Annotated in this window: 112 protein-coding genes and 2 tRNA genes (2 of these 114 cut by a window edge); 52 read left to right on the top strand and 62 right to left on the bottom strand. The window is 32.2% G+C overall.

The genetic code is table 11. The features are described from left to right. The 5 genes from ACU4C5_RS05990 to ACU4C5_RS05970 all read left to right on the top strand — a co-directional run. A protein-coding gene (locus tag ACU4C5_RS05990; protein WP_446846149.1) for an ion transporter crosses the window boundary here: on the top strand, nucleotides 1-347 show its 3' portion. Its footprint begins 376 nt before the window's first position; 347 of the gene's 723 nt are visible here — the last part of the coding sequence; its start codon lies off the left edge, out of view; its stop codon occupies nucleotides 345-347. A gap of 3 nt (nucleotides 348-350) precedes the next feature. Beyond that, a complete protein-coding gene (locus ACU4C5_RS05985; protein WP_446846148.1) occupies nucleotides 351-560 on the top strand; it encodes a hypothetical protein in 210 nt (69 codons plus the stop codon). 340 nt (nucleotides 561-900) lie between these two features. Next, nucleotides 901-1,257, top strand: a complete 357-nt coding sequence (locus ACU4C5_RS05980) for a hypothetical protein (RefSeq protein WP_446846147.1) — start codon at nucleotides 901-903, stop codon at nucleotides 1,255-1,257. A 61-nt stretch (nucleotides 1,258-1,318) separates the two neighbouring features. Beyond that, on the top strand, nucleotides 1,319-3,631 hold the full coding sequence (locus tag ACU4C5_RS05975; RefSeq protein WP_446846146.1) for a M28 family peptidase: 2,313 nt from the start codon (nucleotides 1,319-1,321) through the stop codon (nucleotides 3,629-3,631). A gap of 61 nt (nucleotides 3,632-3,692) precedes the next feature. Then, a complete protein-coding gene (locus ACU4C5_RS05970; protein WP_446846145.1) occupies nucleotides 3,693-4,376 on the top strand; it encodes a tetratricopeptide repeat protein in 684 nt (227 codons plus the stop codon). A gap of 70 nt (nucleotides 4,377-4,446) precedes the next feature. Here the strand turns inward: ACU4C5_RS05970 and ACU4C5_RS05965 are convergent, their stop codons facing one another. Beyond that, nucleotides 4,447-6,537 carry a M13 family metallopeptidase gene (locus ACU4C5_RS05965; protein WP_446846144.1) on the bottom strand — a complete coding sequence of 697 codons (2,091 nt, stop codon included), beginning with the start codon at nucleotides 6,535-6,537 and terminating at the stop codon, nucleotides 4,447-4,449. A 134-nt stretch (nucleotides 6,538-6,671) separates the two neighbouring features. Next, nucleotides 6,672-7,202: a hypothetical protein gene (locus ACU4C5_RS05960; RefSeq protein ID WP_446846143.1), complete on the bottom strand. Its 531-nt coding sequence runs from the start codon at nucleotides 7,200-7,202 to the stop codon at nucleotides 6,672-6,674. Nucleotides 7,203-7,326: 124 nt separating this feature from the next. On the opposite strand from ACU4C5_RS05960, the gene ACU4C5_RS05955 reads away from it, so the two are divergent. Beyond that, complete coding sequence (locus ACU4C5_RS05955; protein WP_446846142.1) at nucleotides 7,327-8,274, top strand: NAD-dependent epimerase/dehydratase family protein; 948 nt, start codon at nucleotides 7,327-7,329, stop codon at nucleotides 8,272-8,274. A gap of 238 nt (nucleotides 8,275-8,512) precedes the next feature. Here the strand turns inward: ACU4C5_RS05955 and ACU4C5_RS05950 are convergent, their stop codons facing one another. Next, nucleotides 8,513-8,887: a Fur family transcriptional regulator gene (locus tag ACU4C5_RS05950; protein ID WP_446846141.1), complete on the bottom strand. Its 375-nt coding sequence runs from the start codon at nucleotides 8,885-8,887 to the stop codon at nucleotides 8,513-8,515. A 125-nt stretch (nucleotides 8,888-9,012) separates the two neighbouring features. Between ACU4C5_RS05950 and ACU4C5_RS05945 the strand changes: the two genes are divergently transcribed. The 5 genes from ACU4C5_RS05945 to ACU4C5_RS05925 all read left to right on the top strand — a co-directional run bounded on the left by ACU4C5_RS05945 (nucleotide 9,013) and on the right by ACU4C5_RS05925 (nucleotide 13,702). Then, entirely contained in the window at nucleotides 9,013-9,399 is a 387-nt protein-coding gene (locus tag ACU4C5_RS05945; RefSeq protein WP_446846140.1) for a MerC domain-containing protein, read from the top strand. Nucleotides 9,400-9,438: 39 nt separating this feature from the next. Then, nucleotides 9,439-9,729, top strand: coding sequence for a hypothetical protein (locus ACU4C5_RS05940; protein WP_446846139.1), 291 nt, complete (start codon nucleotides 9,439-9,441; stop codon nucleotides 9,727-9,729). 233 nt (nucleotides 9,730-9,962) lie between these two features. Further along, complete coding sequence (locus tag ACU4C5_RS05935; RefSeq protein ID WP_446846138.1) at nucleotides 9,963-12,332, top strand: TonB-dependent receptor; 2,370 nt, start codon at nucleotides 9,963-9,965, stop codon at nucleotides 12,330-12,332. A gap of 52 nt (nucleotides 12,333-12,384) precedes the next feature. Continuing rightward, a complete protein-coding gene (locus tag ACU4C5_RS05930) occupies nucleotides 12,385-13,164 on the top strand; it encodes a DUF4625 domain-containing protein (RefSeq protein ID WP_446846137.1) in 780 nt (259 codons plus the stop codon). Nucleotides 13,165-13,219: 55 nt separating this feature from the next. Beyond that, nucleotides 13,220-13,702, top strand: coding sequence for a DUF4625 domain-containing protein (locus ACU4C5_RS05925; protein ID WP_446846136.1), 483 nt, complete (start codon nucleotides 13,220-13,222; stop codon nucleotides 13,700-13,702). A 238-nt stretch (nucleotides 13,703-13,940) separates the two neighbouring features. On the opposite strand, the gene ACU4C5_RS05920 is transcribed toward ACU4C5_RS05925, so the two are convergent. From ACU4C5_RS05920 to ACU4C5_RS05905, 4 genes are all read right to left on the bottom strand, one after another. Beyond that, a tRNA-Asn gene (locus tag ACU4C5_RS05920) sits at nucleotides 13,941-14,014 on the bottom strand. Between the two features lie 234 nt (nucleotides 14,015-14,248). Beyond that, a tRNA-Asn gene (locus tag ACU4C5_RS05915) sits at nucleotides 14,249-14,322 on the bottom strand. A gap of 73 nt (nucleotides 14,323-14,395) precedes the next feature. Next, a complete protein-coding gene (gene rseP, locus ACU4C5_RS05910; RefSeq protein WP_446846135.1) occupies nucleotides 14,396-15,736 on the bottom strand; it encodes an RIP metalloprotease RseP in 1,341 nt (446 codons plus the stop codon). A gap of 76 nt (nucleotides 15,737-15,812) precedes the next feature. Beyond that, nucleotides 15,813-17,750, bottom strand: a complete 1,938-nt coding sequence (locus ACU4C5_RS05905; RefSeq protein WP_446846134.1) for a M1 family metallopeptidase — start codon at nucleotides 17,748-17,750, stop codon at nucleotides 15,813-15,815. A gap of 220 nt (nucleotides 17,751-17,970) precedes the next feature. Between ACU4C5_RS05905 and ACU4C5_RS05900 the strand changes: the two genes are divergently transcribed. The 5 genes from ACU4C5_RS05900 to ACU4C5_RS05880 all read left to right on the top strand — a co-directional run bounded on the left by ACU4C5_RS05900 (nucleotide 17,971) and on the right by ACU4C5_RS05880 (nucleotide 22,528). Further along, nucleotides 17,971-18,642, top strand: a complete 672-nt coding sequence (locus ACU4C5_RS05900) for an SCO family protein (protein WP_446846133.1) — start codon at nucleotides 17,971-17,973, stop codon at nucleotides 18,640-18,642. A 74-nt stretch (nucleotides 18,643-18,716) separates the two neighbouring features. Then, a complete protein-coding gene (locus ACU4C5_RS05895; RefSeq protein ID WP_446846132.1) occupies nucleotides 18,717-18,950 on the top strand; it encodes a FeoA family protein in 234 nt (77 codons plus the stop codon). Then, entirely contained in the window at nucleotides 18,943-21,045 is a 2,103-nt protein-coding gene (gene feoB / locus ACU4C5_RS05890) for a ferrous iron transport protein B (protein WP_446846131.1), read from the top strand. The genes ACU4C5_RS05895 and feoB overlap by 8 nt, the downstream gene beginning before the upstream one ends. 31 nt (nucleotides 21,046-21,076) lie before the next feature. After that, nucleotides 21,077-21,217, top strand: a complete 141-nt coding sequence (locus tag ACU4C5_RS05885; protein ID WP_446846130.1) for a FeoB-associated Cys-rich membrane protein — start codon at nucleotides 21,077-21,079, stop codon at nucleotides 21,215-21,217. A 42-nt stretch (nucleotides 21,218-21,259) separates the two neighbouring features. Beyond that, nucleotides 21,260-22,528 carry a chloride channel protein gene (locus ACU4C5_RS05880; RefSeq protein WP_446846129.1) on the top strand — a complete coding sequence of 423 codons (1,269 nt, stop codon included), beginning with the start codon at nucleotides 21,260-21,262 and terminating at the stop codon, nucleotides 22,526-22,528. Nucleotides 22,529-22,535: 7 nt separating this feature from the next. Here ACU4C5_RS05880 and ACU4C5_RS05875 read toward each other — a convergent pair whose 3' ends face one another. Then, nucleotides 22,536-23,009: a hypothetical protein gene (locus ACU4C5_RS05875; RefSeq protein WP_446846128.1), complete on the bottom strand. Its 474-nt coding sequence runs from the start codon at nucleotides 23,007-23,009 to the stop codon at nucleotides 22,536-22,538. 157 nt (nucleotides 23,010-23,166) lie between these two features. Here ACU4C5_RS05875 and ACU4C5_RS05870 point away from each other — a divergent pair, with 157 nt between their 5' ends. Beyond that, complete coding sequence (locus tag ACU4C5_RS05870; RefSeq protein ID WP_446846127.1) at nucleotides 23,167-25,416, top strand: TonB-dependent receptor; 2,250 nt, start codon at nucleotides 23,167-23,169, stop codon at nucleotides 25,414-25,416. 40 nt (nucleotides 25,417-25,456) lie between these two features. Here ACU4C5_RS05870 and ACU4C5_RS05865 read toward each other — a convergent pair whose 3' ends face one another. After that, nucleotides 25,457-26,206, bottom strand: coding sequence for a TerB family tellurite resistance protein (locus ACU4C5_RS05865; protein ID WP_446846126.1), 750 nt, complete (start codon nucleotides 26,204-26,206; stop codon nucleotides 25,457-25,459). Between the two features lie 117 nt (nucleotides 26,207-26,323). On the opposite strand from ACU4C5_RS05865, the gene ACU4C5_RS05860 reads away from it, so the two are divergent. The 5 genes from ACU4C5_RS05860 to ACU4C5_RS05840 all read left to right on the top strand — a co-directional run bounded on the left by ACU4C5_RS05860 (nucleotide 26,324) and on the right by ACU4C5_RS05840 (nucleotide 31,568). After that, on the top strand, nucleotides 26,324-26,734 hold the full coding sequence (locus tag ACU4C5_RS05860) for a BrxA/BrxB family bacilliredoxin (protein ID WP_446846125.1): 411 nt from the start codon (nucleotides 26,324-26,326) through the stop codon (nucleotides 26,732-26,734). A gap of 100 nt (nucleotides 26,735-26,834) precedes the next feature. Continuing rightward, a complete protein-coding gene (locus ACU4C5_RS05855) occupies nucleotides 26,835-27,572 on the top strand; it encodes a lysophospholipid acyltransferase family protein (RefSeq protein WP_446846124.1) in 738 nt (245 codons plus the stop codon). Nucleotides 27,573-27,583: 11 nt separating this feature from the next. Beyond that, nucleotides 27,584-28,576 carry an acyl-ACP desaturase gene (locus ACU4C5_RS05850; protein WP_446846123.1) on the top strand — a complete coding sequence of 331 codons (993 nt, stop codon included), beginning with the start codon at nucleotides 27,584-27,586 and terminating at the stop codon, nucleotides 28,574-28,576. Between the two features lie 75 nt (nucleotides 28,577-28,651). Next, the gene (locus ACU4C5_RS05845) at nucleotides 28,652-29,305 is read left to right on the top strand and encodes an HD domain-containing protein (RefSeq protein WP_446846122.1); all 654 of its coding nucleotides are present in this window, start codon (nucleotides 28,652-28,654) and stop codon (nucleotides 29,303-29,305) included. Between the two features lie 112 nt (nucleotides 29,306-29,417). Beyond that, a complete protein-coding gene (locus tag ACU4C5_RS05840) occupies nucleotides 29,418-31,568 on the top strand; it encodes a S46 family peptidase (protein WP_446846121.1) in 2,151 nt (716 codons plus the stop codon). Nucleotides 31,569-31,647: 79 nt separating this feature from the next. Here the strand turns inward: ACU4C5_RS05840 and ACU4C5_RS05835 are convergent, their stop codons facing one another. Genes ACU4C5_RS05835 through ACU4C5_RS05810 form a run of 6 tightly spaced genes read right to left on the bottom strand, consistent with a single transcriptional unit; the run spans nucleotide 31,648 to nucleotide 37,819 of the window. Further along, nucleotides 31,648-32,427, bottom strand: a complete 780-nt coding sequence (locus ACU4C5_RS05835) for an enoyl-CoA hydratase/isomerase family protein (protein WP_446846120.1) — start codon at nucleotides 32,425-32,427, stop codon at nucleotides 31,648-31,650. Between the two features lie 12 nt (nucleotides 32,428-32,439). Further along, complete coding sequence (locus ACU4C5_RS05830) at nucleotides 32,440-33,900, bottom strand: sensor histidine kinase (protein ID WP_446846119.1); 1,461 nt, start codon at nucleotides 33,898-33,900, stop codon at nucleotides 32,440-32,442. A gap of 48 nt (nucleotides 33,901-33,948) precedes the next feature. Further along, nucleotides 33,949-34,497: a CopD family protein gene (locus ACU4C5_RS05825; RefSeq protein ID WP_446846118.1), complete on the bottom strand. Its 549-nt coding sequence runs from the start codon at nucleotides 34,495-34,497 to the stop codon at nucleotides 33,949-33,951. 13 nt (nucleotides 34,498-34,510) lie between these two features. Continuing rightward, the gene (locus ACU4C5_RS05820) at nucleotides 34,511-35,872 is read right to left on the bottom strand and encodes an MATE family efflux transporter (RefSeq protein WP_446846117.1); all 1,362 of its coding nucleotides are present in this window, start codon (nucleotides 35,870-35,872) and stop codon (nucleotides 34,511-34,513) included. After that, nucleotides 35,872-36,900: a ferrochelatase gene (gene hemH, locus ACU4C5_RS05815; protein ID WP_446846115.1), complete on the bottom strand. Its 1,029-nt coding sequence runs from the start codon at nucleotides 36,898-36,900 to the stop codon at nucleotides 35,872-35,874. Before hemH ends, ACU4C5_RS05820 begins: the two co-directional genes overlap by 1 nt. Nucleotides 36,901-36,916: 16 nt before the next feature. After that, nucleotides 36,917-37,819: a helix-turn-helix transcriptional regulator gene (locus tag ACU4C5_RS05810; protein ID WP_446846114.1), complete on the bottom strand. Its 903-nt coding sequence runs from the start codon at nucleotides 37,817-37,819 to the stop codon at nucleotides 36,917-36,919. 193 nt (nucleotides 37,820-38,012) lie between these two features. On the opposite strand from ACU4C5_RS05810, the gene hemA reads away from it, so the two are divergent. From hemA to ACU4C5_RS05750, 12 genes are all read left to right on the top strand, one after another. After that, the gene (hemA, locus tag ACU4C5_RS05805; RefSeq protein ID WP_446846113.1) at nucleotides 38,013-39,275 is read left to right on the top strand and encodes a glutamyl-tRNA reductase; all 1,263 of its coding nucleotides are present in this window, start codon (nucleotides 38,013-38,015) and stop codon (nucleotides 39,273-39,275) included. Continuing rightward, a complete protein-coding gene (gene hemC / locus ACU4C5_RS05800) occupies nucleotides 39,268-40,842 on the top strand; it encodes a hydroxymethylbilane synthase (protein ID WP_446846112.1) in 1,575 nt (524 codons plus the stop codon). The genes hemA and hemC overlap by 8 nt, the downstream gene beginning before the upstream one ends. A gap of 59 nt (nucleotides 40,843-40,901) precedes the next feature. Then, complete coding sequence (locus ACU4C5_RS05795) at nucleotides 40,902-42,653, top strand: TrkH family potassium uptake protein (RefSeq protein WP_446846111.1); 1,752 nt, start codon at nucleotides 40,902-40,904, stop codon at nucleotides 42,651-42,653. A gap of 30 nt (nucleotides 42,654-42,683) precedes the next feature. Next, nucleotides 42,684-43,400 carry a potassium channel family protein gene (locus ACU4C5_RS05790; RefSeq protein WP_446846110.1) on the top strand — a complete coding sequence of 239 codons (717 nt, stop codon included), beginning with the start codon at nucleotides 42,684-42,686 and terminating at the stop codon, nucleotides 43,398-43,400. A 1-nt stretch (nucleotide 43,401) separates the two neighbouring features. Continuing rightward, the gene (gene hemE / locus ACU4C5_RS05785) at nucleotides 43,402-44,427 is read left to right on the top strand and encodes a uroporphyrinogen decarboxylase (protein ID WP_446846109.1); all 1,026 of its coding nucleotides are present in this window, start codon (nucleotides 43,402-43,404) and stop codon (nucleotides 44,425-44,427) included. A 175-nt stretch (nucleotides 44,428-44,602) separates the two neighbouring features. Then, on the top strand, nucleotides 44,603-45,361 hold the full coding sequence (locus tag ACU4C5_RS05780; protein WP_446846108.1) for an EI24 domain-containing protein: 759 nt from the start codon (nucleotides 44,603-44,605) through the stop codon (nucleotides 45,359-45,361). A gap of 2 nt (nucleotides 45,362-45,363) precedes the next feature. Next, nucleotides 45,364-45,888: a GNAT family N-acetyltransferase gene (locus tag ACU4C5_RS05775; protein WP_446846107.1), complete on the top strand. Its 525-nt coding sequence runs from the start codon at nucleotides 45,364-45,366 to the stop codon at nucleotides 45,886-45,888. 10 nt (nucleotides 45,889-45,898) lie between these two features. After that, nucleotides 45,899-46,801 carry an oxygen-dependent coproporphyrinogen oxidase gene (gene hemF, locus ACU4C5_RS05770; protein ID WP_446846106.1) on the top strand — a complete coding sequence of 301 codons (903 nt, stop codon included), beginning with the start codon at nucleotides 45,899-45,901 and terminating at the stop codon, nucleotides 46,799-46,801. A gap of 17 nt (nucleotides 46,802-46,818) precedes the next feature. Further along, a complete protein-coding gene (locus tag ACU4C5_RS05765) occupies nucleotides 46,819-47,205 on the top strand; it encodes a YchJ family protein (protein WP_446846105.1) in 387 nt (128 codons plus the stop codon). Nucleotides 47,206-47,215: 10 nt separating this feature from the next. After that, a complete protein-coding gene (gene hemB / locus ACU4C5_RS05760) occupies nucleotides 47,216-48,205 on the top strand; it encodes a porphobilinogen synthase (RefSeq protein ID WP_446846104.1) in 990 nt (329 codons plus the stop codon). Nucleotides 48,206-48,232: 27 nt separating this feature from the next. Beyond that, on the top strand, nucleotides 48,233-49,318 hold the full coding sequence (locus tag ACU4C5_RS05755; protein ID WP_446846103.1) for a CNNM domain-containing protein: 1,086 nt from the start codon (nucleotides 48,233-48,235) through the stop codon (nucleotides 49,316-49,318). Then, nucleotides 49,318-49,791 carry a methylated-DNA--[protein]-cysteine S-methyltransferase gene (locus ACU4C5_RS05750; protein WP_446846102.1) on the top strand — a complete coding sequence of 158 codons (474 nt, stop codon included), beginning with the start codon at nucleotides 49,318-49,320 and terminating at the stop codon, nucleotides 49,789-49,791. Before ACU4C5_RS05755 ends, ACU4C5_RS05750 begins: the two co-directional genes overlap by 1 nt. A 76-nt stretch (nucleotides 49,792-49,867) precedes the next feature. Here ACU4C5_RS05750 and ACU4C5_RS05745 read toward each other — a convergent pair whose 3' ends face one another. Continuing rightward, on the bottom strand, nucleotides 49,868-51,064 hold the full coding sequence (locus ACU4C5_RS05745; RefSeq protein ID WP_446846101.1) for a C1 family peptidase: 1,197 nt from the start codon (nucleotides 51,062-51,064) through the stop codon (nucleotides 49,868-49,870). A 156-nt stretch (nucleotides 51,065-51,220) separates the two neighbouring features. Between ACU4C5_RS05745 and ACU4C5_RS05740 the strand changes: the two genes are divergently transcribed. The 3 genes from ACU4C5_RS05740 to ACU4C5_RS05730 are packed head-to-tail and all read left to right on the top strand — an operon-like array spanning nucleotide 51,221 to nucleotide 54,845. Further along, nucleotides 51,221-52,375, top strand: coding sequence for a serine hydrolase domain-containing protein (locus tag ACU4C5_RS05740; protein WP_446846100.1), 1,155 nt, complete (start codon nucleotides 51,221-51,223; stop codon nucleotides 52,373-52,375). Nucleotides 52,376-52,406: 31 nt separating this feature from the next. Then, nucleotides 52,407-53,120 (top strand): 3'-5' exonuclease, encoded by a 714-nt coding sequence (locus tag ACU4C5_RS05735; protein ID WP_446846099.1) that lies wholly within the window; start codon nucleotides 52,407-52,409, stop codon nucleotides 53,118-53,120. 27 nt (nucleotides 53,121-53,147) lie between these two features. After that, nucleotides 53,148-54,845: an ABC transporter ATP-binding protein gene (locus ACU4C5_RS05730; protein WP_446846098.1), complete on the top strand. Its 1,698-nt coding sequence runs from the start codon at nucleotides 53,148-53,150 to the stop codon at nucleotides 54,843-54,845. A 407-nt stretch (nucleotides 54,846-55,252) separates the two neighbouring features. On the opposite strand, the gene ACU4C5_RS05725 is transcribed toward ACU4C5_RS05730, so the two are convergent. From ACU4C5_RS05725 to trhO, 6 genes are all read right to left on the bottom strand, one after another. Beyond that, nucleotides 55,253-55,906, bottom strand: a complete 654-nt coding sequence (locus ACU4C5_RS05725) for a 3-oxoacid CoA-transferase subunit B (protein ID WP_446846097.1) — start codon at nucleotides 55,904-55,906, stop codon at nucleotides 55,253-55,255. A gap of 2 nt (nucleotides 55,907-55,908) precedes the next feature. Then, complete coding sequence (locus ACU4C5_RS05720; RefSeq protein WP_446846096.1) at nucleotides 55,909-56,610, bottom strand: CoA transferase subunit A; 702 nt, start codon at nucleotides 56,608-56,610, stop codon at nucleotides 55,909-55,911. 267 nt (nucleotides 56,611-56,877) lie between these two features. Next, complete coding sequence (locus ACU4C5_RS05715) at nucleotides 56,878-59,211, bottom strand: penicillin-binding protein 1A (protein WP_446846095.1); 2,334 nt, start codon at nucleotides 59,209-59,211, stop codon at nucleotides 56,878-56,880. A 2-nt stretch (nucleotides 59,212-59,213) separates the two neighbouring features. Beyond that, the gene (locus ACU4C5_RS05710) at nucleotides 59,214-59,714 is read right to left on the bottom strand and encodes a gliding motility lipoprotein GldH (RefSeq protein ID WP_446846094.1); all 501 of its coding nucleotides are present in this window, start codon (nucleotides 59,712-59,714) and stop codon (nucleotides 59,214-59,216) included. Then, nucleotides 59,701-60,879: a PSP1 domain-containing protein gene (locus tag ACU4C5_RS05705; RefSeq protein ID WP_446846093.1), complete on the bottom strand. Its 1,179-nt coding sequence runs from the start codon at nucleotides 60,877-60,879 to the stop codon at nucleotides 59,701-59,703. Before ACU4C5_RS05705 ends, ACU4C5_RS05710 begins: the two co-directional genes overlap by 14 nt. A gap of 330 nt (nucleotides 60,880-61,209) precedes the next feature. Then, nucleotides 61,210-62,280, bottom strand: coding sequence for an oxygen-dependent tRNA uridine(34) hydroxylase TrhO (trhO, locus tag ACU4C5_RS05700; RefSeq protein ID WP_446846092.1), 1,071 nt, complete (start codon nucleotides 62,278-62,280; stop codon nucleotides 61,210-61,212). Nucleotides 62,281-62,661: 381 nt separating this feature from the next. Between trhO and recA the strand changes: the two genes are divergently transcribed. The 4 genes from recA (at nucleotide 62,662) to ACU4C5_RS05680 (ending at nucleotide 66,370) form a co-directional block, all read left to right on the top strand. Further along, nucleotides 62,662-63,672, top strand: coding sequence for a recombinase RecA (gene recA, locus ACU4C5_RS05695; protein ID WP_446846091.1), 1,011 nt, complete (start codon nucleotides 62,662-62,664; stop codon nucleotides 63,670-63,672). Between the two features lie 128 nt (nucleotides 63,673-63,800). Beyond that, nucleotides 63,801-64,214 carry a hypothetical protein gene (locus tag ACU4C5_RS05690; RefSeq protein ID WP_446846090.1) on the top strand — a complete coding sequence of 138 codons (414 nt, stop codon included), beginning with the start codon at nucleotides 63,801-63,803 and terminating at the stop codon, nucleotides 64,212-64,214. A gap of 17 nt (nucleotides 64,215-64,231) precedes the next feature. Then, nucleotides 64,232-64,774, top strand: a complete 543-nt coding sequence (locus tag ACU4C5_RS05685; protein ID WP_446846089.1) for an RNA polymerase sigma factor — start codon at nucleotides 64,232-64,234, stop codon at nucleotides 64,772-64,774. Further along, nucleotides 64,775-66,370: a hypothetical protein gene (locus ACU4C5_RS05680; protein WP_446846088.1), complete on the top strand. Its 1,596-nt coding sequence runs from the start codon at nucleotides 64,775-64,777 to the stop codon at nucleotides 66,368-66,370. Between the two features lie 76 nt (nucleotides 66,371-66,446). Here the strand turns inward: ACU4C5_RS05680 and ACU4C5_RS05675 are convergent, their stop codons facing one another. Next, complete coding sequence (locus ACU4C5_RS05675; protein ID WP_446846087.1) at nucleotides 66,447-67,187, bottom strand: lysophospholipid acyltransferase family protein; 741 nt, start codon at nucleotides 67,185-67,187, stop codon at nucleotides 66,447-66,449. Nucleotides 67,188-67,263: 76 nt separating this feature from the next. Here ACU4C5_RS05675 and trpS point away from each other — a divergent pair, with 76 nt between their 5' ends. Next, nucleotides 67,264-68,232 carry a tryptophan--tRNA ligase gene (gene trpS, locus ACU4C5_RS05670; RefSeq protein ID WP_446846086.1) on the top strand — a complete coding sequence of 323 codons (969 nt, stop codon included), beginning with the start codon at nucleotides 67,264-67,266 and terminating at the stop codon, nucleotides 68,230-68,232. 70 nt (nucleotides 68,233-68,302) lie between these two features. Here the strand turns inward: trpS and dprA are convergent, their stop codons facing one another. After that, complete coding sequence (dprA, locus tag ACU4C5_RS05665) at nucleotides 68,303-69,406, bottom strand: DNA-processing protein DprA (protein WP_446846085.1); 1,104 nt, start codon at nucleotides 69,404-69,406, stop codon at nucleotides 68,303-68,305. 105 nt (nucleotides 69,407-69,511) lie between these two features. Here dprA and ACU4C5_RS05660 point away from each other — a divergent pair, with 105 nt between their 5' ends. The 3 genes from ACU4C5_RS05660 to ACU4C5_RS05650 all read left to right on the top strand — a co-directional run bounded on the left by ACU4C5_RS05660 (nucleotide 69,512) and on the right by ACU4C5_RS05650 (nucleotide 71,556). Beyond that, the gene (locus ACU4C5_RS05660) at nucleotides 69,512-70,453 is read left to right on the top strand and encodes an HU domain-containing protein (protein ID WP_446846084.1); all 942 of its coding nucleotides are present in this window, start codon (nucleotides 69,512-69,514) and stop codon (nucleotides 70,451-70,453) included. Between the two features lie 61 nt (nucleotides 70,454-70,514). Next, a complete protein-coding gene (locus tag ACU4C5_RS05655; RefSeq protein ID WP_446846083.1) occupies nucleotides 70,515-71,024 on the top strand; it encodes an acyl-CoA thioesterase in 510 nt (169 codons plus the stop codon). Nucleotides 71,025-71,109: 85 nt separating this feature from the next. After that, a complete protein-coding gene (locus ACU4C5_RS05650) occupies nucleotides 71,110-71,556 on the top strand; it encodes a hypothetical protein (protein WP_446846082.1) in 447 nt (148 codons plus the stop codon). A gap of 133 nt (nucleotides 71,557-71,689) precedes the next feature. Here ACU4C5_RS05650 and ACU4C5_RS05645 read toward each other — a convergent pair whose 3' ends face one another. From ACU4C5_RS05645 to ACU4C5_RS05540, 22 genes are all read right to left on the bottom strand, one after another. Further along, nucleotides 71,690-72,919, bottom strand: coding sequence for a murein hydrolase activator EnvC family protein (locus tag ACU4C5_RS05645; RefSeq protein WP_446846081.1), 1,230 nt, complete (start codon nucleotides 72,917-72,919; stop codon nucleotides 71,690-71,692). Then, nucleotides 72,919-73,689 carry a lipoprotein insertase outer membrane protein LolB1 gene (lolB1, locus tag ACU4C5_RS05640; protein ID WP_446846080.1) on the bottom strand — a complete coding sequence of 257 codons (771 nt, stop codon included), beginning with the start codon at nucleotides 73,687-73,689 and terminating at the stop codon, nucleotides 72,919-72,921. Before lolB1 ends, ACU4C5_RS05645 begins: the two co-directional genes overlap by 1 nt. Before the next feature lie 9 nt (nucleotides 73,690-73,698). Beyond that, nucleotides 73,699-75,060, bottom strand: coding sequence for a tetratricopeptide repeat protein (locus tag ACU4C5_RS05635; protein WP_446846079.1), 1,362 nt, complete (start codon nucleotides 75,058-75,060; stop codon nucleotides 73,699-73,701). Nucleotides 75,061-75,099: 39 nt separating this feature from the next. Beyond that, entirely contained in the window at nucleotides 75,100-76,119 is a 1,020-nt protein-coding gene (locus ACU4C5_RS05630) for a sugar phosphate nucleotidyltransferase (RefSeq protein ID WP_446846432.1), read from the bottom strand. Nucleotides 76,120-76,239: 120 nt separating this feature from the next. Beyond that, nucleotides 76,240-76,674, bottom strand: coding sequence for a dUTP diphosphatase (gene dut, locus ACU4C5_RS05625; protein ID WP_446846078.1), 435 nt, complete (start codon nucleotides 76,672-76,674; stop codon nucleotides 76,240-76,242). A gap of 28 nt (nucleotides 76,675-76,702) precedes the next feature. Beyond that, entirely contained in the window at nucleotides 76,703-78,166 is a 1,464-nt protein-coding gene (locus tag ACU4C5_RS05620) for a lipopolysaccharide biosynthesis protein (protein ID WP_446846077.1), read from the bottom strand. A 196-nt stretch (nucleotides 78,167-78,362) separates the two neighbouring features. Beyond that, the gene (gene atpG, locus ACU4C5_RS05615) at nucleotides 78,363-79,220 is read right to left on the bottom strand and encodes an ATP synthase F1 subunit gamma (RefSeq protein ID WP_446846076.1); all 858 of its coding nucleotides are present in this window, start codon (nucleotides 79,218-79,220) and stop codon (nucleotides 78,363-78,365) included. Nucleotides 79,221-79,321: 101 nt separating this feature from the next. Next, nucleotides 79,322-80,902, bottom strand: a complete 1,581-nt coding sequence (atpA, locus tag ACU4C5_RS05610) for a F0F1 ATP synthase subunit alpha (RefSeq protein ID WP_446846075.1) — start codon at nucleotides 80,900-80,902, stop codon at nucleotides 79,322-79,324. Between the two features lie 57 nt (nucleotides 80,903-80,959). Then, nucleotides 80,960-81,496, bottom strand: a complete 537-nt coding sequence (gene atpH, locus ACU4C5_RS05605) for an ATP synthase F1 subunit delta (RefSeq protein WP_446846074.1) — start codon at nucleotides 81,494-81,496, stop codon at nucleotides 80,960-80,962. Nucleotides 81,497-81,503: 7 nt separating this feature from the next. Next, on the bottom strand, nucleotides 81,504-81,995 hold the full coding sequence (locus ACU4C5_RS05600) for a F0F1 ATP synthase subunit B (protein ID WP_446846073.1): 492 nt from the start codon (nucleotides 81,993-81,995) through the stop codon (nucleotides 81,504-81,506). Between the two features lie 88 nt (nucleotides 81,996-82,083). Beyond that, nucleotides 82,084-82,284 carry an ATP synthase F0 subunit C gene (atpE, locus tag ACU4C5_RS05595; RefSeq protein ID WP_446846072.1) on the bottom strand — a complete coding sequence of 67 codons (201 nt, stop codon included), beginning with the start codon at nucleotides 82,282-82,284 and terminating at the stop codon, nucleotides 82,084-82,086. 41 nt (nucleotides 82,285-82,325) lie between these two features. After that, complete coding sequence (gene atpB, locus ACU4C5_RS05590) at nucleotides 82,326-83,423, bottom strand: F0F1 ATP synthase subunit A (RefSeq protein WP_446846071.1); 1,098 nt, start codon at nucleotides 83,421-83,423, stop codon at nucleotides 82,326-82,328. Nucleotides 83,424-83,546: 123 nt separating this feature from the next. Continuing rightward, the gene (locus ACU4C5_RS05585) at nucleotides 83,547-83,939 is read right to left on the bottom strand and encodes a hypothetical protein (protein ID WP_446846070.1); all 393 of its coding nucleotides are present in this window, start codon (nucleotides 83,937-83,939) and stop codon (nucleotides 83,547-83,549) included. After that, a complete protein-coding gene (locus tag ACU4C5_RS05580) occupies nucleotides 83,939-84,184 on the bottom strand; it encodes an AtpZ/AtpI family protein (RefSeq protein WP_446846069.1) in 246 nt (81 codons plus the stop codon). Before ACU4C5_RS05580 ends, ACU4C5_RS05585 begins: the two co-directional genes overlap by 1 nt. Next, a complete protein-coding gene (locus ACU4C5_RS05575) occupies nucleotides 84,138-84,539 on the bottom strand; it encodes a bactofilin family protein (protein ID WP_446846068.1) in 402 nt (133 codons plus the stop codon). The genes ACU4C5_RS05580 and ACU4C5_RS05575 overlap by 47 nt, the downstream gene beginning before the upstream one ends. Before the next feature lie 39 nt (nucleotides 84,540-84,578). Then, the gene (gene porW, locus ACU4C5_RS05570; protein WP_446846067.1) at nucleotides 84,579-87,131 is read right to left on the bottom strand and encodes a type IX secretion system periplasmic lipoprotein PorW/SprE; all 2,553 of its coding nucleotides are present in this window, start codon (nucleotides 87,129-87,131) and stop codon (nucleotides 84,579-84,581) included. Nucleotides 87,132-87,236: 105 nt separating this feature from the next. Continuing rightward, on the bottom strand, nucleotides 87,237-87,944 hold the full coding sequence (locus ACU4C5_RS05565; protein ID WP_446846066.1) for an ABC transporter ATP-binding protein: 708 nt from the start codon (nucleotides 87,942-87,944) through the stop codon (nucleotides 87,237-87,239). A 14-nt stretch (nucleotides 87,945-87,958) separates the two neighbouring features. Then, nucleotides 87,959-89,443 (bottom strand): DUF5687 family protein, encoded by a 1,485-nt coding sequence (locus ACU4C5_RS05560; RefSeq protein WP_446846065.1) that lies wholly within the window; start codon nucleotides 89,441-89,443, stop codon nucleotides 87,959-87,961. 5 nt (nucleotides 89,444-89,448) lie between these two features. Further along, on the bottom strand, nucleotides 89,449-89,859 hold the full coding sequence (locus tag ACU4C5_RS05555) for a DUF2059 domain-containing protein (RefSeq protein WP_446846063.1): 411 nt from the start codon (nucleotides 89,857-89,859) through the stop codon (nucleotides 89,449-89,451). A gap of 65 nt (nucleotides 89,860-89,924) precedes the next feature. After that, nucleotides 89,925-90,623 carry an MFS transporter gene (locus tag ACU4C5_RS05550; RefSeq protein WP_446846062.1) on the bottom strand — a complete coding sequence of 233 codons (699 nt, stop codon included), beginning with the start codon at nucleotides 90,621-90,623 and terminating at the stop codon, nucleotides 89,925-89,927. Continuing rightward, nucleotides 90,620-91,261 (bottom strand): hypothetical protein, encoded by a 642-nt coding sequence (locus tag ACU4C5_RS05545; RefSeq protein WP_446846061.1) that lies wholly within the window; start codon nucleotides 91,259-91,261, stop codon nucleotides 90,620-90,622. Before ACU4C5_RS05545 ends, ACU4C5_RS05550 begins: the two co-directional genes overlap by 4 nt. Nucleotide 91,262: 1 nt before the next feature. Continuing rightward, a complete protein-coding gene (locus tag ACU4C5_RS05540; protein ID WP_446846060.1) occupies nucleotides 91,263-91,598 on the bottom strand; it encodes a PadR family transcriptional regulator in 336 nt (111 codons plus the stop codon). Between the two features lie 112 nt (nucleotides 91,599-91,710). Here ACU4C5_RS05540 and ACU4C5_RS05535 point away from each other — a divergent pair, with 112 nt between their 5' ends. Both ACU4C5_RS05535 and ACU4C5_RS05530 read left to right on the top strand, forming a co-directional pair. Continuing rightward, nucleotides 91,711-92,766 carry a 2Fe-2S iron-sulfur cluster-binding protein gene (locus ACU4C5_RS05535; protein WP_446846059.1) on the top strand — a complete coding sequence of 352 codons (1,056 nt, stop codon included), beginning with the start codon at nucleotides 91,711-91,713 and terminating at the stop codon, nucleotides 92,764-92,766. A 25-nt stretch (nucleotides 92,767-92,791) separates the two neighbouring features. Beyond that, nucleotides 92,792-93,226 carry a hypothetical protein gene (locus ACU4C5_RS05530; protein ID WP_446846058.1) on the top strand — a complete coding sequence of 145 codons (435 nt, stop codon included), beginning with the start codon at nucleotides 92,792-92,794 and terminating at the stop codon, nucleotides 93,224-93,226. Here the strand turns inward: ACU4C5_RS05530 and ACU4C5_RS05525 are convergent. Continuing rightward, nucleotides 93,223-94,197, bottom strand: coding sequence for a glycosyltransferase family 9 protein (locus tag ACU4C5_RS05525; RefSeq protein WP_446846057.1), 975 nt, complete (start codon nucleotides 94,195-94,197; stop codon nucleotides 93,223-93,225). The genes ACU4C5_RS05530 and ACU4C5_RS05525 overlap by 4 nt on opposite strands. Nucleotides 94,198-94,277: 80 nt before the next feature. Further along, nucleotides 94,278-94,886, bottom strand: coding sequence for a DUF4254 domain-containing protein (locus ACU4C5_RS05520; protein WP_446846056.1), 609 nt, complete (start codon nucleotides 94,884-94,886; stop codon nucleotides 94,278-94,280). Nucleotides 94,887-94,958: 72 nt separating this feature from the next. Between ACU4C5_RS05520 and upp the strand changes: the two genes are divergently transcribed. Then, nucleotides 94,959-95,618 carry a uracil phosphoribosyltransferase gene (gene upp / locus ACU4C5_RS05515; protein WP_446846055.1) on the top strand — a complete coding sequence of 220 codons (660 nt, stop codon included), beginning with the start codon at nucleotides 94,959-94,961 and terminating at the stop codon, nucleotides 95,616-95,618. Here upp and ACU4C5_RS05510 read toward each other — a convergent pair. Next, complete coding sequence (locus tag ACU4C5_RS05510) at nucleotides 95,607-96,533, bottom strand: DUF6427 family protein (protein ID WP_446846054.1); 927 nt, start codon at nucleotides 96,531-96,533, stop codon at nucleotides 95,607-95,609. The two genes, upp and ACU4C5_RS05510, sit on opposite strands and share 12 nt — an antisense overlap. An 80-nt stretch (nucleotides 96,534-96,613) precedes the next feature. On the opposite strand from ACU4C5_RS05510, the gene ACU4C5_RS05505 reads away from it, so the two are divergent. Next, nucleotides 96,614-96,841, top strand: a complete 228-nt coding sequence (locus tag ACU4C5_RS05505) for a DUF6341 family protein (RefSeq protein WP_446846053.1) — start codon at nucleotides 96,614-96,616, stop codon at nucleotides 96,839-96,841. Here ACU4C5_RS05505 and purD read toward each other — a convergent pair. Continuing rightward, the gene (gene purD, locus ACU4C5_RS05500) at nucleotides 96,836-98,107 is read right to left on the bottom strand and encodes a phosphoribosylamine--glycine ligase (RefSeq protein ID WP_446846052.1); all 1,272 of its coding nucleotides are present in this window, start codon (nucleotides 98,105-98,107) and stop codon (nucleotides 96,836-96,838) included. The genes ACU4C5_RS05505 and purD overlap by 6 nt on opposite strands. An 84-nt stretch (nucleotides 98,108-98,191) precedes the next feature. Between purD and ACU4C5_RS05495 the strand changes: the two genes are divergently transcribed. The 3 genes from ACU4C5_RS05495 to ACU4C5_RS05485 are packed head-to-tail and all read left to right on the top strand — an operon-like array spanning nucleotide 98,192 to nucleotide 101,763. After that, on the top strand, nucleotides 98,192-99,502 hold the full coding sequence (locus ACU4C5_RS05495; protein WP_446846051.1) for a phenylacetate--CoA ligase family protein: 1,311 nt from the start codon (nucleotides 98,192-98,194) through the stop codon (nucleotides 99,500-99,502). 3 nt (nucleotides 99,503-99,505) lie between these two features. Further along, nucleotides 99,506-100,600, top strand: a complete 1,095-nt coding sequence (gene wecB, locus ACU4C5_RS05490) for a non-hydrolyzing UDP-N-acetylglucosamine 2-epimerase (RefSeq protein ID WP_446846050.1) — start codon at nucleotides 99,506-99,508, stop codon at nucleotides 100,598-100,600. Further along, nucleotides 100,600-101,763: a glycosyltransferase family 4 protein gene (locus tag ACU4C5_RS05485; RefSeq protein ID WP_446846049.1), complete on the top strand. Its 1,164-nt coding sequence runs from the start codon at nucleotides 100,600-100,602 to the stop codon at nucleotides 101,761-101,763. The genes wecB and ACU4C5_RS05485 overlap by 1 nt, the downstream gene beginning before the upstream one ends. On the opposite strand, the gene ACU4C5_RS05480 is transcribed toward ACU4C5_RS05485, so the two are convergent. The 12 genes in view from ACU4C5_RS05480 to ACU4C5_RS05425 are tightly spaced (at most 51 nt apart) and all read right to left on the bottom strand, a layout consistent with a single transcriptional unit that may run on beyond the window. Beyond that, complete coding sequence (locus ACU4C5_RS05480; RefSeq protein ID WP_446846048.1) at nucleotides 101,760-103,118, bottom strand: undecaprenyl-phosphate glucose phosphotransferase; 1,359 nt, start codon at nucleotides 103,116-103,118, stop codon at nucleotides 101,760-101,762. The two genes, ACU4C5_RS05485 and ACU4C5_RS05480, sit on opposite strands and share 4 nt — an antisense overlap. 1 nt (nucleotide 103,119) lies before the next feature. Beyond that, nucleotides 103,120-104,106: a UDP-glucuronic acid decarboxylase family protein gene (locus ACU4C5_RS05475; protein ID WP_446846047.1), complete on the bottom strand. Its 987-nt coding sequence runs from the start codon at nucleotides 104,104-104,106 to the stop codon at nucleotides 103,120-103,122. A 15-nt stretch (nucleotides 104,107-104,121) separates the two neighbouring features. Then, a complete protein-coding gene (locus ACU4C5_RS05470; protein ID WP_446846046.1) occupies nucleotides 104,122-105,519 on the bottom strand; it encodes a nucleotide sugar dehydrogenase in 1,398 nt (465 codons plus the stop codon). Nucleotides 105,520-105,570: 51 nt separating this feature from the next. Next, a complete protein-coding gene (locus ACU4C5_RS05465) occupies nucleotides 105,571-106,311 on the bottom strand; it encodes a WecB/TagA/CpsF family glycosyltransferase (protein ID WP_446846045.1) in 741 nt (246 codons plus the stop codon). Beyond that, entirely contained in the window at nucleotides 106,304-107,488 is a 1,185-nt protein-coding gene (locus ACU4C5_RS05460) for a hypothetical protein (RefSeq protein WP_446846044.1), read from the bottom strand. The genes ACU4C5_RS05465 and ACU4C5_RS05460 overlap by 8 nt, the downstream gene beginning before the upstream one ends. Next, entirely contained in the window at nucleotides 107,485-108,750 is a 1,266-nt protein-coding gene (locus ACU4C5_RS05455; protein ID WP_446846043.1) for an O-antigen ligase family protein, read from the bottom strand. The genes ACU4C5_RS05460 and ACU4C5_RS05455 overlap by 4 nt, the downstream gene beginning before the upstream one ends. Then, the gene (locus ACU4C5_RS05450) at nucleotides 108,731-109,957 is read right to left on the bottom strand and encodes an O-antigen ligase family protein (protein ID WP_446846042.1); all 1,227 of its coding nucleotides are present in this window, start codon (nucleotides 109,955-109,957) and stop codon (nucleotides 108,731-108,733) included. The genes ACU4C5_RS05455 and ACU4C5_RS05450 overlap by 20 nt, the downstream gene beginning before the upstream one ends. Continuing rightward, the gene (locus ACU4C5_RS05445; RefSeq protein ID WP_446846041.1) at nucleotides 109,957-111,090 is read right to left on the bottom strand and encodes a glycosyltransferase family 4 protein; all 1,134 of its coding nucleotides are present in this window, start codon (nucleotides 111,088-111,090) and stop codon (nucleotides 109,957-109,959) included. The genes ACU4C5_RS05450 and ACU4C5_RS05445 overlap by 1 nt, the downstream gene beginning before the upstream one ends. 1 nt (nucleotide 111,091) lies before the next feature. Next, nucleotides 111,092-112,081 carry a glycosyltransferase family 2 protein gene (locus tag ACU4C5_RS05440; RefSeq protein ID WP_446846040.1) on the bottom strand — a complete coding sequence of 330 codons (990 nt, stop codon included), beginning with the start codon at nucleotides 112,079-112,081 and terminating at the stop codon, nucleotides 111,092-111,094. A gap of 3 nt (nucleotides 112,082-112,084) precedes the next feature. Beyond that, nucleotides 112,085-113,212 (bottom strand): polysaccharide pyruvyl transferase family protein, encoded by a 1,128-nt coding sequence (locus ACU4C5_RS05435; RefSeq protein WP_446846039.1) that lies wholly within the window; start codon nucleotides 113,210-113,212, stop codon nucleotides 112,085-112,087. Next, nucleotides 113,194-114,555 carry a Coenzyme F420 hydrogenase/dehydrogenase, beta subunit C-terminal domain gene (locus ACU4C5_RS05430; protein ID WP_446846038.1) on the bottom strand — a complete coding sequence of 454 codons (1,362 nt, stop codon included), beginning with the start codon at nucleotides 114,553-114,555 and terminating at the stop codon, nucleotides 113,194-113,196. Before ACU4C5_RS05430 ends, ACU4C5_RS05435 begins: the two co-directional genes overlap by 19 nt. Then, nucleotides 114,552-115,343: the 3' portion of an MATE family efflux transporter gene (locus tag ACU4C5_RS05425; protein WP_446846037.1), read on the bottom strand. Its footprint extends 750 nt past the window's final position; 792 of the gene's 1,542 nt are visible here — the last part of the coding sequence; its start codon lies off the right edge, out of view — the gene reads right to left on this strand; the stop codon is at nucleotides 114,552-114,554. The genes ACU4C5_RS05430 and ACU4C5_RS05425 overlap by 4 nt, the downstream gene beginning before the upstream one ends.

Raw genomic sequence — 115,343 nt, 5'->3', positions numbered from 1 at the left:
CTTTAAATAGATTTCATATTGCTGCTAAAATTGCAAAAGAAGAAATAATTCTATTTTTAATCATTACTTCCATTTTTATTTTTTTAGCATCAGCAGGAATTTACTTCTTTGAAAACGAAGCGCAACCTCAAGTATTTACCTCAGTAATACATAGTGGTTGGTGGGCAATTGTAACATTAACAACAGTAGGCTATGGAGATGTGTATCCAATTACAACCGGTGGTAAAATATTTACTTTTTTCACGCTATTAATTGGCGTAGGAATTGTTACTATTCCTGCCGGATTAATTGCAAGTGCTTTATCTAAAGCTAGAGACATTGAAGAACAAAACAACAAAAAGGAATAGATTATGAATATACTTAATGATATTGTTAGCGGAGCTTCAAGACAATTTGGAAGAGAATTTGGGAGAGCAGGTGCTAACATAATACTTAAAGGTAAAAATGCTTACACAGTTAATGGAACTAGTGATTATTCTGGTAGAATTAAACCATCTGATAGTACAATTATAAAAGCAATTAAAGAGGTACAAAAAATAAAGCAAATACATCAAGACTAATTGAGTTAACTAATTTAATGCTTGCTAATTTTAGAAAAAATTGGTCAAGGTATCATGTATTTTATCTTTTCTTTTACATTTATTCCTGCTATAATTTCCCTTTTTGAATTTATTTCATACTTATCAATGTCAACGCAAAAATTTGATAATCAATTCAATCCCGAATACTGTTATTATAATCAATTTAAAACAATCGACTAATCCTGAAAAACCTACTCTACATTTCACCAATTGTATTTTTATTGAATTGTAATAAAAAAACGCAATAATAATATTTCACCATCACAGCCTTTTTTAGTAAATTACAAACAAGCAGTTAAATTTAAAAAAACACAAACCCATGGCTTCACAAAAACAATGTCCTGAATGTGACGAAAAAATAGTGGGCAGAATAGATAAAAAATTCTGTAGTGATGGTTGCCGAAATGCCTTTAACAACAGAGTTAATAAAGACAGTAAAAACCTTATAAGAAATACCAATAACCGCCTGCGCAAAAACTACCGCATACTAGAAGACCTCAACCCTGAACAGAAAACCAAAACATCGCGCGCCAAACTTATTGAAAAAGGCTTCGATTTTAACTACCACACAAGTATTTATACAACCAAAGCTGGCACCATATATTACTTTGTGTACAACCAAGGCTATCTCCCGTTAGAAGGCGACTATTACGCACTCGTAAAACGTGACGACTAAATAAGTCCAGTTTTAATTTATATTTTCGTAAATTGAAAAGACCAACAAACACGTACTTCTTATGTTTAAAAAAATTATAGCATTTGCGCTTATTCTAGTCGCAATATATTGGAGTTTTTCGGCATTATTGCCTTCAAAAATATCTCAATTAGACGCCAATAACAATACATTTTCTACCCAACGCGCCTTAGTGCATCTTAAAGAAATAAGTAAAACGCCACATTATGTAGGGAGCGAAACGCATGATGACGTAATGCGTTACATTGTACAAGAATTACAAAAATTAGGACTACAAACCCAAATTCAAGAAGGCTATAGTTATAATAAAAAATGGGGAAGTCTTACCCAAGTCAAAAATATTTTAGCACGTGTAAAAGGGAGCGACAATACCAAAGCATTATTACTATTATCACATTATGATAGTAGTCCGCATTCTTCTTTTGGAGCTAGTGATGCTGGATCGGGAGTTGTCACCATCCTAGAAGGTGTAAGAGCTTTTTTAAACACTAATAAAACACCCAAAAACGACCTCATCATCTTACTTACAGATGCCGAAGAACTCGGTCTTAACGGCGCCGATGTTTTTGTAAATCAACATGAATGGGCTAAAGATGTTGGCTTAGTCTTAAATTTTGAAGCACGTGGTAGCGGAGGTCCAAGTTATATGCTGGCAGAAACTAATGGCGGAAACAGTAAAATGATAGACGGTTTTAAAGCTGCAAATCCTGAGTTTCCGGTTACAAATTCACTCGCCTATAGCGTATACAAAAAACTCCCTAACGATACCGATCTTACTTATTTTAGAGAAGACGGAAACATACAAGGTTTTAATTTTGCCTTTATTGACGATCATTTTGATTACCATACAGCTTTAGACAATTACGAACGCTTAGATCGCGAAACATTAGAGCATCAAGGAAGTTATCTAATGCCACTACTCGCCTATTTCAGTCAAGCAGATTTAACCACTTTAACGAGTCAAACAGATGATGTGTATTTTAATGTCCCACTATTTAAAACCATCAGTTATCCCAACACATGGATTTTTCCAATGCTACTTTTCGCTATAATTTTATTTATTGCTTTAGTACTTTACGGAATAAAAAAACATACACTCAGCTACAAACAAATAGGTATTGGAATGCTTCCAGGGATTGCCGCTTTAGCTATTAACGGAATTATTGGTTTTTTCGGTTGGAAAACCCTCACCGCATTATATCCTAATTACAACGAAATTCTACATGGTTTCACCTACAACGGACATACCTATATTTTAGCATTTGCTTTGCTTTCTGCAGGAATTTGTATGTGGCTTTACAATAAAGTGTACAAACCCGAAAACACCGCGAGTTTAACCGCTGGTCCAATTGTATTATGGCTTATTATTTGTACGCTTATAGCTTTGTATCTAGAAGGTGCAAGCTTTTTTATCATTCCGGTATATTTTGCACTTATTAGTCTTTTTATACTTGTAAGACAGAAAAAACCTAACCTAATTGTATTAGCATTATTATTATTTCCGGCACTTACCATATTGTCTCCATTTGTAAAAATGTTTCCGGTAGGTTTAGGCTTAAAAACCATAATTGCTGCAACATTATTAGTGGCTTTAATTTTTTCGCTTTGTATGTCCTTATTAGGATTCTTCCGAAGAAAACACCTCATCGCCTATGCTTTATTAATAGGAGCTTTGGTGAGTTTTATGGTGGCACATTTCAATTCTACTTTTAATACTGAACATCCAAAACCAAACAGTTTAGTTTATATGTTAGATGCAGATAATAACACAGCAGCCTGGGCAACTTATGATCATATATTAGATGATTGGACCAAAGCTTATCTTACCGAAAATCCTACAGAAATTTTACAAGATGAAAAAATAGTAACCGCTAGTAAATACAAAACCGAAATGACTTTTAGTAAAAGCACAACGGTAAAACCAATTGAGCAACCAACTATTAAAATACTAAAAGATACCGTAATTGGAGAGTTAAAACATGTACGATTACTCATTACACCTAACCGAAAAGTAAACCGTATTGAAGTGTTTGCTGACACAACAAATACTTTTAATTCTTTCAAAGCTAATACAGTACAAATTACTAAAGATATAGATGAGCAGTTTGTTTTTGAAAACCGAAAACAAGACCGTTTATTAATTTATTACCTCACAAAAGACAACTTTTTGGATTTAGAATTTACAGTACCTAAAACACAAAAGACAACTTTTAAAATTCTAGAAGCGTCATTTAATCTATTAACCGACCCAATGTTTAACGTTCCTGAACGTCCAGAAACTACAATACCTAAACCATTTATTATAAACGATGCTGTAGTAATTAAAAAAACGATAACTGTCCCATCAAATAATTAGTATTCTTTTAATGCCAAATACCGTTAATTTTTATAGTTTTAAGCTTTTAAAAAATCAAACAATGAAAAAACTCATACTCTTAGTTATTATTATGGTCTCTGGCCACATAACCGCACAAACCAAAACAGAATTAGTAAAGCATTTTGAAGCTTACTACCAACAAATGAAAACACAAGGAGATGTACAAGGCGTTATAAATGCCATGACGCATCTAGATGTTTTAGCACCATCTCAAGCCAGAAAAGATACTTTAGCTTATGTTTATGTTTCTGAAGGAAGAAACCTAGAAGCTTTAAATACTATTGGAGTTGATAAAAACCCTACCGATTCTGATATTAACATCGAAGTAAAAGCGTTGGCGCTTAAAGCCATCAATCAGCCAAAATTAGCCTTAGAGCAATACGAAAGATTATTTGCTAAAAACCCAAGTGCATATTTAGCTTATGAAATGGCCGACTTAAAAGTACAAACACAAGATTTAGAAGGGGCTAAAAAAGCAATAGAGTACGGTTTAGCTAACGTAACTACAGAAATGAAACGTCCGTTTTACGAAACACAACAACCTTACGAAACCTCATTAAAAGCTGCTTTATTATACATAAAAGCGCTTGTAAATTTCAATGAAAACAAAACAGAAAACGTAGAGAGTGCATTGGCAATTATAAATCATGCTTTAGTTATTGATCCTAATTTTAATATGGCAAAAATTACTAAAGACGCTTTGTTATCTATCAAAAAACAATAATAACAACCTTTATTAAATACAAAAAAGCAGCTTTACAGCTGCTTTTTTTATATTATAATACCAAATAGTATTACCAAATTCTTACTCTGTTTTCTGGTGCAACATACATTGCATCACCTTCTTTAATATCAAACGCATCGTAAAACGCATCTAAATTTTGAAGTGGCATTACCGCTCTGTACATTCCTGGAGAATGTGTATTTGTTTTTATTTGATTACGTAACGCATCGTCTGTCATTTTTGTTCTCCAAATAGTAGCCCAAGACATAAATAAACGTTGTTCTGGAGAGAATCCATCAATATCTGATGGTCTTCCGTTTTCTTTCATATATAATTGAAGTCCGTCGTAAGCAGCGTTAATACCACCTAAATCTCCAATATTTTCACCTAAAGTAAAATCGCCATTTAAGTGTGTTTCTGGTAACGCTTCAACAGCACTAAATTGTGCAGATAATTGCTCACCTAATACTTTAAATTGTGCTAAATCGTCTTCTGTCCACCAGTTATTTAAGTTTCCATCAGCATCATATCTAGATCCAGAATCATCAAAACAGTGAGAAATCTCATGTCCAATAACGGCTCCAATTCCACCATAATTTACAGCAGCATCAGCTTTATAGTTATAAAAAGGCGGTTGTAATATCGCTGCAGGAAATACAATCTCGTTATAAGGAGGCATAAAGTAGGCGTTCACAACTTGCGGTGCCATTAACCATTCACTTTTATCTACTGCTTTTCCTAATTTGTTTAACTCATCGTTAAAGCTCCATTTTGCATAGTTGCTCATATTTTCATAATATGATCCACCATCGGCAACACTTTTTACTTGTAATTCAGAATAGTCTTTCCACTCATCTGGATAAGCGATTTTAACATTCATTTTCTGAAGTTTCTCAATAGCTTTCAATTTAGTTTCAGGAGTCATCCATTCTAAATTCTGAATTCTATTTTCAAAAGCTAACATGATATTTTTAATCATTTTTTCAGCTTTCGCTTTAGCTTCCGGAGGAAACATTTCATCTACATATAATTTACCTAAAGCTTCACCAACAGTTCCGTTAATGGTTGCTAAGGCACGTTCTTCGGCAGGACGTTGTTCTTTAGCGCCTGTTAATTCTTTACTGTAAAATTCCCAGTTAGCTTGTCCTATTTCTGTACTTAATAATCCTGCTGAACCATCAATAAGTGTCCAACGTAAATAGTTTTTCCATGAAGCCACTTTGTTTTCACTTAAAATAGTGTTTAAAGCTTTAAAGTATCCAGGATCTGAAACGATAACGGTATCTAAACTTTTAGCACCAATACCTGCAAAATAAGCTTCCCAGTTGACAGCTGGTGTTAGGTCTTTTAAATCTTTAATTGCTTTTGGGTTAAAACGCTTACGTGCATCTCTACGTTCTTCTTTTGTCATTCTTGGCGTTGCCATACGAGTTTCAAAAGCTAAAACATCATCTGCATTAGCTTTCGCTTCAGCTTCAGTATCGCCAATAAATGTTAACATACGTGCAATGTGTGCGCGATATTTTTCTAATTTCTCTTTAGTATCGGCATCTTGATCTACATAGTAATCACGACTTAATCCTAATTGTCCGCCACCTAAATATCCAGCGTTAATACTACTGTTTTTAGGATGAGAGCCAACGCCAAATCCAAAAAATCCTGCACCACCTGTAGCTTGTGCTTCAATTAAAAAGGCTTGTAAATCGTTGCTATTTTTAATGGCGTCAATTTTAGCTAAATCTGCTTTTATAGGAGCAATACCTTGTTGGTTTCTAGTTACCGTATCCATAATGGTTTGGAATAACTGCACCGCTTTTTCTTGGTCTGATCCTGGTAATACCTCAATTTTTTTAAGGTCTTTATCTGTTGACATGGCTGCTTTTAAAATGGCTAAAGCATCATTATCTGTTTTTTGTCTTAATTCATCAAAACTTCCCCAACGTGTTCTATCACTTGGTATTTTGTTTTCGTCTAACCATGTACCGTTTACATGTCTAAAAAAATCGTCATTCGCTTTGACGTTTTTGTCCATGTAATCTAAATTAATCCCTGGAATAGTTTCAGCTACGGTTTCAGTGGCAGCAGTTTCTGGCTTTTTATCATCTTTACAGGCTACTAGAGTCGTTAAAGCAATTGCAGATACCGCCAATACTTGTTTCATATTGGTTTTCATAATTACGTATAAATTTAATTGGATATAAAATTAATTACTAATTGGTCGCCACCATTTAAGAAAGGTTACATCTTAACATAAAATTAAGAGTAAAGTAAATCAAAAATAGAAACTAAAATTAGTTATAATGGTTTATTAATATTATTAGCATCGAGCTCAAACTTCTTATTAATCTGAAGATTAAGATTAGAAACTGTCACTAAAAGTTCTTCAATTACAGTTAATAGTTCTTTTTTAGTGGTGCCGTTAAGGTTAATAAGACTATTTAGTTTTAAAGATTTAGTTTCAATAACGGTTAGTCGTGCTTTTACAATCGAGTTATTAATTATTGGTGGCGCATCTGTTTTTAAATCCGTTACAAATGCTTTTACTAGAGAGTCGCTTCCTGAGAAAAATGATAAATCACCTTTTTTTAAAAATTCAACCTGTGTATTTAACTCTTGGTATTGTTGCCAATCACTAATTTTTCTTTTAGCAACTTTACTTAATCTGTACTCTGTGTATTTAAATTTAGCAATGTCTTTACTCGTAATACGTGTACTGTCTTGTTGGATTTCGCTTGGAGGACCATCGGGACGTTGGCGTTTATCTGAATTACAATTGAATACAGTAAACAGTATAAGGCTGAGTAATATCACTTTAAAATAATTCATAATCGAGCGGCTTTTTAAGACTGTAAATATAATTAAACTAATTTGTTTAACCGCTCATCACTTTTTTATATAAATCTGTTTTGTTGCCCCTAAATTCTTCCTACTTTTGCAAAAAACATATACTATGTCATCTAAAATTTTAATCATTGGAGCTTGCGGGCAAATTGGGTCTGAGCTTACCGGTAGACTAAGAGCTATTCACGGAAAAGATAACGTGGTAGCAAGTGATATTAACTATAATAATGTAAACCTTGTAAACTCAGGGACATTTGAGATTGTTGATGCGCAAGATTATACGTCTGTTAAAGTTTGTGTTGAAAAACATCAAATTGATACGGTATATCTTATGGCTGCAATGCTAAGTGCTACTGGTGAAAAATATCCTGTAAAAGCATGGGACCTAAATATGGACTCGTTATTCCATATCTTAAATTTAGCTAAAGATGGGTTTATTAAAAAAGTGTTTTGGCCATCTAGTATTGCTGTTTTTGGACCAACAACACCAAAAGATAATACGCCTCAACGCACTGTAATGGAACCTACAACAGTTTACGGAATTACAAAACAAGTAGGTGAACGCTGGTGTGAATATTACTTTAACAAATACAATGTAGATGTAAGAAGTATTAGATACCCAGGTATTATAAGCTGGAAAACACTTCCGGGTGGAGGAACTACAGATTATGCCGTAGATATTTATCACAAAGCCATTGCAAACGGTAAATACGAGTGTTTTTTAAGTGAAAATACAGAATTACCAATGATGTTTATGGATGATGCTATTAATGCAACTGTAAAACTTATGCAAGCGCCTCAAGAAAGTGTAGCCATAAGATCATCTTACAATATTGCAGCAATGAGCTTTACACCAACACAAATTGCTGAAAATATTAAAAAACATATTCCGGAGTTTGAAATTAGCTACGCACCAGATTTCAGACAAGAGATTGCTGATAGCTGGCCAAAATCTATTGACGACACCGAAGCAAAACAAGATTGGGGTTGGGCACCAACCTTTGATCTGGATAAAATGACAGAAGAAATGCTAACTAACCTTAGTAAGAAAAAATAAAAGTGATAGTAATCATTTATAAAAGCTACACAATTTGTGTGGCTTTTTTTTTGTGGTATGCTTATTATAAACAATAACCATTCGCCCTCCATAGATACTCCATAGATACTCCATAGATACTCCATAGATACTCCATAGATACTCCGTAGATACTCCGTAGATACTCCGTAGATAGTCCATGAGAATTATTAAAGAATATAAACGTCTTATTTAAGTCAATTTTAAAAAGTAAAATAATTTAAGAACAAGCTTTACAAACACCGGTTAACATACAATTTACACTTTCAACTTGGTAACCTTCTGGAATTGAAAAATCAACTTCACTAGGAAGACACTCAACAGTATCACAAACCGTACATTTAAAATGAAAATGCTGATGATTAGAGGCTTTTACATGATAAGATTCGCATAACGCAAAATATTGCTTGCCATCTTCCGCAATAACCTTATGCAACACGCCATCATCACAAAAACGATTTAAAACACGGTAAATTGTAGCTCGGTTAATAGCAATAGAAATAGCTTCTTCTATCGCATCCTGACTCATAGCTTGTCCTGCTTTTGTAATAACACTTAAAACAGCGTCTTTACTAGGTGTATTTCTTCTTTTCATTGTTAATGCGATTTATTTGCAATAATTTATTGCGACAGCATTGCAATATTATAAATAAATAATATATTTGCAAAACCAACTAACGCGACATTGTTGCGTTAAATAATTTTTCAAGTCGATTATAAATGAATAAATCAAAAAATTTCACTCTAGATATTATAGCATTATCAAGCTCATTAATTTGCGCTATACATTGTGCATTATTACCAGTGTTACTTTCATTTTCTTCTTTAAGTGGTTTATATTTTTTAAACAATCCGCTTATAGAATGGACATGTATTGGTTTAAGTTTAATATTTATACTCACCTCACTTTGGCCGAGTTACAAAAGTAAACACCACAAAACCAAACCTTTAAAATTTGCTTTATTAGGATTTATATGTATAGCGTTAAGCAGACTTCATTTTACACATATATGGGAAATAACCAATACTGTTATAGGTGCTAGTTTTGTGGCTTATGCACATTATTTAAATTGGAAACTACTAAGAGTAGAAGCCAAAAAACAATAAAATAACACCTCAACATATTTCAAAATTTAGTAGTACTAAATGAAAAATAGCATCACATATTTTTTTATTATTCTATTTCTATCTTTAAAGATGGTAGGTCTTCATGCGCTTACTCATGAAGACGAAATGAATGATACACACTGTGAAATTTGTGATCACGCAGTTATTAATAATTCAACCCCACTAGTAACTCTAATCCCTCAAGAGTTTTTAATTGAAAACACAGAATTAATCATTAGTAAACCTTCTATAAAACACTACCGTTTTATAAATTCTTATACTATTGCTAATGATCAATTGTTTTGTAGACCCCCTCCCTTTACACTATAAATCCCCCTATACCTTTTATTATTAATAGCAATGTTTAGTTTAATTACTATACACTTTTAAGTTATGCATTTAGATCGTTTTAAAATCATCTAAAAGTATAGCATGGTAAACTAATACGCAGTAAAATTGCTTTAAACACGGGAAATAGACACGTTATTAAGCAATAACAGGTATAGGTTTTTTATTAAAGTTCGCACTTAAGAACAACAATTAAAATCTTATAGTATCTCATTATGTTTTACAAAACACTGAGTTTCTGGCTATGTTTTAGCCTCAGCTCAATAGGTTTTGCACAAGATGCTTTTTATATAAAAGGTATTGTTGCAAACGCAAACACTTTACAACCTATTGAAGGTGCCACAATTATTGGTAAAGGTATATATTCAACATCATCAACTACAGGAACGTTTACACTAAAAAGTGTTTCCGAAGGCACGCATACGTTTAAAATATCACATTTAGCTTATGCTAATAAAACGGTTACCATTAAAGTATCGGCAAATATTGATGTGTATAAAATTTACTTAGAAGAGGCAACAACTGAGCTTCAAAAAGTTGAAATTAGTGGAAAAAGCAAAAAAAGAACACATAAAGAATCGCCAATAGTTTCTCAATTAGTTACCGAAGACTTCCTTATTCAAAATAGAGAAAACAGCCTCATGCAAACCCTTAGTAAAATTCCTGGGGTAAGTACGATTAAAATTGGCTCAGGCCAATCTAAACCTGTAATTAGAGGTTTAGGATTTAATAGAGTTGCTGTGGTACAAAACGGCATAAAACACGAAGCACAACAATGGGGAAATGATCATGGATTAGAAATAGACCAATACGGCATTGAAAATATTAAAATTATAAAAGGTCCTGCTTCTTTAGTCTATGGTTCTGATGCTATTGCTGGGGTGGTTGATATTCAACAAAATAAAATTCCGCTTAAAAACTCATTTAATGGGGATGTTAATTTACTTGGAGAAAGCAATAATGATTTACTAGGAATTTCGGCAGGAATAACGACCAGAAAAGACAAATGGTTTTATAGAGCACGACTAACTTATAGAGATTATGGCGACTATAAAGTACCAACTAATAAAATTAATTATGAGAATTACATTTTTGAATTACACGATAATAATTTAAGAAATACTGCAGGTCGAGAAGCTAACGCAAGCATTAGTTTTGGGTATGTTTCAAATAAAATAACCTCTGAAACTACCATTAGTAACGTGAATGCTAAAAACGGCTTTTTTGCAAATGCTCATGGGTTAGAAGTGAGAACATCAAGTATAGATTACGATGCTTCTAACAGAGATATAGATCTTCCTTATCATAAGGTAAATCACTTTAAAGTGACTAATAATACCAAAATTAATTTAGGAGGACACACTGTAAATATTGATTTAGGGTATCAAAATAATCATAGAGAAGAACATTCTGAACCTATTCCTCATGGCTACATGCCAACACCTCCAAACAGTAAAGAGCGTGGTTTTCAAAAAAACACATTGTCATTAAATATAAAAGATGCGTTTCAGCCTAATAACAAACATCATATCGTTGCTGGTATTAATGTAGAATATCAAGATAATAATATTGATGGATGGGGATTTTTAATACCGGCTTACAACAGGTTTACCGTTGGCGCTTTTGCTTTTAATCAATTTGAAATCAACTCAAACTTACATCTTTTAGCAGGAATTAGATATGATTTAGGATACGTAGAGAGTCAATCGTATACAGATTGGTATCCTTCTACCGTAAATAATACCGATGGTACAACCTCTAATATTTACCTACAAAGAGCTCAAGATAAAACCCTCAATTTTGGAAACATTAGCGCATCGGCAGGGTTAAGTTACCTACTTAAAAACACCACTTTCAAAATAAATATAGGAAAGAGTTTTAGAATGCCTCTAGCTAACGAATTGGCTTCAGACGGTGTTAATTATCACATGTATCGTTACGAAAAAGGGAATTTAGATTTAAATCCTGAAGAATCTTACCAACTAGATATTGATATTGATCATACCACAAAAAACTTTAGTATTGGTGGGAGTCCTTTTGTCAATTATTTTGAAAACTTCATTTATTTAAACCCCACATCTAGCTATTTCGAGACTTTACAAATTTACGAATACACTCAAAATAAAGTATTTAGAGCTGGAGCCGAATTTAGAGTTAGCACAAGTATCATTAATAATTTAGAATTAAATGCTTCGGCAGAATACGTGCATTCAAGACAAATTAACGGACCTAAAAAAGGGTTTACCATTCCGTTTTCACCGCCATTATCGGGATTATTTTCAGCGAGTTATCAATTTAAAGATTTTTTCATCTTAAAAACACCGCAACTAATTACTGATTACAGAATTACTGCAGCACAAGATGAAATTGTACCTCCAGAAGAAAAAACTAACGGTTACAATGTGTTGAATATGGCTGTATTTACCCAAATAGAATTTTTAAAAACAAATACACCTTTAGAAATAAGACTCAAACTGAACAATGTATTTAATACTAAATATTACGATCACACAAGCTTTTATCGCTTAATAGATGTTCCTGAAGCTGGAAGAAATATCTCAATCTCATTAACTCAAAAACTTTAAAACAATCAATAATAAATTAAAAACCATGAAAACAAATCTTAAAACAAATCTTATGAAATCAAATTTTAAACTTTTAGCAATTGTTGCGTTTTTCGGACTCTTATTAAACTCATGTAGTAGTGATGATGACGGAAGTTCAGCAGCATTTAATGCACCAATAATATCAAATTTCGAATACGGTGAAGGCAGTGTACATTCAACAGATCAGGTAGCTTTTAAAGGATCGGATATTCACTTAGAGGCCGAAATTAATGCTGAAGCCATTGTAAGTAGTATTACGCTTTCTATACATGCACACAATGCAACTCCAGGAGATAATGAGTATGACTGGGATTTTACCGAAATATATGCAAGTAGCAACTACCAAGTTATAAATCCTACATTTCACGAACACGTAGATGTGCCTACAGATATCCCTGCAGGAATATATCATGTTGAGTTAACCGTAACTGATGAATTAGGAAACAGTACAGAAATTGAAGGTGAATTAGAAATTTTAGACTACATCACATTAAGCGAGCATTCAGTGAGCGCAACAGCAGCTAGAGGTACAGATTTTCATGCCGAATTTTATATAGAGGCTTTAAATGGTATTCATAATATTACGGTAGATATCCATGCACATGGACTTACGCTTGCTGCAGGTGAAGTAGAATGGGATGCTGAAGAAGTATTCTCGGTAGGTTACCACGAATTAACTGAAGTTGAATTTCATGAGCATATTGATATTCCTGCTACAGCTCCTACTGGAGAATACCATATTACTTTTACTGTTGAAGATGAAAACGGAAACACCAAATCATATGAAACACATATAGATATTACAGCATAATAACACATTATTACACCGCATAGCTTAACAACTATGCGGTTTTATTCCTCATAAAATGAAATTTACAACAACATCTTTTTGGCTATTATCAACTATACTATTAATAATGACTTCTTGTTCTAGTGATGATAGTATTGATAAAGACGAACAAAAACCTACTATTAGTATAAATTATACTGAAGGCTTTCCACAAGCTTGCCAAGAGCTCGTAAAAGGAGAAACTTACGTTTTTAAAGCTCAAGTATCAGATAACAAAGCATTAGCCGCATATAGCTTAGATATTCATCATAATTTTGATCATCACACACATGATGATCAAGGAGCACAATGTGATTTAGGAACTATAAAAGAAGCTATCAATCCTTTTATATTTATTGAAAATTATAGTATTGATAACGCTGTAACTTTATACGAAATAAACATTAGTGTTACCATCCCTAATGATATTGACACAGGTGATTATCACTGCGCATATTCTGTAACAGACGAAACGGGTTGGCAAGGTAGAACTTCAATAGATATAAAAATCATAGAATAATACCCTTTAAATTTGAGTTAGTTTATTGGATATATATTGGCAGTATTAGTTATAATTACTAATACTGCCTTTTTAATAATTGCAAACAGAAGCCACTAGAAATAGTGGCTTCTGTTTATTTATCATGCCAAGACACTTTTATTAAACTCAAAATCTTATAAAACAATAAGCACCTCAACAAACACTTCACTTTATCCCATAAAAAAAACCACTATTTCTAGTGGCTTATTCTAACTTGCTCCTCCTCTTAGGCTCGAACTAAGGACCCTCTGATTAACAGTCAGATGCTCTAACCAACTGAGCTAAGGAGGAGTGTTATCGCTTTTTGCGACTGCAAATATATAAATTTTATTTATTATCTACATAAAAGTAAAAAAATAACTTTAGTTGTTGATGATACCATAAAAAACACCACAGCTTATCATCTCATTTAATTTTAAAAAACATTAAAACTCTAATGGTTTTAAAAAGCGTTCTTAACTCTTGATAAACTTTCACTTTATAGCATAAAAAAAGCCACTATTTCTAGTGGCTTGTTCTAACTTGCTCCTCCTCTTAGGCTCGAACTAAGGACCCTCTGATTAACAGTCAGATGCTCTAACCAACTGAGCTAAGGAGGAGTGTTATCGCTTTTGCGAGTGCAAATATATGCATTTTATTTAATTACTTCCAAACTTTTTTTTAAAAAAGTTTCTATTTTATTATTGCCTTGAAAATATCGTTTCCATTCGCAAATAACACTAAGGCTATAAGTATAAAGAAACCAACCATTTGTGCGCGTTCTAAGAATTTTTCACTTGGTTTTCTTCCTGAAATCATTTCGTATAATAAAAACATTACATGTCCTCCATCAAGTGCAGGAATTGGTAATAAGTTAAGAACTCCTAACATAATTGATAAAAATGCGGTTAATGACCAGAAGTGTTCCCAACTCCATGTGCTAGAAAACACATCAAAAATGGCTTTAAATCCTCCAACACCTTTATAAGCTCCAGTACTTGGTGTAAAAATCTTTTTAAGTTGCGCACCATAAGCTGTAATTTGTCCTGTAAACTTGGTCATACCAACTCCAAAACTTTCGCCTAATGTATATTCGTTTCTAATAATATCGTAATAACCTACAGCTTCAATATCACTAAGATCTCCTCCTGGTAAAATTCCGAAGGTGCCATCGGCATCAATTTTTAATTGTTTGGTTAAGGTTTGTCCGTCTCTTAAAATAGATACGTTTACCGTTTGTCCTGCTAATGGCAATACAATTGGTTTTAACTCATCAAAATATTTTAAAGGTTCACCATTAATAGCGGTAATAATATCACGCGCTTTAAGATCGGCAGTTTTATTTTCTGAAGAATCAGATACTTTTGCAACAACAAATGGGTAACGTAATCCAAAAAAGCTTTTACTTTCTCCTGTACTAAGTTTTCCTAAGAAATCTTCAGGAAGCGACACCTCTCTTGTTTCGTTATTATTTACAATAGTTAACGTTTCGGCAGTGATCATTTGTCTTCTAATCTGAGAAACTGTTTCAATTTTATCGCCATTAATAGCAATAACCTTGTCTCCTGTTTTTAAGCCTAAATCTGTTAATACTGGGTTTGTAACCGTATAACCATCTTTTACACTTGCTGCAGTAATATCCACATCACCATAAGCGAAAGATAAACAGACATATATAACGTATGCTAAAATAAAGTTTACTGTAACTCCACCAAGCATAATAATAAGACGTTGCCATGTTGGTTTTGAACGAAATTCCCAAGGTTCAGGTGGTTTTGCCATCTGCTCTTTGTCCATACTTTCGTCTATCATTCCCGAAATTTTCACGTAACCTCCTAAAGGCAACCATCCAATTCCGTAAACTGTTTCTCCTATTTTTGTTTTAAATAGCGAATATTTAACATCAAAAAACAAGTAGAATTTCTCTACGCGTGTTTTAAATAATTTAGCAGGGATAAAATGTCCCAACTCGTGAAGTACTATTAATAATGAAAGACTCAATAGAAATTGAGATATTTTTATTATAAAATCCATGTATAAGTAATAAAAAATTATAGGCGACAAAAGTAACCTTTTAGGAGTATCTAAAAAACATTACACACAGTATTAGCTAGTTTTTTATCACCGTTTTAACAATAATCCCCTGATTGGTTTGCAGTTTCACAAAAAGCATTCCGTTTGAAAAGTTTGAAACATCTAATGTTTCGCTATTATTTTGCTGAAGTAATAATTGCCCCAACGCATTATAAACGTTTATCTGACTAATACTAATGGCTTCTGGTTTTTGAATAAAGAGTTCTCCTTTTGAAGGATTAGGAAATAAACTAATTTGTGTTGAGATATCAAAATCATCAAGACCTAGAGTTACCGTATTACTTTTTGAAATTAAATCAGATTCTGGATCAAAAATAACATTCACCACATTAAAAGTGACTGCTTCAGTAAACACCTGATTATTTATGGTATTATTCAACACAACATCTAACTGCTCTCCTCCTACTCCAATAAGTCTTACAGGAACTGGCGCTTCAAAAAAGGATACAGAAGCACCACTTTGTGTTTGCGTTAATTGAATAGATACTGACGTTGCCGAAGGTTGCGATAAACTAACCGTATAACTTGGATAGCCTTCATTATATAACCAATCGTCAAAAAACTCGGTTAAATCTTCACCGCTTTCAGTTTCTACTATTGTAATAAAATCTTCAGTAAGTGCATAATCATAAGCATGATCCGGATCAATTAAATAGGTTTGTAAAGCTTCAAAAAACACAACGTCTCCTAACTTTTTACGAAGCATGTGCAACACCATAGCACCTTTATTATAAGTTAATCGGCTACTAAAAATTCTGTTAACACTTAAAGTATCGGTGTTAGATAAATATACCGCGCCATTTGGCAAAGCAGTGATTGAGGAGTTAAGCTGTTGTTTCCAAGTGGTGAAATCTGTATTTCCATCTAAGTTTTCAATGACTAATCCCGATAAATATGTTGCAAAACCTTCGTTAAGCCAAATATCTTTCCAACTTCCGCAGGTAATTTTATCTCCAAACCATTGGTGTGCTAATTCGTGAGCAATTAAATTTCTATTAAAACTTCCCATAAAAGACACCGTGGTGTGTTCCATTCCGCCACCCCATCCAAACTGAGCATGACCATATTTTTCTTCGGCATAAGGATATTCTTCAAATAAATTGGTGAATAAATTCATGATATCTACCGTAACTCCTGTGCTATTTTGAGCTGAAGTTAAATTTTCTGGATATACATAATTTACAATATCAAAAGGATTTCCATTATTAGCAACCGTATGCGAATACACTTCATAATTAGTTACTGCCATGGCAATTAGGTAAGCCGGAATTGGATAAGTATGTTTAAAATGTGTTATTTTATCTGTTCCTACATTAGTCTGACTTTGCTCTAAACCGTTTGATACCGCAACATACGCTTCGTTTGAAGGATTATACTGAGGCGTTTTTATATACACATCTATATTATCAATTTTATCATTTAAATCTTGTTTACATGGCCACCAACCTTTTGCGCCATAAGGTTCGGAAAGTGTCCAAATTATAGGATCGCCATTATGCGTAGTTTGCTCGTACGACCCAAAACCAGAACTTATTGGGTTTCCTGAATATGTAATGGTTAACGAATCTAAAACACCTGTATTTTGTATAGTTGGGAGTGTAATAATTAACTCATCATTTGTATTTTGAGTGAATGCTAATGGAATACCACGTTGTAAAATTTGACTCACCAACATATTATCGGAAAGATCAAAAGTTACGGTTGATAAATTGCTTTTAGCTTCAAAATATGTGGTAACTTCTCCTGAAAGAAATGCACTAGACGGATCAACATCAAACTCTAATCGGTGGTATTTTACATCATAATCACCAGTATTAAGATTGGCTTGAATTGACATAGCTCGTAATGCTGATTTTGCTTCAGATTCTCTAATATCATTTAGGGTTTCATTAAAATCTTGCCCAAAAGTAACTAAAGGGAATATACATAAAAAGGAGAGTAAAAATGATTTCATAGCACAATGTTTAGTTTATAAAGTTAATGAATTAAAGGTAAAACAAAACCAGAGGTTTGCACACACCTATGTATCTTATACTAAATTAGACAGAAATTTAATATCTCCTTACATCATAAACCTACATTTTACATGTTAAATAAAGTGTTATTATCATATTACTATTGTACTTTTGTAGTATAAAACACCTATTATTCTACATTAATTCCGCGATACCGTTATGCTATCATTTTTTAAAGATTACAAGTACTTTGCTATAGCTTTCTCTATACTTTCTATAATTATTATTTCTATATTTTATAATATCTTAAAAGTAGACCGTGTTTTACCTGTTTACCAACCCGCTATGGTTAATGACGAAATGGTGGATAGCACTATTCAATATCAAAAAAAATATCACACGATTGCAGATTTTAGTCTTACCAACCAAAATGGTAAAACAATTACGCAAGATGATTATAAAGACAAAATATATGTGGCAGATTTCTTTTTTACCACTTGCCAAACAATTTGTCCTATTATGACCGATCACATGTATAAAATTCAAAAAGAAATTTTAAACGATGATGATGTGATGTTACTTTCTCATTCTGTAACACCTAAAATAGATAGTGTAGCGCAACTAAAACGTTATGCGTTAAAAAAAGGAGTTAATGATGCCAAATGGAATTTAGTCACTGGTGATAAAAAGCAAATTTATGAGCTAGCCAGAAAAAGTTATATGGCTGTAAAAACAGAAGGAAACGGTGATGCGTATGATATGGTACATACCGAAAACTTTATGCTTATTGATAAAAAACGTCAAATTAGAGGGTATTATGATGGTACAAAACCAGAAGATATTACACGCCTAATTGAAGATATTAAAGTCTTAAAAAAAGAATATAGATAGTTTTAACGATGTCTATTTTTTTACCCTAATAATTTCTCTTATTTTTGCTTCTTTAAAATCAATCTAAATAAGCATTGCAGACAACTTTAGCAAAACTAAAAAGAGGAGAAAAAGGAATCATCACAGATGTTTCTTCTAACCATATCCCATTAAAACTCCTAGAAATGGGCTGTTTACCAGGAAACCATGTAGAGCTCGTACAAGTTGCGCCTTTTGCAGATCCATTATACCTGAATATAAACGGAACACATTTGGCCATTAGAAAAGAAACTGCAATTCATATTTTAATAGATCGTATAGATGAGTAAGCAGATTAATGTTGCCTTAATAGGAAATCCAAACACTGGAAAAACATCAGTATTTAATGCTTTAACAGGTTTAAACCAAAAAGTAGGAAACTACCCAGGAATTACTGTTGAAAAAAAAGAAGGGGTTTGTAAATTACCGCGCGGACTAAAAGCGCATATTATAGATTTACCAGGAACTTACAGCCTTAACGCATCGTCTTTAGATGAAAATGTGGTGATTGAGTTACTACTTAATAAAAACGATAAAGATTTCCCAGATGTTGCTGTAGTGGTTACAGATGTAGAAAACCTAAAACGTAACCTTCTTCTTTTTACACAAATTAAAGATTTACAAATTCCCACCGTACTAGTCATTAATATGAGCGATAGGATGGCTTATAAGGGAATTTCTTTAGATATTGAACACCTTGAAAAAGAATTCAATACTAAAATAGCACTTATTAGCACACGAAAAAATATAGGAATTTCGGAACTAAAAGAGCGCATTACCAATTACAAAGAACTATCTACAGAGCCGTGTTTAAATACAACAGTTATAGATCCTGCATACTTTGAAACCTTAGAAAAGGCGTTTCCTAATCAATTACTATACAAATTGTGGTTGGTGATTACACAAGACGTAAATTTTGCAAATATTTCTAGAAATGAAGTGGATGCTTTGGCCGATTTTAAAACTAAAAGTAAAGCCGATTTAAAACGATTACAGCAAAAAGAAACCATAAAGCGTTACCAATTTATAAATAACGCGCTTAAAAAAGGACTTACCGTAGACTTAAGCACTGCCAAAGATTTACGTATTAAATTAGACAGAATCCTAACACACAAAGTTTGGGGTTACGTGGTATTCTTTTTTATATTATTAACTATTTTTCAAGCGATTTATGACTGGTCTGGAGTTCCAATGGACTTTATAGACAGTAGTTTTTCAGCATTAAGCGAATGGAGTAAAAACGTACTTCCTGCCGGAGCTTTTACAAATTTAATTGCCGAAGGAATTATTCCGGGACTTGGTGGAATTGTTATTTTTATTCCGCAAATTGCCTTCTTATTTTTATTCTTATCTATTTTAGAAGAAAGCGGTTATATGAGCCGTGTAGTCTTTTTAATGGATCGTGTGATGAGACGTTTTGGACTAAGCGGAAAAAGTGTTGTGCCTTTAATTTCGGGAACCGCATGTGCTATTCCTGCAGTAATGGCAACTCGTAATATAGAAAGCTGGAAAGAACGCTTAATTACCATTCTAGTAACACCATTCACTACTTGTTCGGCACGTTTACCGGTGTATTTAATCATCATTTCGTTAGTGATCCCAGACGAACGTTTATTTGGTATTATTGGCTACCAAGCCTTAACCTTAATGCTATTATATCTTTTAGGTTTTGGTGCTGCTATTTTATCGGCCTACTTGTTAGATAAGTTAATGAAACTTAAAACAAAGACCTTTTTTGTGGTTGAAATGCCAAACTATAAACTACCGCTTCTAAAAAATGTTGGAATTACCGTATTCGAAAAAACAAAAGCCTTTGTATTTGGTGCCGGAAAAATAATTTTAGCCATCTCAATTGTACTTTGGTTTTTAGCATCGTATGGTCCTGGAGATGATTTTAATAATGCTGAAGCAATTGTGACCTCTCAAGTAGATTCGCAAAGTTTAAATGAAGAAGAGTTAACTCAAAAAATAGATTCTTATAAATTAAAACATTCTTACATAGGAATTGCAGGACATACTATTGAGCCTGTAATTAGACCACTTGGATACGACTGGAAAATTGGAATAGCTATTATTAGTTCATTCGCCGCTCGTGAAGTATTTGTAGGAACATTAGCTACTATTTATAGCGTAGAAAGCGAACAAGAAGACACCATTAAAAACCGAATGGCAGGTGAAGTAAATCCTGTTACTGGCGGACCTTTATTTAATTTAGCTTCAGGGATTTCTCTACTTTTATTTTATGCTTTTGCCATGCAATGTATGGGAACTTTAGCGGTTGTAAAACGAGAAACTAATAGCTGGAAATGGCCTTTATTACAATTAACATTTATGACAGGTCTTGCTTATGTTGCTGCTTTAATTGCTTATCAAGTTTTAAAATAAGGAATTGTTTAATTTAACGACTAATTAAATTATGAACACCATCATACAAAACATATTACTTTTTACAACCTTAGGTTTGGCTGTTGGATATTTAGTGAAAAAATACTTCTGGAAATCGAAATCTAAAAGCACAAAATCTTGTGGTGGCGATGATGATTGTGGTTGTCATTAAAAGACAGTTATCTGACCCTAAATTTTCATATTATTTTTTGAGATGAAACTAAAACGAAGACGAAAAATAGTAACCTATTTAAGTATTTTAGATCAACCTATCAAATTTAATCCTTTTGTTTTTAGTCGCACTTTCCTGTTATGGGCGTTTCTAGGACTATTGGGCGGACTTATTGCTGGTATATATTGGATTGTACTTGAGTTTCTTACACATCAATTAGCCTTTTTTAGCGGTTGGCAAGTGATTCCTGTGATGGCAATTTCCGGACTTTTAGCAGGATTAATAATTCACTTTATTGGAGATCCCGGAGAAATAGATCTAATTGTAAATAATATTCGATTTAACAAAGGAAAACTAGAGCCCAGAAATAACCCCTCAATGATATTATCATCCTTGTTATGTGTGGCATCAGGAGGTAGTCTCGGTCCCGAGGCACCATTGGTACAAATTACAGGTTCTACAGGAACTTGGATAGGAAAATTATTCCGCCTTAAAGGAGAAGAATTACGGTCTTTAAGTATCGCTGGAATGGCTTCTGGATTTACAGCATTATTTGGAGCGCCTTTAGGTGGTAGTTTATTTTCATTAGAAATACTTCACCACAAACACGCCGTGGAATATTACAAAGCTATAATTCCTGCATTTGTAGCAAGTTGCTTTAGTTATTTAGTTTTTGCTTTAATCGTTCACTTAGGACTTGGTCCTACGTGGGATTTATCTGCTTATAAATATTCAGGCTTTTTTGATTTTGGCTATGCTGTTCTTTTTGCAATAATTGGAGCAACCTTTGGATGGGTTTTTATTTTTTGTACAAAATTTTTAAAATCTATTTTTGAGAAATATCCCATCCCCATCTATATAAAAACCCTAACTGGAGGGCTTTTACTTGGTGTTATCGCTTTTTATTTTCCAATAACACGATATTTTGGTCATCATGAAATTAACGAACTCCTTTCAGGAAAATTCTCTTTACCCTTATTATTTGCCATTTTAATCGCTAAAATTATTGCCATTTCAATAACTGTAACATCCGGCTGGAGAGGTGGATTTATTATTCCACTTTATTTTGTAGGAGCAACATTAGGCTTAATAATACATCAAGTATTCCCTACAGTTAATCCCATGTTAGCCATTGTTAGTTGTATGGCGGCAATTAATTCTTGTGTTACCCGTACACCAATGAGTACAACAATTTTACTAGCAACCTTAACAGGATTTGGACATTTAGTTCCCATATTATTTGCGAGTTTAACAGGATACTTTTTAGCGCCTAAAATTCCATTTATCGCGTCTCAAATGGAAAAGGAATAAACACCAATCAATTATCCCATTCCACATCCAGAACATCACGTAAACGCTGTAAACTTTGCTTAGATAAAACTCTAAAAGCAATTTCAATAATCACGTATCTAAGAAAAATTACCTGACCAATTACCACAACAATAAAAATAGAATGAAATGTTTCAGTACCTGTTAAAATGGCAATTATAATTCCCACTACAGGAAAACACAACAAAATACTTAAAAGCACTTTAAATGCTTTGTGAATGGTAACGGTTACATGTCCTTTTTGGTCGTTAACTTCACCCGCCATCATACAAAAAGCACCTTTTCCTATCGCTGAAGAAATAAGCCTAAACTTATTACCTCTAATCCAACCTCTAAAGGTTTTATCGGTATACTGAGAGGTTAAACTTTCAGATTTCTCTGTACGTCTTTGTAAACGTTCTAACGTTTCTGTATAACTTCCTATGAGCGAAAATTCTATGTTCTTACTTGGAAAAAATTTCATCTTATAAATTACAAATAACTCTTTATTTATCTAAAGACTAAAGATAATCATTCATGTTTTAATCGGTAGAAAAAATCCTGTTTTAAATAAAAGTAAACATATTTTTAGACAAGTCTAAAAATAATTTATATGTTTGAAAAAACAAAATTAAGCCTTAATGAAACTATCTCTACTTTTTATATTATTTGTAACCACCGTTTTTTCTCAAAATGTGGTAACCATATCAGGACGTATTACCTCAAACAATAACAGTGTTGCATTTGCAAACGTGTATTTAAAAGGCACCAACAAAGGAGCAGTTAGTGACGAAAATGGTAATTATAAAATTACAACAGTTACAAAAGGTACATATACATTAGTGGCGTCTTTTACGGGATATAAAAAAGAACAAAAACGTATTACAGTTACCAATACTGATATTACCGCAAGTTTTAATCTTAATGAAAACGAATCATTAGATGAAATTGTTATTTCAGGAACTTTAAAACCGGTAACACGATTAGAAAGTCCGGTACCAGTTGAAGTCTATTCAACAGCATTTTTAAAAAAGAATCCAACATCAAATATATTTGAAGCCTTACAGAATGTTAACGGTGTAAGGCCACAACTTAATTGTAACGTTTGTAACACAGGAGACATTCATATTAATGGTCTTGAAGGTCCATACACATTAGTATTAATTGATGGAATGCCTATTGTAAGCGGACTCTCAACAGTATATGGTTTATCTGGAATACCAAATTCTTTAATCGAGCGAATAGAAATTGTAAAAGGTCCTGCCTCGTCGCTTTACGGAAGTGAAGCCGTTGGTGGTTTAATAAATATCATTACAAAAACGCCAGATCGTGCACCTAAATTTACTGCAGATGTATTTACAACTAGTTGGGCAGAAACCAATGTAGATATAGGTTTTAAAGCAAATGTTACAGAAAAAGCAACCGTATTATTAGGTCTAAATTATTTTAATTACAATACTCCAATTGATAATAATAACGACAATTTTACAGATGTAACACTACAAGATCGCATTTCATTATTTCAGAAATGGAGTTTTAAACGTAAAGAAAATCGTGCTTTTGATATTGCCAGTCGTATATTTTACGAAGATCGTTGGGGAGGAGAAATGCAATGGAATAAAAGCTACAGAGGTGGCGATGAAGTGTACGGAGAAAGTATTTACACTAAACGTTTTGAAGTTCTTGGAAACTACCAATTACCAACAAAAACACCTTTATCTTTTCAATTTTCTTATACCGATCATGATCAGAATTCAGTGTACGGAGATACACCATATTTAGCACAACAACGTATTGGATTTTCGCAATTAACATGGCCTACAACTTATAAAAATCACGATATTTTAGTAGGTGCCGCAGCGCGTTACAATTATTATAACGATAATACGCCAGCTACTGAAACAGCAGATGAAATTGTAATTCCTTCATTTTTTGTACAAGATGAAATTGCTTTCAATACTAAAAATACGGTGCTTTTAGGCGCGAGATATGACTATGATAAACGTCACGGAAATATTTTTACGCCAAGAGTGGCATACCGTTACAAACCTAATGCAGAATCTATTTTCAGAATAAATGCCGGAACAGGGTTTAGAGTTGTTAATTTATTTACCGAAGAACATGCAGCATTAACAGGTTCTAGAGATGTGGTTGTAGCTTCAGAATTAAAACCTGAACGTTCTTACAATATCAATCTTAATTATTTAAGAAAAATGTACACAAAAAGTAGCATCATGATTACACTAGATGCTTCAGTTTGGTACACGTATTTTAATAATATTATACTTCCGGATTATGATACCAATCCTAACCAGATTATTTACGATAATTTAAACGGAAGCGCAACGACAAAAGGGGTAAGCTTAAATACCGATTTTGTATTTAGCAACGGACTAAAAGCAACACTTGGAGCCACCTATCAAGATGTAAGTAATGAAGATGATGGAGTGAAAACAGATCAAATATTAACCGAAAAATTTTCAGCAACCTGGGGATTAACCTACAAACTTTATAAATATGATTTAAGCATTGATTATACCGGAAATTTATACGGCCCAATGCGATTACCACTTTTAGGAGATTTAGATCCTAGACAAGAATATTCGCCTACTTGGAGTATTCAAAATATACAATTTACTTATGATGGGTTTTCTGATTTTGAATGTTATGCAGGAGTGAAAAACTTATTAAATTGGACACCAAACAAAGGAAATCCTTTTATTATAGCTCGTGCTGATGATCCTTTTGATGAAAACGTATCCTTTGATGGCTCAGGAAATGCGGTAGCAACTGCCAATAATCCTTACGCCTTAACGTTTGATCCGTCTTATGTATACGGACCAAACCAAGGTATTAGAGCATTTTTAGGTGTAAGATATAAGTTGGATTAAGATTAGTTTTTTATAGGGGTTAGGTAAAACTAACCCTTAATTAAAACCCGTGTTCTTTTTGTAACTGCTCGTAAGCCTCCTGCACGAGTCTGAATTTTTCTTCAGCTCCTTTTTGATGTTCTTTTCCTAAATGAATCACCTTGTCTGGGTGGTATTTTTTAGCCATTCTTCTGTAGGCTTTTTTAATTTCGGCAGGTGTAGCGTCTTTAGTAATTTCAAGAATTTTGTATGCATTTTCGCTACTGTTATAAAACATCGCTTTAATACTTTCAAAATCGTTAGTATTTATTCCTAAATATCCAGAAATGGTGTAAATAATATTCACTTCACTTTCGGCAACATTTCCGTCTGCTTTAGCTATTCCGAAGAGAAAATGAAGCAGTTGTAAACGTGACGGATGATCCATCATACGTTGTATTTGTAAACAAACTTGACGTGTAGAAATTTGTTGTTTATTTATTTCTTTAAATAACTTAAAGGCATGATTTGCACGTTCTTTACCATACATTTGAGTAAACTGAGCACGTACAAAATCTAATTCACGTTGATCTTGTTTTCCATCAGCTTTTATAACTATTGAAGATAAGATAAGTAAACTCACCTCAAAATCTCCCGATAAGGTTGCAGGACGCTGCGCTCCACCTCCATAAGATGTTGAACCAGGGTTTTTACCCGATTTACCATCAGACATTGCATCTATCATAGAGCCTAAAGCTAATCCTATAATTGCACCAACAGGTCCGCCAAACGACCAACCTAATGTTGCCCCTATCCATTTTGAAAAATTCATTATACTATAGATTTTATTTATGGTCAAATATACTATTTGTTAGTAGAATTGATCAATACTTTGTTACACAATTGGTATCTTTGCATTTTAAATATTAATCTTAAAACATTAAAATATATGTATCCAGCAGAATTAGTAAAACCAATGCGCGAAGATTTAACCAAAGTTGGTTTTGAAGAATTACATACTGCAGAAGCTGTAGATGCAGCTATAGCAAAAGAAGGAACAACGCTTGTAGTTGTAAATTCAGTATGTGGTTGTGCAGCAGCAAATGCACGTCCAGGTGCTAGAATGAGCTTAGAAAATGCAAAAAAACCAAACCATATTGTAACTGTTTTTGCAGGTGTTGATAAAGACGCTGTAAACCAAGCAAGACAACATATGGTACCTTTTCCTCCTAGCTCACCTTGTATGGCGCTTTTTAAAGATGGAGAGTTAGTACACATGTTAGAGCGTCACCATATTGAAGGTCGTCCTGCCGAAATGATTGCAGAAAACCTTATGGATGCTTACAACGCAAACTGTTAATCACCTCTTTTACAGAGAAATCACTTACAGCAAATGATATAAAACCACGATTTAGTCGTGGTTTTTTTGTACATATTATCCTTTGAATTACCTTTGCATTATGAGAAAAATTTTAGCATATCCGCTTACCGCAATATATTTTGTTTTCTTTGGCTTGGTTTTAGTCATATTCCATCCCATACAATGGTTTTGTTTTAATGTTTTTGGATATCAAGCACATAAGAAGAGTGTTGATTTCTTACAGTTTTCCATTATGCGATGTACTAATCTTTTAGGAACGCGTTATACATTTACAAATCCGTATGATATAAGTACAGACGAACCAATAATTATTGTAGCTAATCATCAAAGCATGTATGATATCTCGCCAATAATATGGTATTTCAGAAAACATCATGTCAAATTTATTAGTAAAAAAGAACTCGGAAAAGGCATACCAAGCGTGTCGTATAATTTACGTCACGGAGGTTCTGTTTTAATAGATAGAAAAAATCCAAGACAAGCACTTCCTGCCATTATGAAATTTGGAGAATCTATTGAAAAATCTAATAGAGCAGCAGCTATTTTTCCAGAAGGCACAAGAAGTAAAGATGGTACGCCTCGTAAATTTCAAACAAAAGGGTTAGAAATTTTATTCAAAAAAATCCCCTCAGCAACCATTGTTCCTGTAACGATAAACAACTCCTGGAAGATGTTACGCTACGGAAAATTTCCAATGGGTATAGGAAATCATATCACAATTACCACACATAAGCCTATTAAATTAGCTACCTTTACAGATAGAGAAGCCTTAATTAATAGTATTGAAACCACTATTATTTCTAATATTAAACTTTAAAACAAAAAGCAATGTCATTAAAAAACATAAGATTAGAGGTGATGCAGTTTTTAGAAAAAGACGTAAATTCATTAATCGAAAAATATTTAATTCCAATTGATAAGATCTGGCAACCAACAGATTTCTTACCAAATACTGAAGGCGATAATTTTATTGAAGAGGTTAAAGAAATACGTGAACTCTCAAAAGAATTACCTTATGATTTCTGGGTAGTTTTAGTAGGAGATATGATTACTGAAGAAGCATTACCAACATACGAATCATGGTTAATGGACGTAGAAGGCGTTAACCAAATGGATGGACAAAACGGATGGGCAAAATGGGTACGTCATTGGACCGCCGAAGAAAACAGGCATGGAGATGTACTTAACAAATATCTATACCTTTCTGGACGTGTAAACATGAAAGAAATTGAAAAAACTACGCAATATCTTATTGCTGATGGTTTTGATATTGGTACAGATAGAGATCCTTATAAAAACTTTTTATACACTAGTTTTCAAGAATTAGCAACTTATATTTCCCATAATAGAGTTGCCAAATTAGCTAAAGACAAAGGAAACAAACAATTAAGTAAAATGTGTAAAATTATTTCAGGAGATGAAATGAGACACCACCATGCATATTGTGAGTTTGTAGAACGTATTTTTAAAGTAGACCCTAATCAAATGATGATGGCGTTTCAATATATGATGAAACAAAAAATCACCATGCCAGCTCACTTTTTAAGAGAATCTGGAGATAAAATGAGTTCTGCTTTCGAAGAATTTTCTAACACCGCACAACGTATTGGTGTATACACAGCAACTGATTATGTTGATATTTTACAGAAATTAATTCACCGTTGGGAAATTGATAAAATTACCAACCTGTCTGATGATGCTGAAAAGGCTAGAGATTATCTAATGAAATTACCGTCGCGTTTAACACGCTTATCGGAACGTATGAAAATACCCGAAAATTCTTACCAGTTTAAATGGGTAGAACCGGCTATTATCAAATAAAATACGGCATAAAACAAAATAACTTCCCAATTCCTTTCAATCTTTTTTGAAGGGAATTGTTTTTTTAAAACTATAATGAACAACAACACACTCCTCACAAACACAATTGCTTTTGTAAAAGAAAAACTTGAAGGTGCCGAAGGCGGACACGATTGGTTTCATATTGAACGTGTTTATAAAAACACACTCTTAATTACCAAAACAGAAGACGTAAACATACAAATTGTTACACTTGGTGCCTTATTACATGATATTGCAGATAGCAAGTTTCATGATGGTGACGAAACCGTAGGTCCAAAAGTCGCGCAACAATTTTTGGCTAGTCAAAATGTAGATCAAAACACCATTGATCATGTGATAAAAATTATTGAAAACATTTCTTATAAAGGCGGAAATGAAGCACAACAATTTAAGTCTGCAGAATTAGATGTCGTACAAGATGCAGATAGATTAGATGCCATTGGAGCTATTGGTATTGCCCGAACATTTAACTACGGAGGTTTTAAAAACAGAACGATTTACGATCCTGAAATTCAGCCAAATCTAAATATGACTAAAGCTGAATATAAAATTTCAACAGCTCCAACAATTAATCATTTTCATGAAAAATTACTGCTACTAAAAGATAAAATGAATACCAAAACTGGATTAAAAATAGCTAATCAACGTCATCTGTTTATGGAAGAATATCTAAATCAGTTTTTTGCAGAGTGGAATGGCGAAAAATAATAACGAATTCTAACACTATTAATATTACATTACTTTAACACCTTTTAACACAAGTAAACCCAAAGAATGACCGAATTTTTGAATATTTTTGGGTTCTATAAAAAATCAAACCATGAAAAAACTTATTTTATCATTAACCATGCTTTTATTTTCTTTTGCAGCACCATTGTTTGCAGATGAAGGAATGTGGTTTTTAATGCATATTGAGCGATTAAATCATCGTGATATGCAAAAAATGGGGTTACAATTAACTCCAGAAGAAATTTACAGTATCAACAATCAAAGTTTAAAAGATGCCATTGTGCAATTTAACGGTGGTTGTACAGCGAGTATTATTTCTGAAAACGGATTATTACTAACTAATCATCACTGTGGATATTCAGCAATTGCAGAATTATCTACTGAAGAACAAAACCACTTAAAAAATGGATTTTGGGCTGGTTCTATGGAAGAAGAACTTAAACCAGAAAGCTTATACGTTAGATTTTTTGTAAGAATGGACACTGCTACCGAGCGTATTTTAGCTCAGGTTAACGATGACATGACTGAAAAAGAACGTGAAGCTGCTATCAATAAAGAGATTGCTAAAATTGAGAAAGAAAATAATGAAGGTGGAAAATACACTGTTTCAGTAAAATCTTTTTTCCAAGGTAATGAATTTTACTACTTTGTTTACGAAGATTATGAAGATGTTCGTTTAGTAGGAACACCTCCAGAAAGTGTTGGAAAATACGGTGGAGATACTGATAACTGGGAATGGCCAAGACATACTGGTGATTTTTCTTTATTCAGAGTTTACACAAACAAAGAAGGAAAAGCTGCAAAATATGCAACTACAAACGTACCAATGCAAGCGGGTTACCACCTTCCTGTAAATATTGATGGTGTTCAAGAAGATGATTTTGCAATGATTTTAGGATATCCAGGACGTACAAACCGTTGGATGCCTGCACAAGGTGTTGAGCAAAACGTGAAATTTGCTTATCCTGCTTGGGTTGAGTCTAGCAAATTAAGTATGGATGTGATGAAAAAATACATGGATCAAGACGAATCTGTTAACCTTATGTATGCTTCTACCTATGCTGGTACTGCAAACTACTGGAAAAATAGAGGTGGAATGATTGATGCTTTAACAGCTCACAAAACTGTTGCTACAAAATCTAAAGTTGAAAAGAAATTCAATAAATGGGCTAATAAAAAAGCCAACAAAGCTAAATACGGTAATGTTATTGCTGATATTAATAACTACTACGAGTTAACAAACGAAAAAGCAAGACATAGTAACTACCTATTAGGAATGTTACGTGGAAGTAATTTTGCTATCTTACCTTACAGATTAGGTAAAACTTTAGAGCAATATGCAGATGCTAACGAAGCTAAACGTAAAGAATTATTACCTAGACTTACAGCTTACGTACAAAAATCTTACAGTGAAATGTACTTACCATTAGAAACTGAAGTATTTGCTGCACATTTAGGATTATATGCTTCAAAAACTAACTATCCGCTTCCTGAATTAATTACAGAATTAGGAGCTGCAAACAACAATGACTTTACTGCTTATGTTGATGCTATGATGGAATTAAGTATCTTTTCTTCTAAAGAAAAAGTAGAAGCATTTTTACAATTCCCTGATAAAGCTTTAGTAGAAAATGATCCACTTTACAAATTATCAACTGAATTATTAAACAAATACAGAGAACAACCTGAAAACTTAGTACAACCTGAAAACGATTACCAAAAATCATTCAGATTATTAGTTGCAGGATTACGTGAATCTGGTTTAAGTAGCATTGCATATCCAGACGCAAACTCAACGTTACGTTTATCTTACGGAAAAGTAAGAGCGCTACCTAAAGATAGCCGTAATGATGCCGCAGTAAACAATTACACAACCTTAAAAGGGATGATTGCAAAATACATACCTAATGATGGTGAGTTTGATTTACCACAAGCCATGTTAGATATCTATGCGAAGAAAGATTACGGACGTTACGCTAATGCAAAAGGTGAACTTCCTGTAAACTTCTTAACAGATAACGATATTACTGGAGGAAACTCTGGATCTCCTGTTATTAACGGAAAAGGTGAACTTATTGGGTTAGCTTTTGATGGTAATATTGAAGCTATGGCTGGTGATGTTATTTTTGACAAGAAATTACAACGTACTATTAACGTTGATATTAGATACGTACTTTGGTTAATTGACAAGTATTCAAATGCAAAACATATTGTAGATGAATTAACTATTGTAGGTGAGTAATCACTTCAGTTAACAGCAATAAAAAAGCGACCTCAAAAATGATGGTCGCTTTTTTTATATCTTATAGTTCCCTTATTTATTACCCTGGAAAATCTGCTTTACGTTTTTCTAAAAAAGCCGTTGTCCCTTCTTTAAAATCAGCGGTACCAAAGCTATCTCCAAAAGCATTAATTTCTACTTCAAAACCATTTACACCATCTTTATAATTCGCATTTACTGCTTTAATAGCGGCTCCAATAGCTACCGATGAATTTCTCATAATTTTACCTGCTATTTTTTCAGCCAATGGTAATAATTCCTCTTGAGTCACTACGTGATTTACTAAACCATAATTTAAGGCTGTTGCAGCGTCAATCATACCTGCTGTCATAACAAGTTCCATCGCACGACCTTTTCCTACTAATTGCGGTAAACGTTGCGTACCACCATATCCAGGAATAACCCCCAATGATACTTCTGGTAATCCCATTTTTGCATTATCACTTGCGAGTCTAAAATGAGCTGCCATAGCTAACTCTAATCCGCCACCAAGAGCAAACCCATTCACTGCAGCAATTACAGGTGTGCTTAAATTCTCAACAAAATCAAATAAAATCTCTTGTCCTTTTGCCGCTAATTTTGCTCCATTTTCTATATCAAAATCAGCAAATTCGCTAATATCTGCGCCAGCAACGAAAGCTTTTTCACCACTTCCTGTAACAATAATAACTTTAGTTTCTTTAGCTGTATTTGCAGCATCAAAAGCTTCGTGAAGTTCTTGAATAGTTGCTCTATTTAAAGCATTTAATTTTTTTGGTCTATTAATAGTAATGGTTGTAATTCCATTGCTAGTTTCCGAAAGAATGTTGTTATAACTCATATTATAATTATTTTATTTTTTTGGAAAAAGCACTATAAAAGTGGTGCCTTTATCTTGTTCTGTTGTAAAAGTAATACTTCCTTTATAGTTTTCTACAATGTTTTTAACCATTGCTAAACCAAGCCCCATTCCACTAGATTTAGTCGTGAATTTAGGCTCAAATATTTTAATTTTATTGTCTTCTGAAATCCCCGTTCCATTATCTGAAATGGTAATACATGCATTTTCATTTTCTTCGGAAATATGAACAGCTATTCTTTTATTTTCCTGATTTTCAGGAATCGCTTGAATGCCATTTTTCACCAAATTAGTAACTACTCTAATTAATTGCGTACGGTCAAAATCGGCTAATATTTCTTCTTTTTCTGCTGAAAACACCACAAAATCTTCACTAAAAATATCTAAACCTAGCTTTACAATACTTACTACATTAAGAGTTTCATTTTGTTGTGCTGGCATTTTTGCAAAGTTTGAAAATGCCGAAGCAATAGAACTCATGGTATCTATTTGCTGAATAATTGTTTTAGTATACTCATCTAACTTTTGATGAATTTGAGGATCTGTAGGATCAAACTTACGTTGAAAACTCTGCACACTTAATCGCATTGGTGTTAACGGATTTTTAATTTCGTGTGCCACCTGTTTTGCCATCTCTCTCCACGCTTGTTCACGTTCGCTTCTTGCGAGTTTTATAGCACTATCTTCCAATTCATCAATCATACTATTGTAAGAACGTACTAAAATTTCAATTTCCTCACTAGATGATTCTACTTCAATTTTTTTATTGCGTTTTTCCAATCGGGTTTCGTTTATTTTATCGCTAATTGTTTTTAATGATTTGGTAATATATTTAGACAGTAAATACGCCAATACTACCGCTATAAATAGCATAAATAGATAAGCATAGGCTAAGCGTTCTAAAAATTCTTTCAACTCTTTATTTAAGAAATCATTATTTTCTAAATAAGGAAGATTTAAAATCGCTAAAGGTTTAAATTTTTGATCGGTGATATACGAATAAGATGACTGAAACACCTTTCCGTCTTTAGTATTTTTTCTAATATAGCGATGATCTGCAGTATTTGAAATACGATTTAGTATTTCGGCATCTAAACATGTAGAAATAGAATCGGCAGTGATACTTGCTTTTGATGATTTTAGCAAACCACCATCTAAATCATACAAATTTACCTGAAGCTCGTGTATAGCAGAAATCTCGTAGATTTTCTCTTTAAATATTAAAGGAATATTATCGGTACTCACCACATAGGTGTTTTGCCGACCGCTTAAAATATAGTTGATATGTTCTTTTATAGCAGATTCTTTACGCTCCAACCGGTCTCTATGATAATCTTGAGCCTCTTCATTATATTGATAAATAGAAACTGCAGCAATAAGTATAGAGGCTAGTAATACCACCAATATCATGGCAATAAATATCCTAAATCGTAATGAAAGTTTTTTTAGCTTCATCTATAAAATTATAATGAAATAAAGGTAACAATAATCAAGCCAAGGCGTCTACTTTTCATCGTTTTTAGCCCTAATGTTTTTATAGATTTTAAAGCCTAACATCAATAAAATACCTAAAATAAAAATACCAATCACACCAAAAACCCAATTGATAGCACTTTTTAAAATGACCAAAAACACAACAGCGAAAAGAATAAAGGTCGCCCCTTCGTTCCATAAACGCATAAAATTTGATGATTTTCTCACATGATCGCGTTGTAATTGTTTGTAAAATTGGTGCGTTTTTAAATGATATAGAATCAACAATACTACAAAAGTCAGTTTTACATGCATCCAAGCCTCTTGTAGCCAAAATGGTTGCAAAATTAATAACCAAACTGCAAATAATACAGCCAAAATAGCTGATGGCCAGGTAATGATTGTCCAAAGTCTTTTGGCCATAATTTTAAGTTGCGTACCTAAAATTTCTTTATCTGGAGATGGTTTTTGAGAGGCTTCAATTTGATATACAAATAAACGTGGAATGTAAAATAATCCTGCAAACCAGGTAATCACAAAGATTAAATGAAACGATTTTATATAGTTGTAATATTCCATAGCAATAAAATAGTTAGTCTGTTTTTACGACTTCGGGTTGCAAATTAGTTCTTATTTCTCTGTTCAAAAAATAGGCGGTTACAATAGTTGCCAAAACATCAGAAATTGGGAATGACATCCACACCCCTAATTCGCCATAAAAATTAGGCAAAATTAAAATTAAAGGAATAAAGAAAAATCCTTGTCGCGTTAAGGTTAATAACAATGCAGGAGTGGCTTTTCCTATGGCCTGAAAATAGGCTGCACCAATTAACTGTATTGCAATAATTGGTGTTGCTGCAAACACCCAACGCATGGCGCTTGGTGTTTTATTTAATACTTCAGGTTCTGTAGTAAATAAGGACGTAATTGTTTCTGGAAAACACATTAATAGTATAAAAACAAGCGTTGCTAATACTACAGCATATTTTATAGCGATGTTAATCGCTTCGCGAACTCGTGTATAATGAGAAGCGCCATAATTAAAACCAGCAATAGGTAAAAATCCTTGTGTAATTCCGAATACAGGAAAAAGTGCGAACATAAGCATTCTACCTACAATTGCGTATGAAGTTACCGAGGTTTCGCCTCCTAAATCAAACAAAATATTATTCATAAACAGATAGGTAATACTCACCACTGCTTGTCTTGCAAGAGTTACAAATCCTAAAGATGCAATTTCAGAAACAATCTTACTTTTTAGTATAAAATGAGAGATATTCACTTTCAATTCTGATTTTCCTGATAAGAAAAAACGTAATAAAAAAGCAAAACAAAGTAGATAAGAAATTGTGGTTGCCCAAGCAGCACCTTCCATACCATAGCCAAGTACATTTATAAAAAGATAATCTAAAACAATATTTCCTACCGAAGGAAACATCATAGCATACATAGCGTATTTGGGTTTACCTTCTGCTCTAGCTATTGTGTTTCCTAACATATTTAGTCCTAAAAAAGGAACACCATAAAGTACAATAACATAGTATATTTTTGCAGATTCAAAAATAGCGCCTTTTCCTCCAAAAGCAGGAATAATACTATCGGCAAAAATGAGTCCTAAACTCGCTAAAGTAATTGTAAAGAATAAGGTTAGTACAATTTGATTTCCAAAGGTTTTTAGTGCTTTTTCCTTATCTCCCGAACCTAATGCACGCGAAATAACTGAAGCCCCACCAATACCAATACTCATTCCTAAGGCGGCAATAAAAAAGGACACAGGCAACACCACATTTATGGCAGCAATTGCGATAGATCCTATCCAATTTCCTACAAAAATAGTGTCTACTAAAATATTTAGAGACATCACTAAAATCCCTATTGATGCGGGTACTGCTTGTTTAACAAGCAATTTGCTAATAGGTTCTGTTCCTAGGTTTTTAGATTGACTTTCGGCCATTATACTTCCACCTTTTCATCAGCCCAATTGGTAATCCATTTTGCTAATAATCCAGCCCATTCTTTATCGTCATTTAAGCAGGGTAATGTTTTAAATTCTTTCCCTCCTACTTCGTGAAAAATTTCTTCACCTTCCATAGCAATTTCTTCTAAAGTTTCTAAACAGTCACTCACAAATGCTGGTGTTGAAATCGCCATAGTTTTTATACCTTGTTTTCCAAAACGCTCAATAGTTCTATCGGTATAAGGTTGTAACCAAGGATCAAAACCTAAACGCGATTGAAATGATGTTGAAAAACTATCTGAAGGTAAGTTTAGTTTTTTAGCCACTAATTCTGTGACTTTTAAACATTGATGTCTATAGCAAAACTCGTGCGCTTTACTTGGCGTTGCACAACAACTTCCATCAATTTTACAGTGCGATTTAGTAACATCACTTTTCTTGATATGACGTTCTGGTACACCGTGATATGAAAACAGATAATGCTCGTATGTTTTACCTTCTAAATTCTTCTTTAAAGAATTAGCAAGCACTTCAATATAGTCTTCTCTGTTATAAAAAGCTGGTAAAGCGTCAATTTTAAGGTTTGGAAAACTTGCAGCTCTAACTTCTTCAGCAAGCACCAAAATTGTTTCGGTAGTTGCCATAGCAAATTGTGGATACAACGGAATTAAAAAAACTTCATCAACACCTTTATCAACTAATTCTTGTAATCCTTTTTTTATAGTCATACTTCCGTAACGCATAGCCAAAGCAATTGGTAGTGGCGTTTCTTCTTGCACCTTATCTTTAAGTCGCTCCGAAATTACAATTAAAGGCGAACCTTCTTCCCACCATATTTTCTTGTAAGCGGCAGCAGAAGCTTTAGGTCTTGTTTTAAGGATAATCCCCTTAACTAATAATGCCCTTGCAATTAGAGGAAGATCGATAACACGCTCATCCATTAAAAATTCTCCTAAATATTTTTTTACATCTTTTGGTTCTGGGCTTTCTGGTGAACCAAGATTTACTAATAAAACTCCTTTCATGTGTACTCTTTATATATTACGAAGATAATGACATTATATATTTTTTTGGCGTTGTGCCATACTTCTTTTTAAATGCTGAAATAAAATGACTCGCAGTACTGTAACCTACTTTTAATCCAACTTCATTAACATTATTATTTCCAGACTCTAATAGTTTACGGGCCACTTCCATTTTATAATCAAACAGAAAACTAAATACTGTATCCCCGTAAATTTCCTTAAAACCTTCTTTTAATTTCTTTAAACTTAATTGTATTTCGTCTGCCAATTCTTGTAATGTAGGCGGTTCAGTCATTCTATTAATGATAATATCTTTAGCTTTTCTAATTTTAACCACATTGGTCTCATCCATTAAAAACGGACATTGCTCAATATTTGCATCTTCGCTTCTGTTAAAATACAAACTCAATAACTCGTAAGCTTTACCTTTAAAATATAAATTACGGATAGAACTATTAAGATTATAATGAATTAATTGTGTTAATACAATTGCCATTGAAGGCGTAATTTTTCCGTCTTTATAATATTTTTTATCCTTATTGTCCCCACTTAAAAAAGTGATATAATCAGCTTCTTGAGAAAATAAACTATGAAATTTCTTAATAGAAATTAACATGGTTACCATCCATGAATGTGGTTTACTCGTAAGATGGATTGGTAAATCACGTTGTGGATTATACAATAACAGCGATTTTTCATCTTCAATATCTAAAGCATAGCTTCCATTATTAAAAATAAATTGGCAAGATCCTTTTAAACAGAAGTGAAATTGAATAAAACTACTATCAATATGTCGCTGAAGGGTTGCTTCAACATTATTTTCATTTTGATAGGTAAGAATATAAAAATCTTTATCTATTTCTACCTCATTAAAAGATCCTTGGGCGATACTTTTTTCTGAATTAAAATTTGAATCCATTTTAAAGTTATTTAGATTAATTCTAAACTGATAGTCTAAAAAGTGTTATTAACCTTACAAAAATAGGCTAATTCAAGGGATTAATTAAAAAATAACCTCAAAAAACTAACAGCGACACTTATTGTTCCTTGAGCGTTATTTTTTAGAAACCGTTACCGTTACTTTTGTTTCTTTAAAGTTCCAAAATTGTTTAATGGAAAATAATAACAAATTGAAAACAACTTATTTTTACGCTATTGGCTTAAGCTACAAAAAAGCTGATGCTGAAATTCGCGGTCATTTCAGCTTAAATAGCGACGGAATGGAAGCCCTTCATCAGCAAGCAAAAACTAATGGTATTGAAAGCTTAATTGTCACTTCTACCTGTAACCGTACAGAAATTTACGGTTTTGCAGAACATCCTTTTCAACTTATTAAATTACTTTGTGATAACACCAACGGTAGCGTTGAGGAGTTTCAAAAAGTAGCTTATATATATAAAAGTAAAGATGCTATTTCTCATATGTTTAGAGTAGGATCTGGTTTAGACAGTCAGATATTAGGTGATTTTGAAATTATTAGCCAGTTAAAAATAAGCGCGAGATACTCAAAAAAAGAAGGTTTACTTAACGCCTTTTTAGAACGTTTAATTAATGCTGTAATTCAAGCAAGTAAACGTATAAAAACAGAAACTGAAATCTCATCTGGTGCCACATCGGTATCTTTTGCATCGGTACAATACATTTTAAATAATATTAGTGATATTTCAAACAAGAATATTCTACTCTTCGGAACAGGAAAAATTGGAAGAAACACTTGCGACAACTTGGTAAAACACACCAAAAACGAACATATTACTTTAATTAACCGTACAAAAACCAAAGCTGAAGAAGTAGCGGGAAAATTTAACGTACTAGTTAAAGATTATGCCAACTTACAAGAAGAAATTAGTGATTCGGATATTTTAATTGTAGCCACAGGAGCACAAAACCCTACGGTTGATAAACATTTAATTCAATCTGAAAAACCATTATTAGTCTTAGATTTATCTATCCCTAAAAATGTAGATATCAACGTTGAAGAGCTAGAAAACGTTACAGTTATTCACTTAGATCACCTCTCACAAATTACAGATAAAACGCTTGAAAACAGAAAGGCACAAATACCACATGCCGAAGCGATTATAGAAGATATAAAAATAGAGTTTAATAGTTGGTTAGAAACTCGTAAATTTGCACCAACAATTAAAGCGTTAAAACTCAAACTCAACAACTTTAAAGTTGCTGAACTAGATACACAGCGCAAAAAATTGTCTGATTTTAATGAAGCGCAAGCCGAATTAATAAGTAACAACATTATTCAAAAAATAACCAACCATTTTGCACATCATTTAAAAGATGATGATTGCTCGACTATTGAAAGCTTAGAATTAATAAAAAAAGTATTTCAACTAGAAGAATCTTCAAACCATGTCTAAAACAATACGCATTGGAACTCGCGATAGCGAATTAGCCTTATGGCAAGCCAAAACAGTACAATCACAATTACAACACTTAGGTCATAAAACAGTATTAGTTCCTATAAAATCTGCCGGTGATTTAGTCCTTGACAAACCACTTTACGAATTAGGAATTACAGGTGTTTTTACTAAAACTCTGGATATTGCAATGCTTAACGGCGATATTGATATTGCTGTACATTCTTACAAAGATGTACCTACAGCTTTACCAAATGGTATTGTAAAAGCAGCAGTTTTAAAACGTGGAAATATTAAAGACACACTAGTTTTTAATAATAATGAAGAGTTTTTATCTGCACCCGAAGGTATAATTGCAACTGGAAGCTTACGTCGTAGAGCACAATGGCTTAACCGTTTTCCTACACACACAATTGTTGGCTTACGCGGAAATGTAAATTCACGCTTAGAAAAGTTAGAAAACAGCGATTGGAACGGTGCTATCTTTGCAGCAGCAGGATTAGGTCGTTTAGATTTAACACCTGAAAATTCTGTAAATTTAGATTGGATGATTCCTGCACCAGCACAAGGAGCAGTTATGATTACAGCTTTAGATGAAGATGAAGAAATTAAAGAAATTTGCAAAGAACTAAATGACGAAGAAACCGACACTTGTACTACAATTGAACGTGATTTCTTAAGACTTTTAGAAGGAGGGTGTTCGGCGCCAATTGGAGCTTTAGCATACATAAAAGACGAAGAAGTACTTTTTAAAGGTGTTTTATTAAGTCCTGATGGAACTAAGAAAATTGAAGTTTCTCGTACTGAAAAAGTAGGTGAACATTATCAAATTGCTCAATTTTCTTCAGAATTTATTATTGAACGTGGTGGGAAACGTTTAATGGATGCTATTAAAGATTCAGGAAAAGAAACTAATATATATTCTACAAAATCACTTACAGAAGACCAACGTTTTCTATTAAATGACGGTTTGGTAACTGAAAGTAATGATGCTATTAAAATTAGCCTGAATAGAATACAACCTTCTTTATTAAAAAAACCAACCCAAAACGTAATTATTACAAGCAAAAATGCAGTTGAAGCTATTTTAAACAACTGTCCTGCCGAAGAATTACAATTTAAAAATATATACTGCGTAGGTCGTCGTACAAAACGAATGACTGAAAAACGTATTGGAAAAGTAACCCATACCGAAAAGAACGCAAAAGCATTAGCCGAATATTTAGTAGACTTTATTGACGGTACAGAAGTAACTTATTTTTGTAGCGATTTAAGATTAGATGATTTACCAACTATCTTAAGTGAAAATCACATAAAAGTTAACGAAATTGAAGCTTACCAAACAAAATTTGATTCAGAAAAAGTAAAAGATAATATTGAAGGTATTATGTTTTATAGCCCTTCAACTGTTGATAGTTTTATGACTAAAAATAAAGCTAACGGAATTGCATTTTGTATTGGAGAAACAACAGCTGCGGTAGCTAGAGAACACTTTAAAGATGTTAGAGTTGCAAAAGTACCAACTGTTGAAAGTGTTATTGAGTTAGTAAACGAACACTATATTTAGTCGTTTTACAACACGTTGTTTTAAGCAAATTTGCGTCCTACAAACTAGTATGATTTAAAATGTCAAAATTTAAAAAACAATCTTTACTAAATTACATTTATCGGTTTTTCGATATCATTGTATTGTTTTTTATTGTATTTGATTTTGGGTACGATCACGCCGATAATTACACGTCACCACATGTTTTTGGGTTGATTGTATTATCGGTTTTATTACTCGCTTTTAATACCGCAAAATTTTTTATTTATAAATACCAAAACAATAAAAAAGTAGCCCTAGTAAACATTGTTATCATATCAGTTTTACTAATTACTTCTTTTATAGTCTCCCTTGTACATAGTCACAACGAGTATCACTTTATTTTACAACGTATAAAACCAATTTTAGAATATGGTTTAGTATTATATTTCTTACTAAGACTCCTTATATTAGTTCGTTATGTTTACGAAGTCTATTTTAATCCTGCTATTGTATTTGTAGGAAGTTTTTTTATTTTAGCCATTTTAGGTGCCTTTTTATTGATGCTACCTAGTGCAACAACTAATGGCATTACTTTTACAAATTCTTTATTTACAGCAACTAGCGCAGTATGTGTAACTGGTTTAGCTGTGTTAGATACCAGTAAAGATTTTACAATTATTGGGCAATCGATAATACTAGTACTCATTCAATTAGGAGGATTAGGTATTTTAACCTTTACTTCATTTTTCGCTTTCTTTTTTAGAGGAAGTTCTTCATTTAAAGAAGGCTTAAACACCAAAGATTTTATTGCTCAAGAAGGTTTAAAAGATGTATTTAGAGCAGCATTAAACGTCGTTACATTTACTGTGGCGTTAGAATTTATTGGTGCTGGGTTTATTTATTTTTCAGTAACAGATAATAGCGTGATTTCAAATAAGCTGTTCTTTTCAGTCTTTCATTCTATTTCAGCATTTTGTAACGCTGGATTTTCTATTCTTCCGTCAGGATTATTTCAAGAAAGCATTCGTTTTAACTACAGTTTTCAATGGGTTATCATGATGCTTATTATTGCTGGAGGTTTAGGTCATAATATCATTTTTAACTTCTATCAGAAAATTAAAATTTCAATTTTAGAACTTTTTGATAGAAATGCAATTCATAAACGGGTGCCAATTATTACATTAAATACAAAAATTGTAATTTACACTACGGTTATTTTATTATTTGTAGGTTGGGTATTTTTCTTTATTTCAGAATATCACAATACCATGTTAGAACATACCACAATTATTGGAAAGCTAACTAACGCAGCATTTAACTCGGTGAGTCCAAGAACTGCAGGTTTTAATGTAATAGATTACAGCCAAATGACGTTACCTTCATTATTATTTCTTATATTTTTAATGTGGGTTGGAGCTTCACCAGCATCAACAGGTGGTGGTATAAAAACCAGTACCTTTGCCTTAGCAACACTTAATATTTTTGCAGTAGCTAGAGGTAAAAAAAGTATTGAAATTTTTGGAAAACGTATCTCAGGAGAATCTACAAACAGAGCTTTTGCTATTATTTGTATTTCACTAATAGTTATAGGATGTTCAATTATGGCAATTTTACTTTTTGAGCCTAAAGACACTCCTTTATTAACCGTAGTTTTTGAGTGTTTTTCAGCATTTAGCACCGTAGGTTTAAGCCTTAATTTTACACCTACATTAACCGAAGCAAGTAAATATGTTATTATAGCCGTTATGTTTATAGGACGTATAGGAATGCTCAATTTAATGATTGGATTATTACGACAGATAAATTATCAGTTTTACCAATACCCAAAAGAGAACATCCTTATTAACTAAAAATATAACAAGACATTAAATAATTATAAAATGAAAATAATCGTTATCGGACTCGGAAATTTCGGACATGCCTTAGCATTAAGCCTTACCGAAACAGGCAACGAAGTCATTGTGATTGATAAACAAATGGATAAGATTAATTTGGTAAAAGACCAAGTATCTCATGCCATATGTATGGATTCTACAAACGAACTAGCCTATAATGCCGTACCTTTAAAAGATGCCGACAAGGTTGTGGTGGCTATTGGTGAAAACGAAGGCGCAGCGATAATTACAACCGCTATCATTAAAAAACTATCTGATGTAAAAATTATTAGTCGCGCTCTGTCACCTATTCACGATACCGTTTTAGAAGCCATGGGTGTGCATAGCATTATTCATCCAGAGCAAGATTCGGCAAACCGATTAACAAAGCAAATAAACTTCAAATCTACCTTAGAGAATTATCAATTAGATGATAACTTTACCATTTCAGAAGTCAAAGCAAAAAAGGATTTCTTCGGAAAAACATTAAAAGAACTCGATACCACAAATACATTTCAACTCACATTAATTACTATTATTCGCGAAAAAGAAAAACGTAATATACTGGGTAAAAAACATATAATTAAAGAAAGCATTGGTCGTGTAAATTCAGAAACTACAGTACAAGAAAACGATACTTTAGTTGTTTATGGCAACAATAAAGATATTGAAAGCTATTGTGTAGGACAAGAAGAATACGATTTAAGAAACAAAAACATATAACATGATAAAAAACGATTTGTTTTTAAGAGCCTTAAAAGGCGAAACTGTAGAACGTCCACCAGTATGGATGATGCGTCAAGCAGGAAGATATTTACCAGAATTCATGGACATCAAAGCCAAATATGATTTCTTTACACGTTGCCAAACGCCCGAATTAGCGAGCGAAATTACCGTGCAACCTATAAGACGTTTTGGTATGGATGCCGCTATTTTATTTAGCGATATTTTGGTAATCCCTCAAGCCATGAATATTGAGGTACAAATGAAACCTAATTTTGGTCCTTATTTACCAAATCCAATCCGCTCTCAAAAAGATGTAGATAATGTTATTGTACCAGATGTTACTGTAGCTTTAGATTATGTGTATCAAGCTATAAAAGCAACTAAAGAAAAACTTAACGACGAAATTCCGCTTATAGGTTTTGCTGGATCTCCATGGACTATTTTATGCTATTGCGTACAAGGACAAGGAAGTAAAAACTTTGATAAAGCCAAAGAATTTTGTTTTACAAACCCAATTGCAGCACACCAATTATTGCAAAAAATCACCGATACTACTATTGCTTATCTTAAAGAAAAAGTAAAAGCAGGTGTTAACGCTGTACAAGTTTTTGACTCTTGGGGAGGGATGCTTTCTCCGGTAGATTATCAAGAATTTTCTTGGCAATATATCCAACAAATTATCGATGCTTTAAAAGATGAAACTCCAGTAATCGCTTTCGGTAAAGGTTGTTGGTTTGCTCTTGACGAAATGGCAAATTCTGGCGCTGCAGCTCTTGGAATAGACTGGACATGTTCTGCAAAAAACGCACGTTATTTAACAGGTGGAAACATTACACTACAAGGAAATTTTGATCCTACTCGCTTATTTTCTCCACCAGCAGAAATCAAGAAAATGGTTCACCAAATGATTAACGAATTTGGTAAAGACAAGTACATTGTAAACCTAGGTCACGGTATTTTACCAAACATTCCTATTGAAAACGCACGCGCATTTATTGATGCCGTAAAAGAATATAAAGTGTAATTTCACTTGGGCGTTACCTACTTTTTTAAAGTAACTTTTTAGTATTACACACTACTAATAGCTATAAAAAAGTAGGTCGGGCTTTTTGGCAGTCGCTTTTTTGTGTTGCATAAACGCAACAACACAAAAAGAGCTTCAACAAATGCCACAATCCCTAACGCAAAAAAAAAGTACTATGATAAAACATATCATTTCAGGAATTAAAGCATACTTTGGAGCTTTCAGTTTAATTTCAAAACTAAAACTCTGGAAATATTTTGCAATTCCTATCCTAATTAGTTTAGTAACAGCAACCTTAATTTTCACTTCAGCTTACGGCTTATCTGATAATATTGGTGCTTATATTTCAAAACTATGGATTTGGGATTGGGGAAAAGAAACCTTCACCTCTATCGGAAATTTTATAGGCGGTTTACTGGTGGTTGTTATAGGTTTTATACTTTACAAACACATTATTATGGCATTATCGGCACCATTTATGAGTCCGGTTTCCGAAAAAATAGAAGCCCATTTATTAGAAAACGATCATCATATACATCGTGAAACCTCATTTAAAGCACAACTTTGGAGAGGTATAAAAATTAACCTTCGTAATTTATCAATGGAGTTATTGCTTACTATTCCAATATTAATTATTGGGTTAATTCCAGTTGTTGGCATCATTTCTAGCATCTTATTATTCTTAACCCAAGCCTATTATGCTGGTTTTGGTAATATGGATTACACATTAGAGCGTCATTTTAAATATAAAGAAAGTTTAACCTTTGTAAGACAAAATCGTGGTGTAGCTATTGGTAATGGCATCCTATTTATGCTCTTTTTACTAATTCCTGTGATTGGGGTTATTTTGGTATTACCACTATCGGTAACTGCTGCAACTAAAGAAACAGTAGCAGTATTAAAAGCGAATAACCATATCACTCTAAATTCATAAAAATGGTACTACTTTCTGAACCTTTTCTACTCGAAACACTTCACATAGAAGATGCTTCAGGCTTAAATCATTTAATGATTTCTAATGGAAAACGGTTTCAAAAATATCTACCAAATACACTAGCTCAAAACATTTCTGAAGACGCCTCAAAAAGCTATATTCAGCAAAAAATAAAAGAGAGCGAGAATAAAACAGAATTCGCTTTCGCCATAAAAGATAAAGACACCAAGCAAATTGCTGGATTAGTCATTTTAAAAAACATAACCAACAAACAAGGAGAATTTGCCTACTGTTTGGGAGCAAAATACTCAGGTAATGGCTGGGTAACAAAAAGCATTACAGCCGCTACAAATTTTGCTTTTAATGAATTACAATTAAACACATTACAAATTATAACACACCATACCAATACAAAAAGTATAAATGTCGCTAAACGTTGTGGTTTTAATTGGATAAAAACTTTAATTGGTGAATTTGACTCAGAAGATGGCCCATTAGATATGGAACTTTATCAAAAAAACGCATAAACATACATAAATGAAAAATAAATTTTACCAATATATACAAACACTTCAAGATCAAATCACCTCAAAATTAGAAGCTGTAGATGGCAAAGCAACGTTTCAAGAAGATATCTGGAAACGTCCTGAAGGTGGTGGCGGTCGCACACGAGTGATTGAAAATGGAAATGTATTTGAAAAAGGTGGTGTTAATATTTCTGGAGTACATGGGAAGTTACCAAAATCAATGCAAGAGTATTTTAACGTTGGTGATGTCGATTTTTTTGCCTGTGGATTAAGTTTGGTTTTACACCCTACCAACCCAATGGTACCAACAGTTCATGCCAATTGGCGTTATTTTGAAATGTATGATAAAGAAGGAAACATTGTAGGTAGCTGGTTTGGTGGCGGACAAGATTTAACACCTTATTATTTATTTGAAGAAGATGCAACGCACTTTCATAATGTATGTAAAACGGCTTGCGACAAACATAATCCTGAGTTTTATCCAAAATATAAAGCACGTTGTGACGAGTATTTTTATAATACACACCGTAATGAAGGTCGCGGAATAGGTGGTTTATTTTATGATCACTGTAAAGCATCAGAAACCATGACCATGGAAAACTGGTACGATTTCACAACTGAAGTTGGTAATAGTTTCCTAGAAAGTTACGTGCCAATTGTTGAAAAAAGAAAAGAGTTACCTTATACGGAAGCGCAACGTAATTGGCAAGAAATTCGTCGTGGTCGTTATGTTGAATTCAATTTAGTACATGATAAAGGCACACTTTTCGGACTAAAAACAAACGGACGTATAGAAAGTATTTTAATGAGTTTACCGCCACACGTACAATGGGTTTACGATCACCAACCTGAAGCCGGTAGCGAAGAAGAAAAATTAATTAAAGTATTACAAACCCCTGTAAACTGGGTGTAATATAAAATAGAAAACGAATGAATTGTTACTGCGGAAACACAAAACCATACGCAGATTGCTGTGAAATAATCCATAAAAATATGGAAGCTGCTAAAACGGCCCAACAACTTATGCGCTCTAGATATAGTGCTTTTGTAATGGCAAATGGCGACTATTTAATGGCAAGTCATCACAGTTCAACACGACCAATAAAAGAAAAAAAAGCCATTGTAGAATGGGCAAAATCGGTACAATGGATACGACTAGAAATTCTAGAAACTACCAAAGGTACAGCTAACGATATTGAAGGTACAGTAACCTTTAATGCGTATTTCTATGACCATGGAGAAGTAGATGTTATTCACGAAAAATCTGCTTTTATAAAAGAGAACAAACATTGGACCTATTTAGGATTCAGTAAATAAAACATATATTATGTACCCACTTAGAAGAAACAGAAGATTAAGAACAAACGAAGCGATTAGAAGCTTAGTTAGAGAAACAATCATTACACCTAACGACTTTTTAGTGCCGCTTTTTGTAGTTGAAGGCAAAGGAATTAAAGATGAAATTGCTTCAATGCCTAACTATTTTCGTTTTAGTTTAGACTTATTAGAAGGTGAAGTTAAAGAGCTTTGGAAATTAGGCTTAAAATCGGTTTTACTATTTGTAAAAGTTCCTGATAATTTAAAAGACAACAAAGGAACTGAAGCTTTAAACCCAAACGGATTGATGCAACGTGCCATTAAAACGGTAAAAAATGCTTGTCCGGATATGTTAGTGATGACAGATGTAGCACTTGATCCATATTCAGCTTACGGTCATGACGGTATTGTACAAAATGGTATGATCATAAACGATGAATCTACCGAAGTTTTAGCAAAAATGGCTTTAACACATGCCCAAGCTGGATCTGATTTTATTGCTCCTAGTGACATGAATGATGGAAGAACACTACAAATTCGTCAATTATTAGAACAAGAAGGATTTAAAAACACAGGGATTATGGCTTATACAGCAAAATATGCCTCATCATTTTATGGCCCTTTTAGAGATGCGTTAGACTCTGCTCCTGTTGATTTAGTTGATGTACCAAAAGACAAAAAAACTTACCAAATGGATTTTGGTAATAGAATAGAAGCTGTAAGAGAAACCTTAATAGATATTGATGAAGGTGCAGACATTGTGATGGTAAAACCAGGATTATCATACCTTGATATTTTAAGAGATATTAAAAACGAAGTTGATGTTCCTGTAGCAGTATACCAAGTATCTGGAGAATATGCTATGATAAAAGCAGCCTCACAAAAAGGGTGGTTAAATCACGATCAAGTAATGCTAGAAACAACTACGGCTTTTAAGCGTGCTGGTGCAGATATTATTGCATCGTATTTTGCTAAGGATATTGTTAAATTGATTTCGTAACTTCGTAAAAAAACAGAACACAAATTTATGACTGCATTACTCCTTTGGGCAACCGTATCTATTTTCTTTTCATTTTTATGCTCTATTCTTGAGGCTGTACTTTTAAGTATTACCCCAACATTTATTAACGTAAAAAAACAAGAGAAAAAAGAGTATGCTTCTACTCTAGAAGCACTTAAAAAAGATGTTGACAAGCCTCTTATTGCTATTTTAACATTAAATACAATTGCACACACGTTGGGAGCAATGATGGTAGGTATTCAAGCAGAGAGTTTACCTTATAAAATTGAACTTTTCGGAATTAATACCGTTGGAGTTGTTTCGGCAATTATGACATTATTAATTTTAGTCGCTTCAGAAATTGTTCCAAAAACCATTGGAGCAACTTACTGGAAACAATTAGCTAATTTCACATCAAAAGCACTTACTGTTTTAATTTTTCCATTAAAATGGACCGGTATTCTTTGGGTACTACAATTAACCACAAAACTTATTGGAGGTAAAGGTCACGGAAGTGTATTGAGTAGAGAAGGCTTTTTAGTGATGGCAGATATGGCTGAAAAAGAAGGTGTTTTTCAAGAATCAGAAAGTAAAATTATAAAAAATCTGCTTAATTTTAAGCAGGTTTTAGCTAAAAACGTGATGACGCCACGTACGGTTATGAAAACCGAAGATGAAACAATGACTATTGAAGATTTTTTTAACAATAATCATAGCGTGCGTTATTCAAGAATTCCTGTATATACTAATGATCAAGATAATATTACAGGATTAGTATTAAAGGATGATGTGTTTAAAGAAATGGCTTTTGGTAACGGTACTAAAAAGTTATCTGATATTAAACGAAATATTATTATTGTAGAAAGAAATCTTCCTATTCCATCACTTTTTGATAAACTTATTGAAGGTAAAAACCACATGGCTTTAGTAGTTGATGAATATGGAAGTGTAAGCGGTTTAGTAACCCAAGAAGACCTTATTGAAACCCTTTTAGGACTAGAAATTATGGACGAAAGTGATAACGTACCAGACTTACAACAATTGGCTAGAAAAAGTTGGGAAAACAGAGCAAAACGCTTAGGTATAATTGACGAAAATTCTGAAAATAATTAATGTTACACTGTATCATTAATAGTCCGTTGGGTAACACCAAAATAAGTGGCGATATTAATGGCGTTTCGGAAGTAAAGGTTTTAAATTCTGAAGAAAAAATAACAGAAAACATTCCTATTGAATTAAAAGATTGTGTGCTGCAACTTAAAGAGTATTTTGCAGGAAACCGACAACAATTCAACTTAAAACTTAATGCAAAAGGGACTGATTTTCAGCAACGAGTTTGGAAACAGTTAGCAGAAATTCCATACGGAAAAACAACGTCTTATTTAGAACTCTCTAAACAGTTGGGTGACGTAAAAGCCATACGAGCTGTAGCAAATGCTAATGGAAAAAACCCCTTATGGATTATTACACCTTGTCACAGAGTAATTGGAAGTGACGGCAGTTTAACCGGTTATGCAGGTGGTTTACATCGTAAAAAATGGTTATTGGAACACGAAAGTCCGTACAAACAAGCATCACTATTTTAAACGTTACATATTAAAAACTAAAAAACCCGCATTGAAATTAAATTTCAATGCGGGTTTTAATATTATAAAATGAGACTTAGATTCCCATTTTCTTTGCTATACTAGAAGGAATTCCTGCTTTATTAACCATAAATGCTGTTGTTTTATATTTCACGAAGTTTTTCGTTACAAATAAAAACCCTTTATAGTCGTTAGTTTCTCCCCAAGAGTTTTTAACAATGTAATACTCTTTTCCTAATTGATCTTTCACTATACCAACAATGTGCATTCCGTGATCATCTGTAGTTTGATAATTATCAAAAGCTTCTTGACGTATTTCTGGAGTAATTTCAAGTTCTGGTTTTGGACCATCAAACATATCTGCTTTTTCTTCAGCAGTCATATCTTCATATTTTACTGCAGGAACATACGCCACACCATTTTTCCAACTAAAACTTTTTTCACTAACATCTGTTGCCCAAGCTACGGTATATCCTTTTTCCAAAGCATTATCTATAACATCGGTCATTTCGTCCATTTTAATGTTATAAAGTTGATTAAAAGCCCAGTTATCTGGTACTAATAACGTTGTTTTTTCATAATAAGGAACATCTGTAAACGAAGACATTTGTATGTAATCATCTGGGTTAATTCCTACAACTTCTTTAGCGAAAGATTTTGGTGTGTATTCCTTTCCTTCGTAATCAAATGTTTCAGGAATGTCTCCTAAATATGAGTCAATAACAGAAGCATAAGCTGTTTTCCAGTTTGGTGTTAAAGTTCCATTAGGATTTTTAACAACGGCATCTAAAATAGACTTTAAAATGGTAGACATTTCTGCTAGTTTGTTTTTATCTGTACCGTAGTTTAAACCTGTATAAACCTCTCTTGGAACAGCACCATATTCACGAAACATATTAATAACATCGTGTAATGCACCACCTTCTCCTAACGTTAAAGCACCATGCATACGCACATAGCTTATACCTTTTTCTAGATACACATTTCTAGCCGTAAAAAGTTGAGATAATTGCACAGGATCTTTTCCCATACGTATCATTTCAGACTCTAAATATGAATTAGTAGCATAACTCCAACATGTTCCTGAAGAACCTTGATTTTTGATAGAAGTAGCTCCTAAATTAATTTCTTCAGTAAAATTGAAACTGTTTTTACTGTTTTCACTCGCATTAAATTTTAGTGAATTAACTAATATATCTTGTGCGGAAACCGTATTCAGACCTGCTAAAAAAAGTACAGCAAAACTCAACGATTGTATTAAATTTTTTCTCATAATATTTTTTAAAAATTAAGCATTCAGCAATATTAACCAAATTTGTTTTTTCATAACAGTTTATTGTAGATTTTAACACGAAATTTCAACTTTAAAACTTTTTGTAAAATGGACATTAATTTCATTACCTTTAATTTTTATACTAAAAACTAACAAATGAATTTTTTAAAAAAATTAATAAAAGGGCTCATCATTTTATTTGGATTATTGGTGGCTGTTTTATATATCACCGATACTGATTATTTATTAAAAGCCGTTAGAACAATTTACTTAAAAGGGCATTCTACAGCATTTTTAGAAGATTATAAAGAGTTTGACAATAAAGTTGTAGATAATGCAACACCACAGCCTTGGCCAGAACACAAAGCTTATAATACGATTGAAGAAACCAAAACTTTAAAACAAGTAAATACTCAAAACGGAACTATTGCTTATGTAATTATAAAAAATGATAGTGTATGGTTTGAGAACTATTATGATGGTTTTGATGCTAACTCAAAAACTAATTCTTTTTCAATGGCTAAAAGTTATGTTTCGGCCTTATTAGGAAAAGCCATAATGGAAGGTCATATTGAAAGTTTAGATCAAAAAGTAATTGATTTTATTCCTGAATTTAAAACGGAGTTAGGTTCAAAAATGACCGTTGGAGATTTATCATCAATGGCATCGGGTACAGATTGGGATGAAGCTTATTATTCGCCATTATCAATTACAACACGTGCTTATTTTGATGATGATTTAGAAAAAGTAGCACTAGGACTTAACGTGGTAGATCAACCTGGAACAGCCTTTAAATATGCTAGTGGAGATACGCAAATGTTAGCCATAGTTATTGAACGTGCTACAGGAAAAAAATTATATCAATATTTAAGTGAAAGCTTTTGGGCTCCTTTAGGTTCTGAAAACCCAACACTTTGGCAAGTAGATAGCGAAGATCATGATCTTGTAAAAGCCTATTGTTGTATTGCAAGTAACGCTAAGGATTTTGCTAGAATGGGAAAACTGTATAAAGATCATGGAAAATGGAATGGCAAACAAGTATTAGACTCTGCTTTTATTGCAAAATCTATAACACCTCGTTTTCCTGAAAGTCCAGAATATGGTTACGGATGGTGGTTAAAAACTATAGGTGATAAAAACTTTTTTATGATGCGTGGTCATTTAGGGCAATATGTTATTGTTGAACCTACTGATAATGTGATTATCGTAAGATTGGGACACTCAAAAGGGCCTGTTAAAGTAGTCGCAACATTTACAGACGATATCACAACTTATATTGAAGAAGCTTATAAAATGCTAGAAACCAAATAATTTTGTACCTTAAGACTATAAAACAACACCTATGATTCGTAAACTAAATCTTGAAAACATCTTATTTCTAGATATTGAAACTGTTCCTGAAGAACAGCATTTTCATGATTTAAATGATGAAAAAAAAGCCCTTTGGGAATCAAAATCTAAATATCAAAGACGTGAAGAATTTTCTGCTGAAGAATTTTATGATCGCGCAGGTATTTGGGCAGAATTTGGGAAAATTGTATGTATTTCAGTTGGTCATTTTAAAATGGAAGCTGATGTTAGAAAATTTAGAGTTACTTCGTTTTATGGAGAAGAATATAAAATTCTTATGGATTTTAAAATGCTATTAAACTCACATTTCAACCAAAATAATCATTTATTATGTGCACACAATGGAAAAGAATTTGACTTTCCATATATAGCACGACGTATGATTATTCATAACATTGAATTACCTCAAAAACTAAATTTATTTGGTAAAAAACCATGGGAAGTTCCGCATTTAGATACCTTGGAGCTTTGGAAATTTGGTGATTATAAAAACTATACCTCTTTAAAATTACTAACTCATATTTTAGGAATTCCGTCACCAAAAGATGATATTGATGGTAGCGAAGTGTATAGCGTGTATTATGAAAATAAAGAAATTGAACGTATTGTAGTGTATTGTGAAAAAGATACGATTGCTGTAGCTCAAATATTTTTACGTTTGCGTGGTGATGAGATTCTTAATGATAATGAAATTGTTCATATTTAAAAACAACCTTCCCAAGGCCATCTACAGATGCAAAAACCTCACTTGCTTACCGTAAAAAACTTATCAATTTCATTTATATCTCAAGGTGAGACTAAAGAAATTATTCATGATATTTCTTATCATTTAAACACAAATGAAATATTAGGTATTGTAGGAGAATCTGGTTCAGGGAAATCGGTATCTTCATTAGCCATTTTAGGCTTGCTTCCAAAGAAAATTTCAAAAATAACAAACGGAAGTATTCTATTTGAAAACCATGAATTAACCACACTTAAAAATAAAGCGTTTCAAAAAATTAGAGGACAACAAATAGCGATGATTTTTCAAGAACCAATGAGCTCTTTAAACCCTTCAATGCGTTGTGGTGCTCAGGTTGAAGAAATATTAGCACAACACACCTCACTTTCTAAAAAAGCTATAAAAACAGAAACACTATCCCTTTTTGAAAAGGTAAAATTACCGGATCCAGAACGTGTGTATCGTGCGTATCCACATGAAATTTCTGGAGGACAAAAACAACGAGTAATGATTGCCATGGCTATTGCTTGTAAACCTAAAATACTAATAGCAGACGAACCTACGACAGCACTTGATGTTACGGTGCAAAAAGATATTATTGAGCTCTTAAAACAGCTGCAAATTCAAGAAGATATGAGTATTATTTTTATCTCTCATGATTTGGCTTTAGTCTCAGAAATTGCAGATCGTGTAATGGTGATGTACAAAGGGAGTATTGTAGAACAAAACGATACGTTAAGCATTTTTAAACATCCAAAACACAATTATACTCAAGCTTTAATACAATCTAAACCTGCATTAAATGTGCGTTTAAAACGTTTACCAACTATTAGTGATGTGATAAACGGAACCACTAGTAACGAGATAATTACTACGGAAGACAGGAAAATGCATCATGCAGAAATTTATGCAAAAGCACCAATTTTAGAAATTGTAAATCTAGAAAAAGAATATATTTCTACATCTGGATGGTTTTCAAAACCTGAAAGTTTTAAGGCTGTAAATTCGGTAAGTTTTAAAATTTACGAAGGAGAAACCCTTGGTTTGGTTGGAGAATCCGGTTGCGGAAAATCTACATTAGCTAATGCTATATTACAGTTAGACAAAGCAACTTCTGGTGAAATATTATATAAAGGGATGGATATTAATAAACTTTCATCTTCAAGAATTAGAACCTTAAGAAAAGATATTCAAATCATATTTCAAGATCCATACGCCTCTTTAAACCCAAGAATCCCTATAGGAAAAGCCATTATGGAACCTATGAAAGTACATGGTATTGGAACTTCGGAAAAAGATAGACAAATAAAAACTTTACACCTATTAGAGCAAGTAGGTTTGGATGAAGCATCTTTTTACAAATACCCTCATGAGTTTTCGGGAGGGCAACGCCAACGTGTTGGTATTGCTAGAGCTATTGCTTTAGAGCCTAAATTAATTATTTGTGACGAGTCGGTTTCGGCTTTAGATATTTCAGTACAAGCACAAGTTTTAAATCTTCTTAATGATTTAAAATCTAATTTTAATTTCACTTATATATTTATTTCACACGATTTGGCAGTTGTAAAATATATGTCTGATCAACTTTTAGTGATGAATAAAGGAAAAATTGAAGAGTTAGATGATGCTGATGAAATTTATAACAATCCTAAAAAGTCTTATACAAAAAAATTGATTCATGCCATACCTAAAGGAATAGACCTTTAAGCATTTAGGCATAAATCATTTTTTGATAAGTAATAAATCACTTAAACTAATTTTAATTTTCTTTTATAAAAGACCGTCTATTGCCTTTTTAAAAGTGTTAGGTTTAGGTAGATTTGGGGCTACTAAAAACCAGTTTTAATTTACGATAGATTTGGGGCTAATCATAAATCATGCTTATGATAGATTTGGGGCTGATCATAAACTAAGTTAAGGATTATTGAGGGGAATTATCTTTCAACTTTGTTTGACAAATATGTGTTTTTTATTTCATTAAATCAGTTTAAAAGCTATTTTATTCGATGAAATACGTGTTATTTTAACACAACTCACTAATAAACTTACATTTTTGCATAAAAAAACAGCCATTACAGCTGTTTTTAAAACATTTATATTTCTACAAAATACTGTTATATAGTCATTTCGGATATATCACCTTCAACAATTAAGGTACCTTCAGTTGCTTTTATAACATCTTCAACTGAAACTCCCGGAGCGCGTTCTAATAATTTAAAGCCTTTTGGAGTAACTTCTAAAACAGCAAGATTAGTCACAATCTTTTTTACACATCCTACGCCTGTAAGCGGAAGCGAACATTGTTTTAATAGTTTAGATTGTCCTGCTTTATTGGTATGCATCATGGCAACAATAATATTTTCGGCACTTGCTACCAAATCCATTGCGCCACCCATACCTTTTACCATACGTCCTGGAATTTTCCAGTTGGCAATATCACCGTTTTCGGCAACTTCCATAGCTCCTAAAATGGTTAAATCAACATGCTGACCTCTAATCATTGAAAAACTTAATGCCGAATCAAAAAAACTGGCACCTGGTAATGTGGTAATGGTTTGTTTTCCTGCATTAATAATATCTGCATCTTCATCACCATCAAAAGGAAAAGGTCCCATACCTAAAACTCCATTTTCACTTTGAAACTCTACTTCTATATCTTCTCTTACGTAATTTGCTACAAGTGTTGGGATACCTATACCTAAATTAACGTAATAGCCATCTTTTACTTCTTTAGCAATACGTTTTGCTATTCCTATTTTGTCTAACATAACTAATCTCTTTGTCTTACTGTTCGTTGCTCAATTCGTTTTTCATAAGCTTCACCTTGAAAAATGCGTTGTACAAATATTCCTGGGATATGAATTTCATTAGGATCTAAAGTTCCTGCTGGTACTAATTCTTCAACTTCAGCAACCGTTATAGTTGCTGCACCACACATTACAGGATTAAAGTTTCTAGCCGTTCCTTTAAATATTAAATTTCCTGCAGTATCACCTTTCCAAGCTTTTACAAATGCAAAATCAGCATCAAAAGCTTGTTCTAACACATACATTTTACCATTAAATTCGCGCGTTTCTTTTCCTTCTGCTACTTCAGTACCGTAACCTGCTGGAGTATAAAACGCAGGAAATCCTGATTGTGCAGCTCTACAACGTTCAGCAAGTGTTCCTTGAGGAATTAACTCTACATCTAGTTCACCGCTTAACATCTGGCGTTCAAACTCATCATTTTCGCCAACATAAGACGATACCATTTTTTTTATTTGATGCTTTTGAAGTAGTAAACCCAAACCAAAATCATCTACACCAGCATTATTTGAAATACAGGTAAGATCCTTAGCGTTAAGTGCTACTAATTTTGAAATGGCATTTTCCGGAATTCCACAAAGCCCAAAACCACCAAGCATAAAGGTCATGTTATCTGAAACCCCTTTTAGAGCTTCATCAACATTTGCTACTTTTTTATTAATCATTTTTAATGTGTTTTATTTGTAGTGGAAATTTACAAAATTTTAAAGACATAAAGAATGCTTTCTATCTCACATATTACAAATAATGCACTCCAATAATAAGATGTCCTTATAAATAGCATTTTAAAGGGCTTATTTTGAGAAATCAATTAAAATCTCTATAAAAAGAATTGTAGCATATGAATAGTAAAGGCACAAAAAATCCTGCTTTTTTGGAGCAGGATTTTTTATAAAAGTATCATAAATACGTCTTGTTTTTTTATTTCAGAATTAAAAATCAATAACATCATCTAATTCGTCATCAATAGTTTGTGTTTCAAAACCTTCATCTGGATCATAATTATCACAATCTACAGCGATAGAAAGATCTTTTGGCTTTTCAAAATTAGCTATCGAAATATCTAAATCCTCATCAGTATAACAGCTTTTCATATAACTACCCCAAATAGGTAATGCCATTGAAGCTCCTTGACCGTATGTAATTGATCTAAAGTGAGCTGCTCTATCTTCTGCTCCAACCCAAACACCTGTTACAAGGTTTGGTACCATTCCCATAAACCAACCATCACTTTGATTTTGTGTGGTTCCTGTTTTTCCGGCAATAGCATTTGTAAAAGCATAAGGATAGCCTGTCATTATTTCTTTGTAAATACCTGTTCCTGGATTCCAAGTTCTTCTTAAACGAGCTCCAGATCCATGTTGCGTTACACCTTCCATTAAGTTTACAGTAACATAAGCAACCTCTTCACTTAATACATCTTTTGATTCTGGTGCAAATTGATATAATACGGTTCCATTTTTATCTTCAATACGTGTTACCATTACTGGTTTATTGTACACGCCTTTATTAGCAAAAGTTGAATAGGCTGCAACCATTTCATAAACACTTAAATCTGGTGTACCAAGAGCAATTGCTGGTACGGGTAAAATATCTTCTTCAATACCTAAATTCTTCGCCATATTAATTACTGGTTGCGGACCAACTTTATCCATTAATCGCGCTGTAATTGTATTTGTTGAATTGGCTAAAGCATTTTTAAGTGTTTTAAATCCTCCGTATTTTCCATCAGAATTTCTAGCTGTCCAAGGTTCTGGATTTCCAAATTTCCCTGCTTCAATAGTAATTTGTGTATTTGGTAAGGTATCGCAAGGTGATAAATGTAATTGATCAATTGCAGTAGCGTATACAAATGGTTTAAATGTAGATCCAACTTGACGTTTTCCTTGTTTTACGTGATCGTATTGAAAATGTCTGTAGTTAATCCCTCCAACCCACGCTTTTACTAATCCTGTTTGTGGATCCATAGACATCATTCCGGTATGAAGAAATGATTTATAGTAACGCATAGAATCTAAAGGTTTCATTATGGTATCTATTTCACCTTTCCATGAGAAAATACTCATTTCAGTAGGCTTATTAAAAGAGGCTATAATTTCTTCATCTGTTTTTTTAAGATCTTTTTTTAGGTGTCTCCAACGTTCAGATTGTTTCATTGAACGATTTAATAAACCTTCAACTTCAGATTTTTTCAACCCTAAAAATGGTGCTGTTGGATTTCTATCTGGTGTATTTTGATTATCAAATTCTGCTTGTAACCTTGGCATATGTGCATTTACAGCATCTTCTGCATATTGTTGCATACGAGAATCAATAGAGGTGTATATTTTTAAACCATCGTTATATAGGTTATATTTTTCACCATCTGCTTGTGGATTCTCATTAATCCAATCTTTCATAAACTTATCTAAATAAGCTCTAAAATAGGTGGCAATTCCTTCACGGTGAGATTCTGGCGAATAATTTAAATCTAGTTCTGTTTTTTGTAGTGAATCTTTTACCGTTTCTGTAATAAAATCATATTTTTCCATTTGGCTTAATACCACATTACGACGGTTTCTTGTTCCAACAGGATTACGGTGAGGTCTTGGATTATATAATGACGAATTTTTAAACATTCCCACTAACATTGCAGACTCTTTTAAATCTAAATCTAGAGGTTCTTTACCAAAATATATTCTTGATGCACTTCTAATTCCATCAGCATTATTACCAAAATCATAGATATTAAAATACATGGCAATAATTTCTTCTTTGGTATATTGACGTTCTAAACGGATAGCAATAATCCATTCTTTTACTTTTTGAAGTATACGTGCTCCTGTATTTTTTGAACCTTCTCCATGAAATAATTGTTTGGCTAATTGTTGAGAAATTGTACTTGCTCCTCCTCCTTTACCAAGTTTAAAAATAGCTCTTAAAGTTCCGCGAGCATCAATCCCAGAATGTTCATGATAACGTGCATCTTCAGTAGAAATCAAAGCATCTACCAACTGTTTTGGTAACTCTTCGTAACCAATTGGAGTTCTGTTATCATTTAAGTAAAATTTACCTAAAGTTTTTCCATCAGAAGAAATAATCTCAGTTGCCAAATGGGTTTTAGGGTTTTCTAATACCGTGTGATCAGGTAAATCGCTAAACATTGATGTTAATAGAAACACCATAATGAGTGCTATAAATCCTCCTAAAAATGTGATCCAAAACCAACGCACATATTTCGAAAAATCTTGTACTTCTGTCTTTTTAGCTGCTGCTTTTTTAGCCATAATTAATTCTTTTTTGAATTTTCTATTCTAAATCCAATATCTGTAATTCCTTCAAGGTCTTTTATACCATCAACCATACCATTTTGTCTCATAGCTTGTTGAATAGTTATCGTATACTCGCCATCTTCATTAAATACAAATGGTGCATCATAACCTTTATACCAAAATTTATTTTCTTTTACATCTGAAAAACCAGTCCCTAAAAATTCGCCATTAGGTGCTGTCATTTCATACTCTAAAGTATCTTTTTCCACTTTTCCGTTAGGATAATTTAACCACACAATAAGATATAAGTTGCTATATTTATAAGCGCTTGTGTTTCTTAAATTCACAAATAAATTATATGTATTTGTAGAATCTGGAGGTGTGACTTTAAAAGACATAATATCATCTTTATTCCAATGATTTGGAACCGATTGATACTCATCAAAAACCGCCTTTGAATCACACGAAAAAAGTAGTACACTAATTACAAGTGCAATCCAATAGTTATTTTTTAGCATTTTTATTATTTTGTGGTCTAGGCTTACGTTTTTGTTTTGCTCTATTAGTTTTACGTTTGTTTTTAGGTTTTGGACTATCAAAACGTGTTAAACTATCTTGACCAACAACATTTTCAAACTCTACAGTTGCTTCTTCCATCAACTCTGATGCGTAAATTTCAAGACTTGCAACTTTTTGTTTTTTCTTGTTTACTGCAATAATTTCGTTGGCTTGTGTAGTCGTCAATTTATGCCAGTTCATCCAATCACCTTCATAAGCATACCACATGTGACCTTTAAAAATGTCGGTTTTCTGACAAACAGCAGTCCCTTTTTCGGTGAATAATTTTACATCTGTTTTTGGGAATGCTTTTAAAGCATCTAAATACGCGTCTAACTCATAGTTTAAACAACATTTTAGTTTCCCACATTGTCCTGCAAGTTTTAATGGATTTAAAGATAATTGTTGGTAACGTGCCGCCGATGTACTTACCGATCTAAAATCTGTAAGCCATGTTGAGCAGCATAATTCTCTACCACAAGATCCAATTCCTCCAAGACGAGCAGCTTCTTGCCTAAACCCTACTTGTTTCATTTCAATTCGAGTTCTAAACTCTTTTGCAAATAATTTAATAAGCTCTCTAAAATCTACACGCTCTTCAGCAGTATAGTAAAAAGTAGCTTTACTCGCATCTCCCTGATACTCAATATCAGAAATTTTCATTTTCAATTTTAAATCGATAGCAAATTGACGTGCTTTCACCTTCATAGGTTCTTCTTTGTCTCTTGCTGCCGACCAAATATCAATGTCTTTTTGGTTGGCTTTTCGGTAAATTTTCATAACGTCTTCTTCGTTATTAATATTTACTTTTTTACGCTTCATTTGAATTCTTACCAGTTCACCGGTAAGCGTAACCATTCCTATATCATGACCAGATGCAGCTTGTGTAGCTACAACATCTCCAATGCTTAATGTTAAATTTTCGGTATTTTTGTAGTATTGTTTCCTTCCGTTTTTAAAACGAACTTCAACACCTATAAACGGGGCTTCACCTTGAGGAAGCGACATATTAGCCAACCAATCAAAAACAGTTAACTTGTTACAGCTATCTGTACCACAAGTTCCATTGCTTTTACATCCTTTTGGTTGTCCGTCTTTTCCAGTTGAGCAACTGTTACAACTCATAAATATTTATATATAATTTGAAAGCCTTTAAGCTCACAAATGCAGATTAATAATTGTTTTTTATAAAACGTAAAGATAATATTATTTATTAAGCTTATTGGCGTTGATAAAATACTATTATAAACAAACACATATAACTCTTAATTAAGGCAATAAATTGTGTTGTTTTTATTTCGAAATCAAAAAAAAATAGTACCAGTTTAAAATGGTTTTTTTAGCAGAAAAACCTCTAATTCATTTTTAAATATCAAGACAAAAAAAAGGCGTTATGAATTTTCATAGCGCCTTTAATAATTTAATATTGATACACTTTTAAAGTGTTTATTTATATTATGATTGCTTTTGGAAAGATTCAAAAATATTACGTAAATCTTTTTTATAAGGTAAGTGATCTGCACGTCCTTTTTTAAAGATATCATTACTATTTCCTTGGCCTTTACGTAGTGCTTTTTGTTCTTCAAAAGACAAACGAGTAATATCCATACAGTTTGTTGAGCAACAGTTTTCCATCTTCTCTTTACATGCATCACATTGAATGAATAATAAATGGCACGCTTCGTTAGCACAATTAGTATGCATATCTGCTGGGTTTCCACATTGGTGACAGTGTGCAATTACATCATCACTAATACGTTCTGAGCGACGTTCATCAAACACAAAATTCTTACCTACAAATTTGTTTTCAAGTCCTTTTTCTTCAATCTGTCTTACATAGTTTATAATTCCACCATCAAGTTGAAAAACGTTTTTAAATCCTTTGTGTTTATAGTAAGCACTTGCTTTTTCACAACGAATTCCACCGGTACAGTACATCACCAGTTTTTTATCTTCTTTATACGCTTTTAAATCTTCTTCAATAATATCTAAAGATTCTCTAAACGTATCTACATCTGGCGTAATGGCATTTTTAAAATGTCCAATTTCACTTTCGTAGTGATTTCTCATATCCACCAAAACAACGTTTGGATCTTCAATAAGTTCGTTGAATTTTAAAGCATCAACATGTTCTCCTTTATTGGTAACATCAAATGTTTCATCATTTAATCCGTCGGCAACAATTTTGTCGCGCACTTTTACTTTCAGCTTTAAAAACGCAAAATTATCATGCTCAATCGCAATATTTAATCGCACATTTTCTAAAAACGAAATGGTATCTAAATGATTTTTAAATGCATTAAAGTTATCTGCAGGAACAGATAATTGAGCATTAATTCCTTCTTCGGCGATATAAATTCGGCCTAAAACGTCTAGCTCATTCCAAGCAATAAACATTGTATTTCTAAAGGTTTCGGTATTCGCAATTTTTGCGTATTTGTAGAAAGAAATTGTTAAACGGTCTTTACCCGCTTTTTCTATAAGCTCCGCTCTTTCCTTAGCGCTTAAGTTGTTGTACAGTTGCATGCTATACTGGTTTTAAGGTTAAAAATTAAAGTGCAAAGGTAATATTTTTTAACAATTACAGTACAAAAAAAGCACCTTAGTGTGACCAAGGTGCTTTTTTGAGGACTAACTCGTTATTACTAATTTTTTAATTTAAATCTAAATCTCAAAATTTTACACGAGTTATCCTCCTTCGGCTTTACAATTACTGTTTAAACTCACAGTAACTGAAATGCCCAGTGTTCCATTTAAAATAATTTTTCTAAAGAATTTCATAGCTATAGATTTTCCCTTTTTCATTAAGTAGACGTAAAAACTATAAAAAGGTTGCGTTATAAGATTGAGAAAGTTGAAAAGTTATCGTATTTTAGCAGTAAATAAACTTTGAAAAAGACGGAATAGATGAGTAGTGAAAAAGAAGCAAAACTAAAAGCTCTAAAGTTGACTTTAGATAAGCTAGATAAGGCATACGGAAAAGGAACGGTAATGAAAATGAGCGATCGAGCTATTGTAGATGTTGAAGCTATTTCTTCAGGATCTTTAGGATTAGATATCGCATTAGGTGTAGGAGGTTACCCACGTGGAAGAGTTATAGAAATTTATGGACCAGAATCTTCTGGTAAAACAACATTAACATTACATGCTATTGCCGAAGCCCAAAAAGCTGGTGGAATTGCAGCTTTTATTGATGCTGAGCATGCTTTTGACCGTTTTTATGCTGAAAAATTAGGAGTAGATTTAGAAAACCTTATTATTTCTCAACCTGATAATGGAGAACAAGCTTTAGAAATTGCAGATAACTTAGTACGTTCTGGTGCTATTGATATTGTTGTAATTGACTCGGTTGCTGCATTAACTCCAAAAAGTGAAATTGAAGGAGAAATGGGAGATTCTAAAATGGGATTACATGCTCGTTTAATGTCTCAAGCACTTAGAAAACTTACAGGATCAATAAGCAAAACTAATTGTACAATGATTTTCATTAACCAATTACGTGAAAAAATTGGTGTAATGTTTGGTAACCCAGAGACAACAACTGGTGGTAATGCCTTAAAATTTTATGCTTCGGTAAGATTAGATATTAGAAGATCTACTCAAATTAAAGAAACAGACGGAAACGTAGCGGGTAATAAAACAAGAGTAAAAGTAGTAAAAAACAAAGTTGCACCACCATTTAAAACGGCAGAGTTTGACATCATGTATGGTGAAGGAATATCTAAAGTTGGAGAAATTCTTGATATTGCTGTTGAAAGCGAAATTGTTAAGAAAAGTGGCTCATGGTTTAGCTATGGTGACACAAAATTAGGACAAGGTAGAGATGCTGTAAAAGCCCTAATAAAAGATAATCCAGAACTTATGGATGAGCTTGAGCAAAAAGTAAGAGTCATAGCAAAAGAAGCTACTCAATCTTAAAAAAAATATATACCAAATAAAAAAATCCCGCCTAAAACGGGATTTTTTTTAGTTTTATACGCAACCTTTTTCAACCTGTTGCATCTACCCTTTAGAAAAAGGATACTTCCCTAACAAAAAAATAAAATATGAAACAGTTTTTAGTTTTATGCTTACTAATAATGTCTCTCACCTCTTGTAGCGTTAGTGACGATAGTAATGATAGCTATAATTACGACTTTTTACCTATAGAAAGTGTAGATATGCCAGAACAATTTGTTCATGGAGAAACTTACGAAATAAACCTAAGCTATATAAGACCTACAGGATGTCACGTATTTAATAACATCTATTACCAACCTAATCAAAATCAGGCAAATATTGCCATTATAAATACCGTTTATACGAACCAAGATTGCCAACAAGATCTTAATGAACTTGTTGATGTATCTTTTAATTTTAAAGCCAATAGCTACGATAATTATGTGTTTAGATTTTGGCAAGGTGAAGATGAAAACGGAAATGATATATATTATATAGTAGAAGTACCAGTTGTGGAATAATTAAAACCCCTTAATCATTGAGTTTAGAACAACTCATAAAGCGTTGTAAAAAAAATGATGCGCAAGCACAAAGCGAAATATATAAACTCTACTCGAGTACATTATTTTCAATTTGCTTGAAGTATTCACGTAGTTATGCCGAAGCTCAAGATAATTTACAGGATGCTTTTGTAACCATTTTTAAAAAAATTTCGCAGTATAAAGGAAAAGGGTCTTTTGAAGGTTGGATAAAACGTATCACAGTAAACACCGCATTACAATGTTACAGAAGCGTTGGTGTTTTTGATATTATAAACGAAGATCAAATTGAAGATGTTACCGTTGATATTGATGAAGATGCAGTGAGTTTAGATTATTTATTAGAAATTATTCAGCAATTACCAGACCGTTACCGTTTGGTATTTAACCTGTATGTTTTGGACGGCTACTCACATAAAGAAGTTGCCGAATTATTAAAAATTTCAACAGGAACCACAAAATCTAATTTAGCACGTGCAAGATTAATTTTGAAAAATAAAATAGAACAATATAAAGCCAACTCAAACTCACAAATTTTATAAATGAGTGATAAAAAAAATATAGATCGTCTTTTTCAGGAGAAATTCAAGAATTTTGAAGCTACTCCCGATCCTGCCGTTTGGGAACAGATAAACACTTCGCTACACGGCGAAAAACGTAAACGCAGAGTTTTTGCTATATGGTGGAAAATTGGTGGTATTGCAGCTCTTTTGGTGCTTTTATTTACCGTTGGAATAGTTAGTTATACGAATTTAGAAACTCCCGAAAACACCACACCTTTAGTAAATTCTTCTTCGGAAGAAAACAATAGCAAAACAATTAAAAACAACACTAAAGCGATAGATACAACTACAGATACCACAATTATTTCTGATAATGAAGCTGCTGATAAAATAACTAATACGACATCAAAAAACACGACAATTACTGATACCGCTAATAATTTAAAAGATGATTCTGAAGTATTGAATAGCGAAAATTCGGGAGTGAAAAAGAAATCAAATACAGCTCACAGACCAACAAATACAGTTGTAACTACAAAAACGAAATCTAAAAATACGGTAGCAACAACAAATCTTAAAAATAGTTTAGAAGATAAACAGATCCAAAAAACTTCTAATACTAATGTTTCTAACACTCAAAAAACAGCTACAAAATCACCTTCTGAAACAAATAAGTTGTCAAGTTTAAATACACTTTCGGCAATTGAAAATCGTAAAAAAGAAACGCAAAACAATCTTAAAAACCTTCCGGAACATAACAAAAGCACAGTAACTGTGGCTAAAAGCGCTTCCGAAGAAGATAAAAATAATATAGAAACCCCCGAAACAATCACAAAATCTGTAGCTGAAACAAAAACCATTGAAGATGCTATAAAAGAAAACGATTCTATTGAAAAAACTATAGAAAACACTCAAAAACTTAGCCGTTGGAGTATTGCACCAACTGTGGCTCCGGTGTATTTTAATTCGTTAGGCAAAGGTTCGTCGTTAGATGATCAGTTTGTAAATAACTCAAAAAACAGCGACGTTACTATGAGTTATGGACTTAACGGAAGTTATGCGGTTAATAATAAAATAAAAGTAAGACTTGGTGTGCATAAGGTTGACTTGAGTTATACAACTAACAATGTAATTACTTATAAAAAAGCTGAAATTAATCAAGGAAACTCAAGGGTTGGAAACATAAAATTTAATGAAAGTGCTTCTGAAAACTCAATAATGAGTGCACAAATTTTTAACAATTTGAGTTCTCCAGAGTCAATAAATAGCCTTAATAAAAACAGTATTAATCAGCAATTTGGGTTTATTGAAATCCCTCTTGAGATTGAATATGCGCTTATAAGTAACAAATTTGGCGTTAATGTTATTGGAGGATTTAGTACATTTTTTGTGAATAAAAATGAAATTTATTCGGTAACAAATACTAGCAGAACGCGTATTGGTGAAGCAACAAATATGAACGATATAAGCTATAGTGCCAACATTGGTTTTGGTGTTAATTATAAGCTTTCAAATAAATTAAATATCAACCTAGAGCCACAATTTAAGTATCAAATAGAGACGTTTAGTAATACCTCTGGCGAATTTCAACCGTATTTTATAGGGGTTTATTCTGGGTTGAGTTACAAGTTTTAAAAATTTTTAGTTGGTTAGTTTAATTATTGTTGGTTGCAATAATTGCTTAAAGCTGCTCTGTGCCAAGAGCAGCTTTTTAAGTTTTACTAAATTCTAAAAGTTGCTGCTCAATAACCATTCTAGACGTATCACTTAACGTTTTAGTATCTGTTGTAGCTAAACCTTTGGTAGAAATAAAAGCATGTACTTTTGCTCTCATTCTCCCGGGACTTCCGCTAAAAAAAGTATAAGAAAATCGTTTTTTATTATCTGCAAAAGTTATAGGTACAATTGGTATTTGATGATTAATTGCCATTCTGAATGCACCACCTTTAAACTCATCGAGCATTACACTTTCATCGGGAACGCCACCTTCAGGAAAAATACAAATACTCATGCCTTGTTTTAATCGTCTTTGAGCTCTTAAAAAAACGGCTTGTCTACTTTTTGGGTCATTCCTATCTACCAAAATACTGGTACGTTTATAAAAGAAGCCAAACAGTGGGATTTTTGCTAATTCAGCTTTCCCTACAAATACAAACGGATTTTTAACCGTTACCAACATTAGCATAATATCTGCCATTGAGGTATGATTAGCAATAAACATGTAGCTTTTTGAGCGATCTGGAATTTGCTCGCGTTCAATTTTATAACAAAACCCCATGCCTATTAAAATAAATTTAGCCCACAATCGTGCAATCTTAAAAAAGTAAGGATACCAGGTTTCTTTTAATATTGAAATTATAAGAAAAGGGAATAATACCAGTATAGGGATTGCTACTAAGATGTAGAACCAAATACGATATAGTGTAGTTAATAAATATTTAAACGGCTTCATTGCCTCAAAACTACTTAAATTAATTGAGGTATTGTCTTAAAAAAAGTACCTTTGTAGCATTATTTAATTAAAAATTATGGCAAGAATACTTACAGGTGTACAAAGTACAGGAACCCCACATTTAGGAAACATTTTAGGCGCAATATTACCAGCTATTGAAATGGCAAATACTCCTAATACAGAATCATTTTTGTTTATAGCAAACATGCATACCTTAACTCAAATTAAAGATGCAGAAACGCTAAGACATAACACTTATTCTGTTGCTGCGACTTGGCTTGCTTTTGGTTTAGATTTAGATACTACCGTTTTTTATCGTCAGAGTGATATTCCACAAGTGACTGAATTGGCGTGGTATTTAGATTGCTTTTTTCCGGTTAAAAGACTACAACTTGCTCATGGATATAAAGATAAAGCAGATCGTTTAGATGATGTAAATGCAGGGTTATTTATGTACCCAATGCTTATGGCTGCCGATATTTTAGCTTATGATGCTGAGTTGGTTCCGGTAGGGAAAGACCAACAACAACATCTTGAAATGACACGTGATGTTGCGTCGAGATTTCATACTAAAATGGGTGAAACTTTTGTATTACCTGAAGGAAAAAATCAAGAAAACACTAAACTTGTTCCTGGAACAGATGGTGAAAAGATGAGTAAAAGTAGAAATAACTTTATCAATATTTTTCTTGATGATAAAAAATTACGCAAACAAGTAATGCGTATTGAAACAGATAGTACGCCACTTGAAGAACCTAAAGATTGGGCAACTTGTAACTGTTTTTCAATTTTTAGCCTGTTAGCTTCTGAAGCACAAATAGCTGAAATGAAAGCTAATTATGAAAATGGAAACTATGGTTACGGACACGCAAAACAAGCACTTTTTGAACTAATTGTTGAAAAATTTGCCACACAACGTGAACGCTACCATCATTATATGAATAATCTTAACGAGCTTGATGCGGCTTTAGCAATTGGTGCTGAAAAAGCAAAAGTAGTTGCTAACGCGGTAATAAATCGTGTGAGAGAAAAGGTTGGATATTAATAACACCTTTCAACTTATATTTTATTTAAAACCTGCTTAGTTATATTATTAAGCAGGTTTTTTTTAGTTTTTAAATCACCTCAAATAATTTCCCTGGTAAAGGGCGAATAACACCTTTTAATTCCATATTAAGTAACATACTTGCTATTTTATAAATAGGCATTTTACAATGCAATGCAATAATATCTAGCACTTGCTTATCATTCTCTTTTAGGTAATTATAAATAATTTTTTCTTCGGCGTTAAGCTCAACAAATAACTGTTTTTGTACTGCTGGTTTTTGATTATTATCTAAAGACCAATTTAAAATATAAGGCACATCTAAAGGCGTTGATAATAATTGTGCTCTATGTTGTTTTATTAAATTATTACAACCCACACTTAGTTTATCTGTAATGCGACCAGGAACTGCAAAAACATCTCTGTTATATGAATTTGCAATATCTGCGGTAACTAAACTGCCACCTTTTTCGGCACTTTCAATTACAATTGTGGCTTCACTAACTCCTGCGATAATGCGGTTTCGTTTTAAAAAATTATTACGATCAAAAACATCATTACTCCAAAAATCGGTAAAAAAACCACCATGTTTCTCTACATCTGCAACATACTTTTTATGTGATGCCGGATAAATTTGATCGAGACCATGAGCCAAACAACCAATAGTTTGCAGCTTATGTTTCATGGCTGATTTTTGTGCGGTAATATCTGTTCCGTAGGCAAAACCCGAAATAATAACAGGATTAAAAATGGCTAAATCTTCTACCAATTTCTCACAGAATGCAACGCCCGAACTTGTTATTTTTCGAGAGCCCACAATACTAATTATACGCTGTTTTTTTAAATTAATATTTCCAGATTGAAACAATACCAAAGGTCCATCTATACAATGTTTTAAGCGTTCTGGATAATCAGCATCAGTAAAAATTAATGGCGTTACGTTGTTTTCTTCAATAAAAATAAGCTCTTTTTCGGCAGCAGCTAAATGCCTAGTATTAAACAATTCACTAATTGTAAGACTCCCAATGCCATCAATTTTAAGCAGATTAACTCTCTTTTCTTTTAAAACTGCCTCGGCAGAACCACAGTGATTTATCAGTTTTTTGGCTGTAACATCACCTATTTTAGGTACATGTTGCAAGGCTAAAGCGTATAATAATTGATTCTTATCCATAGGTAACGTGCTGATTTTAAAACTACAAGTAAGCGATTTTTAAGATGTTAATAAAAAGTTATCCGATTTATTTATTCGCAATTATTTTTTTTTAACTTTGTTTTTATGCAATTAGAGACTTACATAAGCGATTTATTATACCGTTATGACTGCGTTGTCATTCCTGAATTTGGTGCATTTTTAACTAACCGAGTATCGGCAAAAGTACACGAAAGTACAAACGCATTTTATCCACCTAAAAAAGTGGTGTCATTTAACGAACAACTTCAACAAAACGATGGTTTGCTTGCAAGCTATATTGCTGATGTTGAAAAAATCCCTTACGAAGCAGCGACTCAAAAATTAGCAAAACACGTACGTGCTATAAAATCGTATTTGGTTGAAGGTGAAACTTTAGCTTTTAATAATATTGGTGAACTAACTTTAAATGCTGAAAGCAAAATTGTTTTTGATCCGTCACATCATGTTAATTATTTAGCAGATGCTTTTGGATTATCTCAATTTACGTCTTCAAATGTAACTAGAGAAGTTTACAAAAAAGAAGTAGAAGCTATTGAGGCCACTACGCCTATTACAATTACTCCAGAAAAACGTAACAACAGGTCTTACCTTAAATATGCTGCAATTGCATTAGTAGCATTAACAGTAGCAGGTGGTTTTACGGCATCAAATTATTATACAGGACAAATTGAAACTGAAAATAAATTAGCACAAGAAGCTGCTAATGAGCAATTAGATGCTAAAGTACAAGAGGCTACTTTTGTAATTAATAATCCTATTCCGGCAGCAACTTTAACAGTCGCTAAAAAAATAGGACAGTATCATATTATTGCTGGTGCTTTTAGAGTTGAAGAAAATTCGGATAAAAAAGTATCACAGTTAAAAGACTTAGGTTATAAAGCTCATAAAATTGGGGTTAACAAATACGGACTTCACGAAGTGGTATATGCCAGTTATTCTGATAGAATTGAAGCTTTAAACGCTTTAAAAAACATTAAAACGGCGCATAATCCTGATGCTTGGTTATTGGTAAAAGCAATAAACTAGTATTTCCTTTCTTTAGTTTTTAAATTCAGTATACCTTTGCATTTCATTAAAAAAAATGACTATGCAAGCAAAAACCCCATCTCAATCTAAAACAGTAATGACCGATTTGGTCTTACCAAGCGAAACGAACCCACTAAATAACTTATTTGGAGGTGAACTATTAGCGCGTATGGATAGAGCTGCTAGTATTGCTGCTAGACGTCACAGCAGACGTATTGTTGTAACAGCATCAGTAAATCACGTGGCATTTAACAGAGCGGTTCCTTTAGGAAGTGTAGTGACTGTTGAAGCCAAAGTATCTAGATCTTTTAAAAGCTCAATGGAAGTGTTTTTGGATGTTTGGGTAGAAGATAGAGAATCTGGTGAACGTGCTAAAGCAAACGAAGCGATTTACACTTTTGTTGCTGTTGATGAAACAGGAAGACCTATTCGAGTTCCTGAATTAAAACCAGAAACCGAACAAGAAATTGAACGTTTTGAAGCCGCTTTACGCCGTAAGCAATTAAGTTTAGTCCTTGCCGGAAAAATGAAACCTAACGACGCTACAGAGCTTAAAGCTTTGTTTTCGTAAAATAATTGGGTAATATTACATACAGAAACCTTGTAAGAACAGGATTATTATAACTCATATTTATATTAAGAATTGAAAGTATCAGATGAAAGTCTTAAATAAAACAGAACTAATTCACCCTATTTTCATATTCATCTTTATTGGAATTGGTATTGGTAGTTTTTCAAGCCTAGATAATTTCAGTTTACTAGAGTTTAGCGGAAAGAATTTCTTAGAATTAATCCCCTCTATTTTATTAGCATTGATCTCTTATTTTATCTTAAACGCATTAAATACATCTCGTATAGTTGCTATTAAAAAACAGGCCCTTATAAAAGGAATTCACTGTGTTCCTTTTGGCTTTGTTAAAATAAATAAGCGCATTAAAATTTCTGAAATTAAGGACATTGAGCTACAACAAAACGACAAACTTTTTTATGACATTATCGCTCAATCTAACAATAGTAATTATATCGTAATTAAATCAATAGCTAATAAAAATCCCGCTGAAGAAGAGTTTATTAAAATAAAAAATGAATTAAAAAACATTTAAAATGAAAAAAAACTCATTTTGGGATACCATATCAACCCACTACAAATTTCAATCAATTGCTATTCTCGTTATATTAGTAATTGTTGTTGTAATTGCAATTGGCAAATCTGTTATTGATTACTTTACACATTAATTACCTAGAAATCCAATACTCAGGATTTTGATTTGTAGTTTCTTTTAAGACTCTAAACACCAAAGTAGATTCGTTCGTAGAGCTATCGGTAAACACTTCACCAATAACTTGTTTTGTAGTCACCTTATCCCCTTTTGAAACATTAATTTTCCCAAGATTAGAATAGGCTGTTAAATATTCACCATGCTGAATAAGTACCGTAGGATTTCCTTTTTTAGAGGTAATCACCGCAATAACTTCGCCATCAAAGACTGCTCTTACTGGTGCATTTTCTGAGGTAGAAATTCTAATTCCTTTACTATTAAACGTCAAACTTTTATCAATAGGGTGTGGTTGCATTCCAAAACGCACTTTAATCACACCACGTTCAACAGGCCAAGGTAATTTTCCTCTATTAGAAGCAAAACTTGAAGATAAAGCTTTTTCTGCAGGTGTTAAAGCAAACCCTTTTGAAGTGCTTTTAGTCGTTGTTTTTCCTGCTTTTTTCTTTGATGCCGCAATTGCCGCTTTAATTAAGCGATCAATTTCTTTATCAATTTTATCAATTTCCTGCTTTTTTGTTTTTATTTGCGATACATATTGGGTCATGTTTTGTCTAATAGACGCCATTAATGTTTCGTGTTCTTTAACTTCAATTTCTAAACGTTGTTTGGCTTTTCGGTTTTCTTCAACCAACTTTTGCTTGTCTACCTTTTGTTGTACTAATGTGGTATTTAATACTTGTAATTTTTCAGTTTTAAGCTTTATAGCTTCACCTTGCTCCTTTTGATAGTCTGCATATTGCTTAATATATTGCAAACGTTTATAGGCTTGTTTAAAATTTTCAGAAGATAGCAGAAACATTATTCTACTTTGATCAGATTTACTTTTATAAGATTTCACAACCATAGCGGCATAATCTTCTTTAAGCTGTTTTAACTGATCTCTAAGGCTTGAAATCTCTTTTTGGTTGCTACTTATCTCACGCGTTAATAAATTGGCCTGATCATTGGTTACTTTAATTAGATTTCGGCGAACGCTTACTTTGTAATTAAGGTCTTCAACAGTTGTAATTACAGATTTTTCTTTCTTCTTATTAGTGAATAACAGCGTATTTATTTGCTGAATCTCCTTTAAATAACGCTGTCTGTCGGCTTCTAGCTTTTTTTGTTTATCACTTTGTGAAAATCCAGAAATGCTTCCTAAAAGGACACAGATAATTAAGGCAATATGTGAAAATTTATAACGCATTATTTTAATTGAATTTCTTTATATCCTGAAGGAATTTTAAACGGAAAACGTACATCTTCATTTAGCGATACCGATTTATATTGTAAATCTATTGTAGTCTCACTATCACGCTCAAGCGCTTTAATATGAATCTCTTTTGGTACAATTTGGCGATTAGCTTCTTGATACGCTTTATAATCTACCTGAAGTAAACGTTGAGAATCTGGTTGATATAATTGCTGAGAATCTATTTTAAAATGTGAAGGATTCAATAAATAAAACAACTCTAAAGCTGCATCTTTATTTTTAGGTGCTAACGCATAAGATTGCTCATGAATATCAGTAGTATAATCTCCTTTTTTAAGTTTGAAAATAGCCTCCCCTAATAATAAGTTTTCTAGTTTTTCGTAATTAAGTTCTACACCTAATAAATCACTCAATAACGCATAATCACCATCAAAATATTCATTACTTAATTTGGTGTAAAATTTCACATTATCTGGTGTAATTTTAGCACGTACAAGTCCTAATGTAGCACTAATCCAAATGGTTTTATCTTTTTCAATTCTTAAAGTTACCGAATGACCTTGAGAATGATCTCCTTGCTGAAAATTTATTTTAACCTTCGCTTGAAGGGTTTTAAAACGCACTTCATTTTTAGAGTTTTCTCTAATTAATTGATTTGCGGTTAGTGTATTATCAAGCGCACCGTTTGTACTAATGCTTTTGGCAGATTTACAACCAAACATCACAGAAATCAATATTAATACTACAAAGAAATGTTTTTTCATACCGTGTTATTATTCAGCTTTATTAAGTACTTCAGCCTTTTTAGCAAACGCATTAGATTTAGTTATATTATTAGCTAATTGATACGCCACACTTAATTGGGTGTAAAAATCAGATTCCATTTTAGGATCATCAATAATGTAATCCAATCCTGTTTCTAGGCTTTCTATTGCTTTTTTAGAAGCTTTTAATTTATTATTTGCCACACCATTTATCAAGTAAAAAATAGGTTGCGCCGGATACAAATCTAACGCACTTTTACTTAAAACAACAGCTTCTTTATTACGATTTACTTCAACTTGCAATAATAACACATCCTTAGTTAAGTTATAACTATTAGGATCTTGCTTTAACGCTTCTTCGTAATAAGATAATGCTTTTTGTTTGTCGCCAGATTTTAAATAATAAGCCGCAAGTTCAACCAAGGTTTTTTCGCTTTTATCATTATCAACTAAAGTAGTTACATCAACTAAATCAGCCTCATATTCAGGATGTGCGCTAACAAATTTCACAAAATCATTAAACACTTTTAGTTTCGCTTCAGGTTCAATTGTAGTACTAGTGACTACGGTTTTCATTGATTTTATAGCATTTTCGGTATCATTAGCATTCAAATAGAATTTATATAACGCCAAATGCACCAATTGCGATTCTGGATGAACTTCTAAAAGTTTTTTCGCACTTGAAAACGCTTTTTTAGTCTCCCCTATTTCACTGTAGCGATATACTAATTTAAGATAATTACTCTCGTTTTCTGGGTGTTGTTTAATTTGGTTTTCAATATAATCTATACGCTCTTTATCATCACCTGTAATATTGTAAATCTCGTTGCGCATATAATCTCTATCTGCACTTTTACCTAATTCAGCGTCCAGCTCATCTAATAAATCTAAAGCATTATTAAACTTTTCGGCTTTAATATATAAACCTACTAAATCATCTTTATAATCGGGATGATATTTCACCAATTGCTTGATAGTTTTTACCGCTTGATCTACATTATCTTGCTGAATATACACATCGTAAAGCTCATCTAAATACCACTCGTTATCGGGTGTTTTTGAAATGGCTGTTTTTAAGGCTTCTTCAGCAGCTCCAAAATTTTTGAGTTTATTATAGTTCTTTCCTAATTCAAAATACAACACAGACTCTGAATCGTCTAATTTTAGACATTCTTGAAGCGCATCAACCGCACGTTGGTAATTTTCAATACCCTTTTGTTTTAGGGCTTCAAAAAACAACTCCTGAAAACGGTCTTCAACATTTCCCAAATCATCGGTAGGACGCTTATTAAAATCTACTTGCGCATAAGTATGCTGCGGCATAAGGTATAAACCGAAAAGCAAACACAGGATGTAGATTTTTTTTGTCATTATTGAATTTCTATATATAGAAAAGTTACCCTTCAAAAGTTATTCCAAAACTGAATAATCACCAATACTAATACGTGTAAATTTACCATCGTATTTTACATGATTTCCAATCATCGCTTCTTCTAAAGTGGCGTTTTTTATGATAGAATTGGTTTGAATTAAGCTGTTTTTTATTGTTACGTTTTCTAAAACAGTATTATTTCCGATAGATACATTTGGACCAACAGTTGAATTGTTCAACACCACATTTTCTCCAATAAAACAAGGTTCAATAATGGTAGAATTTGTATTCTTTACAGAATCTGAAATTAATTGTTCTTCGCCATCAGCTGCCAAAAATCCTAACATACGTCCGTTAGTTTCAACAGTAACAGGTTTGTTTCCACAATCCATCCACTCATCAACGGTTCCTGTTTTAAATATTTTTCCATCGGCCATCATGCGTTTTATACCATCGTTAATTTGGTACTCGCCACCGTTCATAATATTTTCATCTAAAACTTCTTGTAGCTTCCCTTTTAAAACGCTTACATCTTTAAAGTAGTATATTCCAATTACGGCTTGGTTAGATACAAATGTTTCTGGTTTTTCAACAAGTTCAACAATTTCTTGTTTCTCGTTTAGTTTTACCACTCCAAAAGCTTGAGGATTTTCTACTTTTTTAGTCCAAATTACAGCATCTGCTTCTGGATCTAAATTAAAATCTGCTCTAATTAAAGTATCTGCATAAGCAATAACCGCAGGACCGGTTAAAGAATCTTTAGCGCTCATAATAGCGTGTCCGGTTCCTAAAGGTTGATCTTGGCGGTAAATAGATGCTTTAGCACCAAGGCTTTCAGCAAGTGCTTTTAAACTTGATACCACATCGTCACCAAACCATGCTGGATCTCCTAAAACAAAGGCGATTTCATCAATAGGTTGGTTTAAAACTTTTACAATATCTTTTACCAAACGATGTACAATAGGTTGTCCTGCAACTGGAATTAATGGTTTTGGTACGGTTAAACTATGTGGACGAAGACGTGAACCACGTCCTGCCATTGGTACGATTATTTTCATATAATGATCCGCCAAAGCGGGGATTTTAATTGTTAAACTTTATTTCTGCTATTAAATATACGCGCTAGCTTTGTGATATGGACTAATTAGCACTTCAAAAGATTCCTGTCTACGCAGGAATTATTTTACGCCAGTGCTTCCAAAACCACCTTCACCTCTATCGGTTTCCGAAAGTGTTTCAACTTCTAACCATTCGGCACGTTCATGTTTTGCTATGATTAATTGTGCAATACGCTCACCGTTTTCAATCACAAAATCATCTGATGATAAATTGACTAAAATCACACCAATTTCACCTCTATAATCGGCATCAATAGTTCCTGGAGCATTTAAAACAGTAACGCCTTTTTTTGCTGCAAGTCCGCTTCTTGGTCTTACTTGTGCTTCAAATCCTATTGGTAACTCAATAAATAAACCTGTTTTTACAATGGTTCTTTCTAAAGATTTTAAGGTAATTGGAGCTGTAATATTTGCACGTAAATCTAAACCTGCCGAGGCTATGGTTTCGTAGTGAGGTAATTGGTGGCTAGATTTATTTATTATTTTTATTTGCATTAGATTTTGTTTCAAAATTATAAAAAGGCTATTTCCTTTTTAAAGCGTTTTTAATATCATCTTTTTCAAAGACATATACAACACCCAAAAATACAATTAACATTGGTATTCCAAAGGCATAGTTTTCTCTAAATTGATAAAATGATAACAGTGATAATCCTATAGATAGTAATAAATAGCTTCCTATTTTCTTTAAATTATAAGGAATTGGGTAGTATTTTCTTCCGTAGAAATATGATAAAATCATCATTACCGCATAAGCTACAAGTGTTGCAATTGCTGAAGCTTTATAACTGAATGTTTTTATAAAGATTAAATTAATAGCTAAAGTAATTAAGGCTCCAAATATTGAAATATAGGCGCCATACTTTGTACGGTCGGTAATTTTGTACCACACCGAAAGGTTATGATAAATCCCCAAACAAAAATTAGCAATTAATATAATAGGAACTACCCACATGGCTTCCCAATAGGCTTCACTTCTTACAATATAAGGTTTTAAAACATCGGCAAATACCACTACTGATAGTAATATTACAGATCCGGTAGCTACGAAAAACTCTAAGATTTTAGCATAATTTTTCTGTGGATTTTCAGTTTTTGCATGACTAAAAAAGAATGGTTCAATACCTAAACGATACGCAGTAGCAAAAAGCGTCATAAAAAGTGCTAGTTTATAACAGGCCGAGTACATACCAATTTCGGTAGCTGCAATATCTTCTGGTAATAATCTATCTAATAAAATACGATCGAAAGTTTCATTAATTGAAAATGCAACACCTGCAATAAGTACAGGAAATGCGTAACGAAACATTTTCTTCCAGAGTTGAACATTAAATTTATATTTGATTTTAGTATAAAAACCAAGAACTAATAAGAGCGTTACAGCACTCGAAACCAAGTTTGCTATAAAGATGTAGCTAATCTCAAAGTTATCTTTACAAATACTTCCAAATACGTCGCTATAGTAAGATAAATCTGCCAGTGCTAAAAGGAAAAACAAATTAAGACCTAAATTAATGGCCACATTTGTTATTTTTATAATGGCATAACGCATGGGTCTTTGTGTGGCACGTAACCAAGCAAAAGGGATAATTACAAGCGCATCTAAAAGTAAAATCCAGATAACAAGGTTGATGTATTTGACATCAATATCTATAAAATTCGCTATTTGATTCTGAAAGATTAAAGCGAATGTAAAAAACCCTAATGAGGAAATAATTAATGAAATTGTAGAAGTCCCTACAACTTTTTCTTTGTTGTTTTCGGCATTAAAAAACCTAAAAAAAGCGGTTTCCATCCCATAAGCTAGTATCACGTTAAATAATACGAAATATGAAAAGATAACAGATACTTTACCGTATTCGGCAACTGATGATAAAACACCATCTGAAGTATAAAGAGGGACGAGTAAAAAACTTAACATTCTTGGTAATACAGTTGCTAAACCGTAAATGAATGTTTGTTTAAATAGATTTTTGAATGCGCTCAAGAGTCGTTTTTTGCTTGGATAAAGGTACTATTTTAAACGAGGAAATACAATGCGATTATTTATTGGTTTTTAAAAGCCTAAAAAGGGTGTGGTTGAATAGCTTTTTAAGAGTAAAATAGAAAGCATAAAAAAAACCCAACTTATAAAGTTGGGTTTTTTTGTATATGTATATTTTCAGTTTACACTGAAACAAAATTTAGTTATTTAAAGCTTCGGCTCCACCAACAATCTCAAGGATTTCATTAGTAATAGCTGCTTGACGCGCTTTATTGTAAGTTAATTTCAATTGATCTCTTAACTCAGTTGCGTTGTCTGTTGCTTTATGCATTGCAGTCATACGCGCACCGTGTTCAGAAGCAAATGAATCTCTAATTCCTTTATATAACTGAGTTTTTAAAGACTTAGGGATTAATTGTTCAACGATTTCTAATTTTGAAGGTTCAAAAATATAATCAAGGTTTACATTTTCATCTAATTCAACAGGTACAATTGGTAAAAACTGTTCAGTCATTACTTCTTGCGTCGCTGCATTTTTAAACTTGTTGTATACAATTTCGATTTTATCAAATTCACCAGCAACAAATTTTTCCATTAATAATTCTGCTAAAGCAGCAACATTATCAAAAGTTAAATCATCAAAAATATCACTTCTGTTAGCGATAACATTGTTTGTTTTCTTAAATGCATCGGCAGCTTTTTTACCAACAGCAATATAAGATACGTCTTGGTTAGGGTATGAAGTAGTTAACCTATTAACCGCTTTAATGATGTTTGAATTAAAAGCACCACATAATCCTCTGTTAGAAGTAATTGCTACAATAAGTACTTTTTTAACCTCACGTTGTTCAGAATATTTGCTTCCTGAATTTTCATCTAAAGTTGCACTTAAACTTTGTAAAAGTTCAGTTAATTTATCTGAATAAGGACGCATTGCAGTAATTGCATCTTGAGCTTTTTTCAACTTAGCTGCCGATACCATTTTCATGGCACTGGTAATTTGCATCGTTGAAGATACTGATGTAATTCTGTTACGTATTTCTTTAAGATTCGCCATTCTTTATTTTGATAAAGCCTCTTTGATTATGCAAAGAGTGACATTAATTTATATTTTAAATTTAGAGTTATGAGTAACTCACAACTCTAAATTTATAATTTTTATGCTTGATATTTAGCTGATAATTCTTTAGCAACAGATGTTAATGTATCTGTAACTTCATCAGTTAATTTACCTGCTTTTAAAGTATCTAAAGTATCTCTATGCTTAGCATTTAAGAACTCGATGAAATCTCTTTCAAATTCTTTTACTTTTTCAACAGGAACTGCTTTTAATAAGTTTTTAGATCCTGCATAAATAATAGCAACTTGATCTTCAACAGTAAAAGGATCGTTTTGAGCTTGTTTTAAGATCTCAACGTTACGTTTACCTTTATTAATTACATTTAAAGTAACAGCATCTAAATCTGAACCAAACTTAGCGAAAGCTTCTAACTCACGGAATTGTGCTTGATCTAATTTTAAAGTACCAGATACTTTTTTCATTGATTTAATTTGTGCGTTACCACCAACACGAGATACAGAAATACCTACGTTAATTGCTGGACGAACACCAGAGTTAAATAAATCTCCATCTAAGAAAATTTGCCCATCTGTAATTGAAATCACGTTTGTTGGGATATATGCCGAAACATCTCCTGCTTGAGTTTCAATAATTGGTAATGCTGTTAAAGAACCACCACCTTTTACGATTCCTTTAATAGAATCTGGAAGGTCATTCATTTCTTTAGCAATAGCATCATTATTGATAATTTTTGCTGAACGCTCTAATAAACGAGAGTGAAGGTAAAATACATCTCCAGGATACGCCTCACGTCCCGGTGGACGACGTAATAATAAAGATACCTCACGGTAAGCTACGGCTTGTTTTGATAAATCATCAAAAACAATTAATGCTGGTCTACCAGTATCTCTAAAATATTCTCCAATAGATGCTCCTGTCATAGGTGCATATACTTGCATTGCTGCTGGATCAGATGCGTTAGCTGCAACGATAGTAGTATAAGCTAAAGCGCCTTTTTCTTCTAATGTTTTAGCAATTAAAGCTACTGTAGAAGCCTTTTGACCTACAGCAACATATATACAATATACAGGTTTCCCTGCATCGTAAAATTCTTTTTGATTTAAGATAGCATCAATACAAACGGTAGTTTTACCTGTTTGACGGTCACCAATAACCAACTCACGTTGACCTCTACCCACTGGAATCATTGCATCAATTGCTTTAATTCCTGTTTGTAATGGTTCAGTTACAGGTTCTCTATAGATAACACCTGGAGCTTTACGCTCTAAAGGCATTTCGTAAGTTTTTCCTGAGATAGGACCTTTACCATCAATTGGATTTCCTAAAGTGTCAACCACACGACCAACTATACCTTCACCTACATTAATAGATGCGATACGATTTGTACGTTTAACTGTAGAGCCTTCTTTAATACCTTGTGAAGCACCTAGTAATACGATACCAACGTTATCTTCTTCAAGGTTAAGTACGATTCCTTCTAATCCTCCTTCAAATTCAACTAATTCTCCGTATTGAGCGTTAGAAAGTCCGTAAGCACGTACAATACCATCACCAACAGTTAATACTGTTCCTACTTCGTCTAATGAAGCGCCTGCTTCAAAACCTGAAAGTTGTTGTTTTAAGATTGCTGATATTTCAGCTGGTTTTACTTCTGCCATCTTTATTATATTAGATATTAGATGCTATACTGATGTTTCCATCTTGTATAACTCTTTTTAATTTAATGTAAATTCTCTTTTTAACTTGTTTAATTTGCTTGCAACACTTGCATCATATTGAATATCTCCAACACGTAAAATGAATCCTCCTAAGATAGTTTCATCAACAATGTTTTTAACTTCAACATCTTTCCCTGTAAGTTCTTTAACCTTAACTAACACTTTTGCTTTAAGATCGTCGGTTAATGAAACTGCCGAAGTAACTGTTGCTACTTCTGTTCCTCTTAACTCGTCGTACAGCTCGTTATATTTTGAAGCTGTATTTCCTATAAGTGAAATTCTTTTGTTAGTAATTAAGGTATCTATTAAATTACCTGTAAGTTTATTTGTGTTTTTAAACACATCTAATAATACAGCTTTTTTAACAGTAGATGTTACTACAGGACTTTGAAGCATCGCATTTAAATCTTTGCTTTCTGCAATAGTATTAGCGATTAGCTTCATATCATTATTTACAACTTCTGCTGTATTTTGATCTGATGCTAAGCTTAGTAATGCTTTTGCGTAACGGATTGCTGCTCTTGTTCCTGACATTATATTCTTAGTTTAATTTTGCTTCACCTAACATAGACTCAACCAATTTCATTTGCTTGTCTGTATCAGATAATTCTTCACCAACTACTTTTTGTGCAATTTCTAAAGATAAACCAGCAACGTGGTTTTTAAGTTCAGCCATAGCAGCTTTCTTTTCACCTTCAATTGCAGCTTGTGCTTGAGAGATCATTGTGCTTGCTTGTGCTTGAGCTTCCTCTTTTGCAGTTGCAATCATGTTATCTTTCATATCACGAGCATCTTTAAGCATAGCTTCACGCTCTGCTCTTGCTTCTTTTAAAAGTCTTTCGTTATCAGCAGTAAGGTTTTGCATTTCCTTTTTGGCATTTTCTGCCGATGCTAACGCGTTGTTTATAGACTCTTCTCTGCTTTTAACGGCTCCTAAAATAGGTTTCCAAGCAAACTTTTTTAATAAGAAAAAGAATACAATAAAAATTATTGTAGTCCAAAAAATTAAACTCTCTGGTGCAGTAAAGTTCATATCTTTATATTAATTTGTTTAGTGTTTTTTTAATTTAAAAAACCATCCCAAAACCAACCGTTTTGGGATGATAGTTTCTTTTCAAAAATTATTTTGCGATTAACGCAACTACTACAGCGAAAAGTGCAACACCTTCAATAAGTGCAGCAGCAATAATCATTGCAGTTTGAATTTTTGAAGCAGCTTCTGGCTGACGCGCAATTGCATCCATTGCAGACCCACCGATCTTACCAATCCCAAGTCCTGCAGCTAATGCAGCTAATCCAGCTCCGATTCCAGCTAATACCATAAGTAAAAAAATTTATATAGTTAATAATTAAAAAACTCAATTTAATGATGATCGTGCTCTTCTACAGCTTGACCAATAAATAATGCTGATAACAATGTAAACACATACGCTTGTAATGCAGCTACTAACAACTCTAACATACTCATAAACAATACAAACACACCAGATACTGGAGCTATAAATACGCTTTTAAATATGAAAATTAGAGATATTAAACTTAAAATAATAATATGTCCAGCAGTAATGTTTGCAAATAAACGAATCATTAATGCGAATGGCTTAGTTAACATACCAACAATCTCAATAGGCACCATAATTGGATATAATGCTTTTGGCACTGGTGGCGTTAATATATGTTTCCAGTAATCTTTGTTTCCATTAAAAATGGTAACCATAAAGGTAATGAAAGATAATACAAATGTAAAAAAGATATTTCCTGTTAAGTTTGAACTAAAAGGGAAAAAAGGAATTAATCCGAAGATATTATTAATCCAGATAAAGAAAAATATCGTTAGTAAGTAAGGCATAAATTTAGCATGCTTTTTCTCACCTATATTTGGAATTGCAATATCGTCTCTTACAAATAGAATTAAAGGTTCAAGAAAACCAGCTAATCCTTTTGGTGCTTTATCATTCTTCTTATAAGACTTCGCTACTGCGATGAATAAGAAAAACAATAAGAATGCAGACATTAACATTGAGAACACTAATTTAGTGATAGAAAAATCTAAAGGTCTAACATCAAAGTTAAACGCTCCATTTTCTCCTTCTTCTAATTCTGAATATCTATCCGCATAATAAATCACTTCATTATGTCTTACAAATTCAGCGCCATTTGCTTCAACTACAGTTTCACCTGAATTATCATGATGGAATTTTGATGAAGAAAATACTGTTAACCCATTATCTGTCCATAAAATTACAGGTAAATACATTGAAATGGCATGACCATCCCAATCTGCAATATGGAACTCATGAGAATCACCAATGTGTCCACTGATTAATTCATTAGCATCAAACTCTTTTTCTTCTGCATGATGTGCATCATTATGTTCATCATTTGAAGCCGTTCCAAAAAACGGAAGTAGTGCTAAAAGCAACACTGTAAATAATTTGATAGATTTTTTTGCTATCGCCATACCTTATCTAATATAAAATTATAGTCCTAAAATTTCGGTGCAAAGGTAGGGTATTAATTATAATTTGAAAGTGTCTGAGAAAAAAAAAATTCATTTAAATTCAATTTGCTAATTATCAATTAATTAAACAGCTTTACTATTCAGTAGTTTTACTGTAAATATCGTCTCTAGGACAAGGAATAAAAAGTAGGGCACAAAAAACGCTAAAACGTCTGTAATATATCCTAAATCTTTACGGAGTATTAATGGCAATAAAAACACTAATGCCGCCATCATTTTTAAAAATGTACACGCCATAAAAGCGAGTCCGGTATTATCGGCAAAAGTATTGTGTATAAATACTAAAAGCAGATACATTAAAAGTGTTGCTACAAAATGAAATGTAAAAATAGCCCATAGACTATAAAACATAGGTTCTGAAGTGGTTAAATTATCAATAACCGCATATTCCGCAGCAAATAATACTAGCGTAAATGGAATAAGTATTAGTAAGAAAGTTTTTATTTTTTTGATCATTAGTTGTCGTCGTTATTCATTTGTATCACTTGTTTAATCACAAGATACATTGCTATTGCTACTCCAAATAAGGCGCATATTACGGTATATGCACTGTAAGCATTTGGAAATTTCTCATCCAACCATACGCCAATAAATGAAAACACACCTATTATGGCGATCATTTGAAAGGCTATCGTTGAAAAACGCAAATATTTATTAAGCGTATTTTTCTGATCGTGAAGATTTTTGTTTTCCTTGTCCATTTTTACTTGCTAATTCTTTTACGGCACCTTTCATTGCACAAGTTGCATTAAACGTCGCTCCTGGCTCAACTGAGAGTCTTCCAACTTCAACTTCACCATCTACAATAGCCGACGATTTAAGCGCTAACATATTCTCTAAAATCAATTGCCCAGAAAACTGTCCTTCAATATCTGCATTTGCGCTTTTTAAAGTTCCGTTTATTACACCTGTTTTTCCTATTACAACTTTTCCTGGAGTTTGTATTGTACCATTAATAGTTCCTTCAACTCTAAAATCACCTTCCCCAATTACATCACCTGTAATTATTGTGCCTTTAGCGATACTATTTTGTTGTAAACTAGTGTCTGCTGCCATTCTTTCTTTTTTTTTACCTGAAAACATGAGGTTATTTTATTATTTTTCTAAATATACTTTTGCATTTTTATGACGTTGAATAACGGCATAATTAGCTGATGAAATTACAAAGTAATCTTTATCTATTTTATCTTTATTTTCGGCTAAAATTTCAGCAAAACCTTCGGCTCCATCAATACTTTTTAAACCGTGAACTACTACATAACTTGTATTTTCATCATACACATCAACCGATGTTTTTAAATCAAAATAAGTCACTTTTGCAATGGCTTTATCTAATTTTTCTACAAACTTAGGAAGGCTTTCATCATTAACATCAAATTGATAAATAACATTGAATTTTTTAGCGTCTTTATCATCTAAAAATGTTTTAACAGCCATTTTAGGAATAGTATTTTTTAAAATGTCTTGTGCTTTTTTTCCTTCTTCGGAATTTGGATATGTTAAAGCTATATAGTTTACACCGTTTTTATAAGCGTCAAACCCATACAATCTTCCGCTAGCAGATGCTTTAAGGATTTCAAATTTTGGCACCATTACATCTCCTACAAACTGATTAATGTAAGTCTCTGAAGCCTTAATTACATGTTTATATTCTTCATTATTAAAGGCAGCATACAAAGTTTCATATATACGTTCTGGGCTATTTTCGGATTTTGAAATTTCAGAATTTGGATTCAGAAGTATTTCGGCATAACGAGAATCTGGATAAGTAGCTAAAATTTCGGCTTTAGTAATTGCAGCTTCATCGGTTTGACCTAAAGCTATATAAATTTTATATAAATTATATTTTGAAGGCAAAACAAAACGTTCCTCTGGTTGGCTTGCTAATAATTGTAAATATTTATCTTTTGCGAGTTCGTTTTCATTAAATTTCTCCTTATAAATTCCTCCTAATTGGTAATATGCAAAATTACGTTCGCGAGAAATACTATCAATTACCTTAGCATCTGTAGGAATTTTAGAGATGTAATATTGTGGATCAAATAACTCATCTTCTTCAAGAGATTGAGTAGCTATATCTTCAGTATCATTTGTAACAGATGTAGCTCTTACACTACGGTTGGATAAACGCCAGTTATCACCTGCAGCTCTATCTCCCCAAATTTTAACAAATTCATTTTTCCCATAAGAAACCGTTGTTGGATTATAAAAGTAGAATGATTGCGCACCATTGGATGACATACCTCTAGAGCTTGATTTGTTTGATGTTGCTCCAATATTATTTGCTGTTGTTAATCCTGAATTTCTACGATTATCAATTTCTTTTTGTTTAGCAACTTCTTCTGCTTTAATTTTTAAATCGGTAATATAACTTTCAAAAAAGGTGATTCTTTCAGATTCAGAAAGCTTAACTAAATTTAAAATACTATCATTTACCTGAGCTATATCTTCGTATTTAATAACATCATCTAGATTATCTCGTTTACGTTTTATTAATCGGTATGGTTTAGAGTTAAGAGTCATACTAGACATCGTACTATCGTAATAAGCACCGGCCATTTTGTATTCTGAGGCATCAAAATTCATATCTCCTAAAATAGAATAATCTAAGGCTTTTAGATATCTATCTGAAGTTACTTTTCGTAATGATTTATTGTAATAGGCTACTGCTAAACTATCCGATTTGTTTTCACGGTAATAGTTGGCAATGCGGTAATAGATTTTATCTAAAAACCGACGATTTTCTCTATCTTCTTCAAGATCTGTTAAAAATTCAGTGAATTCTAGCTTGTTTCCTGTTTTAGAATCAAAATTAGCCACCTTTTCTAAATGTGCATTAATGTAGTAAGCTCTAGGGATTTTTCGATGTAAATCTATAATTCTGTCAAAAGCTAAATTGGCACTATCTTTTTGTCCAAATTCATTATACAACTGACCAATAATGTAGTTGTATCTTGCTTTTTCGGTATGATTTTTTGTGGTTTGGGCTGCTAGTGATAACTCAACTAATGCACTATCTTTGGCTTTTATATTAATATATGCTTGCCCCATTATAGCTTTAGCATCGGCATAATCTTGCTGTTCTAATTCCTCTTGTTCAAATAAACGTTTTAGGTTTTTTATTGCTAATTCGTTATTTTCTAAACGGATATTAGTTTTTTCGCGCCAAACTTTTGCTCTATTTATTTTATCACTTGTGGGATGTTTGTAAAGGATATAATTGAAGGCTTCTAGCGCAGGAATAAAACGTTGATCAAAATAACGTGATTGTCCTAATAATAAATAGGCTTCATCAATTTGCGGATTGTGCTCGCGTCCTTTAATGTTCATACCATGTTTTTGGACGGCCTTAATTGCTTTTTCTTCGGCACGTTCAAAATTTCGATTTTTACTTTGCCCCGGAAGTGATACTTCTTCTAAAATTTCCATACGTTCTACCGTAAGTAAATCCCAATAGTTATCTGTAGCGGCATTATTAACGTCTGCTCTCCCCTTTTCTAAAGCGATATTACCGTTATACAAAATGTTGTATTTAGTTCCCATTGCATGGAAATTACGGTTTATAAATTTGTCTTTTTTACGCGAACAACTAGTAATAAAAAGTGTGGCGCAAACAACAAGAACTATAGCTTTAAAAGGTGTTTTCAACGTTGGTTGTATTTGGTTTATAGATAACTAAAAACAGCCGCATATATTATGCAGCGGTGTAAAAATAAGCATCTTTTTGAATTATATAGAGAAATTGATTGGTTTTTAAACCGTTTCGCTTGCAGTGAAGTGATTTTCAAGTTCTTTAAGTGTGGCTTCGCTGGTTACTAAATCTTTAACAACGGCTCCTTTTTCTAGTACAACAATACGGTCGCAAACATCGGTGACATGTAATAAATCATGGCTAGAAATAAGCACGGTAACGCCATGAGTTTCTGCCAAATCTTTAATAATTCCTTTTAGTCTTATTTGAGTTGTTGGATCTAAGTTTGCAAAAGGCTCATCAAGAATAACAACTTCTGGATGCCCAATTAAAGCGGCCACAATACCTACTTTCTTTTGATTTCCTTTACTTAAATCTCTAAGGTATTTTTTCTGATTTAATATTTCGCCATGAAAAAAGTCTTTAAAGGTAGCTACCAAAGCATCAACATCGGCTTTGTTTTGACCTCTAAGATCTCCTATAAAGTAAAAATATTCTTCGGGTGTGAGATAACCTATTAAAAAGCTTTCGTCAATAAATGAACTGGTAAAAGGTTTCCAATCTTCACTTTCGTGAACTAAAATAGAATTGTTTTCAATATGACCGGTTGTTGGTTGAATTAAATCGAGCAGTAAGCTAAAAAATGTGGTTTTTCCGGCACCATTATTTCCTACCAAACCAAAACTTTGTCCTTTAGGAATGTTTAATTCTGAAATATTTAAAACCGTATGACTTCCATAGGTTTTTGAAAGGTTTTTAGACTGTATCATGGGCGATTTTTATATTAATCATCTTCGCTAAAAGCTTGGATAGTTTTGTATTTTGAACTTAAATATTTTTTGGTAATACTACTCATTATCTTTTGATGAAAAACAAGACCTATTACTCCACAAAAGATTAAACTTGCGATTCCGGTTTCAAAATTAAAAAGGAAATTACCTGCAGAAAATATGATAATTGGGAATAACATTAACGGAATTCCTAGTAACCATTGTACGGCTCCAGTACCTTGATAATTGAAAGCTGCACGTTGATTTAAGTCTATTTTTTTACGGTTAAAAGATCCCGCAAATAAAATAACATGTGTATTAACTCCAATATTATAAATGGCTGCAGCAAAATGTGCTAATAAAATTTTCCATCCAAAATACACGTAAGGCGTACTCAATACAAACAGAATAATAACACTCATACTCATTAGCACGTGTTTTGACCTTAAATATTCTTTATATTTTATATTTTGGCTCATTAGCATTTTGTAGTAACCACTATCCCACGCCGGAATGAATTGCCCAAAATTGATAAGGAAAATTCCGGTAACAAAAATACCTACAAAACCATACATATAAGTTCCTCCTTCACCTTGAAATACTGGTTTTGTATAGAAAAACAAACCGTACAGTAATCCAAAAATGAGTAAAAATATTGTTGATCTTGGGCGTTTATTTCGCCATATTAATTTTAAATCTAACTGAAGAAAAGGCGCTAAATCCCCAAAATGTTTTGTCCAAGCGAGGTTAGAGGTCTTTACAGCTTCTGTTTTTGTTTTAAGTGAACTATCTAAATATAATTTCTGTTTTAATAATTTAAAATTATACAGATATAATCCCACCAAGATTAATACTAAAACGAGTAAAAATACAGGTTGTTTGGTGATGGCAATAATTCCGCTGGAAAGCGCTTCGGAAAACGAAAATATTTCGAAATAATTAAGTCCAAATAAAGCACTTGCAACTAGTATAAGTGGTAAAAATGATAATTCTGATGCGGCGGTTAGACTTTCAATAATAAAGTTTAAAAAATTGACAATTTGCGCAATAATACACATGGCAAATACCCAAGCCAACACACTTGTAGCACTATAATTGTTGGCTAAAAGCATGATTGCAAACGGAATTGTTGCAAAAAACGGTAAGATATTATAAAATGACAAGGCAGATTTACCGAGCACAAAATTGACAACGCTACGACGTTTAATGGGTAATGTTAGTAACGGCTTAACGCTCATTACTGGTAATTTCTGTAAGAAAAAACGCATTATCAAATCCATTAAAATCCAATAAAACAGGTAACTATTTACTACTAAAAAAGGATCTTGATCTGGAAATGTTTTTGTGATTAATGGGTATAATCCAAATCCCATAGCGAGAAAACTTAAGGCCATCCAAATGGCAAGAAAAACCATGACGCCTTTTAGAGCCATACTTTTCCCTAGACTAGACGATCTAAAAAATGATTTCCATTCTAAACTTAAAAACCGTTTTACCATAAGGTTTATTGGTTATATTTTGTAGCAATACCTTGTACTTCCATTCCCCAAGACTGACCAAGCATCATTGCTTTTTGTGTTAACTCTAATTGTTTTGTTGCTAATTTTTTACCTAAATCTGTTTTGTAAAATTTCACTAATTCTTGAACTTCTTCACGAGTAAATTCTTTCATATATAAATCGGCCATACTACTGTATAAACCTTCTAAAGTGCCTTTAGCTTCTTTGGTATAAGCGTCTTTATTTGCAACAGGAACCATCATCCCTATTTGATCAATGGCATTATCAAAAGCTTTTCCTGCTCCAGTAATTTCAATAAACTCGATAGTTTCGGCTTTAAATTCTGAACTTTCTTGAGCTACAGTTGTGCTAACAAAAGCAAACATAAATAGACAAACTAATACTACTTTTTTCATAAGATTTGATTTTTAATAATTGATTTACAATGATAAGTATACTTTTTTCTTAAAATGTTACACTATTAAGCAATTTGATATTCAGGATACATTTTAGAAAGATAGGCTGTTGCCGATTTTGGTAACAATACCAAAACAATATAAGAGTAAAGGGTAAACACTACCATAATTATTGCCGCCACCGCTATAAATATTGATGGCCACACCACATTGTTTAATTTATCGCCATGAAGTAATAACTGTGGCATAAGTGTTAATCCAAAAGAACCGCCACCCAACTGAAACACGATATCTTCGTACATCCAACGTTTATTAGTTTCTTTTATACGTCTTTTTGTGTACTTCTGTAAACTTCTTAATTTATAAATATAAAAGGGTGAAAACAGGATAAAAAAGCCAATAAATACAAATTCTTTATAAGGCACATAATACAGTATTTGATACAGCACTATAATCGATAAAAGGGTTAAAACCAATTTTGGTAACTTAAAAAAGCCCACAAATAGCTTCCAGATATTACCATAATAATGTTTCATTAGGGATTTCTGACGGTCTTCAACAACATCATTAAACCCAAAAATTCCAAATTTCTTAAATTCTAAATCTAAAGCTTCTTCAAAAGTTAATTTTGGGTTTTCGGCAAGATGCTGCTCAATACCATTGGCAAGATGATCTACTAATTCGGTTTGTAAATCGTAATGTTCTACATAATGTTTCCGTGTAAACGTGTAGAGTTCTTGTATGTTTTCTTCTGAAAGTTTCATAATGTTTTAAACTTTTTTTGATAAGCATTCTTTTGCTTTAAAGCTTCCAAAAACCAAAGAATAGATAATGTTAAAAAGAAAGATAACATAAAAGATGTAGTGTTTGAACTCACTAGGTTGGTTAAACTATTTACAATATCGAAAAGGGTGTTGAATAAATAAATTATTATTCCGAAGTAAAAGCCTAAACGCTCAACACCTGAGAACCTTCCAGATTTGCGATATAAAAAAACAAAGTATAATGTAGCCATTAATAGCAACTGAATAAATCCAATCTCTTTAGCTGTATATATGTTTAATGTCACATCAAACAGCTTAAAAGTTAATTTAAATCCGCAAAAAAGAATCATAAAAATCAACAAACTTTTTATGGAGCATAATTGTTTTAATAATAAAATACCAAGCGCTTTATCAATAGTCTTAATATGTTTTTTATGGCTTTTTAATAAGTTTGATTTCTCCTCAATCATATAAGATTTAAACACATCATAAAACAACCTGTCATCTCCATTTTTCATACGATTTTCAATTTCAGAAGCTACATGGTCTACCATTTCCATTCTCACATCTGTAAATACCACATCTGCATTTTCTAAATAGGTATCAATAAATTGTATATTTTCTTCGGTTAAAATCATATTAAAAACTCGGTTTTAAGTTCACCAATTCTTGCATGGTTTTAATATAGTCTTCCAATTCTGCGAGTTTATTTACAGTTTCTTTACTGCCTTCTTCGGTAAGTTTATAATATTTACGCAGGCGGTTATCTACTTTTACAACTTCAACATCTAGCAAACCTTCAGCTTCCAGTTTATGTAACGATGGGTACAACGCACCTTCGGTAATTTTGAGTTCACCTTTGGTGAGTAATTTCACTTTTTGTGTCATCTCATAACCGTACATTTTATCGTGCTCATTAAGCAACTTTAAAATAATGGTGGTTAAACTGCCTTTGTAAAGTTTTGAATTTGCCATAATACCAAATATACCTAAATTTCTTATGTATAAGAATCTTAGGTATTAATTTTTTCTGAATTTGAAACCTAAAAACTCACGGCTTCACTATTTTTGTAAAAAATAATATCACATGGCACAATTCCATACACTTACTATAAAAGAAATTCATAGAGAAACCGAAAACTCGGTAACTATTAGTTTTTCAGTTCCTGAAGACTTAAAACCTAGTTTTGCATTTAAATCCGGACAATATATTACCTTAAAAACGACTATTAACGGTAACGAAATTAGAAGAGATTACTCACTTTGCTCCTCTCCTAAAAGTGGCGAGATTAAAGTTGCCGTGAAAGCTATTACTGACGGAACATTCTCAATGTACGCTAATAATGAGTTGAAAGTTGGTGACACATTAGAAGTTGCCTCTCCTAAAGGTAAGTTTGTTTTTGAAGCGAATGATAAAAAGACTAAAAATGTCGCTTTATTTGCTGCAGGAAGTGGAATTACGCCAGTATTAAGTATTGTAAAATGTGCTTTAGAAGAAGAAGTAAACAGTCAAATAATTTTAGTTTACGGAAATAAAACACCTAAAGACACCATGTTTTTTGATGAATTATTAGCCTTACAACACACATATAAAGACCGTTTTGTAATTCAATTTGTATTCAGTCAAACCGATGAAGACGATGCTATTTTTGGTCGTATTGAAAAAAGCACGGTTAATTACGTGGTAAAAAACAAGTACAAACATATTGAGTGTGATGCGTTTTACCTTTGCGGACCAGAAGCAATGATTCACACCGTAAAAGATGTGTTAGTTGAGCACGGAGTGAACACAGAGCGTATTCATTTTGAATTATTTAAAGCTTCAAAACCTGTAGAAATTGAACCAACTACAGTTAGTGACGGACAAACAGAAATCACAGTTATTGTAGATGATGAAGAAACAACTTTTGATATGGCTCAAAAACAAACCATTTTGGAAGCCGCTTTAGATAAAGATTTAGATGCGCCATATTCTTGCCAAGGTGGAATTTGTAGCAGCTGTTTAGCCCGTGTTACAAAAGGTGAAGCAACAATGCGTCAAAATAATATTTTAACAGATAATGAAGTTGCCGAAGGTTTAATTTTAACTTGTCAAGCACATCCTATAACAGCAAAAATCACTGTTGATTTTGATGATATTTAATGGCTATTTTATATCGTTTTAAAGTTTGATAAGAAGAGCAATAATTCTAACATTAATACTGAACTCTATAATTTTAATTGGAGTTCCATCAGGACATGGCTATGGATTTATGGGGTTTTTTGAATTTTTAAGCATCCCATATCTTATAGAAAACGGAATTAATTTTCAAAAGAATTATCCTTTTGAAAGTAGCCTTAATATTATAGGTTTTATCTCTTTAATTGGAAAAACACTACTAATCACCTGTCTGTTTTATAAAAAACCATTGACAAAAAAGTCTTTAATTTACACAGGTTTAACCTTACTATTCATAGCATATATTGCTATCAATTTTGGTACTTGGCAATATGATACTTTTCTTTTTATAATTACTCTAGGGTCAGGAATTCCTTTTGCAATGTACTTTGGAAGAGTTATTTATTTAATACAGAAAGAAACCACAAAATTAAAACAACTTTAAAGCACTGCTTTAATTTTAGAAATAACAACATCTGGAGCAATACTTCCCGCAGCTTTTAAGTAAGTTTCGGGACATTTGTTTCCGTAAATAGATGTTGGAATTAGTGGATATCTTTTAGCATCCGCAAGTAAGGTAAAATCTTTTGGTTGATGAAAAGGAGCAAATCCTGCAAAAGGATGTGTAATTCCCCAAACGGTAATTACTTTTATACCTAACATGGCTGCAATATGCGCATTTCCAGAATCCATAGATAACATTACATCTAGGTTAGAAATCACATCAAGCTCTTCATTTAGCGTTAATTTTCCGGCTAAATTTACTACATTTTCATACGAATTTTGAAAGCTATCTAAAACAGCAACCTCTTTAGCTCCACCACCAAATAATACAACTTTATAAGTTTCAGAAAGGGTTTTAATTACGGTTTCCATTAAATCTAACGGATACATTTTACCTTCAAAAGCAGCAAAAGGCGCAATTCCAATCCATTGTAAAGCATCGGTTCCTACTTTTTTTAGGGTGGCTTCATTTAATGTTTTTCGTTCAGGAAAAGTTGGGTTTGAAATATCAATAGGAAATCCTAAACGCTCAAAAACATCTGCATAACGTTGGTGCGTGGTTTTTAATTGCTGAAAACTTTCTTTGGTAACTAACGCTTTCTTTTCGGCACGACCTTTATCTATTTGTTCAGTTTTTATTCCGAAGAAAAAAGATTTTAAAATATTAGATCGCAACACATTATGTAAGTCTGCAACAGCATCTACACCTAAAGCTTTTAATTCTTTAGAGAGTTTAAACAAGCCCAAAACACCTTTATGCTTTCCTTTTACATCGGCATTAAAAATGGTAACATTCTTTAAATCCCTAAAAAATGGTGCAAAAAAACCACGTGTAAGCACGGTAAGTTTTACATTGGGATATTGCGTAGTAAAAGCGCGTAAAATATTAACCGTCATTGCGACATCTCCCATTGCGGAGAGCCTAATAACGAGAATATGCTTGGGTTGAGACATGTGAAATTATAAATTAAACCCCCTAATATTACAGGTGATTATTTTTGTGAACGTAATACAGGATTTAGTTCGTCGTCATTGTACATTTTCATTTGTTTATACACTTTCATGTATTTATCTCCTTTTTCAATATCACTTAAAAGTGTATCAATAGCCGTTGATAAATCTACACGTTGTTCTAACAAAATATCTAATTTAATCTGGCAAGCTGCTTGGTGTGCTTCCGAAGCATCGGTACGTGTTGCTTCTTCATGCATGTGGTACACTTTTAGTGCTAAAATTGATAATCTATCAACTCCCCACGCTGGGCTTTCAGTATTAATTGTAGCGTCTGCTTTTGGAGTTACAGATTTGTATTCCTCAAGAAAATAGCTATCAATATACTCAACCATATCTGTACGATCTTGGTTTGAAGCATCAATTTGGCGTTTTAGTTTTAAAGCTGCAACAGGATCAATTTGTGGATCGCGAATAATATCTTCATAATGCCATTGTACGGTATCTATCCAACTTTTTCTGTATAATAAATGCTCTAACAGGTTTGAGGTTTTATCAAACGGATTTGAAAAAGGCTGATCAACAGTATTGATAATATGATACGTTTTAATAACGTCTTGAAAAATAGAATTGGCTTTGCTTGTAAACATGTACTTAATTTTAAGACACAAATATAAGTCTAATTAATTAACTTTACCATTTTAAAACTACATACAAAAGCAATGAAAATCCACAATTTATCCCTTCAAAACTCGATATTAAATACGTTTATTTCTGAAATGAGAGATGCACAAATACAAAAAGATCCCATGCGTTTTAGGAGAAATATTGAACGAACAGGAGAAATATTAGGATATGAATTAAGCAAAAAACTAAACTACACAAACCAAACGGTGAAAACACCATTAGGAACAAGTGACGTATCTGTAATTAATGATGATATTGTGTTATGTTCTATTTTAAGAGCTGGTGTGCCATTGCATAACGGACTTTTAAATTATTTTGATAAGGCTGAAAATGCATTTATTTCGGCATATAGACATCATAAGGATAATCCGGAGATTTTTGAAATTATTGTTGAATATTTAGCTTGTCCAAGTTTGGAAGGTAAAACCTTAATTCTTGCTGATCCAATGTTAGCTACAGGACAATCTATGGTAGCTACTTTTGAAGCTTTAAAACCTTTTGGAACACCTAAAAACATACATATTGTAAGTGTTATTGGTGCGCAGCAAGGGGTAGATTTTATTGCAAACCATTTTGATAGCGATGTACACCTTTGGATTGCTACAGTAGATGAAACTCTTGATAAAAACGGTTATATTATGCCTGGTCTTGGAGATGCAGGAGATTTAGCTTTTGGAGAAAAACTACAACATTAAACCGATAATAGGTGTAATAATTAATAACCAAATTAAGGTTTCTTTAAACCATTTCACCGAAACAGTTTCCATATAATTAGTCACAATAACAGATAATGGCGCTAGTAGAAAAAGGAATTCTGCACCACTTTTTTCTGGTGATATAACGACAATTGCCAAAGCAATTAAAGAGGCTAAAACCACTAAAACACTTGTAGGTTTTTTAGTACGTGCTTTGGTTTTCATAATCCCAACATAATGGAATAAGCTCCATATAAAATAGGTAAATACAATGGTTAAAGCTGTAATTATTGAGGGTGAATTTAGAGTACTATAGTTAAAACTGATACCAAAATCCATTTCAGAAAAATAAGCTATAATATTAGTATCTGTAATAATAAGTACACATACAGTAATACATGTTGCTGCTAAAACACCAATAAAAGGAATCGCCCAATTTTTAAGTTCGGGGATGGCATATAAAAATAATGCGGCAAAAATTAAGAGATAAAATAATGATGCCCAAAAAAATAGCAAAGTTGCGAGGCTAATCCAAAATGCGGCATCAAAAAGCTTCTTTTTAAGTTCTTTTTGGGTACGCAAACTTATAATTCTTCTGAAAGCTAAAAGCACAAAAAAGTTAGCGACCACTATTTTAATATTAAAAAATGTTTGTGGTAACATCACCATAAACAGTGTGATAAACAAAATATTATAACTATTCTTATGCGTTAAATCATTTTTTCCGGAGAGAAAATTTAATACAAAAATCGAAAATATACAAACAGTAAAAGTTCCAATTTGCGTGGTAATATTTGTTCCGTTAAGAGCTTCATTTTCTATAAAAAAATTATAAAAAACAAATGCAATTAGCAAAAAAATACTGATAACCAAAAAATGTATTGGTTTTGCTTTGCTGAAAAAACTTGAAATCATTTATAATGTTTGTATATTTGCGATGTAAATGTATTGATAATCCCCTTTGAAGCTCATAAGAGCGTTTAAATTTATATAAGATGAAAGACTTTTTTTACGCAATTCAAGATTTATTTGTAGACGTACTACTAAAACCAATGGATGCTTTACGAGCATTAGAACTAGAAAACTGGTTTTCTGCTAACATGCTTAACTGGATTTTTATGGCTATAGCTATTGTTGCATTTGTATACTGGATGCTACAACTTAAAAAATTCGATAATAACAATGAAGAAGATAAAACAGTTTCAGCTCATAAATTTCTATAAGTCGAAACCAATATCTTTTCTATAATTAATCTTATCAAAATGTAGCTTATCTATATTTTGATAAGATTTTTTTAGTGCCTCACTGTAGCTTTCACCGTAACTTGTCATAGCAAGTACACGTCCACCCGAAGTTACGACTTTTCCATCTTTTATAATTGCTCCTGCATGAAATGGGATTGAACCTGTTACGTTTTCTAATCCTGTAATTTCTTTACCTTTCTCGTAAGCTTCTGGATAGCCACCAGATACTAGCATTACTGTAGTTGCAGCACGCTCATCAATTTCGATATTTATAGTATCTAAAGTTTGGTTTGCAATAGCTTGAAAAATTTCAACTAAATCATTTTTCAATCTTGGTAACACCACTTCGGTTTCTGGATCTCCCATACGCACATTGTACTCAATCACTTTAGGATCATCTCCAACTTTAATTAAGCCAATAAACACAAAACCTTTATATGGTAAATTATCTTTTTGAAGTCCTGCAATTGTAGGTTTTACAACACGTTCTTCAATTTTATTTAAAAATTCTGGTGTTGCAAAAGGTACTGGAGATACTGCTCCCATTCCACCGGTATTTAATCCGGTATCACCTTCACCAATACGTTTATAATCTTTAGCTGTTGGTAAAATTTTGTAGTTTTTACCGTCTGTTAATACAAAACAGCTTAACTCAATACCATCTAAAAATTCTTCAATAACTACTTTTGAACTTGCTGCTCCAAATTTAGCATCAACAAGCATTTCTTTTAATTCTGCTTTAGCTTCTGATAAATCATTAAGAATTAACACCCCTTTTCCTGCCGCTAATCCATCTGCTTTTAATACATATGGAGGATTTAACGTTTCTAAAAAGGCATAACCTTCTTCAACATTGCTCGCATTAAAACTTTGGTAAGCTGCTGTAGGAATATTATGACGCATCATAAATTCTTTAGCAAATTCTTTACTTCCTTCTAATTCTGCAGCTGCTTTTTCTGGTCCAATAACTGCTACATGTTTTAGCGCGTCATCATTTAAAAAGAAATCGTGAATTCCTTGTACCAAAGGATCCTCAGGACCAACCACAACCATATCAATGTGTTTTTCTAATACTAACGCTTTTATTGCCGGAAAATCGGTAACGCTAATATTAATATTTGTAGCAATTTCGGCTGTACCAGAATTTCCTGGAGCAACATAAATTGTATCACATAAAGGGCTTTGAGCGGTTTTCCAAGCGAAAGTATGTTCTCTTCCTCCTGATCCTAAAATTAAAATTGTCATAGTGTGTTGTTGTTTGCTCAAAAATAAAACTAATGCGTCGAATACACCAATATTTTTTATTTACTTTACAAAAAATCTTATCCTTTGAATTTATTTGATTTGTCATTAAAACTCAACCGCTTTCCTATTAAGAAGGCTTCTTGTGTTTTACAAAAAATTCAGGCTAAAAATGAAGCAGAGTTTAAGGCTTATGTGCTTCAAAAAAAGGAAGCAATTTTTAATTATCACCTTCAAAATAATTCGTTTTACAAAAGCGTCGCTAAAAATGCAGATGTTTTAGATTGGAAAACCATTCCTATAATGACAAAACGCGATTTACAATGCGATTTGAGTGATAGACTTTCAGAAGGATTTAATGAAAAAAACGTATATATCAATAAAACATCAGGTTCATCTGGACATCCTTTTGTTTTTGCGAAAGATAAATTTTGCCACGCCTTAACATGGGCAGTTATACAGAATAGATTTGGTTGGTTTAGATTGGATTTTAACAGCTCTAAACAAGCTCGATTTTACGGAATTCCGTTAGATAAAAAAGGCTACTATAAAGAGCGAATTAAAGATTATATAGGGAATCGTTTTCGGTTTTCGGTTTTCAATTTAAGTGATGAAGCTTTTCAAGTTTGCTTAAAAAAATTTAAGGCTACTAATTTTAACTATATCAACGGTTATACAAGTTCAATCGTTCAATTTGCTAAGTTTTTAGAAAGAAAAAACATTGTTTTAAATACTATTTGTCCCACATTAAGCGCTTGTGTTGTGACTTCGGAAATGCTTTTTGAAGACGACAAAAAACTATTAGAAAAACAGTTTAATATTCCTATAATTAATGAATATGGTGCTTCGGAATTAGATTTAATTGCTTTTCAAAACCCTGAAAATATTTGGCAAGTAAATAGCGAAACACTTTTTGTAGAAATTGTAGATGACCAAAATAATATTCTGCCTTACGGCGAAGAAGGTCGCATTGTTATTACATCTCTTTACAATAAAGCACACCCATTTATACGCTATGATATTGGAGATATTGGCGTGCTTTCAGAAAAAAGCACACTACAAAAACCTATTCTTAAAAAATTAATAGGAAGAACCAACGATATTATTACTTTACCTAGCGGAAAAAAAGCGGCGGGACTTACTTTTTATTACATTACTAAAAGTATTATTGAAAAAGATAGCGCTGTAAAAGAGTTTATTATTGAACAACATAAATTAGACACTTTTAAAATAAAATATGTGAGTACTGAAACCATTTCAGATTCCAAAAAAGAAGATATAAAAACAGAAATAACCAATTATCTTGAAAAAGGATTAACCCTTATTTTTGAAAAACAAGACGTTATAAAACGCTCAAAAAGCGGAAAATTAAAGCAATTTAAATCTTTACTCAACTAATTTATGAATATAACAATTATTGCAGGAGCACGACCAAATTTCATGAAGATTGCACCAATTATTGAGGCAATTAAAGAGAAAAAAGCGCTTGGTTTTGATATTAATTACAGATTAGTACACACGGGTCAACATTATGATAAAAATTTAAGCGATACTTTTTTCACAGAATTACACATACCGTTCCCAGATGCTAATTTAGAAGTAAAAAGTGGTACTCAAGCCGAACAAACTGGTGCAATAATGATTGGTTTTGAAAAGGAATTACAACAAAACCCTTGTGATTTGGTAATGGTTGTTGGCGATGTTACCTCTACAATGGCGTGTACTATTGTTGCTAAAAAAGCAGGAATAGATGTGGCACATGTGGAAGCCGGAATTAGATCTGGAGATATGAATATGCCCGAAGAAATTAATAGAATTGTTACCGATAGTTTAACCGATTATTTTTTTACCACATCTAGCTATGCTAATAAAAACTTAGCGGCTCTAGGGGTTTCTGAAAGCAAGGTTTTCTTTGTTGGAAATGTAATGATTGACACCTTATTAAAACATATACCAAGATTTGAAAAACCTCAAATTTGGGAATCTTTAAACTTAGAAGAAAAGAAATACATGGTGATGACATTACATCGCCCAAGTAATGTAGATGAAGAACATCAGCTTAAAAATTTAATTCATAAGATTGTAAGTTTAGGTAAAGATTTTCCAATAATATTTCCGGTGCATCCACGAACTAAAAAGCTTTTAGAAGGATTAGATTTGAATTTTGAAAATCTACACTATGTAGAACCTTTAGGCTATTTACATTTTAATTATTTAGTAAAAAATGCTTTTGCAATGCTAACTGATTCAGGAGGAATTACCGAAGAAACCACCGTAATGAATGTTCCGTGTATTACGCTTAGAGATTCTACCGAAAGACCTGAAACTTGCGAAATAGGAACGAATGTTTTAGTAGGAAATGACACTAAAAAAATTGAATCGGCTTTTAAAGATTTGCTTTCAGGACACTGGAAACAAGGACAAACACCAGAGCTTTGGGACGGTAATGCTGCAAAACGTATTACAGACTGTTTAGTTGACATTTATTCGCTATAATGAAAGATATATTAATCATAACAAGTTATTTTCCACCAGAAACAGGTGCGGCTTCCAATAGGATTTTTCATTTAGCAACCGGTTTACATTCTCAAGGTTTTAAAGTTGCCGTAACCACACCGTTGCCCAATTACCCAAAAGGGAAAATTTTTAATAATTATAAAGGTCGTTTTAAGCATATTTCTATTGAAAATGGAATTACCGTAAACCGCCTGTGGATTTACGCCAGCAATTCAAAAAACAAGTTGTTACGCCTTATTGCAATGCTATCTTATAGTTTTAGTTTAGTATGGTTTTTTATGTGGCATAACATCCCAAAAACTGTTATCGTGCAATCTCCTCCCCTTTTGGTAGCGTTTACTTGTATGTTATTTTTAAGACGAAAAAAACGTAAGTTAATATTAAACGTGAGTGATTTATGGCCTATTGCTGGTTTAGAATTGGGAGCCTTTAAAAAGAATTTTAGCTATAAAATGCTAGAAAAAATTGAACGTTTTAATTATAAAAAAGCCGATTTAATTTTAGGACAAAGTGAAGAGATTTTAACTCACGTTTTAGGTATGTTTCCGGAGAAAAAGGTGTTTTTATATAGAAATTATCCTGATTTTAAAGCTCCAGATCGCCAATACTCGGCAGCTTCCGAAGGAAAAATAAAAATGGTTTATGCTGGATTATTAGGAATTGCTCAAGGTATTTATAAGCTTTGTAAAGAGTTAGAATATGCGCAAATAGAGTTTCATATTTATGGTGCTGGTGCCGAACAAGAACAGATTGAACAATTTATAACAGCAAACCCTAATCTTCCTATTATTTATCATGGAGAAATTTCTAGACAAGAGTTACACCAAGAGCTTTTAAAGTATGATTTAACGATTATCCCGCTGCTTAATCGAATTTATGGCTCAGTACCTTCAAAAATATTTGAGTACGCTAAATTAGGGCTTCCAATGCTTTATTTTGGAGGTGGAGAAGGTGAAACTGTTATAAAAGAAAATAATTTGGGATGGATTGCTGAAGCTGGAAATTACAAATCATTAAACGCTTGTATTTCTCAGCTAAATATTACCGATTTCTCGGAAGAACGTTCTGAAAATATTATAAGAAAAGGGACTAATGCATTTAGTTTTGAAATGCAATTAGCGGCGTTAACTAAAATAGTTTAATAGGCTTTTTCTTCGCCTTTAACAGCGTTTACAAATGTTTTAATAATGATTTTGATATCTAAAAATAGTGACCAGTTTTCAATGTAGAAAATATCATACTTTACACGACCAATAATATCTTTATCTGTTTCTACCTCACCACGAAAACCACTAGTTTGTGCTAAACCTGTAATACCTGGTTTTACAAAATGACGTACCATAAACTTATCAATTTTTTTGGCATACATATCGGTATGACTTACCATATGAGGTCTAGGACCTACTACTGACATGTCTCCAAATAGCACATTAAAAAATTGAGGTAACTCATCAATACTAGTTTTACGTATAAAACTTCCAACTTTTGTAATTCTGAGATCACCACGAGTAGCTTGGTATAAATTAGCGTCTGCATTAGGCTTCATAGATCTAAATTTATAACAATCAAATTCTTTATAATTAAAACCATTTCTAGATTGCTTAAAAAACACAGGACCTTTAGATTCTAGTTTAATTAATATCGCGATAATAGGTGTTAGCCATGACAACACAAATAAAATAACCAAGCTTGAAAATGCAATATCAAAAACACGTTTAACAAGCATGTTTATAGACTCTTCTAGAGGAATATTACGTAAGGATAGTATTGGAATATAGTCGTAATATTCATATTTTAATTTCTTGCTATAAATATCTTTATTATCGGGAACGAACTTAATAATTTTAAGGTTATTATCGGCAAAATCTATAATTTCACTAATTTGATTATTAGAAAGCTCAGAAGCTGAACAATAAATTTCATCAACATTTTGTTCTTTTATAAAAGAAAAACATGCTGCTAAATCTACCTTTTTCTTATCTTTAAAGTTAAAGGTTTTAGTATGCACATAGCCATACTCTGGGTTTTTATTAAAGAAATTCTCGAGTGCTAAAGTTTTTTTATTGCTTCCTAAAATAACTGTTCGTCTGTAGTTTCCTCCAAATGAGGTTCTATATTTTTGAAGAAAATAATATATTGAAAATTTAAAAAAGGTAATACATCCAAATACTGTAAAAACGTATTTAAAAATGGTTTTTTGATGGAGTTGATATTCATTAAAATATCCTGAAAATGCAAATATTACAAGTGCAAATAAACACATTTGTCTTAAGGTTAATGATAAAATACTAACCTCTCTGGTATATCTAAAAACTTCATAAAACTTAAATAATGTAGATATAATAATCCACGCTAATGAGATCACAATAACGTAAGAAACAGGTTCAACACTCTTAAAAAACCAAAGTAGTGCAAAACTATTTATTATAAATAAGTCTATTATATAAGAGATTGGTCTTAAATAGACTGAATATCTTCCTTGTGCAAATGCGTTCAATTTATTTTTTTATGTGTTTAGAAAAATCTTTGTGTTCACTTTTATATAAATCTTCATCTGATAAAGACTTAAAGTAGTTGAAAGTCTTTAGCATTCCTTCTTCTCGTTCTACCTTTGGCTCCCATCCTAATAGCTTTTTTGCTAAAGTGATGTCTGGTTGGCGTTGTAAAGGATCATCAACAGGTAATTCTTGATAAATTACTTTTTGATTAGTATTTGTAAGTTTAATGATTTCTTCAGCAAAATCTCCAATGGTAATTTCATTAGGATTTCCAATATTAACGGGTTCTGAATAGTCGCTAAACATGAGTTTAAAAATACCATCTACCTGATCATCTACATAGCAAAAAGAACGGGTTTGTGTCCCATCTCCAAAGATTGTTAAATCTTCTCCTCGTAATGCTTGCCCCATAAACGCAGGAATAACTCTCCCATCGTTTAATCGCATTCTCGGTCCGTAGGTATTAAATATACGTACAATACGTGTTTCTAAACCATGAAAACGATGATATGCCATGGTTATAGATTCTTGAAAACGTTTTGCTTCATCATAAACACCTCTTGGCCCTATGGTATTTACGTTACCATAATAATCTTCGGTTTGTGGATGCACTAATGGGTCTCCATAAACTTCTGATGTGGATGCTATTAATAATCTAGCATTTTTAGCCTTAGCTAAACCTAATAAGTTATGCGTTCCTAACGATCCTACTTTTAGGGTTTGAATTGGTATTTTTAAATAGTCTATTGGGCTTGCTGGTGATGCAAAATGTAAAATGTAATGTAAGTCACCTTCAATTTCAATAAACTCTGTAATATCGTGCTCAATAAACTCGAAGTTAAGGTTTTCTGATAAATGCGAAAGGTTTTTTTTATCTCCAGTAATAAAATTATCCATACCGATGACGTAAAAACCTTCTTTGATAAACTTATCGCACAGGTGTGATCCTAAAAAACCTGCAGCTCCTGTTATGAGTACTTTTTTCATTATCTGATTGTTGGTTTATTTACCGGTTCCTATTTTGTAATATACAAATCCGATATTCTCTAAAATTTCTTTATCTAAAATACCTCTTCCGTCAAAAACAAAAGCAGGTTTTTGCATGTTATCAAAAATTTGCTTCCAATTGTAGGTTTTAAATTCGTCCCATTCGGTTAAAACAGCAATAGCATGTGCATTTTCGCAAGTTTTATAAGGGTCGTTTTCTACAGTTAAAAGACTTCTATTTTCTTCGTTTGATCTGGTGTTTAAATATTCTAAATCTGCAAAAATACGTTCTTCAACCACTTTAGGGTCAAAAATAGTAATTTCTGCTTGCTCATTTAGTAAATTATCGGCCACTTTAATTGCTGCTGATTCTCTAGTATCGTTGGTATCTTTTTTAAACGCCCAACCTAAAAATGCTATTTTTTTACCAGAAACGGTATTGTAAAGTGTACTTACAATATTATCTGAAAAACGTTGCTTTTGGTGTTCGTTCATTAAAATGACTTGTTCCCAATAATCTGCTACTTCATTTAAACCGTAACTTTTAGCAATATATACAAGGTTTAAAATGTCTTTTTGAAAACAAGAACCTCCAAAACCAACTGATGCTTTTAAAAATTTAGCGCCAATTCTACTATCCATTCCAATGGCTTTAGATACTTCGTTGACATCTGCTCCTGTTTTTTCACAAATTTCAGACATTGCATTTATAGAAGATACACGTTGTGCTAAAAAGGCATTTGCTGTAAGTTTAGACAACTCTGAAGACCATACGTTTGTTCTTAAAATTCGTTCTTGTGGCACCCAATTAGCGTATACAGAGGCTAGAGCTTCAATGGCTTTTAGGCCGTCTATACTTGTATCACCACCAATAAGTACTCTATCTGGACTTAAAAGGTCTTCAACAGCTGTTCCTTCTGCTAAAAATTCTGGATTTGATAAGATTTGAAAAGCAACATCATTACCTGTATTATCTAAAATATCTTTTATTGCTGAAGCGGTACGCACAGGAAGGGTAGATTTTTCGACAATGATCTTATCTTGTTTTGAGACTCTAGCAATTTGACGTGCACACAACTCGATATATTTTAAATCTGCAGCCATACCTTTACCTTTTCCGTAGGTTTTGGTTGGCGTGTTTACCGAAATAAATATCATTTGAGCTTCATCAATAGCTTTATCAACTTCTGTTGAGAAGAATAAATTACGCCCTCTTGCTTCTGCAACAATAGCATCTAAACCAGGTTCAAAAACAGGAAGATTATCTAAATTATCGTCATTCCAAGCAGCAATTCTAGCGTCATTAATATCTACTACAGTTACTTTTATGTCGGGACATTGTTTGGCTATTACGGCCATTGTTGGTCCTCCAACATATCCAGCTCCAATACAACAGATGTTTTTTATTTTCATTTTCTTCTTTTAATATAATCTAGGACTGCAAATCTACGAAAACTAGTTAGTTTAGCTTTTCTTTAATTTCTCTTTTATAACTAAAGTTATAAATTTACTGTTTCCTACTAAATAGCGCTTCCACATTCGTTTAGGTTCTTGTGCAAATCTATAAAACCATTCTAATCCTGAATTTTGCATCCATAATGGTGCGCGTTTTACCTTTCCGGAAACGACATCAAAACTTCCACCAACTCCCATTACAAAGTTAACTTTATTTAGTAGTTGCTTGTTTTCATATAGGAAATTCTCTTTTGTAGGCGAACTAATAGCTACAAATAAAATATTTGCACCGCTATTGGCTATTTCTTTAGCAATATCTTGTTCATCTTCTTTTTTAAAGTAACCGTTTCTGTAACCGGCTATAATATTAGAAGAATATTGGTTGGTATATTTACTTACCACTTCTTTAACGACTTCTTCTTTAGCTCCAAAGAAAAAGACTTTATAATTTTTTTGAGCAGCTATTTCTACAAGGTTGACCATTAAATCAATCCCTGCAACACGCTCTTTAAGTGGTTTTCCTAAAATTTTTGAAGCCCAAACGACGGCTTGTCCATCTGCATTTATAAGATCACTCTCATTAACACTTTCTCGAAGTTGCAAATCTGTTTGCATGGCTACAATTTTACCAGCGTTAACAACTACATGGTGTAATTGTTCTCCTTTACTTATTGTATGATCTACAATTTGCAAGGTTTCTTGCATGGTAAGGTTATGTATATGGGTATTAAGTATGTTTATTTTATTCATTTTTTGTGGTGTTCAACTGTATTAGAGTCATAAAATAATATGTTAATATTACAATTGTAGAATTCATGAAAAATTGTCCAGTAAAAAAGGCCGCTAAAAATAATGAGCTTACTATAAATACACCAACAATCTTAGTTTTGTTTATAAATGGTTTAACAGCATATTTTATTAGTATGACTAAAAATAAAACAGCTCCCAGTATTCCGAAAAAACTAATTAAATCAAATAACGCCATTTCAAAGTATTTTATATCTAATAAGCGACCTCCAACTATGTAATTAAGAGCTTTCCAATTATGTAGGTAATGTTCAATTCCGCTGGTTAACATTTCGCCTCTATAGGATGTAAAACTATCTATAAAGCCTCTTTCAACATATATTTTATAAAAAGGCCCCCAAAGAAACTCTGTTTTTTCGACAATAAAATTTCTAAATATAAATAAGCTTATAAGAAAACCTGCTGATAAATACCAAAAACCTTTACGCTTGTATATTGCTTTATTCAAAATATGAAAAAGTAAAAGAAGTATGCTGAATAGGTAAATTGTTTTTGTTCCACATAAAAAAGAACAAATCAATACGATAAAAAATAGGTGGTATTTTTTCTTTAAAACAATTTGCGTGTAGTACAGGTAACTCAATACTAGTACAAAAAAATAAGAAGCGGTGACAGATTTTGTTAAAATGCCTTTATAGCCCCAACGTGATTTTCCCACATAAGTTTCTAGAGCATCTAATTGAAAAGCAGCACCAATAAATATACTTGTACAAATAGTAATTATGATAATTTTGGTAAGTTTATTTAAAAAACATATAGTTCTTTTATCTGAAATGCTGAGATACATTTTTTTATACATCAGCATTAATAATATGCTAAAAACATACCATATAAAGAAGCGAAGGTTCTCTTTTATACCACTAATTTCTATTTTATGATAATAAACTAAATAAGTTTGAGACATGATAAAAAACGTAAAAAACACAAAAACATATTGTGCTTCTTTTATAGAAATTAACTTGTACGCTAAAACATAAACGTATAGCAATACGATTCCTTTTAAAATTGTTGAAACCTTATAAACTTCTAAACCTGGAAAAAGCAGCAACAGGGCATCCGAGAATAAAAAAATGATTACTCCTAAATAAAAATATTGTGTTTTAAATATTTTGTTTATCATTTTTCTATCTGATTATATAAATAAAGAGAAGAGAAAAAACTAATAAATATAACACCTGCATTTCTTATTAAATAATTCTCTATTAAACATATAGACAATACGCTAAATACAAAAAAAGCATATAAAATATCTTTACGCTTAAACGAAATATAAAAGTTAGTTAGAAAAAATAACACCAAAATGGCTCCAGAAACAAGTCCGCCTTCAATAGTAAATCCCAAAAATTGATTGTGTGCGTTATATGCTCTTTGATAAGAACTTTGCATGTTGCGTTTTAAGTATTCGCTACATAAAACTTCTCTTTCTTTAAACACACCATAACCTAAAAGTGGTTTTTCTTTAATTATCTGCACTGCGGCACCCCATCTTAACATTCGTGATTCTCCGCTTACTTTAAAGTCAGGAGTTGCTTTATTACTATCTGATAACTCCCATAGTGTTTCCTTAAAAACCCTTTGGTAGGCATAGGTGTTTTTGGTAGCAAAAAAGAGTATAAAACTCGTTACCATAAAAACAGCTATTGTTAATAATGCAGTCTGCAAAAATTTGTTTGTTTTTATATAAAAATATCGAATTAAATAAACAGAATTAAGTATAAAAAAGAGAAATAAAATAATTCTAGCATTGAGAAATAAAACAATTATTGCACTTAAAACAACAAATGCAATATTCATTATTTTATTACTAAATCCTTTATAGAAATAAACCACAGATATTGCAGCTATAACAAACATCCCATAATAACTTGGGTGGATATCTAAAATTCTTGTGAAATAATAATTGGTGTGATAGAAGTTAAAAATATCTTTATCTATGGTGAACAATGGTCTTGTTAAATAATACTCATAAAATATATTTATCACTAAAAAAACAGATGATAAAAACACACCTAAAACAAGCCCTTTTAAGGCTTTTTCTTTTATTACACTTATATTATCATTACTTAATAACAAGAATACTAATGGTGATAAGAGAAAGGTGATTCGCCTTCCAATTCCTTTAAAAATTAGCTCAAATTCAGCATGAGAAAACACACTAAATAGTATTGATGCTAAAAATAACAAACTGCTAAACTTTAATACTTTTATAGATCCTGACGAAATTGTTGGTTTATTTACAAAGTAGGCACTCACACTAAATACATAAAATGCTATAAGTGAAACATTAGCTAATTTCACACTAAATGCGATAAAAAAACTAAAAAGAAAAGCACTGTAAACAACTCCTTTATTTACTATTTTACTAATTTTCAACAGCTTCATTTTTAACATACATTAAACTAAATAACAACCCGATAAAAACGGCAGCCATTCCTGAACTAAATACATGTCCAGCAATAGTAGAAATTCCTAATAATATAAAAAGCATTACTATTACTAAGCCTGAAAAAGGATATTTACCACTCTTTTTAAATTTATAGGCTTGTACTATTAAAAATGTAATTAGTGAAATAAAAATTGTTAAACCTACTACTCCATAGGCAAAAAATATGTCTGCAATGTCAATTTCAACAATACCATTTCCGTTTAACACCTCGTAATGTGCTTGCCCTACTCCTATTATTTTTTCAATGAAATTATATTTTTGAGCATACATATCTAACGCTTCAATAAAGAAATTATTTCTATTTGAAAACAGAAAAGTTACAACGTCTAATTTATTAAAGAAATAGTTTGTTCGTTTTAAAATAGCTGTGTTTTGTATTGTATCTGATATAAAAATAAAGTAGCCAATAATAGCCAAAATAACTGCTATCACAACTATTTTTAATCTTTTTTTACTTAATGTAGCCCCTACAGGTTTCAATGGTAGTAATAAAAATGTGAGTATGACTCCTAATAACCCGGTTTTAGAACTTATAGTTATTCCAACAAACAAAGTAAATAAAAAGAGGTAAATGTATTTTTTTGTTTTTTGTTCTAACCACAATTTATAAGCTAATATAGAGCTGAGTATAATTAACACCACAGAGGTTTCGTTTCCTGCGAAAAAAAAGCCTTTACTACCTACACTTCCGTATGAATACATTGGGTAACCTAAGCCTAGGTACTTGAGTAATATGTTAGCACAAAAAACTATATATGAAAACTTTACAAGCAAGAATAACAGATGAATACTATTTCCTTTTTTAATATAATTCACAAAAAAAAAGAATGCAAATACAGGTGTAAGATATCTAGTTATTTTTATAAGATCTTTAAATAAAAACCCTAATTCAAACTCCATAAACACCTGAAATATTGATGGTAATAATAAAACAGACAATAGTGAAAATGATAAAATTGCACTATTTTTTTTAAACAGGAAGCTTAAAAATATAACTAATAAAATGCTTAATTTATGAAATTGCCCTATTGATAAAGGTAAATTAATGTTATTCTTTAGCAGGGCACCGTTAATCATGTCTACAGGTAATAGTATAAACATTAAAATTAAAGCAAACACACTTATATTTAAATGTTTACCCATTATAAAGAAGCTATTTCTTTTAATAAAACAAGCTCTTTAGTAACCGTTTTTTTTATAGTTATATCTTCCATTTTAGATCTTGCTTTTTCTGTGATTTCTTTATAAGATTTTTCACTTTTTAAATACGTTGTTATGTTTTCTGCCACATCTTGTAGATCATTTCCTACAATTCCACTTTGTTTGTTGTCTACAAATTCGGGTATTGCTGTATTATTACTACTTACAGTTAACAATCCAGATGCCATGGCTTCACACATACTTACTCCTTGAGCATCCATTCGTGTTGGAGTTAAAAACACTCCATAGTTTGAAAAAAAATCATTTAAATTTTTTCTATCTATAAAAGTATTTTTAATACTTACTCTTTTCTCTAAATTTAATTGTTTGATTTGTTTCTTATACTGTTTTTCATAATGACCTTTACCATAAATATCTAAACTAAAATTATCTGGTAAATATTGCATTATTTCAATGGCTATATCAACTGCATACTTCTTACTAGATAGTGGTCTTAAAGTTAAAATCTTGTATTTATTGCTATAATTATTACGAAATTCAAATAGATTAGTATCAATTCCGTTAGGAATAATAGAGTATTTATTAGACAAACTTAAGTTTAAATTTGTTTCTAAATCATCTTTCATCCAAATAGAAGGAAATATAAAAGCAGCGTTTTTTTTGTTCTTAGTTTGATTTACAAACTTTTTCATTTTAGGAATAACTAAAGCATCTTTTTTAAACCATTTTAAGAAATCGGTGAATTTATAATTAAATTCAAACATTCTAGCTCCATATTTTTGTACTTCACTACCATGTACGTACATTATAAAGGGAATATTATTTTCCATTATATGCTTATAAATAGGCCAACCATTAGCGATACTAAATGGATAAATGTTTAATAAATGAAGGTATAAAACATCATAGTTTTTTATTTTATTTATAATTTCTAATGAAGGTAAAACCTGAACTACAATGCCTTCATGTGTATATGTTGTTATAGTATTACCTGGCACGAATACTTCAACAACTTCTCCTTGATTTTGCATTTCAACACAACGCATATGAACAAACATATGGTTATACGGATTATTTGCACTTGGATATCTAGAAGAGATTATAGCTATTTTCATTTTAGTATTTTTTTATTTTATTTAATACAAAACTCATTAAGTACGGAGATATAAATAATAAGATTTTTTGTTTAACACCTAACTTATTACAAGAAAAAATTTTGCTTTTATATAACTTATGTTTCTTTTGTAATAAATTTTCAGCTTCTAACTTAAGGTTTGACTCTAATTCATTTTTGGGCTTAAAACCAACAATAAAAGTTGCTAAACTTGAGAATGAATATAATAACAATTTAAGTCTTTGGCTTGATCCTAATTCACCTTTATTTGATTTATACGACACCTCTAAAAACTTAACCAATCTAACTTGACTATCTACATGTTTTACAGCGACTGTAGAGGTCATTGTAGAGTTTTCTCTTATCACATAATAATAAAAAGAATAATCTATACGAAAGACTCTTTTAGCAACTAAAGCAGCTTCTGAAATAAAAATAACATCTTCAAAAATCTGTTTGGCAAATGTTAGTTTATTTTCTAAAAGAAATGTTTTACGCCATAATTTATTCCAAATAACACCTACAGTAAATGGTATTTTCTCAAAATATTCATTCCCTGTCAACACCTCTTCAAAAACCTCATTTTTTTGTTCTGTATTGTGATTAGGGAATACCCTAAAATAGTTTGCTTCTAAAATGTCTAATTTTAATTCTTTAGATTTTTCATATAGTACTTCTACTGCTGTTAAAGCAATAAAATCATCACTATCTACAAAAAGAATATACTCTCCTTTTGCTTCCTTAATAGCATAATTTCTAGCTAAACCTTGGCCTTGGTTTTCTTTTTGTTTTAAGTAAACAACTCTTGCGTCTTTTTTTTGATACTCTAAAATAATAGCCTCACTTTCATCTGTAGAGCAATCATCTACTAAAATAATTTCAATATTATTTAATGTTTGCCCAATTAAAGAATCCAAGCATTTTGCTAAGTATTTTTCAACATTGTATACAGGTACTATAATTGAAACAAAAACGTCATTATTTAATTCCATACCTTACTTTAACGCCTTCTTTAAAAAATTCTTAGAATTTAACTTTAAGTCCGCTAACTTCATATTAACAAACTCGTAATCCATATGTTTTTTAGCAATTGTTAAATAATTCTCATTATCATCTAAAATAAATCGATCCAACAATCCTAATGATTTTAATAAAGATGTAAACCTTGTAACACCCCTACTTTTGTTACCTATAGCAATAAATTTTTTATTAAAAATAATTGAAAATACAGTACCGTGAAATGAATCAGTAATTATAAATTCTGCATTTTTAAAATGATATAACCACTCCCCAATGGATGGTTTAAGTGTTTTATTCTTTAAAAATGCCTTTAAATTATTTTCAAGATAAATCGAATCTACACTTAAGTCTAACTCCTTTGCTGTTTTTTCAATGATTGCATTTTTTTTTGGTGATTTATCCAAAACATAATTAAACAATCCTATTTTTTTATCGGATACAAATTCCCGAGCAATAATAGATTCGTAATATGTGCGCTCCGGCAAAAAAGTAGGATCTAACACGTGTGCTACATTATTAGTAAGTTCAAATGTGTTTTTACAAACCAAAACACCGCTATCTTCCCTAACAGAAACCGCTGTAAAGTCATTTAAAAGTGTTTTTATAGAAGAAACTTTACCTTTCGCACCCCAAGTATCTATACCAAATGATGCTGCGTAAGAAATCTTTTTTATGCTTTTAGAGTTTACAAACCCTAAAAAATAATCTTTATAGTTTTCATTTATAAATGACTCACGCCATACTTGATCACTTCCAACGATTATAGTGTCTAAACCTAGACTTTCTACTGTATTAGATAGTTGTGAGTTAGTGAAAATATTTTTTGTGGATTTTTTCAGTTCAACTTTAATAAAACTGTTCAGTTTCTGAATATATCGATCCTTCTTTCCATGGCTATTTAGATCAAAAATAAAATACAACGGATTCCATTTAAAAAATTGTCTTACCAATTGTTTAAGTCTTGAAACCTCGTACCTTTTATTTAAATGGTACACTTCATAACCTTCACCTTCTAAATAACTATTTAATGCGGTTAATTGTATTATACCTCCATAATTATCATTTAATGGTAGTGTTAATAACCCTATTTTTTTTGAATCCATTTTATTTTTCTTGTTTCGTGATAGACTTTAGTTGCTATACGCAATAATAAAAGTTCTTTTTTCATTTTATTTTCAAACTGCTCTACATTTTCAGAATGATTCCAATTGTAAATTGATTTAGCACGTGTTCTTTGCCTAAAAAATTGAACTATTTTAAAAGGTACATTTACAGATTGAAGATTTCTCTCCCTTTTTGGAGGTGTTAACAATCCTTTTCTTTTTCTTTTATTAATTCGATAGACTAAACCTTTTTGTCTATGATTATAACTTCCTCTTTGACTAATTTTAATGTTTTCTATACTTAAATCATCTATATTTAATTCACCTGATTCTTGTCCTTCTTGAAGAATTTGAGAGGCTAATTTATGACGTGATATAATAATACTATTACCATCACCTTCATTAACATAAGGTTTCAACCAAGCATCTCCAAGAGAAACATCTGCTAGTTCAGAGGTAACGTCTTCACAGAAATCGCAAGCATTAGATTTAAAAAAACCTGTACCCCACATATCTCCAATATCCCTCATTCGAAGCGAATGCTTCTCGTTTTTATAATCTAAACCAAAGTAGTAGTCTGAAGCCATATTTTCGGACTTCTTAATACGGTATTCTGGCGCTTTAATACCTTCTTGACTACCTATAGTTTTAGAAGCTAAAAAGTCTGTATAAAACTTGCTTTTAAGCCCTCCACAAATAATACCTATCAAAAATGCAACTTTACTACTAAATACAGGATTTTCATATTGTTTTAATCGTATTGCTTTTATAAAACAGCCAACACCTACAATTGCTACTCGTCCATCAAAACAATCTAGTTCCAGCAATGCTCCTTCTAAACTTACTGGGTAGTATCTGGTTTTAGAGCCCTTTAATAAATCCTCTTTAGATTTTATTAATTTAAAATTATAAAATTGAGAGGCATCTTCCGTATAATTAACAACAACAACAGCATCTACAATATTTCTATCAAAAAGTTGACTTAAAAAATAGGTAGCAAGCCCTCCTGATGAGGATGTCTTTCTATGCTCTTTAGAATACCCTACATAGGTCTTATCATATTTTCCAATTTTTGCATCTGTTTTAAAATTTTCGCCTTTTTGAAAAATACTAGCTAATTCATCTTCTGTTTTTACTTCTTCTTTAGGAAAAGGATTAAACGGGCAGACATTAATACATGCGCTATCGTCAGAACAATTATTTTCTGTGACTTGAGGCACTAGAAACCCATCAGCATTCCAATCCATAGAAATACTATTGGTAGTACACTCTGTTACACATATACCACAGCCGGTACATAAATCTTGTTCTACTACTTGTGATATTACTTTTGGTGAGTTCATGATTTAAATTTAGTTAACACCATATTATTGAGTTGTTTTCTTTCTTTTTTCTCTATTCCAACAAAATAAGTAAATACTAGAATTGATAGACTTGACAAGGTAAATAAAATTATTAGTCTTAAAAAACCAACATCCATAGTTTTACATATAAAAAAAGGAACTACAAGTGAAAAAAGCACAACGAGGCCTCCTCTAACTAAAACGCTCTTAAAAAAATACAGAACAGAAAAGCCCGTTAGCTTATTTAAGAAAAATAACCTAAAAAATAAAGCAATAACAGACAAGATTATACTTACTACAAAAACTAAAGATGGTAAATTATATATTTTTAATAATAGAAATGAAATAGGCAAATTTAAGAACAACAATAAACCTACAGTTATTTGGTAATATTTTATTTTACCAGTTGCCTGCGTACCAGCCATTAATGGCCCTGAAAGACTATCTATCAAAAGATTGATGGTTATTAAAAAAACAAAATTAGTGGCATATTCTGGAACATTTTTTAACCATAAATTTAATATATAATCAGAATCAAATAGTAACGGAATAGAAAGAATGTACATTAATAAAAACGATGCTTTAGAACTTTGAACAATAAGAAAAAACATAGTTTCTTTATTGTTGGAAGCATAATTCTTTATTATTTGAGGATTAACCGCTAATTGAAAATTACTTACAAAAAGATTAACCGCGGATTGCACCTGTAAAGTTATAGCATAAGATGCATTAGCAATGGGACCTATAAATATATTCAATAATATATTTGTGCCCTGTCCTTTTGCTAC

It is taken from the genome of Lacinutrix undariae (assembly GCF_052934785.1).
This window is presented reverse-complemented; position numbering and strand designations above follow the sequence as displayed.

What these genes read in the sequence shown, in the direction of transcription:
- ACU4C5_RS05985 (WP_446846148.1), top strand. Translation starts at nt 351, where the DNA reads ATGAATATACTTAATGATATTGTTAGCGGAGCTTCAAGACAATTTGGA.
- ACU4C5_RS05980 (WP_446846147.1), top strand. Translation starts at nt 901, where the DNA reads ATGGCTTCACAAAAACAATGTCCTGAATGTGACGAAAAAATAGTGGGC.
- ACU4C5_RS05975 (WP_446846146.1), top strand. Translation starts at nt 1,319, where the DNA reads ATGTTTAAAAAAATTATAGCATTTGCGCTTATTCTAGTCGCAATATAT.
- ACU4C5_RS05970 (WP_446846145.1), top strand. Translation starts at nt 3,693, where the DNA reads ATGAAAAAACTCATACTCTTAGTTATTATTATGGTCTCTGGCCACATA.
- ACU4C5_RS05965 (WP_446846144.1), bottom strand. Translation starts at nt 6,537, where the DNA reads ATGAAACAAGTATTGGCGGTATCTGCAATTGCTTTAACGACTCTAGTA.
- ACU4C5_RS05960 (WP_446846143.1), bottom strand. Translation starts at nt 7,202, where the DNA reads ATGAATTATTTTAAAGTGATATTACTCAGCCTTATACTGTTTACTGTA.
- ACU4C5_RS05955 (WP_446846142.1), top strand. Translation starts at nt 7,327, where the DNA reads ATGTCATCTAAAATTTTAATCATTGGAGCTTGCGGGCAAATTGGGTCT.
- ACU4C5_RS05950 (WP_446846141.1), bottom strand. Translation starts at nt 8,887, where the DNA reads ATGAAAAGAAGAAATACACCTAGTAAAGACGCTGTTTTAAGTGTTATT.
- ACU4C5_RS05945 (WP_446846140.1), top strand. Translation starts at nt 9,013, where the DNA reads ATGAATAAATCAAAAAATTTCACTCTAGATATTATAGCATTATCAAGC.
- ACU4C5_RS05940 (WP_446846139.1), top strand. Translation starts at nt 9,439, where the DNA reads ATGAAAAATAGCATCACATATTTTTTTATTATTCTATTTCTATCTTTA.
- ACU4C5_RS05935 (WP_446846138.1), top strand. Translation starts at nt 9,963, where the DNA reads ATGTTTTACAAAACACTGAGTTTCTGGCTATGTTTTAGCCTCAGCTCA.
- ACU4C5_RS05930 (WP_446846137.1), top strand. Translation starts at nt 12,385, where the DNA reads ATGAAATCAAATTTTAAACTTTTAGCAATTGTTGCGTTTTTCGGACTC.
- ACU4C5_RS05925 (WP_446846136.1), top strand. Translation starts at nt 13,220, where the DNA reads ATGAAATTTACAACAACATCTTTTTGGCTATTATCAACTATACTATTA.
- rseP (WP_446846135.1), bottom strand. Translation starts at nt 15,736, where the DNA reads ATGGATTTTATAATAAAAATATCTCAATTTCTATTGAGTCTTTCATTA.
- ACU4C5_RS05905 (WP_446846134.1), bottom strand. Translation starts at nt 17,750, where the DNA reads ATGAAATCATTTTTACTCTCCTTTTTATGTATATTCCCTTTAGTTACT.
- ACU4C5_RS05900 (WP_446846133.1), top strand. Translation starts at nt 17,971, where the DNA reads ATGCTATCATTTTTTAAAGATTACAAGTACTTTGCTATAGCTTTCTCT.
- feoB (WP_446846131.1), top strand. Translation starts at nt 18,943, where the DNA reads ATGAGTAAGCAGATTAATGTTGCCTTAATAGGAAATCCAAACACTGGA.
- ACU4C5_RS05885 (WP_446846130.1), top strand. Translation starts at nt 21,077, where the DNA reads ATGAACACCATCATACAAAACATATTACTTTTTACAACCTTAGGTTTG.
- ACU4C5_RS05880 (WP_446846129.1), top strand. Translation starts at nt 21,260, where the DNA reads ATGAAACTAAAACGAAGACGAAAAATAGTAACCTATTTAAGTATTTTA.
- ACU4C5_RS05875 (WP_446846128.1), bottom strand. Translation starts at nt 23,009, where the DNA reads ATGAAATTTTTTCCAAGTAAGAACATAGAATTTTCGCTCATAGGAAGT.
- ACU4C5_RS05870 (WP_446846127.1), top strand. Translation starts at nt 23,167, where the DNA reads ATGAAACTATCTCTACTTTTTATATTATTTGTAACCACCGTTTTTTCT.
- ACU4C5_RS05865 (WP_446846126.1), bottom strand. Translation starts at nt 26,206, where the DNA reads ATGAATTTTTCAAAATGGATAGGGGCAACATTAGGTTGGTCGTTTGGC.
- ACU4C5_RS05860 (WP_446846125.1), top strand. Translation starts at nt 26,324, where the DNA reads ATGTATCCAGCAGAATTAGTAAAACCAATGCGCGAAGATTTAACCAAA.
- ACU4C5_RS05855 (WP_446846124.1), top strand. Translation starts at nt 26,835, where the DNA reads ATGAGAAAAATTTTAGCATATCCGCTTACCGCAATATATTTTGTTTTC.
- ACU4C5_RS05850 (WP_446846123.1), top strand. Translation starts at nt 27,584, where the DNA reads ATGTCATTAAAAAACATAAGATTAGAGGTGATGCAGTTTTTAGAAAAA.
- ACU4C5_RS05845 (WP_446846122.1), top strand. Translation starts at nt 28,652, where the DNA reads ATGAACAACAACACACTCCTCACAAACACAATTGCTTTTGTAAAAGAA.
- ACU4C5_RS05840 (WP_446846121.1), top strand. Translation starts at nt 29,418, where the DNA reads ATGAAAAAACTTATTTTATCATTAACCATGCTTTTATTTTCTTTTGCA.
- ACU4C5_RS05835 (WP_446846120.1), bottom strand. Translation starts at nt 32,427, where the DNA reads ATGAGTTATAACAACATTCTTTCGGAAACTAGCAATGGAATTACAACC.
- ACU4C5_RS05830 (WP_446846119.1), bottom strand. Translation starts at nt 33,900, where the DNA reads ATGAAGCTAAAAAAACTTTCATTACGATTTAGGATATTTATTGCCATG.
- ACU4C5_RS05825 (WP_446846118.1), bottom strand. Translation starts at nt 34,497, where the DNA reads ATGGAATATTACAACTATATAAAATCGTTTCATTTAATCTTTGTGATT.
- ACU4C5_RS05820 (WP_446846117.1), bottom strand. Translation starts at nt 35,872, where the DNA reads ATGGCCGAAAGTCAATCTAAAAACCTAGGAACAGAACCTATTAGCAAA.
- hemH (WP_446846115.1), bottom strand. Translation starts at nt 36,900, where the DNA reads ATGAAAGGAGTTTTATTAGTAAATCTTGGTTCACCAGAAAGCCCAGAA.
- ACU4C5_RS05810 (WP_446846114.1), bottom strand. Translation starts at nt 37,819, where the DNA reads ATGGATTCAAATTTTAATTCAGAAAAAAGTATCGCCCAAGGATCTTTT.
- hemA (WP_446846113.1), top strand. Translation starts at nt 38,013, where the DNA reads ATGGAAAATAATAACAAATTGAAAACAACTTATTTTTACGCTATTGGC.
- hemC (WP_446846112.1), top strand. Translation starts at nt 39,268, where the DNA reads ATGTCTAAAACAATACGCATTGGAACTCGCGATAGCGAATTAGCCTTA.
- ACU4C5_RS05795 (WP_446846111.1), top strand. Translation starts at nt 40,902, where the DNA reads ATGTCAAAATTTAAAAAACAATCTTTACTAAATTACATTTATCGGTTT.
- ACU4C5_RS05790 (WP_446846110.1), top strand. Translation starts at nt 42,684, where the DNA reads ATGAAAATAATCGTTATCGGACTCGGAAATTTCGGACATGCCTTAGCA.
- hemE (WP_446846109.1), top strand. Translation starts at nt 43,402, where the DNA reads ATGATAAAAAACGATTTGTTTTTAAGAGCCTTAAAAGGCGAAACTGTA.
- ACU4C5_RS05780 (WP_446846108.1), top strand. Translation starts at nt 44,603, where the DNA reads ATGATAAAACATATCATTTCAGGAATTAAAGCATACTTTGGAGCTTTC.
- ACU4C5_RS05775 (WP_446846107.1), top strand. Translation starts at nt 45,364, where the DNA reads ATGGTACTACTTTCTGAACCTTTTCTACTCGAAACACTTCACATAGAA.
- hemF (WP_446846106.1), top strand. Translation starts at nt 45,899, where the DNA reads ATGAAAAATAAATTTTACCAATATATACAAACACTTCAAGATCAAATC.
- ACU4C5_RS05765 (WP_446846105.1), top strand. Translation starts at nt 46,819, where the DNA reads ATGAATTGTTACTGCGGAAACACAAAACCATACGCAGATTGCTGTGAA.
- hemB (WP_446846104.1), top strand. Translation starts at nt 47,216, where the DNA reads ATGTACCCACTTAGAAGAAACAGAAGATTAAGAACAAACGAAGCGATT.
- ACU4C5_RS05755 (WP_446846103.1), top strand. Translation starts at nt 48,233, where the DNA reads ATGACTGCATTACTCCTTTGGGCAACCGTATCTATTTTCTTTTCATTT.
- ACU4C5_RS05750 (WP_446846102.1), top strand. Translation starts at nt 49,318, where the DNA reads ATGTTACACTGTATCATTAATAGTCCGTTGGGTAACACCAAAATAAGT.
- ACU4C5_RS05745 (WP_446846101.1), bottom strand. Translation starts at nt 51,064, where the DNA reads ATGAGAAAAAATTTAATACAATCGTTGAGTTTTGCTGTACTTTTTTTA.
- ACU4C5_RS05740 (WP_446846100.1), top strand. Translation starts at nt 51,221, where the DNA reads ATGAATTTTTTAAAAAAATTAATAAAAGGGCTCATCATTTTATTTGGA.
- ACU4C5_RS05735 (WP_446846099.1), top strand. Translation starts at nt 52,407, where the DNA reads ATGATTCGTAAACTAAATCTTGAAAACATCTTATTTCTAGATATTGAA.
- ACU4C5_RS05730 (WP_446846098.1), top strand. Translation starts at nt 53,148, where the DNA reads ATGCAAAAACCTCACTTGCTTACCGTAAAAAACTTATCAATTTCATTT.
- ACU4C5_RS05725 (WP_446846097.1), bottom strand. Translation starts at nt 55,906, where the DNA reads ATGTTAGACAAAATAGGAATAGCAAAACGTATTGCTAAAGAAGTAAAA.
- ACU4C5_RS05720 (WP_446846096.1), bottom strand. Translation starts at nt 56,610, where the DNA reads ATGATTAATAAAAAAGTAGCAAATGTTGATGAAGCTCTAAAAGGGGTT.
- ACU4C5_RS05715 (WP_446846095.1), bottom strand. Translation starts at nt 59,211, where the DNA reads ATGGCTAAAAAAGCAGCAGCTAAAAAGACAGAAGTACAAGATTTTTCG.
- ACU4C5_RS05710 (WP_446846094.1), bottom strand. Translation starts at nt 59,714, where the DNA reads ATGCTAAAAAATAACTATTGGATTGCACTTGTAATTAGTGTACTACTT.
- ACU4C5_RS05705 (WP_446846093.1), bottom strand. Translation starts at nt 60,879, where the DNA reads ATGAGTTGTAACAGTTGCTCAACTGGAAAAGACGGACAACCAAAAGGA.
- trhO (WP_446846092.1), bottom strand. Translation starts at nt 62,280, where the DNA reads ATGCAACTGTACAACAACTTAAGCGCTAAGGAAAGAGCGGAGCTTATA.
- recA (WP_446846091.1), top strand. Translation starts at nt 62,662, where the DNA reads ATGAGTAGTGAAAAAGAAGCAAAACTAAAAGCTCTAAAGTTGACTTTA.
- ACU4C5_RS05690 (WP_446846090.1), top strand. Translation starts at nt 63,801, where the DNA reads ATGAAACAGTTTTTAGTTTTATGCTTACTAATAATGTCTCTCACCTCT.
- ACU4C5_RS05680 (WP_446846088.1), top strand. Translation starts at nt 64,775, where the DNA reads ATGAGTGATAAAAAAAATATAGATCGTCTTTTTCAGGAGAAATTCAAG.
- ACU4C5_RS05675 (WP_446846087.1), bottom strand. Translation starts at nt 67,187, where the DNA reads ATGAAGCCGTTTAAATATTTATTAACTACACTATATCGTATTTGGTTC.
- trpS (WP_446846086.1), top strand. Translation starts at nt 67,264, where the DNA reads ATGGCAAGAATACTTACAGGTGTACAAAGTACAGGAACCCCACATTTA.
- dprA (WP_446846085.1), bottom strand. Translation starts at nt 69,406, where the DNA reads ATGGATAAGAATCAATTATTATACGCTTTAGCCTTGCAACATGTACCT.
- ACU4C5_RS05660 (WP_446846084.1), top strand. Translation starts at nt 69,512, where the DNA reads ATGCAATTAGAGACTTACATAAGCGATTTATTATACCGTTATGACTGC.
- ACU4C5_RS05655 (WP_446846083.1), top strand. Translation starts at nt 70,515, where the DNA reads ATGCAAGCAAAAACCCCATCTCAATCTAAAACAGTAATGACCGATTTG.
- ACU4C5_RS05650 (WP_446846082.1), top strand. Translation starts at nt 71,110, where the DNA reads ATGAAAGTCTTAAATAAAACAGAACTAATTCACCCTATTTTCATATTC.
- ACU4C5_RS05645 (WP_446846081.1), bottom strand. Translation starts at nt 72,919, where the DNA reads ATGCGTTATAAATTTTCACATATTGCCTTAATTATCTGTGTCCTTTTA.
- lolB1 (WP_446846080.1), bottom strand. Translation starts at nt 73,689, where the DNA reads ATGAAAAAACATTTCTTTGTAGTATTAATATTGATTTCTGTGATGTTT.
- ACU4C5_RS05635 (WP_446846079.1), bottom strand. Translation starts at nt 75,060, where the DNA reads ATGACAAAAAAAATCTACATCCTGTGTTTGCTTTTCGGTTTATACCTT.
- ACU4C5_RS05630 (WP_446846432.1), bottom strand. Translation starts at nt 76,119, where the DNA reads ATGAAAATAATCGTACCAATGGCAGGACGTGGTTCACGTCTTCGTCCA.
- dut (WP_446846078.1), bottom strand. Translation starts at nt 76,674, where the DNA reads ATGCAAATAAAAATAATAAATAAATCTAGCCACCAATTACCTCACTAC.
- atpG (WP_446846076.1), bottom strand. Translation starts at nt 79,220, where the DNA reads ATGGCGAATCTTAAAGAAATACGTAACAGAATTACATCAGTATCTTCA.
- atpA (WP_446846075.1), bottom strand. Translation starts at nt 80,902, where the DNA reads ATGGCAGAAGTAAAACCAGCTGAAATATCAGCAATCTTAAAACAACAA.
- atpH (WP_446846074.1), bottom strand. Translation starts at nt 81,496, where the DNA reads ATGTCAGGAACAAGAGCAGCAATCCGTTACGCAAAAGCATTACTAAGC.
- ACU4C5_RS05600 (WP_446846073.1), bottom strand. Translation starts at nt 81,995, where the DNA reads ATGAACTTTACTGCACCAGAGAGTTTAATTTTTTGGACTACAATAATT.
- atpE (WP_446846072.1), bottom strand. Translation starts at nt 82,284, where the DNA reads ATGGTATTAGCTGGAATCGGAGCTGGATTAGCTGCATTAGCTGCAGGA.
- atpB (WP_446846071.1), bottom strand. Translation starts at nt 83,423, where the DNA reads ATGGCGATAGCAAAAAAATCTATCAAATTATTTACAGTGTTGCTTTTA.
- ACU4C5_RS05585 (WP_446846070.1), bottom strand. Translation starts at nt 83,939, where the DNA reads ATGATCAAAAAAATAAAAACTTTCTTACTAATACTTATTCCATTTACG.
- ACU4C5_RS05580 (WP_446846069.1), bottom strand. Translation starts at nt 84,184, where the DNA reads ATGGACAAGGAAAACAAAAATCTTCACGATCAGAAAAATACGCTTAAT.
- ACU4C5_RS05575 (WP_446846068.1), bottom strand. Translation starts at nt 84,539, where the DNA reads ATGGCAGCAGACACTAGTTTACAACAAAATAGTATCGCTAAAGGCACA.
- ACU4C5_RS05565 (WP_446846066.1), bottom strand. Translation starts at nt 87,944, where the DNA reads ATGATACAGTCTAAAAACCTTTCAAAAACCTATGGAAGTCATACGGTT.
- ACU4C5_RS05560 (WP_446846065.1), bottom strand. Translation starts at nt 89,443, where the DNA reads ATGGTAAAACGGTTTTTAAGTTTAGAATGGAAATCATTTTTTAGATCG.
- ACU4C5_RS05555 (WP_446846063.1), bottom strand. Translation starts at nt 89,859, where the DNA reads ATGAAAAAAGTAGTATTAGTTTGTCTATTTATGTTTGCTTTTGTTAGC.
- ACU4C5_RS05550 (WP_446846062.1), bottom strand. Translation starts at nt 90,623, where the DNA reads ATGAAACTTTCAGAAGAAAACATACAAGAACTCTACACGTTTACACGG.
- ACU4C5_RS05545 (WP_446846061.1), bottom strand. Translation starts at nt 91,261, where the DNA reads ATGATTTTAACCGAAGAAAATATACAATTTATTGATACCTATTTAGAA.
- ACU4C5_RS05540 (WP_446846060.1), bottom strand. Translation starts at nt 91,598, where the DNA reads ATGGCAAATTCAAAACTTTACAAAGGCAGTTTAACCACCATTATTTTA.
- ACU4C5_RS05535 (WP_446846059.1), top strand. Translation starts at nt 91,711, where the DNA reads ATGGCACAATTCCATACACTTACTATAAAAGAAATTCATAGAGAAACC.
- ACU4C5_RS05525 (WP_446846057.1), bottom strand. Translation starts at nt 94,197, where the DNA reads ATGGGAGATGTCGCAATGACGGTTAATATTTTACGCGCTTTTACTACG.
- ACU4C5_RS05520 (WP_446846056.1), bottom strand. Translation starts at nt 94,886, where the DNA reads ATGTTTACAAGCAAAGCCAATTCTATTTTTCAAGACGTTATTAAAACG.
- upp (WP_446846055.1), top strand. Translation starts at nt 94,959, where the DNA reads ATGAAAATCCACAATTTATCCCTTCAAAACTCGATATTAAATACGTTT.
- ACU4C5_RS05510 (WP_446846054.1), bottom strand. Translation starts at nt 96,533, where the DNA reads ATGATTTCAAGTTTTTTCAGCAAAGCAAAACCAATACATTTTTTGGTT.
- ACU4C5_RS05505 (WP_446846053.1), top strand. Translation starts at nt 96,614, where the DNA reads ATGAAAGACTTTTTTTACGCAATTCAAGATTTATTTGTAGACGTACTA.
- purD (WP_446846052.1), bottom strand. Translation starts at nt 98,107, where the DNA reads ATGACAATTTTAATTTTAGGATCAGGAGGAAGAGAACATACTTTCGCT.
- wecB (WP_446846050.1), top strand. Translation starts at nt 99,506, where the DNA reads ATGAATATAACAATTATTGCAGGAGCACGACCAAATTTCATGAAGATT.
- ACU4C5_RS05485 (WP_446846049.1), top strand. Translation starts at nt 100,600, where the DNA reads ATGAAAGATATATTAATCATAACAAGTTATTTTCCACCAGAAACAGGT.
- ACU4C5_RS05475 (WP_446846047.1), bottom strand. Translation starts at nt 104,106, where the DNA reads ATGAAAAAAGTACTCATAACAGGAGCTGCAGGTTTTTTAGGATCACAC.
- ACU4C5_RS05470 (WP_446846046.1), bottom strand. Translation starts at nt 105,519, where the DNA reads ATGAAAATAAAAAACATCTGTTGTATTGGAGCTGGATATGTTGGAGGA.
- ACU4C5_RS05465 (WP_446846045.1), bottom strand. Translation starts at nt 106,311, where the DNA reads ATGAATAAAATAAACATACTTAATACCCATATACATAACCTTACCATG.
- ACU4C5_RS05460 (WP_446846044.1), bottom strand. Translation starts at nt 107,488, where the DNA reads ATGATAAACAAAATATTTAAAACACAATATTTTTATTTAGGAGTAATC.
- ACU4C5_RS05455 (WP_446846043.1), bottom strand. Translation starts at nt 108,750, where the DNA reads ATGAAGCTGTTGAAAATTAGTAAAATAGTAAATAAAGGAGTTGTTTAC.
- ACU4C5_RS05450 (WP_446846042.1), bottom strand. Translation starts at nt 109,957, where the DNA reads ATGGGTAAACATTTAAATATAAGTGTGTTTGCTTTAATTTTAATGTTT.
- ACU4C5_RS05445 (WP_446846041.1), bottom strand. Translation starts at nt 111,090, where the DNA reads ATGAAAATAGCTATAATCTCTTCTAGATATCCAAGTGCAAATAATCCG.
- ACU4C5_RS05440 (WP_446846040.1), bottom strand. Translation starts at nt 112,081, where the DNA reads ATGGAATTAAATAATGACGTTTTTGTTTCAATTATAGTACCTGTATAC.
- ACU4C5_RS05435 (WP_446846039.1), bottom strand. Translation starts at nt 113,212, where the DNA reads ATGGATTCAAAAAAAATAGGGTTATTAACACTACCATTAAATGATAAT.
- ACU4C5_RS05430 (WP_446846038.1), bottom strand. Translation starts at nt 114,555, where the DNA reads ATGAACTCACCAAAAGTAATATCACAAGTAGTAGAACAAGATTTATGT.